We start from the raw sequence: 115,343 nt of genomic DNA, 5'->3' as shown, positions 1-115,343 counted from the left end.
CGTGTCGGGGTGCTCGGGGCTCCAGAGGCGGTCTGTGTCGTCCAGGACGAGCTGCTCGATGTCCGGAACCCCGTCGGCGGACAGGAACCCGGGCAGGTCCTCGGGGCTGCGCTCCGCGGCCGCCGCGATCATGTCGATGACGACCCAGTGCCCGTGCCCGGCCATGACCCCGTCCACGTCCTCCGGGGAGAGCGTCCCGGAGGTGAGCAGGACGACGGCGGCCAGGCTGACCACGGACGGGCGGTCGGAGGACAGGAGCGCGCGGAGCTCGGGCCCGATCTCCGAACTGGTCGCGTCCAGCACCTTCGTCCCCGTCCAGCGGCGCAGCGCCCGGCCGGGGCCGTCGGTCACCGCGACGATCTGGCGCAGGGCCGCGACGGGGGTCCGCTCGTCCAGCCACGGCAGGACCTCGGCGATCAGGCGCTCGGGCGGCAGCGTCCCCAGGGCGTCGAGGAACCCCGCCGCCCCCGCCCCGGCGAGGCTGCCGACGAGCGGCGCCTCGACGCCCTCCTCCTCCAGGAAACCGCGCACCCCGTACCGGCCCAGGGGCGTCAGCTCCACCGCCGGGTGACCGTGTCCGGCGCACCGGGGGGCGGCCCCGTCGGGGCCCGCGTCCTCCGCGGTGACCAGGGCAACGGCGCCCGTTCCGAGCAGTTGACGCAGGGTGCGCACGACCCTGCCGGTCGCCCGCCGCCGGTCCCGCGAGGGAAGGGGGAGATCGGGGCCCGGCCCCTCGGCCGGTTCCCGCAGAACCGCCCCGACCAGCACCGGGAGCGGGACCCGGAACCCGTCCGGCGCCTCGTAGAGGAAGCGCAGGACGGCGGTGACGAGGCAGGGGTCGTCGACGCCCGGCCAGGGGGTCCCCGCCGAGAGGTCGTCCCGCGCGCGGCCGACGGAGGCCTCGAACACCCCGGTCCACCAGCGCAGGACCTGGTCCGGGTCGCGGACCCGCTCCTCCAGCCCCGGTTCCGGCCCGGCCCAGTCGGCGGTCGCCTCCAGCAGGCCCAGCCGCACGGCGGTCCGCCACGGGAGCGCGAAGCGCGCGGCCTCGACGGCCTCGGCGTCGACCCAGTCAGGCCCCTCGGAGGCGGCCTCCGCGTCGAGGCCGTGCGACCACAGCCCCAGCGCCTCGTCCGCCGCGCGGATGTCCGTCGCGTACGGGAGGCCCTCCGGGGTGAGCGGGGTGGCGGGGGCGCTCCAGCGCGCCAGGCGCAGGGCGTCGCGGAGCAGGGGGGTCGTCAGGGCGGCACACGCGAGGACGTCCGCGGGGAGGAGCGACACGGGCCTCGCGGAGGAGGGCTCCCGGCCCGGGGCCGACCGGTCATGAGAGGGCATGTTCGCTCCCGGGTCTCCTGGTGGTGCGCGGACATCCCTTCTACCCCTCCGGGGCACGGCCGTGGGGCGGTTTCGCGAACCCGGTCGGCCCGGTTTCACGGCCGCGGACGCCACCGCCGCCCGGGAACCGGGATCGCGGACCCCCAAAGGCGCTGGTGAGGCGTGGAACCACCGGTCCGCGGCGCCCGGCCGGGCATTCCCGGTCCGGTCCGGGCGCACGAGCGCCGCGTCACGACTCGGGAGGGGTTTTCCCCAGGGGTTGAGCGGTACCCGGCCGGGTCTGCCACCATGTCCGGGGAGGTACGGATGGGCACGGACAACAGGAACCGCCGTCAGGCCGAGCGCAGGAAGGAGCGTGAACACAGGCGCCACCGCTCGGCGGCACAGACCGGATCGGCCACGGGTTCCCAGCCGGGGCCCCGGACGGGGCCGCCGCCGTCCGGGCAGTACCGGCCCGGCGACGCGGAGCAGGTCCTCGCGCTGGTCGGCCAGGCCGTCCAGGCCTTCCACCACGGGCGCCCCGGCCCCGCCCAGCGCGTCGTCGGCCTCCTCGCGGACGGCCCCGCTGGGTGGCGTACGACGGTCGACCGGATCCTGTTCGCCGAACTCCAACAGGCCGTGGCCCAGGTGTGGCCCCGAGGCTGGCAGCCCGCCGAACTGGTCCGCGGCGCCCGCCGGGAGACCGGGACCGTGGGCTCCGACCTCACCGCCGACCTGGTGGTGGCCCAGTACCGCAGCTACGCCGCCGCCCGCGTCGCCCCGGAATGGGCCGAACAGGTCCGCGCCCTGGGCGAGCCCTGGTGGGGACGGGACGCCGACCACCCGCAGCGGTTCGCCGAACGCCACAGGCTGCGGCGCCCCGCGGCCGTGGACACCGCGCTGCGCGTCCTCACCTTCCTGTACGCCGTGCCCGCGCTGCAGGTGCTCTGCCCCCTGCCGGGCCACGCCCGCACCGCGTCCGCGGGCGCCGTCACCCGGGCCGACCCGGCCAAGCTCACGCGTATCCGCGCACTCCTGGCCAAGGCCGAGGCCACCGAGTTCCCCGAGGAGGCCGAGGCCCTCTCCGCCCGCGCCCAGGAGATGATGGCCCGGCACAGCATCGACCACGCCGCGCTGGCCGCCCAGGCGGGGACCACGGGCGACACCCGGGGCCGCCGCCTGCCGGTGGAGGCGCCCTACGAACAGCACAAGGCCTCCCTGCTCTCCGTGGTCTCGGAGGCCAACCACTGCCGCTCGGTGTGGCACAAGGACCTGGGCATGTGCACCGTCATGGGCGCCGCCGGGGACGTCGACGCCGTCGAGCTCCTCTTCACCTCGCTGCTGCTCCAGGCCACCAGGGCCATGCGCCAGGCCGGCGCCACCCGCGACGCCTACGGCCGCTCCACCACCCGCTCGTTCCGCACCTCGTTCCTGACCGCCTTCACCGCGCGCATCGGCGAGCGGCTGGCGGAGGCCGCCGTCACCGGACGCGACCGGGCCGTCGACGAGTACGCCGAGTCGGGCACTGACCTGGTCCCCGTCCTGGCCCGCAGGGAGCGCGAGGTGGAGGAGGCGTTCGCCGAGGCCTTCCCCGAGCTGGTGGAGGTGCCCGTGGCCAGCTCCTCCAACGCCCAGGGTTGGACGGCGGGCCGGGCGGCGGCCGACGCCGCCGACTTCGGCGTGCGGGACCGGTTGGGCGGGTGAACCCGACGGTTTCCGGGCCGGGGGCCCGTGCGGTGGGGATCGTGGCTCCTCGGGCGGCCTGCTTCGTGCTCACCGGCCCTGGTGAGGCAGGGGCGGAGCCGGCGCCTGCTCCGCCCCCGGGACTTCCGGACAGGGTCCGGCCTCCTCCAGCCACCCTGTGGAGGGGGCGCGTCAGTCGCTGGGGCAGGTCTTGCATCGCCTCTGCGCCGAGCGAGAGGTGTCGCCCTCCGTCGCCTGGAGCGGCTGGCCCTCACCGATCCGCAGCCACTGCTCGGCGGCGGCCTCGGGTATCCAACCCCATCCGGGGTGCTCACCGGAGCGGATACGGGGCTCGTCGTTGTGCCAGCACCCGACCTTGTGAGCCATGTCGGTCGGGGAGATCAGGATGGCGTTCGGTCCGAACGGAAGGGTGTCCATGTCGACATGATGTCGATCGTCCGCGGGGTCTGACCCAGGACCAAGGTCCTCTTCTTCCATGGCGTCCGTGACCGTCCCCGCCAGCAGGTGCGGGACACGGCCTCGTGGCGGACCGGGAGGGGCGCCTCCTCGCCCAGATGCAGGGCAACCCCCGGGTGGCCTACCGGCAGGCCCACGGCGTTCTGCCCGCCTGGATGCACATCCAGGCGGCCCGGATGGCCGGGCGCGACGCCCAGAACTCCCGTGACGTCCAGAATCCCCAGGACCCCGGTAGGCAGCCCTCACCCACTCCGGGCCGGCCACCGCTGCCTTCGGTCCCGTGTCCCCGTCCCACCCCGGACGACGGCTCGCTGAGGCCCCGTCCGGAGCGCACGCCGCTGCCGCGCCGCCGTTTCCAGCGTCCGCACGGCCACCGCAAGCCCCACCGTTGGACCCTCACCAGACATGCTGGCCCAGCGCGTCTGCAAAGCTGCGAAACGGTATCCGTCATGGCCTGACCGCCGAACGTCTGCGTCCTTAGGGGCGGATCAGGGGAGGTCCGCGAGTTCAGCCATGAGCATGTCAGCGGTCGAGGCCATGACTTCGGTCATCGGCAGGTCCCTCCCCACCCGTCTGCCGGCCCGAGCGACGTTGGCACACAGCAGCAACCGACATAGAAGTCCGCTCTTGGTGGCCAACGGCTCGGTGAACTCCTCGACCACCTTGTCCGCGACCTCGGGGACGCCGAGCGAAGCCGACCACAGGCAGGCGGCGTCCCACCCGATCGGTGCCATCCCCCAGCTCTCCCAGTCCAACAGAACCAGCTTGGGTCCGGTCAGGTTCGCGTACCCGAGATCACCGTGGGCACAGGCCCATTCACCATCCGGAATCCGTGTGTCGACCTCGGTGCCGTAGACCTCGTGCACACGTCGAGTCAGGTGAATCTGGTTCAGGGCCACACGGTCCGTCGTGTGTACGGCGAGTTCGGCCAGCCCAGCCCCCAGACTGGTCCACCAAGACTCAGGCAGGTTCGGATCGCTGACGATCTCAGCAGTGGTCGACACTGCACTGGCAGGGGCCAGAGAGGTCTCCTCGACCTTCCAGACCACACCACGACCGGGGTCGGACCAGGTGGCGGCAGCGATCCACACGGGTTTGGGGACCCCGTGGATGACCGCCGCCGCTTCTTCGGTCCCGGTCCAGGAGGGGACGTGGAGGCGTGTGCGGCGCCTCCAGGACAGGCGCACCCAGGTGTCGGCGTCACTGCGAAACCCTGCGGTGCCGTTGAACCGGCTGTAGTGGGCACCCTCACGGCACAGCCGACGACCCAGCCGCTGTTCGGCCTGATCCACCACGTGGTCGATGTCCACGGTCGACAGGTCGTCCAACACGGTCAGCTGGGTGTTGTCCTGGGAGGTCATGATGCTGTGTCGGCTCTTTCTGCTCTGCGACGCAACAGCGCGCGGTAGCGGTCGACCGTGCTGGTCGAGACGGTCAGGGACTCAGCTTGCACGATCTCCTCCAGATGCGTGGGCGAAGAGGTACCCACGGCCAGCCTTTCGACGACCGGGACGACCCAGGCCGCCGCCACCCCCGCCTGGACGCGGCTGGCCCGCTGCCCGGGTGCGAGGAACAGCGAGGTGTCGATTTCCGACCAGAGGGGGCCGGCCGCATCGCCACCGAAGGGGGCCATCCCCCACACCGTTCGGGCCCTGATCTGTGTCGAGAGCCTTTCGGCGGCTTCCAGCACCGGAGCTGGAACGCTCAGGCCCGCGCGGACCATGACCACATCCGGCCGTGGAACCGGCCAGTCACGGTCAGCCAGCGCTCGGGGGTCCCAGGAGGAGAACCCCCACGCACGGCAGTACCCTGCGTCGCGCATCTCCGACAAGGTCGTGCAGGCCTCTTCGAAGCCATCGGCCGAGCATTCGGGATTGTGTAGAAGCACGGTGCTTGGAACACACCCGAGCTCTTCGGGTATCTTCCGCACCGCTGCCCTCAGCCGTTCCGGGGACAGGTCGTGCCCGTCAGGGAAGAATCCGACCTTCGTGCTGACCTCGAAGGAGGCGAGCAGATCCCCGGCCGTATCCGCCAGCGACCGGTGAGCGGCGAACCTCTGGTAGTTGAAGGCGGTGTCCAACCAGGTCACACCGAGTTCAAGGGCCCGTCCGAGCAGGTCACGGTCGGGACCAGACCGGTATAGCCCCAGGACAGTCCTTCGGTCATCGGAGCACACAGGCCCTCCTCGATCAGATGTGCGGCCACGGTCCGGAGGTCGTTGTTCTCCTCCTTGAGGCGAACCGGGTGGCCCGACAACAGGGCACGTAGCGCCGGTTCGACGCGCGTGTGGAAGGTGAGCTTCTTCCCGCCGCCGGTCACCCGGACCGCCGTGTCGTCGACGGCGAGGACGGGCGGGAACTCGGTGACCGCGACCACGTCCGTTCCGGCCAGGGGCCCGAAGGAGTGCACCAGGGGCATGTGTCGTTGGGGTGGCGTGTTTGCCCGGAGCTGGCCGAGATAGTTCGAGGGCGGGTTCGCGCGTGCCGTCTCGGCGAGCCTGGTCAACAGCCCTTCGTCGTCGATGGGACCACGGGCGCTCTCCAGGTCGGAGCGAAAACCCTCGTCCGCTCGCACTGCGTCCGAGAGGAAGTTCGCCCACGTGACACCGGTTCGCTTGGTGATGCCGAACGTCGCGTGCAGGGAGTGCCCCTGGTTGCCGGAACCGACCCGGGTCGCGGTGTGCCACCAGCCCCGAGGGATGTGCATGACGTCCCCGGCGGACATCGTCCCCTCCCAGACGACCTCTTCGGACGGCTCCAGGTTCTGTTCGGCGTCCCGATACATGGGCGATGGCCGTGAGGGCCCACGAACCTGCCAGGACTTCTCGCCCGAGAGCTGCACGGCGATGACGTCGTGATCGTCCCAGTGCAGATGGAAACCCGGGGTGTCGCCCACAGCCAGGTAACAGTTGACGGAGACGAGTTCCCCGGACCACCATCCCAGCGCTCGGCAGGCGACCTCCATGGTTGGGTCGAAGGTGTCGACGCTGTCGAGCACGATGGTGCCGTCGTTGTTCAGGATGGCACCCAGCGCGGCCATGTCCGCCTGCTGTACTGCCTGTCGGAGGCGGTTGACGGCGGTGGAGAGGTAACTGGAGGGGTGAAGCTCCTGCCCCTTGGAGTAACAGCGCAGTTGCGGACTGGACAGGTGGCGGCGTTGGATGGTCTCCATCAGCCGGTAGGGGGTCATCAGTCGTTCGAGCAGTGCGTCGTCGGCCAGGGTTCCACGGGCGAACGCGGTTCCCACCGCCGACGGGCCTTCCCAACCGAGCGCCTTCTCGATTCCGGTGACAAGCCGGTGCTCCATGGACGTGCTCCTATTCCTTGGGCAGGTTCAGGTCACGGTTCTCACCGTCGTCCCCGGCCGAGTTCTGCGAGCTGGTGATGTCGGAGTGCTCCGAACGGTGGCGGTCGTGGGCCACACCCACCTGCTCGACCAGGAGGAGGAGCCCGTCGTTCTCGATGGCGGCATCAGTGTGCGAAAGGTCGCCCATGCGACTTTCCCTTCTGCGAGGTTCTCGCCCAGGAAGCAGCCCTGGACGCCTGAGAGGGGAATCTCAGGTGGTGCCAGTCTTTCCAGGCCCCTGGGACGTAGCTACCGCACGAAGGACGCCTCGGAAGACGTCCCGGTGCGGTAGAAACGTCCCTATGTCCCCCAACGAACGGCTTCGCATCCGCCTGGAACAGTCCGGACACACGGTGGCCTCCCTCGCCGAACACGTGGGCACCGACCCCAAGACCGTGGCCCGCTGGATCGGCACCGGACGAGTGCCCCACCGCCGCAACGCACACGCGGTGGCGCGTGTGCTCGGTGCGGACGCCCGCGAACTCTGGCCCTCCCTGGAACGGCGGACCAAAGGAACGGCGGACACGGATGAGGACCTGGTGGCCGTTTACCGGCAACGCTCCGACGTGCCGGCCGAGCAGTGGCGGGGCATGTTCGCGGCGGCTGAGAGGTCGATCGACATCCTGGTCTACGCGGCTCTGTTCCTCCACGAACAGATTTCCGGGTGGAACGACCTGCTCAGGGACAGGGCCGAAGACGATGTCCATGTGCGTGTGCTCATCGGGGATCCCGACTGCGAGGCCGTGCGTGTGCGTGGTGAGGAGGAGAGCTTCGGCCACGGCATACAGTCCCGATGCCACCTGGCCGCGATGCACTACCGGCCTCTGACAACAGCCCCGGGAGTCTCGGTGAGGGTGCATTCCACGACGTTGTACAACTCGCTCTACCGAGCCGATGACCACATGTACGTCAACACGCACCTGTACGGGGTCAATGCCTATGGCAACCCGCTGTTGCGGCTCAAACGCACGGCTTCTCAGGGGCTGTTCGACGCCTATGCCGCCAGCATGGACGCCGTATGGCGTACCGGCCTACCTCTTGAGGAGTGAATCAGTACATGGCTCGCACCGAGTACTACGACGACCCTGCGGCTCCCGTTCCCAACAGTCTGGTGGTCGCGGCCAGTGCGGCCGTCGTCGACGACGAGGGCCGCTTGCTGTTGCAGCGGAGGGTGGACAACGGGCTGTGGGCGATGCCGGGCGGGGTGATGGAGATGACCGAGAGCCTTCCGGAGGCGGCCGTGCGGGAGGTGCGCGAGGAGACCGGCTATGAGGTGGAGGTGACCGGGTTGGTGGGCACCTACACCGACGCGCGGCACATCATCGCCTACAGCGACGGTGAGGTGCGCCGCCAGTTCAACGTGTGCTTCCGGGCCCGGGTGGTAAGCGGTCGCCTGGCGGTGAGCGATGAGTCCCACGAGGTCCGCTGGTTCGGTCCCGAGGAGGTGGCGGGGCTGGAGATGCACCACACCCAGCGACTGCGCGTGGAACACGCGCTGGCTGGGGGCGCCCCCCACACGGGCTGATCCCCGTTGAAGGTGATCCGCCCCGACCTGGTCACCGACCCCGGCAAGTACGGGGAGTTCGCCGCCCGGTTCAAGCGCGAGGCGCGCATCACCGCCCGCATCGAGCACCCCAACGTGCCCGCCGTCTACGACGCGGCCGTCGACGTCGACCAGGGACGCCTGTACCTGATCATGCAGCTCGTGCGCGGGGTCTCCCTGGCCGACGTCATCGCCGAGGAGAAACCGATGACGGTCGCGGCGGCGGTGTCCGTGGCCGCGCAGATCTGCTCGGCGCTCTCCCACGCCCACGCCGTCCCCGTCGTGCACCGCGACCTCAAGCCGGGGAACGTCATGATCGCCGACGACGGCATGGTCAAGGTCCTGGACTTCGGCATCGCGGCCGTCCTGCGCACCGACATGACCCGGATCACCATGACCGGCAGCCAGCTCGGCACCTGCGCCTACATGCCTCCGGAGCAGGTCCTGACCGGCGGGGTCAACCCGCGCAGCGACCTGTACTCGCTGGGCTGCGTCATGTACGAGGCGCTCACCGGAGAGCCGGTCTTCTCCGCCGGCTACACCCCCTTCCAGCTCCAGCGCGCGCACGTGGAGGAAGAGCCCAAGCCTCCCTCCCTGCACCGCCCTGACCTGCCCGCGGACTTGGACCAGCTCGTCACCGACCTGCTGGCCAAGGACTCCGAGGCCCGCCCGGCCTCCGCACAGGAGGTCTACGACCGGCTCGCTCCCCACCTTCCCCAGCCCGCCCCTCCGCTGGACCGAAACCCAGAAGAGTATGGCGGCCAAATCCCGGAAGGGTGGGTCCTCCGGCCGGTAGCCGTGGATCTGACCTCCAGCGTTGCTGGAGTGCACGCCCAGGGGCCCACTGCTTCTGGACCAGGAAACGCGCATCGTCGGCCTTTGCATGGTCGTGGGCCAAGGGGACAGCAAACAGGTCTGTCCAGAAGGAACCCGTACGCAGTTCGGACGCGGGCAGATCCGGTATCCCGGTCTTCGCCTTCGCGGTGCCCAGACGTACCTGGCTCTCGGGTGGAAACGGTGGTGCCAATTCGTGGGGGGCCGGCGGCCGGGCAGGGCTCCTGCCCGGCCGACCGGGGATACCGCAGCCGGTCGGGGGCCTCTCCCGTCACACGTCGCAGCTCCTACAGCGACGTTCGGCGCTCCGCGCCCTGGGCGGGCCCTGGCGGGGCCGGGACGCCGACCAACCGCAGCTGTTCGCCGAACGCCACCGGCTACGGCGCGTCGGAGCCCTGGACACCGCCCTGCGGGTCGTCACGTTCCTATGCGCTGTGCCCCCGCTGCAGGTTTTCTGTCCTCACCGGAGCCGCGCGCCGAGGCCGGCATCTCCGGACGGCCCCCGCCCGGCGTCCGCGTACGGACCACCGGCGCGGGAGGGCCTCCGGGACCCCGTCTACTCGGGTTCCTCCCGGTCCTGGCGGTCGGACTGCGGCGGCCGGGTGGTCCGTTTCGACCGGCGGCCGGGGAGCTTCGCCGAACCGGTGCGTGCCGGCAGCGTGCCGGGCGTCCCGGTCGGATGGTCCTGGTCGACGTAGGGATCGCGCAGCACGGGCGGTTCGTCGAGGGCTTCGGGCTCGACGACGGTCTCCGAGGTGTCGTGCTCGTCCTCGTCCTGGCGGCGTTCGTACTCCTCCGGGGGCAGGACCTTCTTCCACGTGCGCGTCCGCATCGCGGGCAGCTCTCCGGCGTCCTCACGCAGGGCCCGGTGCATCGCGTACATCTGGAAGTAGCCCATCACGAAGAACGGGAGGCCGACGAGGACGATGATCTTCTCGAGCGCTTCCAGGCCGCCGGACCCGGAGAACACCAGCAGGGTGGCGGTCACCACGGCGATGGCGACGGCCCAGAAGATGCGCTGGCCCAGCGGGTTGAAGTCCTCGTGGCCGTTGGCCATCGTGTCGGTCACCAGTGCCGCGGAGTCCACCGAGGTGATGAAGAAGACCACCACCAGGATGATGGCGACGACCGAGAGGAGCGTCGGGGCCGGGTAGTGCTCCAGGAACGCGAACAGCGCCCCGGGGACGTCTCCCTGGTCCACAACGCTTTCGACCAGGCCGCCCCCGCGGTTGAGCTCGATGTCGAAGGCGGAGAACCCGAAGATGCCGAACCACAGCACCGAGAAGCCGGCCGGAACGAGCAGCACCCCGGAGACGAACTGGCGGATGGTGCGGCCCTTGGAGATCCGGGCGATGAAGATTCCCACGAACGGTGACCAGCTGATCGTCCAGGCCCAGTAGAACACCGTCCACTCGGTCTGCCATCCGGTGTTGGCGAAGGTGTCGTTCCACAGGGCCAACTCGGGCAGGTTCATCACGTAACGGCCCAGCGACTCGATGGTGCCCCGGAGCACGAACAGGGTGGAACCCGTGAACAGGATGAACGCCAGTACGCCCACGGCCATCCAGATGTTCACATTGGACAGGACCTTGATACCGCGGTCCAGGCCCAACGCGACGGAGATCATCGCGACCCCGCCGACGACACCGATGATGACCAGTTGCCAGACGGCGCTCTCCGGGACGCCCAGCACGCGGTGGATCCCGCTGTTGATCTGCAGGGCGCCCAGGCCGAGGGAGACCGCGACGCCGAAGACCGTGCCGACGATGGAGACGACGTCGATGAAGACGCCGATGGGACCGTGGATCCGCTCGCCGAGAATCGGCTGGAAGATCGAGCTGACACGCGGCGGCAGATTCCGCTTGTGGATGAAGTAGGCGAAGCACAGGGCCGGCAGGGTGAAGATCGTCCAGGTGTGCAGGGTGAAATGGTAGAACGTGAAGTTCATCGCATCAGCGGCGGCTTCTGCCGTTCCCGGTTCGATGCCCAGAGAGGGCCCCCGGGGCGGATCGCCGAAATGGCTGATGGGTTCGGCCACACCCCAGAACATCAGGATGCTGCCGATGCCGGCGGCGAAGAGCATGGCGAACCAGGCCGGTCCGGAGTGCTCGGGAACCTCGTCGTGGGGGCCCAGTTTCACCCGCCCGAATCTGCCGAGGGCGATATAGATCAGAAAAACGAGGAACAGGGTGAGACCGAGGATGTAGAACCAGCCCAGGTTGGTGTACAGCCACTCCGAGGCGACGGTGACGGCTGCGTCCAGCGGCTCGGTGAAGACGATCGTGACGAGCACGAACGCGATGATCACACCGGCCGAGCCGAAAAAAATCGGCGGCGAGGTCCGCAACCGTAGGACGTCGTGCAAACGGGTCAGCATGTGATCCTTTCTTTGAACCAAGGCTTGTATCGAAGCCGGATGTGTCTCCTACCCCGCCTGAGCGTTGTTCGGCATGTCCGAGCCCGAAAAGATGGAGGTCTCCGACACAGGGCTCATCAACCGAGAAGAACCGGAACGTCCGGAGATCTGTGCACACCCTAACGACGACGGTGCGGCCAGGGTCGCCCGACGCGCAGTGGCGTGTACGCGCTGTTGCGTCGACCGTGGCGCAGGGACACCCGACGCCTGGTGCCGTGTGTCGGGGTGCCGGGACGGTGCCGGCGGGCGGGCGCGGGCACCTCGCCCGTCCACCCGAACGTGTCGGTGGTCCGGCTGTCCCGGCGGGGACGCACAGCTACCGCGGGATCACACGGGGAGGCGGAAGCATGAACCCGGGACCTGACGACGCCTCCGCCTTCGACCGACTCCGAGAAGCGAGCGGGGCATTCGGCGGGGAAGGCCCGAAGAGAACGGCCGGTCATCGGATCAAAGGACACCTTGGGATTTTCTCACCGGTGACCCTTTCTGCTGGTCGGGCCATGGCCGCGGCAGTCGGCCTGTTCGCCGGGAACCACGATCAATCCCCGCCGGGAAATCCGTGGAAAAAGTGCCTTCCGCAAAGGGTTTTGGAGCGATCTTCCGGGAGTACACTCCTGGGGTCCAAGGTACTGCTGTGCTCCCGCATACCACGGGTATGGGTCGTCCCCTTTCGTTCCAATCCGGGAGTGGCGTTGACGGTCGAGATCTCTGTACTCGGCGACATCGAGATGCGGATCGACGGGCGCCCCGTCGATCTCGGGCACATGAGGCGGCAATTCGTGTTCGTCGGGCTGCTGGTCGACGCCGACCGCCTGGTCACGGTCGACCAGCTCATCGACCGGGTCTGGGGCCCACGCCCTCCCGACGGGGCCCGCTCCTCGCTGTACAGCTACGTCTCGCGGCTCCGCTCCGCACTGGGCGCGGTCGACGGGATCACGGTCGATCGGAGGCCCGGCGGCTACATCCTCAAACTCGACGACGATGCCACTTCCGTAATCGACCTGTACCGTTTCCGTGAGATTGTCGCGAGGGCGCGCAATTCGGCGAACGGCGAATCCGCACTGGCCCTGTTCGAGGAGGCGCTGGGCCTTTGGCGGGCCGACGCGTTCGGGACCCTGGACAGTACGTGGGTCAACGAGTTCCGGGAAAGGCTCCGGCTCGAACGCTTCCGGGCCGAATTGGACCGCAACGACCTGCTCCTCCGCCACGGAAGGCAGGCCGAACTCCTGGGCGACCTCTCCGACCTCGCACAGCGGCACCCGCTCGACGAGCGCCTGGTCGGCCAGCTCATGCTCACCCTGTACCGGGAGGGGCGCGCCGCGCAGGCGCTGGAACACTACGAGCGCATCAGGAGGATGCTCTCCGAGGCGATGGGGACCGACCCCGGCGCGGAGCTCAAGGAACTGCACCGCAAGATCCTGCACGCGGACCCGGCCCTGGACGCGCACGACGTGTCGGACGCGTCCGCGCCGGACCCCGATGCACGGCCGGCTCCGGCACCCCCGCCCCTGCCCATGCAGTTGCCGCCTCCTCCGCCGCTGCTGGCCGGGCGCCGGAGGGAGATGGCCTTCCTCGACGACACGCAGGCCCCCGGGGCGCTGCCGGTCACCGTGGTCTGCGGTCTCGGCGGGGTCGGCAAGACCTCGCTGGCGCTGCGCTGGGCGCACGACAACCTCGACCGCTTCCCCGACGGCCAGCTGTACGTGAACCTGCACGGCTTCGCCCCGAGCGCGCCCGCCACGAAACCGCAGACCGCCGTCCACGACTTCCTCACGGCCCTCGGGGTGGACCAGCAGGCCGTCCCGTCCAGCGCCGAGGCGCGGTTCGGCCTCTACCGCAGCATCGTCGCCCACAAACGGATGCTGATCCTGCTGGACAACGCACGCGATGCCGAACAGGTCCGCCCCCTGATCCCCGGGTCGGCCTCCTGCACCGTCGTGGTCACCAGCCGCGAGCGGCTCAGCGGCCTGCTCACCACCGGGGGCGTCCGCGTCGTCGCCCTCGACCCGCTCACCTCCGCCGAGGCGCGCCAACTGCTGACGGCCCGTGTCGGGGAGCGCCGAGTGGCCAGGGAACCGGAGGCGGTGGACACCATCGTCGCCGGCTGCGGGCGGCTGCCCCTCGCCCTGTCCATCACCGCCGCCCACGCCGCCGGCAGCCCCCACCTGCCGCTCGCCGAACTCGCCTCCGAGCTGAGGGAGGCCGAGAGCACGCTCGACGCCCTGGACACGGGCGATTTCGCCACGTCCCTGCGCAGCGTCCTCGACGCCTCCTACCGGGCCCTCCCCGAACCCGCGGCACGGCTGCTGGGCCTGCTCAGCGCGGCGCCGGCGCAGGACATGGGGGTTCCGGCCGCGGCGGCGCTCGCCGGGCTCACACCCGCCCGGACCAGGCAGCTGCTGCGCACCCTGGGGTCGGCCCATCTCGTCGAGCAGCCGATGCCCGGACGCTACCAACTCCACGACCTCGTCCGCCTCCACGGCAGGGAGCGGACCGAACAGGACCGGTCCGAGGAGGAACGCCGCGAGGGCCTGTCCGCGCTGGTCGACTTCTTCGTCCGCACCGCGGCTCTCGGGAAGCACCTGCTGGCGCCCCAGGAGATCCTGTCGGACGCGGTCGTGGAGCCGACCGAGGAACGCGCGACCGCCTACGGGCTGACGGGGGAGGCCGACGCACTGGCGTGGTTCACCACCGAGCGCTCCCTGCTGCCCGCTGTCATGCGCCTCGCACAGGACCTCGGCCTCCACCGCGAGGTGTGGCGGCTCGCATGGGACACGCACACCTTCCTGCGGCGCTGGGGGGACGTCGACGACTTCGTCGGCAACAGGCGTGTCGGCCTGGACGCGGCCACCAGGGTCGAGGGGCCGGACGCCCCGACCCTGCGGGCGATGGCCCACCGGGGCCTGGCGACCGCCCTCATCCAGGCGGACCACCGGGGGGAGGAGCCCTTGGAGCACCTCGCGCGGGCCGTCGCCCAGTTCGAGGAGTCCGGGGACCTGCTCAACCAGGCCCACACGCACCAGATCTACACACGCTTCGGGCTGCACATCCGCGACGAGGAGATGGCGCTGGAGAACGCGGAACGCTCCCTGGAGCTCTACCGCCGTGTCGGCAACGCCACGTGGGAGACCAGTGCGCTCAACAACCTGGGCTGGACCCTGGCCCAGTTCGGCCATTACGAGAGTGCCCGGTCCCACTGCCAGGACGCGCTCAAGGCCAGCCGCGACCTCGGCTACAAGGTGGGGGAGGCGGCCTGCCTGGACAGCCTGGGCTACATCGCCACCCGGGCGGGCCGCCACGAAGAAGCCGTCGAGCACTACCACGAATCCCTTCCGGTGCACCGCGTCCTGCGGGACTCCTACGAGGAGGCGAACACCCTCAGCGGCCTGGCGAAGGCGCACCTGGCCCTCGGCGAACCGGGCCCCGCACGCGAGGCATGGACACAGGCGCTGAAGCTCTACCGCGAACAGCACCGCACGGAACAGGTGCTGGAGATCGAGGAGAGGCTCCGCGAACTGCGGTGATCCTCCCGGGCCGCCCGTTCCCGTGCCCGGGGCGCGGAACGCCCGGGCTCCCGCTGCGGGCCCGGTCCCCTCGCCGGACGCGGGGCGGACCGGCAGGGGCCCGCCCCTCACGTCGCGGCGGAGGGGACCGGCGCCGGGCCGCGGGTCCGTCCCCCCGCGGCCCTGCGCGCCGCCGCTTCCGGCGGCGCGGTCACTCCGCCGGGGACCGCAGCACCGCGCGCAGCCGGTCGACGGCCTCGGCCGCCAGCTCCTCGGGGGAGCGTCCGGCGTGGTCGAGGGGCAGGAGCTCCCGCAGGGGCTCCGGCGTCCCCCCGAGCCTGATGTACGACTGGAGGACGTCCCTCCACGTCCGGGGTTTGATCGCGAACGACAGGTGCAGCGACGGCTCGTCCGTCGCGGCCCCGGCGTGCGGGTGGCCGCGGGGGATGTAGAGGGTCTGCCCCGGCCGCAGGACCGTCTCCAGCACGGGGTCGAACTCGGGCCGGGCGTCGCCGCAGGGCGTGGCCGGCCACCGCTCGGAGGGATCGCCGACCGACCAGACCTTGGACCCGTGGATCTGGCACAGCAGGCCGCTGGCCAGGTCGTAGTGCGGGCGCGCACCCGAGTTCCCCGCGGGGGTCAGGAAGGCCGCGCAGTAGATCCCGAACCCCAGGTCCTCCTCGAGGCCGGAGGCCAGTGCGGCCACCTCGGGCACGAGCAGGCGCACCTCCTCGAAGATGATCGTCGCGCCGTCCTCGTAGGCCCTCAGCAGGGCCGCACCGTCCGCGAAGGGCTCCCGGCCGGGGCCGGGGCGCTCACGGGCCGCGGAGTACTCCTGCTGCGGTACCGGCGCGCCGTCCCGGAGCAGCCGGAAGCACGAGACGGGAAGGCCCGGGGTCCCCAGCAGGGAGAAGGCCCTGTCCAGGGGGAAGGCCCGCGCCACGTCCGCGGACGCCTCCGCGACCGCGGGTGCGTGTTCCCAGTGTTCGAGGAAGGCGTCGGTGTCACCGACCAGGCGGCCCAGGGTGGGGCCGTGGCTCCTGAGCTCCTGCCGATCGGTGGTTGTCGTGGGTGTCATGCGCTCTCCAGTGGAAGGGTCGGACGCGCCCCGGCGTCGACCTCGGCGGGTCGTCGGGCGCGGGGGTCGTGGTTCGCCGGTCACAGAAGGGAGGGGCGGGGGAGCCGGCCCGGGCCCTGACGGGGCGTGACCGCTGCCGGCCGCGGGGGAGGGGGCCTCCCTCGCCGCGGCCGACGACCCGGGCAGCCGGTTCCCGGGGGCCTCCGCGGAGCGGCGGGTCAGGAACCGGCGCCGACACGGGCCCCTCCCCCCTCTCCCCGGGTGCGCTCCTCCTTGGGCCGCCTGGTGGCGCGGTGCATCTGCGGCGGCGCCGACCAGAACGTCTCGATGGGGAGGGAGCCGTCACGCGACCGGACGTCGGCGCGGGCCGGAACGGGGAGGACCTCGAAGGCATCGCCCTCGACGCTCACCAGCCGGTTGTCGAAGGAGAACACGCCGGGCGCCCCCCGCGCGGCCAGTTCGCCCGGAACGGTGAAGGAGCGCCCGCTGTTGACGTTGGTGAGCATGGTGGGCCGCCCGGGGGTCGCGGCGATCAGCCATTCACCGCTGTGCGAGGAGCGGATCGCCGCCGGGACCGTGCCGAGCCCCAGCGTGTAGAGCGTGCCGGGCCGGTCGGCCTCGGTCCGGTGGAAGTGCGCGGTGTCGGGTGACTGCTCGGGGACGGACCAGACCCCGCCGAGCACCTCGTCGTAGCACGCCAGCCGGTGGTTGCCCGTGAAGGACAGGGACGAGGTGTCGGTCCGCGCCGTGCGGGGGTCGAGCTTGTGGACGGTGCCGTCCGCGAGGACGCACAGGATCCGGCGGCGGCGGTGCTGCCAGGCCAGGACCAGGGGAGGGGCGCCGAGCCGCTGGGACGACACGGTCCCGGCCGCCGAGAGCAGCGCCAGTTCCGACTCCGAGGCGGCGGCGACGAGGGTGGCCTCGTGGCCGGCGGCTCCCCCGGGCTCGAGGAGCAGTGAGCCGGGTTCGGCCGAGCACACGCTCCGGGTCCCCGCGTCCGGACTCCACGACCGGACGTCCTCCCCGTCGTGGACCAGGAAGCGTCCCGTTCCGGACCCGGCGTGAACGGCGGTCCCCCGTCCCGCGTCGACGATCTCCCCGGAGCGGTCGGCCCCCAGCTCCATGGCGCGGACCAGGCCCCCCGCCGTGGTCCAGGCGCACCAGGTGCTGTCGTCGTCCACCGCGATGCCGGCCCGGCCGGTCATCGGGCCCCCCTGCTGGCGGCCACGGTCGTGATGGTGGGACCGATCCAGACCTTCTGGGGCGGGCAGGGCCGCTCACCCTCCTGGATGCGCACGAGGGGGCAGTGCGCGCCCTGGCAGGAGGGCCGGAAGAAGCACGAGCGGCAGCCGGAGTCCTTGGCGTCGTCGTTGTCCACCCACAGGCTCATCAGCTCCGGGTCCAGACCCAGGTCGCCGTCGGCGCCGAGCTGTCCCACCGCGTTGCGCGGGTCGCGCAGGGCCACGGTGCACTTGTTGACCAGGCCGTTGGGGCGGATCACGAAGGACCACGGCGAGGCGGCGTAGCAGACGGATCCGTTCGGCTTCAGGAACACGTCGTCGGCCGGGTCCAGGCCCGCGTCCAAGGCGCTCGTGCACAGGCCGAGCTTGGTCATCTCCGCCTGCTTGCCGGAGAAGGCCTCCGAGTCCTCGCCCTGGGGGCCGCCCCAGTCGCCGACCGGCCGGTAGATGACCCGGAACCGCTTGTCGTGCGCGTACAGCCGGCTCATCTCCTCGATGAGCTCGGGCACGTGGACGCTGTTCTCCTCGGTGAAGTTCGTGCGGATGAGGGCGCGGAAGACCTTGTCCGTGCGCGACATCTCCGTCAGGTTGGCGACGATCTCGTCGAAGGTCTTGCCGCCGCCCATGAGGAAGCGCGAGGAGTCGTGGGTGTGCGCCGGCCCGTCCAGGGTGATCTGGTAGCTGCTGATGCCGAGTTCGATGCAGCGGGCCGCCACCTCGGGGGTCAGGAGCAGGCCATTGGTGGTGATGCCCGCGCTGTACTCGACCCCCTCCTCGGCGCAGAAGTCGAGGAAGAACGTGCTGAGCTCCTCGATCACGTCGAAGGCGACGAGCGGTTCGCCGCCGAACCAGGAGACGGTGAGCTTCTCGATGCCGTGTTCGCGGCGGTAGCGCCTGACCAGGGCCTTGACGCCCTCGCGCACATGGGTCGCCATGCGGCCCAGCGCGAAGTCCTCGTAGCAGTAGGTGCAGCGGAAGTTGCACGCCTCCGTCGGCATGATGATCAGTTCCAGGCGGTCGGTCCGGTTCTTGCGCCGGTCGCGCAGGTCGTCGGCGGCGGCCAGCTCGTCGTGGGAGGAGGAGACGAGGAAGCCCTTGGCCACCAGCGTGTCGAATAGGACCCTCTCCTCCGAGTCCGGATCCGGTTGGGAGAGCACGCTCTTGCGGTTGTGGAGCAGGGCGTGGACGCGCTCGCCGAGCGGGGACCCGACCTTGAAGACGCTTCCCCGCATGGAGTTGTAGAGGACGACCGCGCCGATGTCCTCGGCCTTGGTGACCACGTTGAATCGGGAGGGACGGAACGTGCCGTCGGGAGCCTTGTCGGGCATGGTCGATCCTCTGTTCGGAGAGTCGTACGAGCAGGGCCCCGCGGCGGGGTCTCGGGATCTTCCGGCCCCGCCACGGGGCCTGTGGTGCTTCGGTCGCCAGCCGTTCGGGCCGGGCCAGAGACGCCTGCTAGCAGTTGAAGTCGATGAACGAGACCTCTTCGTCAGCGGCGGACTCGGTGATGATCTCCTCGAACTCCTGCATGGGAACCATTCCTCTCTGAGATTCAGCGAAATTGACTCGGGAAGTCCAATGTGGCCGGCGCTGTCTTTCCCGGGTGAAGCTTTTGCCTTTGCGGGGCGGGTTCGCGAACAGTGCTCATATTAGGACGCCATATTTTTTCCTGTCAACCCTCTCCGAAGTGTTTTCCGCTTTGGGGGCGGGCTCCTTTTCCGGGCAGGCCGAAGAAGCCGAATGGCCTCTCTCGGGTTCGGCTTTCTGGGCTCTCGGTATATCGCTTCTGTAATTCCTCCTGCTGTATCTCTCCTTTTTATTGTCCTACGTGTTCCCCGTGTTACTCTTCGCGGTTTTTCAGCGAGCCGTTCCCGGTGTTTCCCCCGCCGTGACCGACGAGCGCAGCGCGCGGCGGTCGGGCTTGTCGGTCCTCGTGCGGGGGAACTCGTCGAGCAGGTGGATCTCCCGCGGCCTCAGGTGCACGGGGAGGTGGTCGCGCAGCGCCGCGCGCACCTGGGCGAGCGCCGCCCCGCCGTGCCCCGGATCGGCCACCGCGAACGCGACGAGCCGGTCGCCCCTGGCCTTCCCGGTGGGCACCCCCACCACGGCGGCCTCCCTCACGGCCGGGCAGGCGGCCATGACGTCCTCGACGAACCGCGGGGGGAAGGTCTCCCCGTGCACGACCAGGGACTCCTTGATCCTGCCCTCGATGGTCAGGTGGCCATCCCCGGCGAGGGAACCGCGGTCCCCCGTGCGCAGCCACCCGTCCCCGGTGAAGGCGTCGGAGTTCGCCCCGGGATCGTCCAGGTAACCGTCCATCAGGCCCGGGCCGCGGAGGTGGACCTCCCCCGTGTCCGGGTCGATCCGGGCGGAGGAGCCCTTGACGAGGGGGCCCACCGTGCCGGGCCGCCAGTCGTCCGGGACCGACTGGGTGACCCACGCGACCGTCTCCGAGAGCCCGTACCCGTCGTGGATCGGGCCGCCGACCACGTCCACGTAGCCCTCGACCAGGGAGACCGGGAGCACGTCTCCGCCGCACCCCCGGAACCGCAGGCCGCCCAGGGCGGAGGCCAGGTCCCGGTCCTCGCGGGCCGCCGCGAGCAGGGCGGCGTACATCGAGCCGACGCCGTCGAGGGTGGTGAACGCGCCGCCGCGGAGCAGGCCGGCCACCCGGTCCATGCTCAGCCGCGACTCCACGTGCAGCGCGAACCCGTGCGCCAGCCAGTACTGGACCACACCCCACCCGTAGGAGTTGAGCAGCGACATCGGCACCAGCATCCGGTCCCCGGGACCGACCCCGGCATGGGCGGCCACCGTGTGCCGGTGGTAGTCGATCGCACCGCGCGACAGCTCCACGGCCTTGGGCTCACCGCTGCTCCCGGAGGTGTAGAGCAGGGTGTGCGTGGTCTCGGCGAACGCGGGCCGGCCGTCGTCGGCGACGGCCGTGACGGCCGTCGGCCCGCCGCCCGCCCCGGGCGCGACGACGGCGGCCACGCGCCGGGTGCACCCCATGCGGCGCCACCGCTCGCCCTGGCAGAGCACCGGAGACCCCAGGGACTCGGCGGCCAGGGCCGTGAGCACCGCGGTGTAGGCGTCGTCGCGGCCGAGGACCACACCGTGCCCGGGGCCCGCGCCGGCGGAGGACAGCGCCCGCGTCAGCGCCCCGGCGTCCTCTGCGAGACGGGGCCCGGGCACCTCCTCCCCGTCGATGAAGAGCGTGCCCGTCATGTCCGACTCCTTTCCGGGGATGCCGCGGACCGGCCGCCCACCCGGGCCGGGCCCGCGCCGGCCGTCGTCAGACCCCGGGCGCGGCCGTCGGGCGCCAGGACCGTGACGTCGAAGTGGTCCCTGGTCAGCCGCTCGAACAGGTTGCCGGGACCGATCACGTGCACCCGCCGCACGCCCAGCTCCCGGAGCCGGCCCACCACGAGCGGGAAGTCGACCGGGGTGACGCAGTCCTGGAGCAGCGTGTCGCGCAGGTCCTCGGCGCTGTCCACCAGGACGCCGTCGGAACCGCGGACGAAGGGGACCCCCGCGTCCCGGAAGCGGAACGCCGCGGTGCCCTCGGCCGTCCGGTCCCGGAGCCCGGCGTTGGACGGACTGTGCTCGGCCTGGGGGAAGGTGAGGACGGAGACCCCGCCCCCGGCCCTGACCTCGCGTTCGAGGAGGGGCAGGTGCTCCGCCGACACGTTGAGCAGGTGGATGGTGTCGCTGAAGTGGCCGGCGACCTCGGCCCATCCGCCCTCGGACTCGACCCGGGCCCGCAGCTCCTCGAGGCGGTCGCGCCCGACCCGGTACACGAAGTGGGACACCCTGCCGTGGTCGGCCGCGTTCCACACCTCCTCGGACGCGGCCACGGCCTCGCCCATCCGCATCATGTCCGCGAAGGACAGCGCTCCCACGTAGTGCAGCGCGGGGAGGTGGCCGATGCTCGCCGCCGTGCAGAGGCGGGCGTCCCCCTCCTCCGACCTGATGCGGTCGGCGAGGGCGGCGCACGTGACCAGATAGGCCTGCCGGGCCTCGCGGGAGTAGGACTCCGAGGTCCGTGCGAACCGCGGGAGGATGCCCGCGCCCAGCACCTCCTCGGCCTCCTCCAGCCGGGCACGGGCGTAGGGGTCGGTCTCCAGGAAGTCGCCGGTCTTGGCGTGCAGCGGCGGGACCGTTCCGCCGAAGAGGACCGCGCTCATCGGTGCTTTGCCATTTCTCGGAGGAAGGACGGCGCCTGGTCGAAGCGGATCACGTCCGCCCCCTTCGCCCTGCCGATGAACGTGAAGGACTTGGCGATGAAGTGGCCGGGGCCCACCACGACGAACCGGGTGATTCCCAGCGCGAGGAGGTGCTCGATGCCCTCGGCCCAGTACACGGTCCGCGTGTACTGGGTGATCAGGGCCTCGCGCACCTCCTGCGCCGTGGTCAGCGGGTGGGCGCCCATGTTGCAGATGAGGGGGACCCCCGGGGCGCGCACCAGGTCGGCCTGTTTCCACTCGGCGGCGAAGCGGCGCTCGGCTTCCGCCAGCATGGGGGAGTGGCCCGGCGGGCCGTGCGGGATGCGCACGCCGACCCCGCCCGTCTCCGCCGCCAGCTCGTTGACGGCGGTGAGGGCCCGGCCCTCGCCGGACACCACCATCTGGTCGTCGCCGGTGACGGCGCAGGGCGCCACCTCGAACCCCTGCCCGGTGAGCTCCCCGATCTTCGCGTGCACGGCCTGGAGGTCCACGCAGTAGCAGAACGTGCTCCCGTAGTCGCGTCCGGCGAAGACCTCCTCCTCGATGGCGGCCATGGTCCGCACGGTGCGGACGGCGTCGGTGAACTCCAGCGCCCCGGCGGCCGCGGCGGCGGTGATCTGCCCCAGGCTGAGCCCGGCCGTGTACGCGGCCCCCTCCCTGAGCCGCGCGGGCAGGGACTCGTACAGGGCGATGCCCAGGGCGACCGACATGGGCCGGATGAGCGGACCCTGGTTGACCAGGTCCGCGTCGGCGGAGTGGAAGGCCCCGACCAGGTCGGCGCCGATCGCCTCGGAGGCGTCCTCCAGCCGTCGGCGGACCCGGGGGAGGGCCTCGTACAGGTCCCGGTAGTCCCCGGGGCGCATGGCCACCTGGGGGTTGAACAGGACGGCCGTCCTCTGTGTCATCTGGTCTTCGCCATCCCCCGGATCACCGACGTGAGCCCGCCGTCCACGACCATGGTCTGCCCGGTCATGTAGCTGGAGCCCTCGCGCGCCAGGAACACGACGGCCTCGGCGATCTCCTCCGGCTCGGCGGGACGCTGCAGGGGGATGCGCTCGTTGACGATGATCTCCAGCTGGTCCTGCGGGAACTCCTGGATCATGCCCGTGCCGCCGGAGAGGCCGGGGGCGACCGCGTTGACCCGGACGCCGTGCATGGCGAACTCGGCGGCCAGGGAGGCGGTCAGGCCGGAGAGGCCGGCCTTGCTCGCGCAGTAGGCGCTCAGCCCGCCCTTGCCGACGAGGCCGAGGATGGAGGAGACGTTGACGATGGCGCCGGACCGCTGGAGCATCATCGGCAGGGCACAGGCCTTGATGCAGTTGTAGGCGCCCACGAGGTTGGTCTGGATGACGTCGTTCCACCCGTCGGTGGACTCGGTCGAGACGATGGTGCTCGCGGTGCAGATCCCGGCGTTGTTGACCAGGATGTCGATGCTCTTGTGCTCCCGGACCAGGCCCTGCACGGCCTCGGTGACCTCCGCGTAGTCGCGGACGTCGATCTTCACCGCCTGGGCCGTGCCGCCGAAGGCGCGGATCTCCTCGGCGGTCTTCTCCGCGACCTCGGAGCGCGAGAGGTAGCCGACGGCGACGCCCGCGCCGAGCTCGGCCAGGCGCAGGCACACCGCGCGGCCGAGGCCGCTGCCGCCGCCCGTGACCAGGGCGAATTTCGAGTCGAGTTCCATGTGCTTCTCACGGCTCCTTCGTGTAGGACCTGGTGATGTCGTCGAACCGCCGGTTCTGCATGTAGTCCCGCAGCAGCGCGCGGGCCTCGGCCTTGTCCGAGGCCGGCACGGTGTCGCCGAAGAAGGCGTCGCCGGTCATGCCGCTCTCGTCCGCGCCGTAGTACTCGTCCCGCAGGTACGAGGTGACGATCGCGTCGTGGTACCGGCCGTCGAGGAACAGGTAGTCGCGGAGGACCCCTTCGATGACCATTCCGGACTTGACCAGCATCCGGATCACCCGGGCGTTGAAGGCGGCCGTGATGAACTCGATCCGGTGCGCGTTGTGCGCGTGGAACAGTTCGTGGACCAGCAGCCAGGACGCCTCTCCGCCGCACCCGGAGTCCCACAGCTCGCTGTCGCCGATGACGCCGCCGACGGTGTAGCTCCCCGGGTACTTGCGCTGGCGCCACTGCACCAGGCCGACCGGGACGCCCTCGTGGGTGCGGACCATGGCGAACTTCTCGGGCCCGGACTCGATGGCCGCGCGGATGCCGGACGTGCTGGTGAACCGCTGGGAGCTGCCGGTGCTGAGGGCGCCGACCAGGCCCTTGCGGAACCACTGCGCGACGAGGGGGTACTCGTCGTCCTCGATCGCGGACACGCTGACCAGGGCGCCCCTCACTCGGAGCCCCCCTCGCGCCCCGCGAGGAACGCCGCGATGGAGGCGGGGGTGCGGAAGGTCTCGGTCGCGATCTCCGAGACGTCCAGGTCGTAGCGCTTCCGGAGGACGGCGAGGAAGCGCAGGACGTCCATCGAGTCGATGCCGTGGACGCACTGCGGGCCGAACAGCTCCTCGTCGCCGCCGATGGACTCCGGCGCGGCGTCGATCTCGAAGAGCTCGACGTAGACCTTCTTCACTTCGCTTTCGTAGGACTCGGTCGTGCGCATTTTCAAACCCCTGTCGTTCTGGAGAGCTTTGGCTCGGTGTGTATTCTTCTGCTGGTTGCTGTTCATGGTCGGAAAAGCTTGGAGCGGGCGATGACAAAGGAATCCGTCGTGACGGAGACAATGGTCCTGGAAATCATTCGGGAGGCCGTTGACGGTGAGGGGGGACATCCCGGGAGGGAGGAACTCCTCCAGGATGTGGGGGTGGACTCCATCGCCGGGTACGAAATTCGCCTGCTGATCCGGGAACGGTGCGGTGCGCAGGTGTCCGAGGAGGAGTTCGACGGGCTGCGCAGTGTGGGGGACCTGCTGGATTTGCTCCGGTGCCGGGGAGGTGCGCCGGCGGGGCGGGGGACCGCGCTAGACGCCTGAGCCCTGCTGGCGCAGGCACATGCTTCCCCACAGGAAGCCGGCCCCGATCACGGCGAACACCGTGTGTTCGCCGGGTCGGGGGCGCCCGTCCCCCCTCAACCGGTCCAGCACGGTGAAGATCGTCGCGGCGCCGGTGTTCCCGTACTCCTCGATGGTGGTCACGGCCTTGTCCATCGGCTGCCCCAGCGCGTCCATCAGCCCGGTCACGAGGTTCTTGTTGGCCTGGTGGAACACGAAGTGGTCGATCTCGTCCGCGGTGAGGCCCGCCAGCTTCAGGGTCTCCTCCATGTTCGGGGGGATCTGGGTCATGACCTGCCGCCACACCTCGGGCCCGTCCATCTGGAGGAACTGCCGGCCCGCGCCGACCACCTCCGGCCCGAACGGCTCGCGCGCGCCCCCCGCGGGGACCTCCACCGCGTGGGACAGCGTTCCCCCCAGGCTCCACGACAGCACCCCGCTGCCCTCCTCCACGGGTCCGAGGACCGCGGCCCCCGCGGCGTCCCCGAAGAACACCCGGGTGGTGCGGTCCGCCGGGTCCGTGATGCGGGACAGGGCCTCGGCCCCGATGACCAGGACGCGTCGGAAGTGGCCGTTCTGGAGCAGGTGCACCGCCGTCCACATGCCGTACAGCCCGCCGGAGCAGGCAGCCTGGTTCATGTCGAGCGACACCGCCCCGCGCGCGCCGATCCGGTCCGCCACCGTCAGCGCAGTGGAGGGGAGCAGCTGGTCGAAGGTGAACGTCGCGACGATGACGCAGTCGATCTCGTCGGCGCCCGTCCCGGAGTCCTCCAGGGCGCGCAGCGCCGCGGCCACGCACATGTCGGACGTGTTCTCGCCCTCGGGCAGGAAGCGGCGCTCCCGGATGCCCGTCCTGGACACGATCCACTCGTCGCTCGTGTCCAGGTGGCGGCCCAGGTCCTCGTTGGTGACGACCACCCCGGGCACGTAGGAGCCCACGCCCAGGATGCCGACGGGGACCTTGTTCAGCAGGGTGTTGCCGGAGGTGGTCGAGATGTTCTCATCTGGTCTCATGGCGCTTCCTTCGCGCTGGGGGGCGCTTCGTCGGAGGACTTCCCAGCCGGGCGGTCCGGCTGTCGGGGGAAGGAGGTCAGCTCACGGGTGGCGGGCAGCGCGGTGACGAGCGCGGCCACGCCGAGCAGGAGCAGGGCGAAACCCGAGAACAGCAGAGGGGTGCCGGTGTACTGCACACCGAACCCGGCCACCAGCGGACCGAGCGGTGCCACCACCCCGGAGATGAACGTGCACGCGCTGCCCACCCGGGCCTGGAGGCGGTCGGGTGTGGTCAGCAGCTGGTAGGTGCCGAGGATGATGGAGAGCAAGGGGGCCATGGCCACGGCCACGGCCAGGGGGAACACCACGCTCCAGTGGTCGACGAGCGGGATGGCCGCCACCACCGTCAGGGGGAGCACCCAGAGGGTGACCAGGACCAGGGTCCTGGGGGAGAAGCGCCGGAGGAGGGCGGAGGCCCCCAGCGCCCCGCAGATCCCCCCGAGGCCGACCGTGCCCAGCACGGCGCCGATCGCCGCGCTCCCGACCCCCGCGTCGGCGCCGACCATGACGACCGTCAGCATCACCCCGTTGATCACCAGGTTCGGGGCGGCGCCGGCGAGCAACAGGACCTGGAGCGGGGGGCGCTCCCCGATCCAGGAGAACGCCTCCGTCCAGCGCCGGTGCCGCGGCCCCTCCACGGACGCCGCCGGCTCGCGGGGACCCTGCAACCTCTCCCGGACGAACACCAGCCCGATCGCCGCGACCGCGTGGCCCGCGGCGGCGGCGCCGAACGGCAGGACCCGCGACACCGCCATCAGCCACCCGCCCGCGACCGGCCCGAGGATCGACGCGATCTGGTTGCGCGCCTCGTTCTGGCCCACCGCGGCGGACAGCTGCGAGGGGGGCACGATGTGCCGCAGCGCCGCCCGTTCGGCGAAGCGGTAGCCCTCGTGCCCCACCACGTCGACCAGTGCCACCGCCACCACCGCCCACAGCAGCAGCGTGGAGTCGCCGACCACGACCAGCACCAGGACCAGGAACCCCATCGCCAGCGCCCGGGACCCCTGCGCGCCGATCATCAGGGCGCGCCGGTCGACCCGGTCGGCCGCGGCTCCGCCGGGAAGCCTGGCCGCGACGGCGGCGGCCCCCAGGGCGAAGGTCACCGTGCCGACCAGGGCCGGGGTGCCCCCCGAGTCCAGGAGGATGAGGGGGTAGGCCACGGCTCCCATCCCGGGACCGAACTGCGCGACGAACTGGCCGGTCCACAGGATGCGGAAGGACCGGTTGCGGCGCAGGGGGACCGGCCGGGTCTCAGGTCCGGTCACGGAGCGCCTCCGCGGGTGGGACGTCGCCCGCGCGCCGCGACGCGAGCACGGACACCAGCGTGGAGAACACGAGGGTGGCCCCGATGATCACGACGAGCACGGCCACGGGGACCGTGTAGGTCACCCCCGGCAGATCGACCCGCAGCGAGTCCACGAGGCCGGGGGACACGGCGAAGCCCAGCCCCACGCCGAGCGCGATGCCGCTCACGGTGACCACCAGCGACTCGATGAGGAAGAGCCGACGGATCCCCGAGCGCTGCATGCCGATGGCCCGCAGCACCCCGATCTGGTTGCGGCGCTCGGTGATCGACCTGATGCTCACCACGCCCAGGGCCGAGCACCCGACGACGAGCCCGAAGCCCATGAAGGCCATCAGCAGCCACTGCACGACCCCGTTGGAGGAGGCGCGGAACTCCACCTCCTCCTGGAGCGGCGTGACCGTGACCCCGTGGTCCAGCAGGGCGCGCCGGGCGGCGAGCGCGACCTCCCCGACCTCCTCACGGTCGTCGGCGGCGACGAACCAGTGCGTGGGGGAGGCGTCCTCGCCGGTGATCCTGGCCAGCCCCTCGGTCGAGGTCACGACGTCCCCGAGGTACTCGGCGCTGCGGTCCACGACCCCGATGACGCGCAGCGTGGTGGTGCCGCCGTCGGGACCGGCCACCTCCAGGCGCAGGTCCCCCGGCAGCTCCTCGTCCAGGACGTCCACGCCCTCCAGCTCCAGGTCGCTCCCGCCGCCCACGAAGGCCGCCGAGTCGCTGGGGATCATGGTCCCGGAGACGACGGCGGTGTTCGGGGAGCGGCGCAGCTCGTCCCAGACCTCCTCGGAGGAGTCCAGGCCCGGGGCCCGGAGGAAGACCGGGTAGCGGTTGCCGAGGAGGTAGTCCTCGTCGGCCCCCCAGACCCCGACCTCCTCGGCGCCCGCCTCGGCGTCGATCTGGCGGGCCCGCACGGAGGCGTCGGCGTACCCGCCGATCCGGCCCACCTCCGAGGTGTCGATGTGCGGGCTCTCCTCGAACACGCCGCGAAGATCCGGGGGCGCCCCGCCCGGGGAGACCCAGGACGCCTGGAGGTCGAACCCGCCCGTCACCGACCGGTGGTCGGCGTAGATCTGGTTGACGGCCGCGGTGACGAAGCCGCTGAGGGTGATCGTCAGGACCACGATGCTCAGCATCGCGATCGTCATCCCCGAACGGAGCCGGTTCCGGACTGAGTAGGCCACCGCGATGGGGACGACCGAGGTCATCCTCGGCAGCGGCGCCAGGAGGCGCCGCAGGGCCCGCTGCACGAGGTCGTCGTTGGACACGAACAGCCAGACGCCCGCGCCCACCAGGGCGATGCCGGAGAGGAAGAAGATCGTGATGCCGGACCCGGTCTCGCCGAACAGCTCGCTCGGCAGCGACCACAGGACGATGACCGCCACCGCCCCCGCGGAGTGGGCGAGGCGCTGCGGGACCCGCAGGCGCGGAAGCCCGGCGCCCAGCGCCCCGCACACCAGGGTGAGCCCGGTGAGCGTCTCGGTCGCGGTCCCGTTCCGCACGCCCAGGGCCGCGGTCGCGAGTCCGGCGAGCAGGGCCAGGACCGGCAGGACCACGGCCCGGCGCCGGGACCGGGGCGGAGCCTCGGCCCCGCGCAGCGCCGCAACGATGTCCACCTTCGAGGCCCGCAGGGCCACGAGCGCGAAGACCACCGCGATGACGCCCACGCCGATGAGGTAGGCGGTGGCCATGGCCACGGGGTCGAACCCGAACTCCAGGCGCGGCGGAGGCAGGGCCGGGTCCGTGACCCGGTCGCTGAGCACACGCGACGCGCCCGCCCCGACCGCCCAGCCCAGGAGGGTTCCGGCCGCGGACGCCAGGACCGCGTACCCCAGTCCTTCGAGGGCCAGGACGAAGGCGAGCCGCCCGCGTTTCATGCCCATGGCCCGCAGAACGCCGAACTCCGCGTGGCGCTCGCCGGCCAGCATCATCACGACGAGGACGATCAGGAGCACGCCCGCCACCATGGACAGCTGGCTGAACAGCAGGAACAGGGTCGACAGCTCGGTCGTGAGGCGGTCCGCGCTCTCGTGCGCGGAGGCGCGCAGGGGCTCGGCCTCCCAGTCGTTGGCGCGGGCTAGGGAGGACAGTTCGCCGTGGACGGGGTCCTCCCGTTCCTCCCAGGTGACCTCGCGGTCGTAGGCCAGGGTGACGGCGTTGACCCGGCCGGGCAGGTCGGCGATCTCCTGGAGCTCGCGCAGGGACACGACCGCGGAGGCGGGAGGCGCCAGAGGGGCGCCGGTCTCGTACACGCCGACGACGCGCATGGTGCGGCCGGCGACGGTGAGGACGTCCCCGCGTTCCGCGCGCAGGTCGCGGGAGGCGGCTGCGCTGAGCAGGATGTCGTCCTCGCGGAGGCCGTCGCGTGCCAGCGGTTCGCCCGACGAGTCCACGAGCCGGACCGCGTCGTCGTTGTTCGCGGCCCCGACCACGGTGAGCCCCGGTTCGCCGCGCTCGGTTCGCTCGTGCTCCACGGGGACGGGGAGGCTGAGCAGTGAGGAGACCGTGGTGCCGGGTTCGTCCAGGGCGTCCTCGATGGAGCGGACGTCGTCGGAGTCCAGGGCGGGCGGCCCGGTGTCGGCGGCCTCCCCCGCCTCCTCCGGCTGCTCCGGCTCCTCCCGGTCGTCCGCCTCCACCGGGGTCACGACCGCGTCGACCCCGCCCAGGTCCGCGGTCTGTTGGGCCCGCATCGCCTGGTGGAGTGCGGCCTCCAGGGTGAAGGAGGCGGAGAACAGCAGGGCGGCGAGGGACAGGCCCAACGCCACGAGAAGGGTCTGGGCCGGCCGGCGGAAGGCGTTGCGCATGGCGATGCGCACGCTCAGCCGGCCTCGCGGGGTGAGCGCCACGAGGGCGATCAGCAGCAGCGGAGAGGCCACCGCGACCACGAGGGTGAGTGCGTCGCTCATCCGTCACACCCCCGGCGAGGCGTCGGAGGGGCCGGAGGCCGGGCGCGCGGAGTTGTCCTCGACGCGGTCCACCCGGCCGTCGGCCATGTGGACCTCGCGGTCCCCGTAGGCGGCCACGTCGGGGTCGTGCGTGACCATGATCAGCGTGAGGCCGTCGGCGTGGAGCTCGCGCAGCAGGCGCAGCACCTCCGAGGTCGAGGCGGAGTCCAGGGCGCCGGTCGGCTCGTCCGCCCACACGATGGCCGGATCGTGCACGATCCCGCGGGCGATCGCCACACGCTGCTGCTGGCCGCCGCTCAACTGGGAGGGGAGGTGGCGGGAGCGGTCGGCCAGGCCCACCCGCTCCAGGGCGGAGAGCGCCCTGGAACGCGCGTTGCCGGGACGGGCCCCGCCGAGGAGCAGCGGCATCTCCACGTTCTCCAGCGCCGAGAGCACCGGGATCAGGTTGTACCCCTGGAAGACGAACCCCATCCGGCGCGCGCGCCGGACGGTCCGCTTGCGCTCGGAGAGGGCGTGGATGTCCTCGCCCTCGACGAGCACCGTGCCGCCGTCGATACCGTCCAAACCGGAGGCGCAGTTCAGCAACGTCGACTTTCCGCACCCGGAGGGCCCCATGATCGACACCCATTCGCCTTCGGCGACCGTCAGCGAGACGTTTCTGAGCGCGGAGGAGGAGGCCTGCCCCTCTCCGTACGTTTTCGTTATGTCCTTCACATGAATGACTGGGGTGGTCACAGATCGCCTCGCGGTCGTCGCGGTCGGTATGAGCATTGCCGTGGAATGAATTACTTTGTCGCGTGTATCAGCGGCGCTCTCGCAGGTGACAGGCTTCGTGACAGTCGGACTTTACTCTCCGTGACTTCGTGGATTCGATTCCGTGGGCCTGATGTCAATGTGCTCTTGCGGGTGTATTGATAATCCGCTCCGCTGTGCCATGATGGGCGGATGCCAAAAGTTGTGGACAAAGAGGAAAGACGCCGCCGGATCGTCGACGCGCTGTACAGGATCGCCGCCGAGAAGGGTGTGGAGGGGGTCAGTATTCGCGCTGTCGCAGCGGAGGCGCAGTTATCGGCGGGTGCGGTCCAGAGAGAGTTCGGCACCAAGGAGGAGCTGCTCCACTTCGCTTTCCAGGTGATCGCGGACGAGATCACTGCGTGCTTCGGGGTCTTCCAGGACGGGGTCGGGCGTCCTGCTTTTCCGGAGGTCCTGCGACAGGTGCTCGTGGATCTGCTGCCCACCGACGAGCGGCGGCTGGCCCAGGTGCGGGCCTGGAACGTCCTCTACGCGCGCGCCGTGGTCGACCCCGCGTTCGGGGAGGTGCTCTCGGTGCTGGACGACAGGCTCCGCGCCGGCTTCCTGCGGGCCCTGGAGCACGCGCGCGTCGAGGGCGAGCTGTCCTCCGTGAAGGACCCGGAGGCCGTCGCCGAGCTGCTCCTGGTGACCGTCGACGGACTGTGGGCGGGGTGCGCGAGGCTGTCCGAGGGTGACCGACCGGACCGCCAGCTGGCCGCGGTCGAGGCCGCGGTGTCCTGGCTGGCCGGGTGACGCCGCCGACCGTCCCCGGCGTGCGCGACCCCCGGGCGTCCTGAGGCGGGTCGGAGGTGGCGGGCGCTGAAGCGCGCCGGGGGGATGGCCTCCATCAGGGCAACTCCTCACTCTCTCCACGGGACCTGCGGCCGTGTGGACGGGCACAGGAGACGCCGTGGTCTACCGCCTGTTCGCGAGCATGTAAGCAATCTTCCAGCGGCGCCTTGCGCGTTCCTTGCGCGAACCTTGAACGGGGTTCGGACGGGTGTTGCCCGGGTGCTCGCGCGGCGTGGCCGGCTCTTCCCGGCCCTGGTGGACCCGGGAGACCAGCGTGGGAGCCGTCCTGGCCACCAACCGGTCCAGGTGGGTCTGGACGGCGGTGATCTCCTCGTCCGGGTCGTGCACACGCCTGGCTATAGCTCGCAGCCATTTTCGTGGCCTGAACCGGCTCATGCAGTCGGGTGGTATCGGGGCGGAGCCCGGCGCACTGGGACGTTTTACCGAGCCCGCCACGCGCGGTGATCTGTTCGGGCACCGGTGCGGGTGCGGTGGCCAGTGTGTTTTGCAGCTGATCGGGCCTTCACCGCGGAGTTGCGCCCCAGGGAGAGCAGTCTGATTGATTCGACGGTGCCGTTCGTGCTATTGGGCCTGGCGGTGGCTTCTCCAGACAGCACTTTGCGTGCCGCTGCTTCGGCATCGATCGCATCGGCCTTGCCTCTACGGGCTCTGGTGTGGGGGTGGGGTGTGTTGACCTCGACCACGTCGTCACCGGCGTCGAGCAAGGACCGGGGCCGACCGGGACGACCGGACCGGTCCTACTCGTGCCCGCGACCGCGGAGCAGCCGCTCCGCGGTTCTATTCACCACGCGCACCGGGTAACCCCCCGTGAAATCGAACGCGAACAGGGCGACACCGCGTTGGTCGGCGTACTCGACGGCGGCGTCCGTGTAACGCGAGGAGGTGAAGAACACGGCCACGTCACCGACCCGGGCCGCGCCGACCAGCTGTTGCACCTCAGGGCGCCCAACGCCTTTGGAGTCGTAACGTTTGACCTGAGCGGAGATACCCGATGCGGTGACATCGATCCCCGCGTCACCCGACGGAGGCGTGGCCCGGGCGCCCCGGAAACCCTGGCTCCGCAGCCACTTCGCCACGAATGTCTCGGCCTCTGTGGGCGTGTGGATCCGCGTCCGTGCGTGCTCCCGCGCCTCCTGCTTCCTCTCCTGCTCGGCTGCGGCCTGCGCGTCCATCACACGCGCGAGCCAGTCCTTGGGCCGGGCCGCCGCCGTGTCCTGGCCCCTTTTCGCCCGCCTGCGCCTGCGCAGAGCGGCGAGCGCCCAGTACAACAGCAAGCCGCCCACGGCCGACGGCCCAAGAGCGTCGATGAGAGCCGGCTCCTCGGAGCGGTATTCCACGAACAGGGCGGCGGAGAACGCCACCGAGACCAGGACGAAGACCACCGTGGATCGTTCTGGCCCGGTCCGGATCGCGGGCGAGCTCGCCTCGCCATCCGAAGACGACGCGGGGGAAGAGGGCGAGGGGGATGGTTCTGGAGCCACTCTGTGTCCTCTGCTGCCGAGGATGCCGACTCTTTGCAACAAATCAAGAAGAGATCAAACAAGGAAAAATTGAGCATATAGGACATACCTTGACCGCGTCCGGACACGGCCACTGCCGGGTTCGCCACAGGGCGACCGACCCTTGCTTGTCCTGCTCATGCCCCCGAACCCGCGCAAGGGCAAGAAGTAGGCCGACCACCGCCGCATCGTCAACGGCATCCTGTTCCGTGCCCCCGTGAGGAAGAACCAGACGTCGAGGTTCAGATCGCCGACCTTGTCCAGGCCGCACTACGGGGCCGCCACCGCCTCCTCGAGGTGGAGGAGGTCAAGCGCCGCATCGGTGCCGGGGTGCGCATCCGGGAAACGGTGCCGACCGTTGCGGCGTGGCCTGAGAATCCAGAAACACGGCTCCACAAAACTCAGGACATGCCACCCGGTACATGCCAGAGCCTCCATCACACCCGGAACAAGACAGTGGTCTAACACTCGGTTGACGGACGGGCAGATCGACATCCGTGTTCAGGTGGTCCAGTTGGCGTGGGAGACGGTGATGACGACGCCGAAGAGCGTGGCCGGGCAGCGCAGCATCACTTTGACCGGGACACGATCAAGGTCCTGCGCACATGGCGGCGCTTCCAACTGGAGGCCAAACTCCAAACGGGAAAGGAGTGGACGCACACGGGGTTGGCGTTCACCCGTCAGGACGGGTCGGAGTGGCATCCGGCGCAGGTCAGTGACTGGTTCCTGCGCATCTCCCGTGCGGCGGGGTTGCCGCCGATCACGCTGCACGGGCTGCGCCATGGGGCTGCCTCGCTCGCGCTGGCCGCGGGGACGGACGTGAAGGTCGTCTCCAACGAACTGGGGCACGCGACCGTCCACTTCACTCAGGACACCTACCAAACGGTGTTCCCCGACGTCGCGAAAGCGGCGGCCGAGGCCACCGCGTCGCTTCTGTGCGGCGCGCCGGTTCCTGTGAAGGCTCCGGTGTCGTAGCCGGACCGGAGAGCGCACCCGGAGCGACACGGCCCCAGTAACCCCGGGCCAGGATGTGGGTTCACCCGCCCTGGCCTGGGGTTTCCTCATGCCCGAGGGTGCCATCCCCTCGGATCAAAGGTCCTCTGGCCGCGTGTGGACCGTGGGGAATGGTTCCTCCAATTCCTGCGCCTGTACATGAAGGCAGCGAACGTACACAATCAGCTTCATGTCGCCGGACCCGCTTTCGTCGTATCTCGCCGAGACCTCCACATTCGTTGCCGACATCGGATCAGTGGTCTGGGTCGCAGGTGGTTTCTCCCAGAACGGAAGCGCTGCCCTGGTGTGGGGGGTCTGCTTCCTTGTGGTTCTGGGGTCGGGGATAGGGCTGGTCCACCGAGCACTGAGCCACCCGAAGCCCCCTCCGAGCACCACTGGGGGCCAGGGCGGAGTGAGTAGCAGGATCGATGGTGACGTGACCGGGACCGCAGTGCAGGTCGGCACCGTCATCGGCGGAATCCGTATCAGCGCCGAGCGTCACTCAGTCCCGGCCCCTTCCACGGATATGGAAGCGGTCCTGTCCACCGCGGTGCCGGTCCGCGAAGCCCTGCCCCGCCGACTGGGCGTACATGCTGCCCGCCCCGGTACCGACGACTCGGACCTGCCCCCGTACGTGCCACGCGACGCTGACGAGCTGATCCGGCGACGTGTGCGCACGGCGGCGGAGGGGGGAGGCGCCGTGCTGCTGGTAGGCGACTCCACCGCAGGCAAGTCCCGTGCCCTACTGCACGCCCTGCAACAGACGGTGCCCGAACGACACCTGGTCGCACCGTTCCCAGACACCGACCTCCCTGCTCTGGCCGACCGCATGAAGACCACACCACCTGAAGGGGAAGGCGAGCGCTGGGTCCTATGGCTCGACGACCTCGACCGCTACCTAGGGCGTGATGAGAAGGGGCTCACCGAAAGCGTGCTGAGGGTGCTCACCGCTGCGCGGACCGTCGTGGCCGCCACCATGCGCAGTGAACACTACGACGCCTACCTGGATGCATCCGGCGACGCACTGGGCGAGATGAACGAGGGCGCGGACGAAGCCCGCCTGCTCCGGCGGATCGACATCGTGGAGCTCGACCGTGTGTGGTCACCTGAAGAGGTCCGGTGCGCCGGAGAAACACCTGACCAGCGGTTGCGCGAGGCTGCAGCAAACCACGGGGTGCACGGTATCGCCGAGTACCTAGCCGCAGGTCCAGACCTGCTGGCTGAATGGCGTCGCGCCCGGCGGCACACCGGGCGGGGCGGGCACCCCCGTGGCCATGCCATGGTCGCCGCAGCCATCGACCTCGCGCGCACCGATCTGCGAACGGTGCTCACCCGGGAACTGATCTGGCGGGTCCACACCGCCTACCTGACCGACGCAGCGGCACTGCATCCCGAGCCGCTCGACGAAGCCTGGGACTGGGCACGGAAGATCCGTCTGGGGGCCAGCGGCCTGTTGGTACCTGAGTACGGAGGAGGCAAGGGGGGATGGCGTCCCTTCGACTACCTGGTCGAGGCCGCCGACACTTCGATTCCCGAGGCCGCCTGGCAGGCGGCGCTCGACTATGCCTCGGACACCGGTGAACACATCCGCGTCCTTTCAGCGGCCGACCGCTTGGGAAACCGCGAATTCGCGTACTCAGGGTCGCGCTCCTTAGCCGACACGGGGCATGTCGGGGCAATGAGACTCCTGATTCATTGGGAGCGGCGTTCCGGGCGCTTCCGGGAGGCCGAGGAGTGGTCCCGCAGGGCCGTGGCCGCCGGGAGTATCGGTGCTATGAGAGAGCTCGGCCATGCACTCCGGATGCAGGGGAACGCCGATGAGGCGGAGGAGTGGCTGCGCAAGGCTGTCGACCACAACGACCGGTTTGCCATGAACGGTCTCTACAGCCTGCTCCGTGAGCAGGGGCGGACCGAGGAGGCCCTGAGCTGGTACCGAAAATCCGCTCTCTCGGGTGACCCGCTGGCGCTCTATGGATACGGCCGCATGCTCGCCGACCAAGGGCGTCCTGATCTGTCCGAGCAATGGTATCGAGAGGCCATCGATCACGGCCTAGACTCCGCTATGGTTGACCTCGGATCATTACTCCAGGAGCAAGGGCGTTTTGATGAAGCCGAGGAATGGCTCCTGAAGGCCACTGGGAATGGAGATGAGAATGCCGCTGCCGCGCTCGGAGTTATGTTGGTTGAATGTGGACGTCCTGCGGAATCAGAGCCCTGGCTCCGCAGGGCGGTCGCCAGCGCCGTTCCAGTTATTGAATGGCTTGCAGTAGCGCTCATGCAGCAGGGAAAGGATGCAGATGCTGCAGCCTGGATCCGCGAATACGGTGACGAATACAAAGCGTCCTTAGTGTCTCTGCTTCTCTTCGCTGTGGGAGGGGGAGAAGAAGTGGCACGGTGGGAGAAGATGAAGGATAAGTGGTGCGATCCTGATTCCGACTAGCAAAATGCCGTCATTCCGATGGTCTCGGGTTCCGGGCTCTGGTTGGTGGGCGCCGAAAACCTTAACGGCCGTGCGCGGCCTGTGGGGCCCTACGGCGTACATGGCGGCCCGGGCGGGCGTCGGGGCGGCTATGGGGCGTTGGTGGGCGGACGCGGGCCGTCCCGGCTCGGTGCCCGTAGCGTCACGGGATGGCAAAATGCTCCGTGAGGTCCTCGTCCACCTGTACCGGACCTTGTACTGGGGAGCACACGGGGAGTATTTCAGGCCCCGAACGACGACGAGGACCTCTTCCGAGATCCTCGTGAACCCCGTTTGAACTGGGGTTTTGTGGCGCACCCGGCAGGATTCGAACCTGCGGCCATCGGATGAGAAGTCCGCTGTCGAGACGCTGCAGGCCGGCCTGTGCGACTCAGACGTCGCAGCTCTGGCAGCGGCGCGTGGCGACTCGCGCCGTGTTACCGTGCGTGGCCTGAGCGGGGCTCCCCTCGCTGATGCGTCTCCACAGCTGAGGGTCGGGTTCGGGGATCCACCCCCACTGCGGTGCCGTGACCTCGTTGTCGTTCTGGTGCATGCAGCCAGGGCGGTGGGCCACGCCACGCGGTGAGACGAGGACGGCGCCGGCGGGGAAGACGGAGCCCGCCGCCACGGTGCCGGTACGGGTCCGAGCGGTCCCGTCGTCCTTGCCGAGGGAGCAGGCGCAGCCGCCGCCGATGGGGAGTTCGCAGAAATCACAGCGTTCCATGGGCCCCATCCTGCGCGACCCCTGTGACGATCGGGTGTGAGGCGCACGTCCTGAGCGGGAGGCCGCCGACGTGTTGCCTGGTCCGGGAGGCATGGCCGGATACGGCCACCTTCGGAAGAGAAGGTGCCAGGGGAGCGAACGCTCTGTCCCCCGAAGGGGGCCCCGGGGCCCTCATCACTCGTCGGCCCCCGATAGGGGGACGGGTTCTACGGTCCGGCCCGCAACACCTGAGCGTCGCCACACGGGGCCGGGCGTCAGTCCGCGGGAACGCTCTGCGAGAGCACACGGGTCCGCAACAGCGGGACGGCCCTGGCCATCACCGCGGACATTGCGAGGCAGTAGCCGCCCAGCGCGGCCAGCTGGGCGGGGTAGGGGACCCCCGCGTCGATGAGCAGACCCGCCATACCGGGACCGGCGGCGGAGGCGAACACCAGGACCGCCACGACCACCGACCGGATCGAGCCCAGGTGCGCGGTCCCGTAGACCTCCGGCCACACCGCGCCGAACAGGCTCAGGGAGAGGCCGTTGGTGACGCCGTACAGCGCCATGAAGGCGAACGCGCCCCACTGGCCGGCCACCGAGGCCAGCACGACCAGGCCGAACCCGAGCGGCAGCAGGTAGACGGGCACCAGCCGCATCGCGCTGAACCGGTCGACCAGCTGTCCTCCGACCAGGTTGAACACGACGGTGGTCACCGCGTACACGGTGAACGCCGCGGCGAACGCGGCTGGCGCCCACCCGCGTGACTCCACCAGGTACACCTGGTGGAAGAACACGGTGTTGCCGATCAGGGCGGGAGCAGCCATCGCCGCCGCGACCAGGTAGAAGCAGGGGTCGCGCAGGGCCTGGCGGCGGGTCCAGTCCCGTGCCCGCAGCTCCCGGCCTCCCTCCAGCACGGGGTCGGGTTCGCGCTCGGCGCTCATGAGCGCCGTGACCGGCCAGACGAGGACGAGCAGGAGCACCGCGGCCGCCCACCAGGTCCCGCGCCATCCGGCCAGGGCGGCGAGTGCAACCACGGCCAGGGGCAGGAGCGCTTCTCCGGTGTTCAGTCCCAGCGTCGCCACCGAGGTGGCGCGTCCCCGCTCGCGGCCGAACCACCGGCCCATGAGCGTGAACGAGGTGTGCGTCATCATCCCCTGGCCGAACAGGCGCAGGAGGAACAGCGCCACGAAGAGGGCGGCGACGTGTGACGACAGTGCCATCGCCGCCGCGCCCGCGGCCAGGAACGCGAAGACCCCCAGGACGACCCCCGCCGTGCCGAAGCGGTCGACGACCGAACCGATCTGCGTCAGGGCCAGAGCGCTCGCCAGGGTCGCGAACATGAAGAGCGAGCCGAACTCCCCGTGGGAGAGGCCGTACTCCGCCCGGATGTCGCCGGCGGACAGCGAGACGAAGAAGGTCTGTCCGAAGGAGGACATGAGGAAGAGCGCGAACCCGCCGAGGAGCCACCGCCGGTTCGAGTGCAGGAAACGCAGGTAGCCGGACATGCCCACTCTTCGCTTGTCGTGTTCCGGCCCGCTCCGGGACCGGCCGGTCTCCTCGTGGGCCGGGCCCCAGGGCCCGGAGGGAGAGACGCAGTCGCGGCCGATCCTAGCCAGGTCCCTGACCCGGCCCCTGCGGCGGGTCCGGCGCCGCTCCGTCCGTACGGGCATCCGCTTTGGGAACACACGGGAAGCTGTAACCGGTTGTCCGAAAACACCACCTTTGGAGTTCGGAGGACGCGCCGGGGCCCTCTTTTTCAAGAGGAGTTCATGTCGTGTTATGTCATCGCCTTTCGGTCAAAAGGGATGGCTGTGCCTTGCGTATGGTGCGGTCAATACTGTGGGGTTTTTCGTCATCCTTTGTCACGTTACGGGGGTGGTTTGAACTGGGGTCGAAGGGGGAGAACGGAGGATTCTCTCGGGTTCTTCATGAAAGGTCGAGCATGGGCAGTGGGTTTTGGTAACCCCTGTTCGGAGTGGGAAAAACGCGATTCCGCTGCGATGTCCGGCGGCGCTCTCCTAGGGTGATCAGCGGTTTACGGGACGCGGGCTCTGGGGCCACCAGGGTCGGGCGACTCACGTAGGCGTTCAGCCAACCCTCCTTCCCCTCGCCCGTCCCGTGGGCTCCCCCGAGGACCCACGGGACGGGTACAACGACCACCACGAGGAGAGACTCCGCGGATGTCGATCGACTCAGCCCCCGAGGTACGAACCAGCGAGCAGCGGAGCCTTGCGACCGCAGCGGCGCGCAACCTCGCCACCACCACCAAGTCCGTGCCGCAGATGCAGGGCATCAGCTCCCGCTGGCTGCTGAAGATGCTCCCGTGGGTCCAGGCCGACGGCGGCGCCTACCGGGTCAACCGGCGCCTGACCTACACCATCGGCGACGGCCGGATCGACTTCGAGCAGACCGGCTCCGAGGTCCGCGTCATCCCGGCAGAGCTCGGCGAGCTCCCCGTGCTGCGCGGCTACGAGGACATGGAGGTGCTGCAGGCCCTGGCCGGGCGCTTCGTCCAGCAGGAGTTCGAAGCCGGGCAGGTACTGGCGCAGGAGGGGACCCCGGCCGACCACCTCTACCTCCTGGCGCACGGTCGCGTGCACAAGACCAGCAACGGCCACTACGGCGAGGTCAACCGCCTCGGCGTCCTGGCCGACGGCGACAAGTTCGGGGACCGCTACCTCCTCGACACCGACCCGGTCTGGGACTTCACCGTCAAGGCGGCGTCCTCCGGTGTCCTGCTGGCGCTGCCCCGTCGCGAGTTCATCGCCCTCCTGGACGACTCGCCCAGCCTCCAGGCGCAGGTCCAGCACTTCCTGTCCGTTCCCGAACACCGGCAGAACAAGCACGGCGAGGCCGAGATCGCCCTGTCCTCCGGCCACGTCGGCGAGACCGAGCTGCCCGGCACCTTCGTGGACTACGAGCTCAAGCCCCGCGAGTACGAGCTGAGCGTGGCCCAGACCGTGCTCCGGGTGCACACCAGGGTCGCGGACCTCTACAACAAGCCGATGAACCAGACCGAGCAGCAGCTGCGGCTGACCATCGAGGCGCTCCGCGAGCGCCAGGAGTCCGAGCTGGTCAACAACCGCGACTTCGGCCTGCTCCACAACGCCGACTTCAAGCAGCGCATCCAGACCCACGAGGGCCCGCCCACCCCGGACGACCTCGACGACCTGCTGAGCATGCGCCGCAACACCCAGTACATGTTCGCCCACCCCAGGGCCATCGCCGCCTTCGGCAAGGAGTGCAACAAGCGGGGGCTGAACATCGGCACGGTCGACGTCAACGGCCACCACCTCCCCGCCTGGCGCGGCGTGCCGCTCCTGCCGTGCGGCAAGATCCCGGTCTCGGAGCACCACACCTCGTCGATCATCGCCATCCGCACCGGCGAGGACAACGAGGGCGTCATCGGGCTCCACCAGACCGGCCTCCCCGACGAGGTCGAGCCCGGCCTCAACGCCCGGTTCATGGGCATCGACGACAAGGCGATCATCTCCTACCTCGTCAGCACCTACTTCTCCGCCGCGGTCCTGGTCCCCGACGCCATCGGCATCCTGGAGAACGCCGAGGTCCGGCCCCGTGCCTGAGCGCCCGACACTGTCAGGGAAGGAGGACTGAGACGGTGTCACTGATGGCCCGGATGTCCGCCTCCACCGCCACACACAAGGCGGCGGACCTGGTGGACGCCCTGCTCCGCGACTCCAACCGACCCGGAAGACCGGACCTGCTGGCGCCCCCGGCGGTACCGGCACCGCAGGAAGGCGTGCCGGAGGGACCCGCCGCTCCGCGCCTCCCCGGCGGGCCCACGGGGCTCGGCGTCTCGGCGGCCACGATCCGGCTCCCGGCCCCGCCCGCCCGGCAGCGCGCCGCGGTTCCCCTCGGGATTCCGGCTCCGGGCCGCACCGGCGTCGGAGCGCGGACCGTCCCGCGGATCCCCGCGACGCCGCCCGGCGCCGGGAGCTTCGGCTCCCACGGGGGCGGGCCGTCTCCGGACACCGCCCGCCCGGCGGAGTCCCGACGCCCGCCAGCGGACAGCGCGTCCGCCGTGCCCGTGCTGTACTGCCCGCCGGCCCTCCGCGACGACCCCGCCCTGGGCGACGAGGTCGACGACCGGCTCGTCGAGTGGGCCGCGGAGGTGGGGGTCTACCCCGGCCAGCTCGACCGTGTCCGGTCGGCCGGGTTCGGACGCCTCATCATGCTCGCCCACCCCGAGACGGACGACCCCGACCGCCTGCTGGCGGCGGCCAAGTGCGCCCTGGCGGAGTGGTCCGTGGACGACCACTACGTCGACGGCGAGGTCGAGGAGGCGCAGCCCGAGCTGCTCGGGCAGCGCCTGGCCATCGCCCACTCGGTGATCGACCAGGCCCACCTCCCGCTGAGCTACGCGCCCCAGCTGGAGGAGGTCGTCCAGGGCGACCCGGTGATGGTCGCCCTGCGCTCCAGCCTGAAGAACCTCGCCCGCTACGCCTCGTCCGCCCAGGTGCGCAGGCTCCGGCACGAGCTGGCCATCATGTTCGTGGCCTACAACCAGGAGGGCGTCTGGGCGGCGACGGGGCAGCGGCCGCCGGTCTGGGAGTTCCTCATGCACCGGCACGAGAACAGCTTCGTGCCCTGCATGGCGCTCATCGACGCCGTCGCCGGCTACGAGCTCCCCGCGGAGGAGTTCTCCGACCCCAGGGTGCGCCGCGTGTTCACCCTGGCCGGATCGGCGACCGTGATCGTCAACGACCTGTACTCGATGGGCAAGGAGGACCCCTCCGACTTCAGCGTCCCCCGGCTGATCGCCACCGAGGACGGGTGCTCCGAGCGCGAGGCGATCGAGCGCACCGTCGTGCTCCACGACGAGCTGATGCACACCTACGAGGCGGAGGCCTCCGCCCTCGCCCTCACCGGCTCACCCGAGCTGCGCCGGTTCCTGGCAGGCGTGTGGGCCTGGTGCGGCGGCAGCCGCGAATGGCACGCCCGCACCGCCCGCTACCACGGGACGGGCACCGCCTGAGGGGGATCACGGCCCCCTGCACGTCACCACCGCGGCCCGGGCCCTGCCCGGGCCGCCTCCGGAAACCACCACAAGGAGTACACGCGATGACCACCACCATGCCCTCCTCGGACAACGTGCTGCGCACCGACTACCAGAAGTCCGTCGCCGCGTACTGGAACGCGGAGAAGGACCCCGTCAACATCCGCCTGGGCGAGGTCGACGGCTTCTTCCACCACCACTACGGGATCGGCGACTACGACCCCTCCGTCCTGCAGGGGCCGGAGGAGACCCGCGAGGCGCGCATCATCGAGGAACTGCACCGCCTGGAGTCCGCCCAGGCCCAGGTGCTCATCGACCACCTCGGCGACATCAGGCCCGAGGACCGCATCCAGGACACCGGCTCCGGCCGGGGCGGTACCAGCTTCATGGCCAACCAGCGGTTCGGCTGCTACGTGGACGGCGTCTCGATCTCCCAGCAGCAGGTCGACTTCTCCAACGAGCAGGCGCGCGACCGGGGCGTGGACGACAAGGTCCGCTTCCACTTCCGCAACATGCTGGACACCGGCTTCGAGACGGGGTCCATGCGCGCCAGCTGGAACAACGAGTCGACCATGTACGTCGACCTCTACGAGCTCTTCAGCGAGCACGCCCGCCTGCTCCGGTACGGCGGCCGCTACGTCACCATCACCGGCTGCTACAACGACGTGACCGGCGGACGCTCCAAGGCGGTCAGCCGCATCGACGAGCACTACACGTGCAACGTGCACCCCCGCAGCGCCTACTTCAAGGCGATGGCGGCCAACAACCTCGTCCCCATCAGCGTCGTGGACCTCACCGCCGACACGATCCCCTACTGGGAGCTGCGCGCCCAGTCCTCGGTCGCCACCGGCGTGGAGGACCCGTTCCTGACCGCCTACAAGGAGGGCAGCTTCCACTACCTGCTCATCGCCGCCGACAAGGTCTGACCCCAGGCCCGGCGCGCGGGCGCTCGCCGGTCTCGCACCGAGCGCCCGTACCGATCTTCCAGACCCCCCGTAGCCCACAGCCCGGGCACCGCAACCGCGGACGGGGACGACGGGCCCGCGACGCGGGCCCGTCACCCCTTCCCGTCCGCCCGACCGAAGGATCCACATGAGCACGCACCCCGCCGCCGGCCGCCCCGGAACCGCCGCCACCGTCCCGCCCGGAGACCGCCCCGACGGCCGGATCATGCTCGAACTGGTCGACGAGGCGGGGACGACCATCGGCACGGCCGAGAAGCTCTCCGCGCACCTGGCCCCCGGACGGCTCCACCGCGCCTTCTCCGTCTTCCTCCTCGACGAGCACGGCCGGCTCCTGCTCCAGCGCCGCGCCCTGGGCAAGTACCACTCGCCCGGTGTGTGGTCGAATACCTGCTGCGGCCACCCCTACCCCGGCGAGCCGCCGTTCGCGGCCGCGGCCCGCCGCGTCGGCGAGGAGCTGGGCGTGGCGCCCGCGCTGATGCGCGAGGCCGGCACCGTGCGCTACCACCACCCGGACCCGGACTCCGGGCTGGTCGAGCAGGAGTTCAACCACCTGTTCGTGGGCCTGGTGGACGGCGTTCTGAGCCCCGACCCCGACGAGATCGCCGAGACCGCCTTCGCCGACCCGGAGGAGCTGGCGAAGCTCGTGGGCGCGGACCCGTTCTCCGTGTGGTTCACGACGGTGCTCGACGCGGCCCGGCCGGGACTGCGCGAACTGGCGCCCGCAGCCGGCTGGTAGCCGTTCCCGGCCCCGGTGCGCGCCGGGGGCCGTCGGCGGCCCGATCGTCCGGCCGACGGACCCCGGGGCCCTCCGCGACCGCGCTCAGCCCGCCTTCGCGGTCAGCCCGGTCAGGAACTCCTGCGTCTCGGGGTCCGTCGAGTACAGGACTGTGCCCCGCATACCCCGTGTGAGCAGCACCTTGTAGGTGTTGCGGATGAGGGCCTCCGCCTCGGTGTCCGTCGTCTTCTTCCCCATGGCGGGATCCTTGTTGGCCATGCGGTCGATGACCAGGCGACCATCCCGGAAGAGCAGGTCCGGCCCGAGGATCACACCGGACCAGTCGTACTCGAACCCCTGCGCCGTGTACACACATCCCACCTGGTCGAATCCGCCCTCCTCGGTCGCCCACAGGGCGCTCGGGGGCACCCCTGGAAGCCATCGGTCCAGGCGGCTGTTCCACGGACGTTCCCAGTCGCCGATACGGACGTCGTTCTCCAGGGGACGGTCCTTCTCGGCCTTGCTCCAAGTCCAGCAGTACCCGGCGCTCAGCCGTGCGGTGTACCCCTGCTCCAGGGTGGGACGCAGGGCGTCGTCCATCTCGACGGGGGATGACGCTGTGCTCAGGACGAAGTTCTCGTCCCCCTCCCAGGGAACCGGACCGCCCGGAACCAGTCCGAGGAGGCGGAGAACCCACTGCTCGTAGAGGGCGCTGCCACCGCACCGGAACTGCCCGGACAGGTCGACCTGCTGGACGCCAAGGCCCATGTCCTCCGCGTGCCGGCGGATGGTCTCCACCGTGCCCATCTCCCCGGGTCGCACGACCTGGTGTTCGTCCAGGAGGAAGACGGGCACCCTCGCCGCGGAGAGCAGCTCCTCCACCTGTGACCTGCCGGTGCGCAGTGCGGCCTTCGTGTACCTGTTGGCCGAGGTCTCGCGGATGCGGTGCGACTCGTCGCAGATCAGGACCTCGAACTGGTTCTTCGAGGCCTCCATGAAGCTGTTGAAGTACTTGAACAGCTCCTGCACCCGTGGACTCCGCTTGCCCGCCACCTTGCGCATGGTCGTGGTGAAGGCGCGAGAACCCGTCGCGTGCATGGTGCTGATCCCCTTGCGGGAGAGCTCGCCCAGCAGGGACAGAGCGATCACGCTCTTGCCGCTCCCCGGGCCGCCGCTGATGATCACCGCAGTCTTGCGGTCCTCCTCGTGGGCGCGTTCCACCGCGTGCATGACCATCCGGAATGCTGTGTGCTGTTCGTCCAGCAGCGTGAACTGCGTGCGCTCCTTGACCTCGGCCGCGGCGACCTTCATCAGCTGCTTACTGGGGCGGATCTTTCCGCTCAGAAGCCTGTCCGCGGCATCGGCGCCGGGCCGCGGGGCGAGCCTGCTGCGGAGGAAGTCGAGAAACTCGCCGCGCCGCTGGGCGGTGAAGAGCCGGCCGTTGCCGTCCTGCGGCAGGTCGAAGAGGTCACGGATGGCCGGGTCATAGGCGTTGTGCAGGTAGGCGGCGCCGCGGATCTGCTTCTCGGGATCGGTGACCGAGGAGACGAAGTCGCCGATGTAGGAGCAGTAGTCGCGCACCTGCAGGACGGGGTGGAGCTTCGGTCCGCCGGGCTGGTGGGGGACCAGCACCATGGTCGGGTCCTCCTCCCACGACTCGGCCTCGCTCCACTGCTTGAGCTCCACGACCACGTAGCTGTCGTCGTCGGTCTCCGGGTGGTGGCCGGCGAGCACCACGTCCACGCGCTTGTCGGAGAGCGGCAGACGGTACTCCATGAGCACCTCGACATCGCCCAGCCCCGCGTCGACCAGGTCGGTGGCGAGTGCGGGCAGGCTGCGGTTCCAGGAGCGGACCTCGGCGGGGCTGGGGGAGCGACCGGTCGCGTACCGCAAGTGCTCGGCGAGTAGCTGACCGAGTTCTTCCTCGAGGGGCGAGAAATGGGACAGGGACGCGGCGGATCGGCGGAAAGCCGTCAAAACAGACTCCAGAGCAGCACGAAAGAGGAACTCGTGCGGGTGGAGGCGTGTCCTACGGGGCAGGAAGCCTGTCGGGCCGCGAGAGGTACTGGCCCAGGCTAGCGATGCCGCAGCGGGTAGGACGGTTCTTCACCCACACGGGTCGGAGGATGGGTGCGGGGAACCCGTGAGGAACGTGTCAGGAGAGCGGGAGCCTCAGGGCCGCGGTAGCAGTGGTGTCTTTCCTACGCCTTTCCCAACGCCTTGGCGCGATGGAAGGCGTAGAAATCCTTGCTGTGCGGGCTCATCGCTGAACACGCCCTTCCATCGAGAGCCTTTGCCGCTTGAGCCAGCTCGGGCGTGTCCGCACTGGACGGAGCGGTGCGCACGAAGCCTTCCTCGTCGACGTAGACGTAGCCGTGCTCGAAGAGTTCGTCACACCCGAGGGCACACGCAGGCATGATGTTCGCGAGCTGGAGGTATTCCTCCAACTGGCAGTACTTCCGTGCCTTGATGTGGGCCGCGCGTACCACGGTCGCAGGCAGGGTGCGCCCGCACAACGCACAGTCGAGGTACTTTGCGGCACCGAACTTGCCCTTCTTGAGGTCCCGCTGCTCCTTACGAACCTTCTTCCATGCCTTGCTGTCGACTTCGGCCTTCTTGAAGTCGATCAGTCCGGCCTTCTTCGGGTCGGGCTGTGAGACGACCTCAGGCTCGACCGGTTCCGGTTCTTCGATGGGCTCGACCTCGGCTTGACCGGTGAAGCCGGTGAAGGCGAGTGCCTCCGAGCCCACGGTGATGGGCGCACCTTGGTTGTTCCCGGACTGCAGAAGGGCCGCCACGACTTCAGGACCGAGGGAAGCTCCGACCATGTCCTCCTCATCCCAAAGGATCTCGAATTCGATCCGGTTGGGATAGATGATCAGGCCCTGTTCCTGCTCGTCGGTCCAGACGGGAATCGTGCCCTGGTACAGGGGCTTGGTCACGCGGGTCATCATCACGTGCCCGAAGGAGACACTGAGCGGGTCCTTCCCCTTGTTACCACGCGGCCCCAGGGGGACACGGTGGCCGAAGACCATGTGGTCTTGGGAGCTGAGGGAGGCAACGACATCGCGGGCACTGTGCGGCTGGCCCTTCATCGTCTGGTTGAGCGCATCGTCCTTCCATCCCCAGATGAGCTTGTCCTTGCCGATCTGGTAGTTCTCCGGCGAGGGGTACTTGGTGGGGACATACACGAAGACGAAGGAAGGCATGTGGCCTCACAGGAGAGCGTGTGCAGGTACGGGGAACGTTGTACCGCACGGCACCGACCAAGCAGACCACCGTCTGTGACGTGTAGCGCCTGTCCCAGGGGCGGCCTCAGGCCGCGGAGAAGCGCTCGGTCGGCATACAACGGTGGTCGGTGACCCGTCAGCGCCGTGCGAACGACGTCAAGAACCTGGTATCTGTCAGACATGGGAATCTCTTCGTTGCAGACCATGCTCGCCGACTTCGCCGAGGACCGGGAGTGGGAACAGTTCCACAACCCCAAGAATCTGGTCATGGCTCTGTCGGGTGAGGTGGGTGAACTGGCGGCCGAGTTCCAGTGGCTGACGCCCGAGCAGGCTGCGCAGGTCATGGACGATCCGGAGCATGCAGCAGCGGTGAGTCAGGAACTGGCCGATGTGTTCTCGTACCTTCTGCGCCTGGCCGACGTGCTGAGCGTGGATCTGGAAGAGGTCCTACGGGAGAAGGTCGCTCTCAACGCTGAGCGCTACCCCGTGGAGCAGTCTCGAGGGAACGCGTTGAAGTACACCGCACACCAGAACGGAGGGTGAAAGGAACTTGGCTCGACTCAGGTCCTGGAACCGTCCCAGCCGAGTTTCGGGACACCGAGGGCTGCGAAGTAGCGGTTCGTCTCCGGATCCGTGGAGTGCAGAACAGCCCCCTTGAGACCTCGGGTGGCCAGAATCCGGTAGATCTTGCGAACGGTCAGGTCGAAGCCGCGCTCCTTGTCGATGAGGGTGTCGTGGTTGGACGCGGGGTTGGTGCGCCAACGTCCTCTCCGCCACACGAGATCGTCACCGAAGAGGACACCCGCGTAGTCGTACTCGAACCCTTGCGCGGTGTAGACACATCCGATCTGATCGACTCCACCCGCATCGGTGGCCCAGAGGAATGAGGGGGGAATTTGCCCCAGATAGCGGTCCGACGACGAGTTCCAGGGCCGTTTCCAGTCTCCGATGACGATGTCGTTCTTGAGACCTTGAGAACTGGGTTTGCTCCAAGGCCAGCAGAAGCCGGCGGCGATTCGTGTACCGAATCCTTCCTGCATTCTCTGATTCAGGAAAAATTCCATGGCAGCGGGATCGGGCGCTACACGCAGTTCGAAGTTCTTCAGGTTTGGCCATGGCGCAGGAGGCTGGTCGGGGGCGAGTCCGAGGAGGCGGTCGATCCAGTCGATGTACTCAGGGGAACCCCCGCATCGGAACTGGTGTCGGAGGTCGATCTGATGCACTTCCAGGCCGAGCTTCTGTGCAGCCCAGCGGATGAGTTTCACGGAACCGACTTCGTTGGAACGAATGCTCTGGTGATTGTCCAACAGGAAGACTGGAACTCTGGCCGCTTGGATCAACTCGACGACTTGCGGCCGGGGGCTTTTTTGCTTTGAACGGCGGCGCAAACGGTGAGCCTCATCGGCAATAAGGACATCCAAACTGTTTCCTTTGGCTGTGGTAAAGTTGTTGAAGTAACTGAACGCCAGTCCCTGTGCTCTAGAAGTCTTGGCGATGTTATTCCTGAGTGTCTTCGTGAAAGCCTGACTGCCGGTGGCGTGAACCGCAGTCGTTCCGTCGGCGTTCAAGGAGCGCATGAGTTCAAGCGCAATGACACTCTTGCCTGTGCCTGGAGCACCGACGATCACGATCACCTCCTTGTGCTGACTGGCTCGAGACCGCCGCAGCTGGCCTCGCACGTAGTCATAGGCTTCACGCTGTTCGTCAACCAAAGGGAAGATCGTGCGTTCGCCTAGGCCATCGGCGATTGAAGACATCAAGGGTTCTGTGGATCGCACTGTGGCTGCCAGTAGTTCCTGGGTGTGCTCCTCAGAGTTCTCTGGGGTCAGGACTTTCTGGAGGGCCTGTATGAAACTCGTCCTCTGGTGGCCGCCGAACATACGGCCGTGGTTCTTGTCCGGTGATGTGGGGAACTCGGCTCCAGGCATACCAGTCAGGGAAATACGTTTAATGGTCTCGGCCCCAGCGTTGTGCAGGTTGGCGATGAACGTCACCTGGGCGCGACGGAGTAGAGGCACGAAGCCCTTGAGGACCTGCTGGTATCCCCAGGCCTGATTGACAGGATGTACATAAGACCGGGATCCTGGTTTGTCGGAAAGGGTGACGAGTTCGTGGTAGCGCACCGGGTAGCCGTTGGACCACTGCTTGTTCTCGATGACTACCACGGACATAAGATTGGTCCCAGGCTGCGAACCTACGAGGACGGCGTCGATGCGAAGATCTGCGATGGGAAGCTGCAGTTCAAGAAGCATCTGTACTTCACCGAGGCCGGCATCCATGAGGAGATGAGCGAGGTGTGATGTGCTCTTCTCCCAGGACTCGACCTCTTTCTCGTTCGGTTCCTGATCCGTTGTCTCACGAAAACTCTTCCTCATTGCCGGGATGAACTGACCCTCCTGTAGAGCGGCAACGACTTCTGAGGCGGTTGCCTGGTAGAGGCAGTGCAGACCCACGGGCTGTGACTCCTTCATGATGCTGCGACCGCATGGCGGCCACGAGATGAGCGGGAGCAACCTAGCTCGGCAGTCGGACAGACGCCAACTCGTTCTGAAGAAAACAGGACCAAAGTACTTCGCGGATATCAGCTGTGATCCGGATCCGGCAGCCCTGGCTCATGGCCGTGTCCGACAGCAGGCCGAACAGCCTGGGTTCGGATAGCGAGCGGATCCTCATCGCCGAACCGTGACGCCTCGACATCCTCACCTCCACCAAGGACATCCATCACCTCGCCCCGACTACACCTGACAACCACCCCTCGTTGCTGAAGCTGTGCTTGAGAACGAGTCTGAGCTGAAGAAGAGGCGGCGATGGACGAGCTTTCGCTGACGTCTACGACGATCCCAGCGCTCCGACAAGTTCGTGCCTACTACCAGGTGCTCTCACTCCTACGGGGTGATCGTGCCAAGGGTTGAGGGCAATGTCGCTGGCACCCGGTTCAACGGGTACCAGCGGCTCTTCCTGTGGGACAGGGCTTCAGGGAGTGGGGCCCCGCTCTACTGCCGCTGTGATCTCCTCGCGCAGACGCTCGGCTCGGGGATCGGTGAAGCCCTCGAGAGCGACCAAGGCTTCGCGCCAGTGCTCATGGGCCTTCCCGGGGTCACCGTTCCGGGACACCACGACGGCCAGACGATTCAGGCTGACCGCCAGGTTCCGCCGGGACCGGTTCTTGCGATAGCCGTTGGCTGCCTGGCGGTAGAACTGCGCCGCCTCTTCGAGGCGGTCGAGGGATTCATAGACCTCGCCCACGCCCTCGAAAGACTCGGACTCGCGGACGTGGTCGCCGATCGAGCGGTGCAGGCTCGCAGCCTTGTGGAAGCTGGTCAGGGCTTCCTCCGGTTGCTGGAGCAGGGCGTGGATCCGGCCGAGCTCCAGGAGGGCGAACCCCTCCCGGACGGCGTGGTCGAGCTCCTGGGCGATTTCCAGGGCCTTCAGGGTGAGGGTCAGGGACCGGTCGGCCTGGCCCAGCTCCCGCAGGGCCGCGCTTAGGGAGGTCAGGCATGCGAACTCGCTCATCCGGTTGCCGGTCTCGCGGTGGATCTCCAGGGCAAGTTCGGCCAGGGCCACCGCATCTTCACGCAGTCCCAGGTCCAGGAGGCAGCGGACCAGGTTTCCCAGAGCGATCCCCTCCCACAACCGGTCACCGAGAGCCTGGGCGGCTGTACCGGAGCGCTCGAGGTGGTCGCGTGCCTCGTCGAGCCGATGGCCGCGCAGATAGGCCAGGCCGAGAGCGTTCAGGGACATCACCACCCCGGTCTCGTCTCCCAGGTCCCGGCGCAGATCGAGGGCGCGGGTGTGGTACTCGATTCCCTCGACGGTCCGATTGGAGTGCAGGTGAGCTATGCCCAGGTGCTCCCACAGATCGGATTCTGCCCTGGGGCGGTGTTCGCGGCGCACCGCCACCAGCCCGTGGTCGAGGGCACTGATCCATGCTCGGCCGTGAACAGGGAAGTGTCCCAGGACGTAGGGGAGACGCCAGGTGAGGTGGCCGAATCCTTGCGCAGCGGCCGTCTCCGCCGCCGCCATCAGGTTCGCCGACTCCAGTTCGAACCATCGGAGCGCGCCGGAGTTGTCGGTAAAAACTGTGTCGGTGAGCCGGGCAGTCGGCTCCTGTGCCTGCTCGGTGAGTATCTCGTCCGGCTCCGGGAGTCGCAGGTTGGTGTCGACGACCTGGACCGCCGCGTACGCGGTGCGCAGATACCAGGTCAGGAGCCGCTCCAGAGCCGAACGCCGCAGGTCGGGCTCCTCCTCGTCGCGCACCTGGTCCAGCGCGTAGGAGCGGATCAGGTCATGGAACCGGTAGCGGTCCGCGCCGGTCTGTTCCAGCAGGTGGGCGCCGACAAGACTGTCCAGGGAGCGCCGGGCGCGGCGCACGGGCAGATCCGCCAGGGCGGCTGCGGCCCCGACATCGAAATCCCGTCCGGGGTGCAGGCCGAGGAGTCGGAACAGCCGTGCGGCGTCCTGGGGCAGGACCCGGTAGGACCAGGCGAAGACGGAGCGAACGGTGTCCGCCTCCTCCTCGTCATCGGTGGCCAGGGCGTCCCACAGAGCGGACTCGTCACGCAGATCCTGGATGAGGTCGGCGAGCGGCATGTGCGGTCGGCTCGCCGCGCGTTCGGCTGCGATGCGCAGGGCCAAGGGGAGCTGGCCGCACAGCCGCGCGAGTTCAACCACCTCCTGGGAGTCATCCTGGGGTCGGTGGTGGACGGTCACGTACTCCAAGAGCTCCACTGCCTCGGCAGGATCGAGGGTACGCACGGTGAGGCGCTGCGCCCCGTCCCTGGCGACCAGTCCGGACAGCCGGTCCCTGCTGGTGATGACGACCGCGCACTCGGAGGACCCCGGTAGCAGCGGACGGACCTGGGCGGCGGTCGAGGCGTTGTCCAGCAGGATCAGAACGCGCTTACGCGCCAGGAAGGAGCGGTAGAGGGCGGCTCGACTGTCGGTGTCCGGGGGAATCGACCCGGCGGAGACACCGAACGCCCGCAGGAAACGCTCCAGCACCTGTTCAGGGGCCGTCGGCAGGCCGGGGCCGTAGCCCTGGAGGTCGACGTAGAGCTGACCGTCGGGGAAGTGCTCGTGAACCCGGTGCGCCCAGCGCAGAGCGAGCGCGGTCTTGCCTACCCCGGCCGTGCCGACGACGACGTGGACCGTGGCCTCCGAGGGCCCGTCGGCGCCCTGCCCGGCGCCAGGCAAGCGGCTGCTGAGCACCTCGAGTTCCCCGGTACGGTTCACGAACCCGCGTACGTCACCGGGAAGCTGTCGGGGCACAGGAGTGCTGAAACGCTCCGAACGCTCCGAGTGGAAGTGCACCCCGCCGCGGACGTCCCTCGCCTGCACCGCGCGGCCGGAGACATCGGACATGCGGGACTGCGTTCCCGCCGACGGGTTCTCCTCGGGACCCTCACCGTGCCGGGGTGTGCGGCTATCGGACACGGGTGGCTTCCGCGTCGGACACTTCGCGGACGAAGTAGTCCTCCAGAACTTCGGCCCGCTGGTGCAGCGCCGCGATCTCGGACCGGCACCCGTCGATGACGGCGGGATCGGCGAACCGGATCGCGCCTTCGATCACGCCCTCCTCGTCGTAGAGGATCCTGTAGGCCACCTCGTCTCCGAGGACGACGATCTCCGGGACGGGATACTCCCTTTCGAAGGCCGAGAGAGGGTCAGGGGAGATGACCCGGATGTCCTCACCGCACTGGGCGCGGACCCGCAGCGAGTGCAACTCCCACAGCAGGTAGGTCGGGAAGGGTTTCTCCACGACCCGGACACGTCGAACCGAGGCTCCTGCCTGGGCGAGGCGGTCGAACTGCTCGCGCAGGGTGGGACGCCTGGCTTCCAGGAGACCCAGGGCTTCTTCGCGCCGGCCTTGGAGGAAGGCCATCCAGCTGTCGCTCTCCGGTTGGTGAAACACCTGCTGCCGTTCGAGCTTCCAGATGGGGGAGTCGCGCACCGACCAGAACCGTGCGCTGAAGTCCTGCCCGTAAGAGGCCTCGTCCAGCCGTTCACCGGTGAGCCGAGCCATGCTCTCAAGCATCGGGGATATCCGCCTTGGCTGCGATCAACGTGTTGCGAGGTAGGACCACGAGGCGTTCGTCCTGTGCAATGGCCGCACCTGCGGGAAGCCGGTGTTCATAGACCTCCGTCAGATCACGGCCTATCACTGCGATGTCCCCATTATCCAGTTCCCATATATCAGGACATCCGTCGACGTTGTCGGTGTTGCCTAGAATGGTGGGCGAAATTCCCAATCGACGTTTCATTGTCGCTGTGGGGTCGGCTTCCCAAGGGCGGGGCATGGATTTCCTTCCACGTGCTCCGATAGGGCGAGCGTGCGTCTGTGGGAAGAATAACATGATCCGTTAATCAATCGGCGGCAGTCTAGGGGCGACTCAGAGGACAAGGCGGCAAGGGGCGAACGCCTCTTTTTGGTGGCCGATTCCGGTCATGTGAAAGGGCGGGCTTTTCTTCACCTCCGCCACTAGAGTCTCTGCGCTATCACACCTCCCCACCATTCGAGGAGTACGGTGCCTGCCGAGCGGATCTGGCTGGATGTCCCCTACGCTGAGAAGGACCTGGCAAAGGCGGAAGGGGCGAGATGGGACCCCCGTGCGCGTCGCTGGTTTGCGCTCCGGCCCGGTCTCGCATGGTTGGAGCGCTGGATCGCTCGTACCGACATCCCCGATCTGCTACCGGGGGAGGACCGTTCGCTCGGCTCGGGATTGTTCGTCGACCTCGTCCCCACCACCTGTTGGTTCACCAACGTGCGTTCATGCGTGTCCCAGCATCATTCGCGGGCTGCCGGACCATGCTTGACCTACCTGTGCAGTTCTGCTGTCCCTCGAAAGGCGTCAACCGGTTGCATAACCGAGGTGGTCGGTGACCGTCTCACGTAGGTGCTCGGCTCTGGGATCATCCAGGTCCGACAGGGCTTCCAGCACTTCGCGCCAGTGCCCGCGCGCCGTCTCCAACTCGCCGTTCCGGGACACCACGGCGGCCAGACGGTCAAGGCATACCGCGAGGTTCCAGTGGGCCTCGTTCCTGCGGTATCCGCCTACTGCTTGGCGGAAGAACTGTGCTGCCTCGACCAGGTGTCCGAGTGACTGGTAGACCTCGCCCGCGCCCTCGAAGGACTCGGCTTCGCGTACGTGGTCGCCGATCGAGCGGTGCAGAGCAGCTGCCTCATGGAAACTCGCCAGGGCCTCCTCCGGCTGGTCGAGCAGCGCTTGGGCCCTGCCGAGCTCCAGGAGCGCGAACCCTTCCCGGACCGGGTTGTCCAGTTCCCGGGCGACATCGAGGGCACGCTGCGCGTAGGACAGCGCGCGGTCGGTCGAGTCCAGTTCCCGCCATACCGCACCCAGACAGACCAGGCAGGCGAACTCGCTCATCCTGTTGCCGGTCTCGAGGTGTATCGCGACAGCTTCCTCGGCCAGGGCCACTGATGCACGAAGCTCTCCCGCATCGAGCAGCGCGTCCGCCAGGTTGCCGAGTGCGATCCCCGCCCAACGCCGCTCGCCCAGACGCCGGGCGATGTCGAGTGAGCGTTCGAAGTCCTCGCGCGCCTCGTCGAGCCTGTGCTCGCGCAGATGCGCCAGCCCCAGCGCGTTGAGCGACATGGCTTCCCCGAGATCGTCACCCAGCTCCTGCCGTAACCGAAGAGCCCGCCGATGGTGCGTGATGCCCTCCTGCATGCGGTGGGACTGCACATACGCCATGCCCAGACTCTCCAGGAGGTCCGCTTCGGCCGCGTGCTCTCGCTCCCGCCGGGCCGCACCGAGCCCGAGGAGGGTCGTGGCGATCCAGGCGCTCATGGGTGTTCTATACACGTAGACGTGTCTCAGTACGACCGGTAGGCGCCAGGCGATTCCGTCCATCCCCGCCCCGGCGGCGGCCTCGGCCATGGCGACCAGGTTCCTGCTCTCGGCCTCGAACCATCGGACCGCCTCCGCGTTGTCGGCGAACTCGCGGACGCCGTCGGAAGTACTTCCGATCGGATTTGGGCCCGGCTCCAGCTGCCGCAGTGGTGAGTCCACGGCCCTGGCTGCGGTGTCAGCGGTGCGCAGGTACCAACTCAGCAGGCGCTCCAAGGCCTCATGTTGACTCTCCGCTGGCTCCTCGCGGCGTGCCTGGTCCAGCGCGTAGGAACGCAGGAGGTCGTGGAAGCGGTACCGGTCCGGGCCGGTCTGGTCCACCAGGTGCGCGCCCACGAGCATGTCCAGGACGCGCCGTGCCCGCCGGACCGAGAGACCGCTGAGGACAGCCGCGGAGCCCACGTCGAAGTCGTGGCCGGGATGCAGCCCGAGCAGCCGGAACAGGCGTGCGGTCTCCTCCGGTAGGGCCCGGTAGGACCAGGCGAAGACGGTGCGGACCGCGTCGGCTTCCTCCTCCTCGTCGGTGGCGAGGGCGTCCCAGAGGGCGGACTCGTCCCGCAGATCCTGGATCAGCTCCGCCAATGGCATGTGGGGCCGTCCGGCGGCCCGTTCGGCGGCGATGCGCAGGGCAAGGGGTAGCTCTCCGCACAGGCGGGCCAGCTCGGCGATTTCGTGTGGTTCATCGCGCGGGCGGTGGTTCTCGGTGACGTGTTCGAGGAGCTCCACGGCCTCTGCCGGCTCCAACGTACGCACGGTCAGACGCCGCGCTCCGTCCCGGGCGACCAACCCGGACAGCCGGTCCCGACTGGTGACCAGCACGACGCACGCCGAGGACCCGGGCAGCAGCGGGCGTACCTGCGCCGCGGTCGCCGCGTTGTCGAGGACGACGAGCACGCGCCGTTCGGCCAGGAGGGAGCGGTAGAGGGCGGAGCGGCTGTCGACGTCCGTCGGTACGGCATCCGCGGGCACCCCGAAGGCGCGGACGAAGCGTTCCAGCGCCTGGTCCGGTTCGACCGGTGGGCCGGCCCCGTATCCCCGCAAGTCCACGTAGAGCTGGCCGTCGGGGAAGCGGTCGCGCACCCGGTGGGCCCAGTGCAGGGCCAGAGCGGTCTTGCCGACACCGGCCGTGCCGGTGATGACGTGAACGGGAGCCTCAGAGCCGCCGGCGGAGTCCTCAGCGCGCAGGTGGGTGCTGAGCACCTCCAGTTCGCCCACCCGGTTCACGAATCCGTGCACGTCACCGGGGAGCTGCCCGGGTACGGGAGCGGAGTGCGCCGTCGGGCCCTGACCGTGGAAGTGCACCCCGCCTCGGACGTCCCGCGCCTGCACCGCGCGGCCCGCGACCGCGCCCATCTGTGCACGGATACCGGCATTGATCCGCTCGTCGGGATCCTCGCCGGGTTCGGAGGGCCTACGGTCAGTCACGGCTGAGCGCAGCCCCCTCGACCTCGCGCGGGAAGTAGCGCTTTAGATCCTCACCGGTCTCGTGGAGCGCGGCGATCTCTGCGCGGCACCGTGTGGTGGTGGCGTGGTCGGTGAACCGGACTCCGCCCCGGAGAACACCCTGATCGTCGTACCGGATCTTGTAGGTCACCTCGTCGCCGAGCCCGACGATCTCGGGTACCTGGCCACTGTGTTCCCACGCCGCGAGGGGTTCGGGGGAGATGACCCGGACGTCCTCGCCGCACTGGGCCCGCAGATGGAGGGAGTGCAGTTCCCACAGCAGATACGTCGTGAAAGGCTTCTCCACGACACGGGTTCGTCGCAGCACGCATCCTGCTCGGGCGAGCTCGGCGAATTCCTCCCGCAAGGAGGAGCGGTTGTTCTCCAGAAGCCGAAGGGACTCGTCATGGCGTCCCTTCCGGAACGCCATCCAACTGTCACTTTCCGGCTGGTGGAAGACCTGTCGCCGTTCGAGCTTCCAGACATCGGTGTTCCTGAGCGATGCCAGACGCCCATCGAAGTCGTCGAGATAGGGATCGAGCTCCAGCCGGTCACCGGAAAGGCCGTCGATGGTGTCAAGCATCGGGGATGTCCGCTTTCGCTGATATCAGGGTGTTGCGGGGGATGATGACCAGGCGTTCGTCCTCTGCGATGGCCGCACCTGACGGCAGACGTTCCGCGTAGGTGTCGGTCAGGTCGCGCCCGATCACGGCGATGTCGCCGTTGTCGAGTTCCCAGATGTCCGGGCAACCGCTGGCTCTGTCGGTGTTGCCCAATTCGGCTGGAGACCTGCCCAGCCTCCGCGTCATGTCAGCGGACGGGTCCGCCTCCCAAGGACGTGTCATGGTGGCCCTCCCACGCGCTCATGGGATCGGGGGCGAGCGCGTGCGAGAAAAATACCACGATGGTTGTGTTGAGCCAGGCTGATTATTCGTCCTCGGCAGCGATGCCGACATGGATCGGAGTGCGTGCCGGAACCCGTGTCGGAAAGATGCGTCTATGCCGGTGAAGTATGCGGATGACGTGGTATTTGATGCCGGTGCTGTGCGCTGATTCGCAGTGGGAACGGTGGTGGTCTGTCTGTCTTCCTTCGGCGGTGTTCGGATTTCTGCTCCGAGAAAAGCGAGCGCAAGAGTCCTCGGCCGCCCGTGTGCTCAGATTTCGGGTCTGGACGAAGCTGGAGAGGGCGCCGGCGCCGCTGACCGATCTTGGTTCGGAGGCTCGTCGAAGAGCGAGGGCGGAGTGGGGCAGCCGACGGTCGGTGGGGAACCGCGGTAAGAAGCACAGTGTGGTGGTCGACGGGATGGTGCCCATCGACCACCACGTTCGGCTCAGCGCTGGTCACCCTGACGAAAGCCGTTGACCATGATCCGGTGCGATCCGCCGCCCTCGGCGGGGACACCGGCGACCTCGGCCAGGGCGCGGTGTCGGTGTCCTTCTTCGAGGAGGTCGCGATCTGCCGGATGGCCCCGTCAGGGGCCGCACGACACCGTTGTAGCCCCCGAACGACTTCGCGGCGGGTTTGAGCGTGGCTTCGTCCTCGAACGCGGCGTCGAAGAAGGTCTCGGCGTCGGCTGGCTGGGACACCACGAGCGAGAGCGTGAAACCACGGAATCCGGTTGTCGGCTCCTGTACGGTCTGCAGCCGCACCTGCGAGTCCAGACCGTATCCGCCCGGGTCTCGGTCACGGGAGCCGTGGTCGGCATGGTGGCCGTGGCCACCTCGGCCCCGGAGGCGTAGACGGCATCGGCCACGAGGTCCGGCGCCGCACTCCCGACGAGGTGATGCCCTGTGACCGGGCGGCCTCCGCTTCGAGGGTGATCACGGTTCGGCGGGAAGTCGTGCCCGCCCCGTGGCGTCGCAGGTCCTCGCACACAGCACCATGGACGGTATGAGCCATGCCTCCACGCCCCCTTCTTCGGACTCCGCCCCCGGCACCGCCTCGACGCCCTCCTGTCAGGTCGAGGTCGACACCGAAGTCGTCTTCGCGCGGCGCGATACCGGCGACCTGCTGCTCGACCTGTGCCGGCCGGCCTCCGCCGAACGTCCCGTGCCGGTCGTGCTCTGGGTACACGGGGGCGGCTGGTACGCCGGTGACCGCACCCAGGCACCGGACCTCGTACGCCGAGTGCGCGCCAGCGGCTACGCCTTCGCGAGCATCGACTACCGGCTCTCCGATGAGGAGTCCTTCCCCGCCCAGCTGCACGACGTGCGGGCCGCGATCCGCTTCCTGCGCACGCACGCGGAAGTGTGCGGACTCGACCCGCGGGCGATCGGGGTGTGGGGAGGCTCCGCCGGCGGCCACCTGGCCGCGCTGGCGGGCCTGACCGGCCACATCGGTGCCCTGGTCGACGAGGAGGACACCGACGGCGACCCGTCGGTGCAGGCCGTCGTCGCCTCCTACGCCCCCGTGGACCTGGCCCTCGTGGTCGCCGAGGCCCAGTCCGGGCGCCCGGACGCGGACGCCGCGGCCTCCCCGGAGGGCCGACTGCTGGGCGGAGCTCCGGCCGAGCTGGTGGACGCGGCGCGGTACGCCTGCCCTCTGACGTGGGTCCACGCCGACGCACCGCCGTTCCAGCTCTCCCACGGGACCGACGACGACCTGGTCTCGTACAGGCAGAGCGAACTCCTGCACGACGCCCTGGCCGCTGTCGGAGCGTCGAGCGAGCTCTACCTCCTCGACGGCTACAAGCACGGGTTCCTCAACGAGGCGGGCGGTCTCGACGGACAGCCCGCGGCGGTGATGGAAGACGGCCGCCTGGAGCTGGAAGGGGCGGCCCGAGCCGCGCGGCGCCGTACGGCCGAGCCCGACGCCGGGGGAGTGCGGACCACCTTTGGATTCGCGACCGTGGACGACTTCCTGCGCAGGCACCTCATTCGGCCCGCGTCGCCCGGACCTGTGGCCAGGGACGGGAATCGCTCCCCGAAGCCCTCTTTGTAGCCGGGGAGGTTCAGGTGCTCTTGCTCTGTGGAAAGGGAGCTGATGGCGTCGAGTATCGCCGTTGTCCGCCGAACGCCGCTCGCGGCCGAGGACTATCCCCGACCGGGGACGCGGGCACGGGCGGCCCAGCCGTCGCGCACCTCTTCCAGCACCGGTGTCAGGGAGCCGGCGCCCGGTTTTCCCACCTGCCGCCACCGCTCTGCCCATTCCCGCACCCGGCAGGCCGACGAGGGGTCCCCGGCGGTGAGCAGCCGACCGTCGCCCAACAGCGCCGCGGCGCCCTGCTTGGACGCATGGCCCGGCGCCCAACCGCGCGAACCCAGGCCGAACATGCTCAGCCCCTCGAACCCGGCCGCGTACAGGTAGGTGTGCACGTCAGCGGCGGACTCCTCCGGGGCCAGAACAGCCTCGTCCTCCACGTGGGATTCGGAGGTCAGGACCTCTACCAGGGACAGCGCCGCCGTTTCGCCTCCCTCGCACTCATTGACCCACGTGCTGCTGATCCACCACGGGTTCCCCTCTCCGTCGGTGGTCCGGGCGTGGACACCGCGCGGCGGCACCAGCCACTGGGTGAGCTCTTCGGGGTGCATCTCCACGTACCCTCCGGGCCACAGCCGGTCCGCCGTCAGACCCCCGTTCCGGGCACGGCTGGCCCGCACGATGGCGTTGGACCGGGGGAGAGGGGCGATGGTCACCGGTACTACCAGAACTGCACCCGTCACACACTGGTCGGCCCAGCTGCGGTGCAACAGGTCGGAACTGGCCCACGCGATGATCCGGTCGTAGGGTGCGTGCTCGGCCATGCCTTTGGCGCCGTCCCCGGCCACGACGCGGACCCGGTCCGCGCCCCGACGGGCGTGCCGGTCCCGGGCTCGTTCGACCAGGTCCGACACCACGTCCATGGAGACCACCGAGCCCTGTTCCCCTACGAGCTCGCCCAGGAGCGCACCGGAGAAACCCGAACCGGTGCCGATCTCCAGCACTCGCATGCCCGATCGCACGTCCAGCCGCTCCAACCCGGTACGGATGGCGTCGACCGAACTGCTCTGCCGAATGAGGCTCCCGTCCTCGCGCCGGGTGTAGTACTCCTCGGGAACGGACGCGAGAGCGTTCTGGATGTGGTCGTCGGTCACGGTACTCCTCTGTTGGTGGTCGGTCCTGGAACGGACAACGTGCGGTCAGGCGTGAGCGGGCAGGCAGGTACGAACGGGCGGTCAGGTGCGGATCAGGACCAGGTAGGGGTGGGCGTCGAACCCCGGCTCCGCGATCGGGGCGCCCTCGACCTCGATCCAGGAATGTGCGGTGTAGGGCATCATCCGGGCGCCGATACACCAGTCGACGCGGTGGCGCAGCAACAGACAGGTCAGAGTCGAGGCCAGCGCGGTTTCCAGACAGGCGAACCGTACGGGCAGGATCCGGCTCACCGCTCTGACAGCGCCGATCACCATCTCCGCCTGGTGGGTACGCGCCCTTCGGGCCGTGCGCCGGTGTCCGAAGGCAACCAAGCGCAGGCTGACCGAGATCGGGAGCCGGAGCAGGACCAGCGCCCCCAGACACCCGGCCACAGCGGCCGCCCGGTACCCGGGAAGGAGAGGCGTGCACCTCTCGGCGACGATCGCCATCTGCGCGGAACTCACCGGGACCCTCCTTCCGGGACGGCCAACCCGAGCCGTACCAGCGTGTCGGTCAAGCCGCGAACATCGCCGCGGAGCCGCTCCTCGCTCACGCCCCAGAGGCCGGACAGGTCGGAGATCACCGAGTCGGGATCCTCACCGCTGGTCAGGCGTTCCCACAACGCGGCGGCGGAGGGGTTGAGGCCGTAGAGCCGATTCTGCGTGCTGTGCAGGAGGACGGCGCCGTCACGGTCGGCGGCGGTGTACACCGCGTGGTGCCGGCGTAGTTGTGGGTCGGAACCGCTCATGCCATCACTCCGATCGGTATCGGTGCACTCTCCGTACGAGGGGTGGGGAGGTTGTTTTGTCGGGACCGCAGCCACAGTTCGGCGGCCAGGATCCGGTGGAGCGCCGCCATCGGAGCACGGCCCCCTGACACCGCCAGGTCCAGAGCATGCAGAACCGGATCGGGTCGGACGATGCCTGAGGCGAGCAGGTGGCCCTCACGAAGCAGGGCGCGCGCCTCGGCCGCGTTGCGGCGTAACCCGTGGTACTCACACGCCCCGTAGTCGTCCTTGCTGCGGCGTTCGTACAGCGTGGCCGGGACCAGGCCCTCCATGGCCCGGCCCAGGAGAGGCTTGGCGTTCAAGGCGGTGGCACGTTCGCCGGCCGGAACACTCAGGCAGGCCGCGACCACGCTGTTGTCGAAATAGGGGGCCCGCGCCCGCACCCCCGCGAGCTCGGCCAGGTGGAGGAAGGACCTCGTGGCCTCGCCGTGCCGGTGGACCATGCGCAGAGCGTGGGCGTCGGCCCCGTCCTGCTCGGGACCCAGAGCATCGGCTCCCAGCCGTGCACGTTCGGCCAGTGCCCCGATCGCCGCGTCGGTGGCCCATCTCCAAGCACCGCCCACCGGAATCCAGGAGATACCTGCTTCGAGTTCGGGTGAAGGAGACAGCGTCTGGGCTCTCCAACCGGGGGAGTGGAGGTGGCCGGCGAGGTCGGCCAGCACGGCCCTGAATCCGGTGCGGGCGCTGCTCAGTCCCGCCCGCACCACCCGGTGCACCGGTCGCTGTCGCAACCGTGCCAGTGCGTGGGCCTCCGCGAGGAAGCGCCGGCCGTGCCGCATACGGGCGAGTTCGGAGAGGTAGGTCAACGGTGCGCCGAGGACCACGTCTCCGCCGTCGCCCACCAGGTGCACGCCTTCGCGCGTCGCCGGGCGCAGCCGAACACGGGTGCGGGCCCAGATGAGCGGATCGAGGGAGGGGACGTCGGTCTCCGGGCTCTGGGCGAGGCCGCTGAAGGGCAGGGTGCGGTGGTCGCCCTCGATGACCGTCCAGTCCAGGCCGGGGGTCTGTCGGACGATGCGCTCGGCGTGCGTGAGGTCGTCGCCGTTGTGGGCGAAACCGTCCGTGTAGGTCAGGGCGACCACCGGGGAGCCGGCGGAGCTCGCGGCCAGAACCGCGAGCGTGGAGGAGTCCAGGCCGCCGCTCAGGTCGCAGCTGACGTCCGCAGCGTTACCGCACAGGTTCTGCAGAGTCTGGAGCAGGGCCGAGCGGAGGAGGGCCGCGCCTTCAGCGAGTGAGGCCTCCGGGACAGGGAGGTTTCGCTGCCGGAGGGCCGCACGGCCCTTGTTGACGTGCAGTACCTGGTGGGGGCCGACCTGGCTCACCCCTTGGACCGGGCAGATGCCCAGCACGTCCGTGAGGTCGGGAAGGAACAGGAAGGCGGCGGTCCCTTCGGTCTCCGGCTCTGCCGTCGGGGTGAGGCTGGGAGAGGTGGGCGAGGAGGCGAACCGAACGCTGTGTTCGCCTTGGCGGAACCAGAGGCGGTGGGCTCCGGCCAGGTCTCCGGCCCAGGCCAGCTCGGGGCCCTCAGTGACGAAGACGCAGTAGGAGCCCGCGAGCGAGCCGAGCCGGTCGGCCGCGGTCACCGGATCGGGTGCGTCGGTCAGAATCCGTTCGATGCTCGTTGCGGAGGCGAAGCACGTCCCCAGGAAGACTGCTCGGCGCCGTCGGCTCCGGTGAAGGCGCACGTGGCCGATGAGCCGGGGAGCGCAAAGATGCAGTTCGTGCCAGAAATCCGAGCCGCCGTGCGTGGTCCGGGAGGAGTCCCTGGCCTCGGATGTGCCGGTGTAGCAGGGTGAAGGGGACACCGTGCTCCTTTTGGAGAGGGTCGGGTGCGGCCGAGTAGCCGCACCCGGTGGGTTCACCAGTAGCGGGAGGTGTTCATGTCCGCTGTGTCCTGGGAACCGGTGCCCAGGACGACCTCTCGGATTTCACCCAGGCAGGTGACGGTCGGTGGCTCGTAGGAGAGTGCGGGCACGGCTTGTCGAGGCTGGGTGACGGTGTCCTGTTCGGACATGGATGTCTCCGTGAGTCGTCCGGGGTGGGGTCGGCCGGTGGATGGAACCTGCCAACTCAGTTATTCCAGTAGTACAGGAATACAGTGGATGTGACAAGCGAATCTCGAACTCTGTGGAAGCAAGGGGTGACATAATGAAGTATTCCATCCATACTGGAATCTACTTCGATCCCCTGGAGGAAACAGATGAAGCTCACCCGGCTTGCTGGCGAATGCCCAGACGGAGTGACCTGCCCTACCGTCTTCGCCAGCGATCGAGGAACGATCATCGTGCAGGGCTACACACTGGCCCCAGGGGACCTCACCGAGATCCCCCTCCCTGAAGGTGAGAGTGCCGTCGAGATCCCTCTGTCCTTGCTGAAGGAGGCCGCACGTGCTCACAGTGGCTGAACTGCTGGGGTTCTTCGACACCCGCTTGACAGAGTCGGCCTTCCGATTGGAGACCCTGGACCAGTACGACGTTGGCTCTGACGGAGGAGACTTCCATCGGTTTGTGGTTGGAGAACCCGAACCCGACTGGGACCGAAAGCGCCCCTGGTTGGAGACATTGCGGACTGAGCGGGACGCTGGCATCCGCAGGCATAGGGTTCGAGTCCTGCGCACCCCACTCAACGACTACCTTCGCTACGCCTGTGAGTGGGGTTATGTCCTCAACGCCGAGGCAGGCGAGGAGATCCACGTCCTGGACCTGGCTGAGCGCGCACTCCCGCCGGAAGTGGTGGACCACGACTTCTGGCTGATCGACGACAAGTACCCCCTGCGCATGCACTACGCCGAGAACGGCGAGTTCATCGGTGCCGAACTCGTCGATAACCTGGGCCGGTACCAGAAGGCCAGGGATGCGGCGCTTGCCGCCGCCGAGCCGTTCGCTCAGTGGTGGGCGTGCCATCCCGAGGAATGGAGAGCCAACCGGACTGTATGACGGCTCAGCAGAACACCCCCGCCGGTCGTGGCGCCGAAGGCCGCGACCGGCTTGCCCGTGCGCTGCGCGAGGCACGCGCCAGCGCAGCCGTCAGCGGTGTCAGCGCAGGTCAAGCGGCGGGGATGTCACAGTCCAAGGTCTCCAAGATCGAGCGGGCACTCCTGCTGCCGACCGTGGACGACGTGGCGGCGCTGTGCCGGGTCTACGGGGTGGCGAGTGAGGAACGCGCGGAGCTGGTGGCCCTGGCGGAGGGCCTGAGGCAAGAGGCGTCCAGCCGTGTGATCATGGCGCGAGGCGTGTCCCAGTTCCAGCGCAGGATCAGCCACCTGACCACTTCGGCTTCGATCATCAGGTCGTTCCACCCGGTCATCGTGCTCGGAGCGCTCCAGACGCGCGAGTACACCCGGTGTGTGTTCAACGATCCCCGCTCTCAGGTCTCGGCGCAGGAAGCGGAGGCTTCGATCGAGGCCAGGCAAGAGCGGCACCGAGGTCTGTTCGAGGGAACGACGCGGCACCACTTGATCGTGCCGGAGGGCGCACTCCGCTGGCAGGCGGGTTCGGCCGACATCATGGCCGACCAGATCGAGGACATCGCCCGAGTCGTTGTCCAGGCGCACAACGCGGTGGTCGGCGTCATCCCTTGGACCAGGCCCACGCATGTCTTCCCGGGGCACGGCTTCAACATCTACGACGAGGACGCGGTGATGGTCGGGACCGAGACCGCGACAGCCACCCTGACCGGAGCCGCTGACATCGCGACCTATGTCGAGCTGTTCGGTGAACTGGAGAAGCTGGCCTGTTTCGGGGATGAGGCGGTCAGCCACCTGGAGCGCATCGCGGGGGAGTACCGACGGCTGGCACAGGGGTGAGGGCCCGACGCGTTCACCAAGGGATGGGGCGGCTGTCCTTTGCGCCAGGCTCATGTGGGGCATGAGGGAATAGATCTCACCAACTTACACAATCAGGTCGAGGGCAGTTGGCAACCAGGGCGACGATGATCAACCACGTCCAGGGCCATCGCCTTGCGCTCGGGGGAGTTCCAGTACTGGCGGTTGCGCTCGGCGAAGGTCTCGGGTCGGCGTAGGAGATCTGGTCTCGGGGTCGGCGTAGGAGACCTCCCGGAGGAAGTGGTGGTGCTCCCGGTCGATCCAGGCACCGCCGGGGGAGAAGCCGAACTCCAGGCGCAGAGGGACGATCTCCTCCCTCCAACGCCGGACCCATTCGTCGAGCAGACCGTCTCGGATGTTGTAGGTGCGTACTTGGATGGTGCCGGCCACGGCGATGCCTTTCCGGAGTGATCGGTGTGGAGTTGGTGGTCCGTGCTGTCCTTGCCACGGACGGAAATCACGCCCCGTTTTGCACGACGGGTCGTGTGCTCACCGAGTGTCCTCGGAGGGTGCGGGGCAACGCTCAGGGCGCGCGGGCACCGGGGTTGAGGGGGCGGGCTGCAAACGTCCGTTTCGGACGAGGAAGGTGTCCCACGCGGCAGTAGGGGCGGTCCGCGGCCGGAGCCGCGATTCCTATGCAGTCCGCAGTTGCCGCATACGACCTCGGGAACCCGGGTGCCGTCCTCCGGACGGCCCGGGCAGAGGTACCGCACTCACAAACCGGGCAGCATCAACTGCTCGCCGTTCTCTCCTGGAGGCGAGGGGACCCGCTCCGGGCCGGGGTCGAGCGCAGGAACCAGGGCCTTGAGATATGCCTGGGTCTCCGGGTCGGTGGCGTAGACCACCGTCCCTACCAGGGCACGGGTCAACAGCACCTTGTAGGCGTTGCGAATGAAGCGTGAGGCCTGCTCCTCGCTGAGCGAGGCCCGGGGAACGCCACGATCCTTGTTGGCGCGATTGTCAGTGGTCAGGCGGCCGTCGCGCACCTTCACGTCCGGGCCGAGGATGACCCCGGCCCAGTCGTACTCGAAGCCCTGGGCCGTGTAGATGCACCCCACCTGGCCGATGCCCGCAGGGTCGGTTGCCCAGAAGGCGCGAGGTGGAGCGCCGTCGACGGGTTTCTCCGCCTTGTTGTTCCAGGGCATGGACCAGTCGCCGATCACCACGTCCCGCACCAGCCTCCCCTCCTCGGTCGGCTTGTTCCACTTCCAACAGAAGCCCGCGGTGATGCGCGCCGTACCGTGCTCCTCGTTGAGTCGTCGCAGCTCCTGTTCCAGCTCCGAGGGAGAATCGGCCACTCTCAACGTGAATGCCCCGTCGTCGGTCCATTTGGACGGCGGGTCGTCGGAGAATCCGAGGAAGCTGCGTACCCAGGCGTCATAGGTGTCACTGCCACCGCAGCGGAACAGGCCCTTGAGCTCCACATGGCGTACCTCGAGCCCGCGCTGTTCGGCGTACTTTCTGATCTCCGTGAGGGAGCCGAGTTCGTTCTTGCGTACCACCTGGTTCTCGTCCAGGAGGAACACGGGAACGCGAGCCGCGTTCACGAGTTCCTCGATCTGCGGGCGGCCGGTTCTCAAGCTCTTGCGTACACGCCAGTTGTCGGAGTGTTCCCGGATCCTGTGGGCCTCATCGCAGACGAGGACGTCGAGATCGTTGCGTCGGGTGTCGCCGAAGCCGGAGAAGTAGCCGAACAGGCTTCGGAACTCCGAGTTCTGTCGTTGGCCGCAGACCACGCTCTTCATCGTCTCCGTGAACGCGTACGAACCGGTCGCGTGCTGGACCCCGTAGCCCAGTCGCGTGAACTCGCCCAGCAGTTCCAGCGCGATGACGCTCTTGCCGCTGCCGGGGCCACCGGTGACGACGACGATGCGCTTGTGGTCGTCCTGCCGCGACTCCTCCACCGTCCTCAACGCCAGCTGGAAGGCCTCCTGCTGTTCGTCGAGGAGCCGGTAATGCCGTCTGCGGGCGACCTGGGTGGCGTTGAGGGAGGTCACCGCCCGTCCCGGCCGGATTCGGGAGTTCAACAGCCGATCAGCGGCGGCAGCCCCTGAAGCGGGCGCCAGACGGCTTCGCAGGAAGCCCAGGAAGCGGTCACGTTCACTACCGCTGAACACCAGTCCGTACCTGGGGTCGGTGTCCTTGTAGAGATCGTCGATCCGCACACGGGAGGCGTTGTGGAGATAGACCACCCCGCGCAGGCGGTCCGGTGCCCGTTCCACCGTGACTACGTGGTCGAGCAGCTGGCCGCAGTACTTGCGTACCTGGTCCACGGGGTGATCGCGTTCACGCCCGGGAACGCCGGGGACGTTCACCCTGGCCGGGTTCCCGGGGACCAGGGTGGCCTCGCTCCACTGCTTGAGTTCGACCACGACGAAGCTGTCTCCTCCGGGACCCGGCAGGGTTCCGCAGAGGATGGCGTCCACGCGCCGATTGTTCCCGGAGAGCTTGTACTCGACCAGGACCTCGATGTCTCCGAGTCCCGCAGAGACGAGATCCTCCGCGAGAACGGGGAGGCTGTTCAACCAGGACCTCGCCTCGGACACCTGGGACCCTGTGCGGACCTGGAAGCCGACTGCTGTGCGTACCTTCTCCGCCAATTGCTCCGGCGGCATGGATCGCATCGCGTTGGCCGACATGCGGACGGCAAACAAAGGGGCTCCTGGGGGAGAGGGGGAGGTGTCACAGACGGCACGGAAACTGCATCATCTTAGCGATAAATAGGGACATTAAGGGCTAAATCCAACTGTGGTGGCCCCGGGCTCTCCCGTTCCATGCAGCACCGTTGGGGTCGCGGCAGGTGAACGCGCTTCGGGACCAAGGACACCTGGTCGCGTACCGCCGGACCCCTATGCTGGGTGGGCAGTCGAGCAGGCACAGAACTGGACAGGGAGCCGCTGGATGGCCGACCGATGGTGGGGCAAGCCCTCGGAGTTCCCCTGGGAGCAGTCCGCGCTGGAGCACGTGCGGGAGCACTTTCCCGACCGTGAGCCCTACCGCGCCTGGCAGGGGTTCACCTTCACCTCCCGCAACCACCGCATCCGCGAGTGCGACCTGTTCGCCGTGACTCCCACGGGCGCCTTCCTCATCGAGATCAAGAGTCACCCCGGGCGGGCCACCAACCGTGGCAACGACTGGACCTTCGATCACGGCCGCCGCCGGACCGTGACCAACCCGCTGCACTTGACCGATCAGAAGGCCAAGGAACTCAAGGGCCGTCTCATCGAGGCCGCGGACCGGCTCGAACTGCGCAACCTCAAAGTCCCCTTCATCAAGGCCGCGATCTTCCTCTCGGCGGAGGACCTCGTCTGTGACTTCGACGAGATCCAGCGCGTGGAGGTCTACGGCCGAGAGGACATCGAAAACCAGACCACCCTTCCGGGGATCTGGAGCGGGCTGATCAGCCGCCCGAACAGCACGGTCAACCCGGGCTTCCTGAAGAACGTCACCCGTCTCATGCAGGAGATCGGCGCTCAGCCGATGGACCGCGAGCTCTCCCTAGGGACCTACACCCTGGAGAAGCGTTCCTCCGAGAGCGGCCCGACCTGGACCGACTACAGGGCCAGGCACCCCCAACTCGGCAGCAACCGCACCCGTGTGCGCGTCTACCACTACGGTGACGCGCCGGGGGAGGACGAGCGCAAGTCCGTCGAGCGGGCCGCCAAGCGCGAGTACATGTCGTTGGAGGGCATCTCCCACGAAGGCATTGTCAAGGCCGAGTACTTCGACGTCCTGGACAACCTCGGGCCGGCGATCGCCTTCCGCCACCCCTCCTCCTGGCAACGGCTTGACCACTTCATGGCCGAGCGAGGTGCGGACCTGGACATCGACACGCGGCTAGAGATGGTGCGCCAACTCGCCGATGCGGTCAACCACGCCCACCGCAACCGTCTCTTCCACCGCGCGCTGGCGGCCCGCAGCGTGTGGGTGGAGATGGACGGCTCCTACCCCAGGCTGCGTATCGCCGACTGGCAGGTCGCCTCCCGTGAGAGCCTGCGGCTGCGCAGCAGCGGTGGGCACACCGCCCACGCCCCCGGACGGGGATCGGCGACCGAACACCTCGGTGAGGCGCTCGGAGAGCGCGTTCTGGCCGCGCACGTGGAGGCCGCTGCCCAGGCCTACCTGGCTCCCGAGTTCCCCGACTACGGAGGCAGGGCAGCCACACAGGACATCTTCGGCCTCGGCGCTCTGACCTACCTCGTCTTCACGGGCAGGGCACCGGGCCGCGACCGCCGTGACATGAGCCAGCAGATCCACGACTATGGCTGCCTGACCCCGGCGGCGGTCAGCGACGACGTCACCCCCCAGATGGACACCCTCGTCCGGGAAGCCACCCACCGGCTTCCCGGTGACCGGCTGCCCACGGTTCAGGCGTTCCTCCGCATGCTCGACGAGGTCGAGGAGTTCCTGACCCTTCCCGAGGTCAAGACCGACCCCCTCACGGCCAGACGCGGCGACGAGATCGAACAGGGGTGGAAGGTCGTGGAGGTCCTCGGCAAGGGCGCCACCTCCCGGGCGCTCCTCATGCGGGGACCGCGGGACGAGGAGGTCGTCTACAAGGTCGCCCTGGACACGGACACGGCGGCCACCTCCCTACGCGGTGAGGCGGAGACCCTCCAGGCTGTGGGCTCGAGCACGCGCATCGTGGCGCTCGCCCCCATGGGTCCGGATCGGGACACCGGCGTGCGCAGGATCGGCGAGCGCACGGTCCTGCCCCTGGAACGCGCGGGCGAGAGCACCCTCGCCGACTACCTGTCCCGGCAGGGAGCCCTCGCCACCGGCGAACTGCTCCGTTTCGGACAGCACCTGTTCGACGCGGTGGAGCACCTGGAGGACAAGGAGGTTCTGCACCGCGACATCAAACCGGCCAACCTCGGCGTGCGCGAGATGCGCAAGCAGGGACGGGCACTGGTGCTCTTCGACTTCTCCCTGTCGAAGGCCTCGACAAGGAACACCCGCGCCGGTACCCGCGGCTACCTCGACCCCTTCCTCGGTGAGGACCGCCCTTACGACGAGCACGCCGAACGCTACGCGCTGGCCGTGACCCTGCACGAGATGGCCACCGGCGACCTTCCGGTGTGGGACGAGGACGGACTCGACCCCGAGTTCCTGGCGGCTGATGTCGAACTGCCCGCACTGGCGGAGAACGCCTTCCCCGAGCAGAACCGCACCGCTCTGGCCGCCTTCTTCCACCGCGCGCTGCACCGACGCCCGGAGCGGCGCTTCGGCGGACTGGACGAGATGCGCCGCGCGTGGGAGGCGCTCTTCCACGCCGGCGCAGCCACCGAGGCGGTGGTGGAGGACGAGGAGACCCGACGGCGCAACGCCGAGACCGCTTCCCTGGACACGGCGCTGCACCTGGCCGGACTGACGCCCCTGGCACTGGACACCGCCACCCGCGTCCTGGGCTGCCACACGGTCGGTGAGCTCCTCACCCGACCCGTCGCGGAGCTGCGCCGCCTGCGCGGGGTCTCCTACACCACCCGCAACGAGCTGGTGAAGGCGGTGACCGACTGGCGCAAGCGTCTGGACGCCGCCGAGTACGCGGTCTCCGCGCGCGCCAAGCTCGCACGTGACGCGGGCGAGGAGGAGAAGCGCGCGGCCACCCTGGACCAGGTGATCCGCCAGTTCATCCCCGCGACCACCGACGCCAACAGCGAATGGGTGCGGGTGGTGCGCGAACTGCTCGGTATCCCCGAGAACTCCGCTGCGCGCACCGGTGGATGGCCCACGCACCGAGAGGTGGCCGCGAGCCTGGGACTGTCGCAGCCGCTGGTGGACCAGGCACTCGCACGGGCCGTCGCCTACTGGTCCAAGAGCGCCTCGCTCCTGGGCCCAGTCCGTGACGACGTCGTGGAGATCCTGTCCCGCAACGGCCGCGTCCGCGAGGTCGGCCAGATCGCGGCGGAGCTGTTGAACCTCCGGGGCAGCAGCCTGGACGGGGACGCGCGTCGCGCCTACGCCCTGGCCGCGGTGCGTGTGGCCGTCGAGTGCGAGGAGCGCAGGAGCACCGAGCCCCGCTTCATCGTCCGCCGCTACGCCAGGTCGGTGCTGGCCGCCCAGATCGTCGACGGCGACCCGCTGGTGCCGGTGGAAGACGACCTGTTCGACCACGCGACACAGCTCGGCCGCAGGGCCGACGAACTGGTGGACCTGGGGTCGCGAGACCCGCTGCCGACCCCCGCCGCGGTGCGTGAGGCGCTCCGCGGGGTCGAGGCCCCACTGGGCATGGACCCGTTCACCGACACCGCTCTGGTGCAGCTGGCCTCGGCGGCCTCCCGCAATGCCGAGTTCACCCCCCGTCTGGAGCTCTACCCGGCGGACCTGGACCTGGAGCGCGCACTGCAGATCACGCAGGCCGTCGGCTACCTGGGCGAGCCGGGCATCACCCCGAAGCAGGTCCGTGACCGGGTGCGGGCGCGTTTTCCCGCGCTGCCCAGCCCGAGTGACGACCAGCTGTGGAAGCTGCTCGTCGGCAAGCACAAGAAGCTCCGGCGGCGCGAGGTCCAGGGCACGTGGTTCTGGTACCTGGAGCCGGAACTCACCACGATCCGCCCCTCCACCCACACCGGCCACCACCACCGTCCCGGGCAGGTCGACACCGCCTCCGCGCAGGCCTGGACCCGGTTGGAATCGGCCGTGGAGCGGGGCGGCTACCGCGCGGTCAAGGCGTGGATGACCGACACCGAGCGCAGCGCCGAAGCGCTGGGGCGCACCCCCGGCGTGGTGCCCTTCGACGTCTCCGCAGAGTTTGTGGCGGTCGTGGACGAGCTGATCGACGCCTCGGGCGGACGTCCTTCCTGGGAGGTCGTGCTCGAGGCCGACAACAGCCGTCCGGTCTACTTCGACCGGATGCTGGGCGAGGTGTTCCGGCGCCTGGGCGAACGGGTGCGCACCGCGAGCGCGGAGGCTCCCGGAGGCGACGGCGTGGTGCTGCTGTACCGGGCCACGCCCCTGGCCCGCTACGAGCCCGGCCGCGCACTGCTGAGCATGCTGGCGCAGGAAGCGCGGGAGTCTGGCACCGGTCCGCGCGGGCTGTGGCTGCTGTGCCCCATGCGAGGCCCGCAGAGCCCGGCGACCCTGGACGGGCACCCCGCGGGGATCATCGCCGATGCCGAGCAGGTCCTGCTCCCGCGCGGTTTCGCCGCCCCCGAGGCCGTGCTGGCCTCCTGACGCTCTCTTGCAGGGGAACCCGGCCGGGCGACAACCCGACCGGGTTCCTTTGTGGTTCATATCTGCACATATAAGATCCCAATGCATTCATTGTCCGAATTGGGATCTTGTGTGCATGTCACTCAAAACTATGCGCGCCGGATGTTCGATGGGGGTAGCATAGTAGGAATTCCTCGATTTTCTTCCTCCTCTTCTGTGGTGCGCGAGTTTTCGTGCGTGCTCGGCCATCTCACCCTGCGAAGGTGTACATGCGGATCAAGACCGTTCGAGTTGAGAACTTTCGGCGTCTGCGCCAGGTCAAGATCGACCTTGATGAGAGCGCGACCGTGTGCGTCGGGGCGAACAACAGCGGCAAGACCTCGATCACGCACATCTTCCGTTCGTTCTTCGTGGAGAAGGCGCGAGACCTGACTTTCTACGACTTCAACTCGGGTTGCTGGGACGACTTCTCCAGCATCGGCGACGGCGCGGATTTCCCGGTGATTCGGCTGGACCTGCTCCTGGAGGTGGAGAAGGAGGACTGGTACCGCGTCATCGAGATGATGTCGTTCCAGGACCTGGGCCAGGACATCGGCCAGGTGGCACTGAGGATCGAGTTCGGTCCCAAGGAAGGTCACGGGGGGCTCCTAGCGGCCTTCAAGGAGGCTCGAGAGAAGGCGAGGCACACCACGCGGAAGGCTAAGTCGGAGAAGAGAAGGTGGACCAAGGGGGTGTACTCCCCATGGCCCGAGAGCATGCGCGACTATCTTGACAAGAGGTTGCGGGATTCCTACGCGCTGAGCTACCACGTGCTCGATCCGAAGAGCTTCGACCGCGACGGGTGCCGGCCCGAGGACGTCGTCGGTCCACTCACCGACAATCCGACCGCGGCACAGCGCTTCCTCGACAGCCTCGTTCGCGTGGACATGGTCGACGCCCAGCGCTTTCTCTCGGACGACCCCACCTCCAAGGGGCTCGACCTGTCACGGCACGTGTCCAAGTTCCTGCGGCGCACCATCGACCCGGGCGAGGTCAACCACGCCGCACTGCAGGCGATGCGGCTGTCGGAGCGGGGGGCCGAAGGCTATCTCCAGGAGAAGCTCAAGGACACCTTCGACGAACTGAACGACAGCTCCGACGACCGGCTGGCGAACCTGCGTCTGGTCGTGCGCAGCCGCGTCGACAACGACGGCCTCATCATGGACAGCGCCTCGATCCACGTGTCCTCCACGGGTATCGACGGCAAGCAGCTCGAACTGCCGGAACGCTACAACGGGCTCGGCTACAAGAACTACCTCTACATGATCCTCGAGGTCATCGGTATGCACCGGGCGTGGACCACGGCCGAGGAGGACAGGGCGGTCATCCACCTGGTGGTGATCGAGGAGCCCGAGGCGCACATGCACCCGCAGCTGCAGCAGGCGTTCCTGAACGCCGTCAGGGCACGCGTGAGGAAGAACGCGATGACGGGTTTCCACACGCAGATCATCGTGACCACGCACTCGCCCAACATCATCTACGACACCTCCTTCGAACCCATCAGGTACTTCCGGCGTATCACCGAGATCGCGGGGGCTCCCGCGACCCAGGTGCGTGACCTGTCCCGGTTGAACGTGGAGAACGACGAGAAGAACTTCCTGCGGCGCTTCCTGAAGTTGACCAACTGCCACCTGTTCTTCGCCGACGCGGTGGTGCTCGTCGAAGGTGATGCGGAGCGGATTCTGCTGCCGCTGATGATCGAGAACCATGCCCGGGACCTGTCGTGCCTGACCCGGGCACACATCTCCTACTTGGAGGTCGGTGGATCCCATGCCTTCAGGTTCGATCCCCTGGTGGAATTCCTGGGGCTGCCGGCGCTGATCATCACCGACCTGGACAGCGTGGACCCGGGCCAGAACAGGAAGGCGTGTACCGCAGACACACCGGACGCGGTCACGAACAATCAGACACTCATTCAATGGCTGCCGAAGAAGAAGAGCGTGCAGGAGCTGTGGTCGGCCACCGTGAAGGAAAAGACCGGCGGCTACGGTACGGACGAGGCCTCGTCGTCGGTGCGGGTGGCCTATCAGATACCTCAGGCGTTCATGTGGCAGGGAGTACCGGGCACGGCGAGTGGGCGGACCCTCGAGGACGCCATGATCCTGGAGAACCTCGCGTGGGTGGAGAAGAACGGCAAGGACGAGATTCCACTCAGGCTGGACAGTGATATATCGCCGGGTGAAGTGGTAGGGAAGGTTCATGAGTTCGTCCGGAATCTGTCCGGTGGCAAGACCAACCTGGCGCTGACGTTCTTCGACCTGTTCGCAAAGGAGAAGTGGACCACCCCTCATTACATCGACGAAGGCCTGGTGTGGCTCAACACCCAGCTCGCTCGGAAGGCGGACCTGTGAGCGGGCGCCTTCACCGCAAGGACACCCAGGCCGACACTGAGATCCGCGGGGTCCTGGACTCCTCGGCCAAGGGGGGCTTCGTGGTCATTGCCGGAGCCGGGTCGGGGAAGACGACCTCACTTGTCAAGGCACTCGGGCACATCAGTCGCGTCCACGGCCCCGACTTGCGTGCCCGGGGGCGCAGGGTCGCTTGCATCACCTACACCAACGTTGCGGTGGAGGAGATCCGCAAGGACGTCGGCCATGACAGCCTCTTCTTCGTCTCGACCATCCACAGCTTCCTGTGGGAGATCGCCAAGCCCTTCCAGGGCGCGATAGCACGGTGGGTTCGCCAGGAGATCGCCCGGCGCATGGCCAAGAACCCGTCTGACCAGACCCAAGAGGCCCTGGCGTGGCTGGACTCCCCGAATCCGCGATTCACCTACGAAACGGGGCGGAACTTCGACCGGGGAGTGCTCGGCCACAGCGACATCACCCGCCTCGTGCCCTGGCTGATCGAGGAGTACCCGAACCTGTCCACCATGACCGCGCAGTCCTTCCCCTACATCCTGGTCGACGAGAGCCAGGACACCACCCGCGATGTGGTTGCCGCGCTCAAGACCATCGAACGGCTCGAGCGCGGGAACGTCTGTGTCGGATTCTTCGGGGACCCGATGCAGCAGATCTACACGGGCGGAGCCGGGAACATCGAGGGGGAGGAGGGGGCGGGCTGGACCACCATCAGGAAGAAGGAGAACTGGCGCTGTCCGGAACGGGTCTTGCACGTCATCAACGGCATCCGTGCGGCCTCACCGCGTGACGGCGGGCTTCAACAGATACCGGGCAGGAAGCCGGGAGGGAAGCCGCAAGCGGGCTTCGCGGACCTGTTCGTCCTTCCCTCGAGCGGGGACGACGAAGCCCAGGTGACGAGGGTCCGTGAATTCCTCGCCCGGAGTCAGAGGGACGACGGGTGGTGGGCCGGAACCGAAGGCACGGATCTCAGGATCCTGGTGCTGGAGCACCGCCTCGCCGCTGAGCGGATGGGGTTCGCCGATGTGCACAGGGCCTTCGCCCAGGGCAAGAGCGCGGAGGTAAAGGAGGGTTTCCGGGAGGGAACCCACTGGGGCCTCGCGCCGTTCATGAAGCGGATCCTCCCCCTGGTCGAGGCGGTGGAGTTGGAGGAGGGGATGACAGCGCTGGCGATACTGCGCGAGTCCGCTCCCAGCCTCCGGGGCTTCCTAGAGGGGAAGGACTCGGCAGATGTGCTCACCGAGGTGAAGAACGACACCGAAAAACTGGTCTCCCTCATGAAGCACGGTAGTGGGATGACCGTCGGACAGGTACTGAGCCATGCGGTGCACACCAAGCTCATCCCGTTCGACCTGCGGATCCGTCCCCACCTGTTGCGCGCGGTCGGCTCCGAAGGACTGAACGGGGTTTCCGTGGAAGAAGGGGAGTCTGACTCGGAAACGCCGACGCGGGAGAAACCGGAGATCATGCGCGCGGTGATGGACGCCTACCTCGCCTGCCCGGTCGAGCAGGTCAGGGCTTACCGCGACTACATCACCGGCCAGTCACCGTACGAGACCCAGCAAGGAGTGAAGGGGGCCGAGTTCGAGCGGGTCATGGTCCTGGTGGACGCCGAACGGAGCCGTCACCCCGATTTCTCCTACGCGAAGTTCTTCGGCCTGCGCGAAATCAGTGACACGGACCGCAGGAACGAGGAGGCAGGCAAGGACTACGCCGTCGACCGGACCCGGCGGCTCTTCTACGTCGGCTGCTCGCGAGCGACCCGTTCGCTGGCCGTGGTGCTGTTCACCGAGGAGCCGGAGAAGGCGCTTGATCTGCTGCGCCAGGACGGCAGGAGCCCTTTCCCCGCCGGCAGCGTGCACGGGATCGGTGATCTGGAGACGTAGGAGGTCTGGCGGCAGGCGAAGTGCGGATGATCGGGAGGCTGTGCCTGCTATCCGGCTGCCTGACGAAGTCCGTGCCGTGGTTCGCTGTTCCGAAGAGGGTGGGTGTTCATCGTGACCGTGCCCTGAGTGTCACCTGGAGCGAGGGATCACAGCTGGTCGCCTCGGGCTCGGCCGACGGCACCCTGCGGCTGTGGGATGCCGACATGCCCCCGGAGGAGCTGACACGCGTGGCAAGGCGGCGCACCTTCCGGACCCTGATGCCGCAGGAGAGCCGCGCGTACTTGCTCGCGCTTGGCGAGGAAGGGGCTGCTGGGGTTGGTAGCCCCGAATGGCCTCGCGGACCTCGGGGAGACCAGGTAGCTGTCGGGGTCCAGGACGAGGACCATCGCCGTGCGCTCAGGGATTCCCAGTACCGGCCTCGACCGGCTGGGACTGTATGCAAGCCACGCCCGGACTCTCCCGGAGGTCGGCCTCGGCCGAGTGCTTTCCTCGTGCCAGGCGGCCTCGATACCGATGACGGATTCACATCGACTGCAAATGGGTGCAAACTGGTATTTAGTGGACGTTTCGCGCGCGGAGTGTTTCACGCCGCGCCGGGGAAGGGGCGGTCCGGTGGACACGTCATTGCGGGTCCTGCTCACGGAGGGCGAGTCACCGCCTGATCGAGTGGACGAGATGACCCGTCAACTCAGACGCGAACTGCTCCAGCTCGACGTGGACGACGTCGTACCTTCCCGAGGGGGCAAGGCTCCACCCGGCTCACGAGGTTGGGACATGGCGCAGGGCGGTGCGCTGCTGGTCACACTGGGCCAGTCCGCCAACGCACTGCGGACGGTCGTCGACGCCGTCAGGAACTGGAGGGCCCGTTGCCGGGAGCGCCCGACCATCCGGCTGGTGATCGACGGTGACGTCCTGGAGATCTCCGAAGCCACCCCGGAGCAGGCCGCGCGGTCGTTCGAGCTCTTCGCCGGCCGCCACTCCTCCGCAGGGAGCACCCCATGAACGGCGTCCGGCACGCCCTAATCGTCGCCACCGACTTCTACCAGGACGACGGCCTGGCGCACCTGAAGTCGCCGGGCCAGGACGCTGTGGTCCTGGCCGAGGTGCTGCGTGATCCGCAGATCGGCGGGTTCGAGGTCGAAGTGCTGCGCAACGAGCCCGTGCACGCGCTGCGCAGGCGCGTGGAGGACTTCTTCGCCGACCGGCACAGGGAAGACTCGCTTCTCCTGCACTTCTCGTGCCACGGAATGAAGAACGTCTCCGGGGAACTCCACTTCGCCGCCGTTGACACCCTGCCCCAGAGACTGTCCTCGACCGCGGTCTCCGCGGACTTCGTCCACAGGTGCATGGCCGAGGGGAGGGCGCGCAACGCCATCCTCTTCCTCGACTGCTGCTACGGTGGCGCGTTCCTGACGGGCATGGGCACCCGTGCGTCCGGGAACGTGAACGTTTTCGACTCCTTCACCGCGGAGGGATTCGGCGGCGGGCGCGGGTGGGCGGTGATCACCGCCTCCAACGCCATGGAGTACTCCTTCGAGGGCACGGATCTGGCCGACGACCGGCAGGTGCGGCCCTCGGTGTTCACCCGGGTGCTCGCTGCAGGGCTGGCCTCCGGCGAGGCGGACCTTGACGCCGACGGGCGCGTGTCGATCAACGAGCTGTACGACTACGTCTACGACCAGGTCCGCCAGGAGAATCCGCACCAGACGCCCAGCCGCCGCATCGAACTGCAGGGTGACGTCTACCTGGCTCACAGCAAGCGGCGCAGGACCGATGCGGAGGGCTTGCCAGAGGCGCTGAGGTCCGCGGTTGCGAGTCCCGACGTGTTCACCCGGAGGGGATCGGTCTCCGAGCTCCGGGACCACTTGCAGAGCGCGGACAGGGAGACCGCGGAGGTGGCGTGCCAGGCGCTCCACGGGCTGGTGCGCAACGACATCAGGTCGATCGCGGAGGAGGCGTCCCACGCCCTGGACGAGGTGGCGGTACGCCCCTCACCGGGGTTGCTGGACTTCGGTCGCATCGTCCAGCACTCTCCCGAGCCGCACCGCAGGGTCCAGCTCCTCGGCCCCGCCCTGGCACACGAGTGCGTCCCGCACCCGCTGGAACCCTGGATCCACGTGGCGGAGGAACCGGACGGGTTGGACGTGTCAGTCGACACGGCGCGGCCGGGCAAGTGGGAGGGAACCCTCTCGCTCGAGGGCAGGGCTGGGGACTCCTCGGTGTCCGTCCGTGCGGAAGTAGTGCACGCGCCGGTGCCTGCGGAGCCCGTTCCCTCACCGGTACCGCACTCGGCCGGGGCCGGCGGGGTAGGGGGCACCGCGCCGAGGCCACCCGTGTCTCCTGGCCCACCACCGGTGCGTCGACCAGCGAGCGGGGCCGCCGCTGGGCCCGTGGTCCCCGGACCACGGGCGCCCGACCCCGGCCCGGGGATTTCGCCGGTGACGCCCACCGCTCTGCCGTTCGCCGGCTTCGGGGCGCGACTGGCCGCGCGGACCATCGACTACGTGCTGGTGCTGTTCTTCGCCGTGGTCGCGGTCTTCGCCGTGGCGCTGGTCGCTGCGGTCCTGGCGGCTCCGGACAGTTCCATGGACGCGCTGGGTAACATCCTCGCGGTGCTGTTCTTTCTCGGGTGGGGTGTGCTGCTGTTCTTCTACGACTGGATTTTTCTCCGGCACCTGGGAGCGACCTTCGGCAAGATGCTCCTGCGGATCAGGGTGGTGAGCGCTGCCGACGGCGGGGGGCTGAGTCGCCGACAGGCGGCGGGCAGGGCCGCGGTGTTCGGGCTGCCGCAGACGGTCCCGCTCCTGGGGCAGTTGGTGGTTTTCTTCGAGTCGCTCGCAGCGCAGGCGGATTCACGTGGACAGGCCCTGCACGACAGGTGGGCGGGAACCGTGGTGGTACGGAAGCAGGGCCGAGGGTGAGGCGGGAACCCTGGTACCGCCCAGGCGCACTGCTTTCCGGAGGCCCCTGGCAGTGGGGGAAAGCGGAGAACACACCTCTCGGCTGCCGGACTCCTCCCGGTCGGGGAGGCCGGTGGCGGTACGTGAAGGCGATGTCGCGGAGGAAGCGGAAGCAAATCCCTCCGACCTGGGAAATACAGTCGGCCAAGGTAGAGGGCAGGGGGACGCACGACGGTGCCCCCACCCGTGGTGGGTGAAGGCACCGGACGTGGGGGACAAGCCGAGGATCAGTCTGCGCGGGCGACGCTGAGGAAGGCCTCCCACTCGGCTGCGGGGAAGGGGAAGTGCCCCTTGGCCGGGTTCTTGGAGTCCCGGACGGCTGCACCGCAGGGCAGGTCAGCGACCTCGACGCAGTTCTCTCCAGCGCCGCTGTAGCTGCTCTTCCGGAACATAGGGTCTGTCACGATCAATCCTCTAGCGATTCGACCACGTCGTGAACGAAATCGATGGTCTGGGCCACGGTGAGTGCGGCGCTGCTTGCTTCACGCCACATCGCATCGTACTGGCGTATCTCATCCGAACTCTCTACATACAGTGTGGACGTTGGCGTCTCGGCATAGCCGATGGTGGGGTCGCTGGGCTCGGGGAACTCCATGATCTGAAAGCTGCCGAGGTTCGCGGCGTGCATCCCAGCAGAGAACGGCAGAACCTGAATGGCGATGTTCGGCCTGGTCGCCATGCTGATGAGGTGCTGGAACTGCTTTCGCATGACAGCCGATCCTCCTGCATGGCGTCGGAGAGCAACCTCGTCGATGACCGCGGCGTACTCTGGTGGATGCAGCCGGTCCAAAATCTCCTGACGTTCCATCCGAGCTTGCACATGGCGCTGGATGCGCTCTTCCGAGTAGGCGTTGGCTCCCAGAAAAACCGCGCGGGTGTAGTCCGCGGTCTGCAGGAGCCCTGGAATCACCTGAGCTTCGTAGACGCGTATGAGTGAGGCTTCAACCTCGAAAGAAGGAAGCCCAGCCGTGCTGAAGACGTCCTTGTATTTGGACCACCAACCCAGCTCTGCAGCGTCTTTGGCGAGTTGGTGCATGCTCTCCCAAGCGCTCTTGTCTACCTCGTAGAGCTTGGCCAGCGCATCAAGATGTGATGCGCGGATGCGCTTGAGGGACGCGGTTTCCATCTTGCCGAGAGTGGCTCGAGGGACACCGGACTTCTTGGCTGCTGTGTCGAGAGTGTCCCCGGTGGCCTCGCGCAGGTCTCTGAGGATGCGAGCAAGCCGACGTCGTCGGATGGTGGGGCTGAAGGGGCGCGTCATGCAGGCAATCTATCAAACTTTCCTGGAGATTCTCTGTAAATGTTGACTGTAGAGAATCTCTGAGTGAAGATGGTGGCGTATCCAGTCACCGCTGCCTCACGGAGTGTCGTGAGTCAGTGTTGGTCAGGCTACTCGGTGCCCCTTCCTGATGTCTGGGAACCACGAAGGTCCACCCTTGCGGGCACATCGAACCCCTGTTCCGCTCCCACACGTCAAGGAGTCTGTTCGTCATGCCCGTCATCGCTCCCGTGCCCCCGTTGCCCGAGGTGACCATCCGGCTCTCTGACCTGGTCCCGCCGTTGTATCGGCACTACTTCAACGGCCATCCCGACCGTCCCAACTACAGGGTCCGGCGCTACGACTTCGGGTCATCCGCCAAGTTCCTTCCGCTGGTTCGCGCCTACCTGAACACGTGCGCCGCCCAGCGAGACGCCGACTACCAGTACCTGTTCACTCTGCTCGGCAACGAGTTGGCCGCGAACGCGCTGAAGCACTCCAGGTCCGGGTTGCCTGGACGCTCCTACTCGCTGCTGTGTGAACGCCACCGTGACGGTCTGCTGCTCATCTGTTGCGATGACGGAGCGCTCGTCCACCGGAAGTTGGATATCCACGAACGGAAGTACCTCACAGTCGACCCGAGCGGTCTCGATCCCCGAGCCGAGTGCGGGCGGGGCCTGGCCATGATCGACGCGCTCGCCTCCAAATGGGGAGACAACGGGCGTCCCAACTACCGCAAGGTGTGGTTCTTCCTCGCCTACGACCTGGAGGGCAGCATCTGGCCTGACCTCTTGGCGTAGAAGGCCGGCTCCGCGGACCAGAACGTGAGAAGGGCCCAGGAAAGCGCGGCAACGCTTCCCGGGCCCACCAACCCTGAAATCCACACTGCGAGATGTAAGAAGGCAGGATCAGTGACGCATCCTATCCCCGGCCCACGGCCGTCCAGTGACCCGATGTACCGCATCAGTCCGACTCTGAGCTGGCCTCGACGCCGTCCGCTGGTTGGCCCGGCATGTGTCGAGTGCGAGCATCCTTCGTGCCGCAGGCGGCGATCCCAGAGCCTGCCCAGGCTGGGTGGCCATCTCGCCGAGTTCTCCCGTGAGCACGCTCGGGCCGCAGCGCTTCAGACCCACAACCCGCACGTCGTGCTCTGGTTCGGTGAGAGCACTCAGTCCTACTGGGTCGCCACCCCGACGGGCCTGGCCGAGGCCCCTGACATCGACGCACTGCTCCTGCTTCTGGAACTCATACCTGTCCGGGTCTGATCACGCACTGCTGTGGCGGTGGCTGCCTTCCGTGGCGGCAACTACCGCCACAGCTCTACCACAACGAGAGAGACCGAAGACAGCCACCATCGTTAGGCGCTTTCGGTTACCAACAGGGGCTTCCAAGCCCGACAATGAGAGGTACCCAGTCCCTCTCGTCGTCTTGGAGCTCTCGTGGTCAATCACGCCCATCTGTTGAAGGATCTACAGAAGCAGGTTCGTCTGCTGGAGGCAGATCTGCGGGAGCGCAGCGAGGATCCCACTGCGATCAAGGGCATCGGCCCCAACGGTGCCCCCGAGACCTTTGATGCCTTCCTGAAGCGTGAGTACCAGCGGGCACGGGACGCCGAGCGAACCGCGACCACGGAAGGCGCTTGGCGCGAGGGTCAGGTCACCCAGGCCGCCGTGGCATGGGTGCTGGCGACGGTTTTTGTCCGCTTCTGCGAAGACAACGGCCTCCTGGAACAGCCCTTCATTGCCGGGCCTAAGGACGATCAGGACCGCTACAGCGTGGCCCAAGAGCTGAAGGATGCGTGGGTTCTTCGGGGCCGCAGTGAGAATCCGAACGCGCTCGAACGCACCGACCGTGACTGGCTGGAGCACGCCTTCGAGCAGATGAGCGTGTCCTCAGTGATGGCTGGGCTCTTCGACAAAAAGCACAACCCGATGTGGACGGTCACTCCGTCCCATCAGGCGGCCAAAGCTCTGATCGACTTCTGGCGGTCTGTGGGAGACGACGGGCACCTCGTCCACAACTTCACGGACCGTGAGTGGAACACTCGCTTTCTTGGTGATCTCTACCAGGACCTGTCCGAGGAGACCCGCAAGACCTACGCACTGCTCCAGACCCCGGAGTTCGTCGAGGAGTTCATTCTCGACTACACCCTTGAGCCTGCGGTGGAGGAGTTCGGACTTGATGGGAACCGGATCTACCAAGCAGACAGTAAGGGTTTCCGTCTGATCGACCCGACCTGTGGTTCGGGTCACTTCCTGCTGGGGGCTTTCCACCGCCTGCTTGCCAAATGGCGAGAGGCTGAGCCAGGAGCACCGAAGCATGACCTGATTAGCCGTAGTTTGCGTAGTGTGCATGGCGTGGACAAGAATCCCTTTGCTGTAGCAATTTCTCGATTCCGCCTTCTTGTTGTAGCCATGAAGGAAGGTGGAATTTCTCGTCTGGAGCCGAGTAACCCTTACTGGCCGATTATTGTGGCTACGGGAGATTCTTTGCTTCACGGGCGTGATGCTCCTGGAGCGAGGGACCATCTTCCTGGAATGGGTGGTGCTCACCGATATTCGACAGAAGATTTTTATGAGTATGCGGTTGAGTACGACCTTCTTGGTTCTCAAAGCTATCATGTAGTTGTTGGAAATCCTCCTTATATCACAGTGAAGGATAAGCGAGAAAAGGAAGCATATCGAGAACGATACTCTTCTTGTTCTGGTGCTTACGCTCTTTCGGTCCCATTTGCGGAACGGTTTTTTAACCTGTCGAGGCGTTCGGGATCGAACGAGTCGGGGGCAGGGTTCGTTGGGCAAATCACAGCAAACTCTTTCATTAAGCGTGAGTTCGGAAAGAAGTTGATTGAGGACTTCTTTCGGAATGAGGTAAAACTTACGCACGTGATTGACTCGTCTGGGGCGTACATTGCTGGCCACGGGACGCCGACAGTTATTTTGTTTGGGAAAAATAAGCCTAATAGTCACAAGTCTATTATTCGGGCCATTCTTGGAATCCGAGGAGAGCCAGCTCGGCCCTCTGTGGGTTCCGAGGGTTTGGTCTGGAGATCAATTATCGATCAAGTTGATGCTCCTGAAAGCGAGTCGAATTGGGTCAGCTCAGTTGATCTTCCTTGGGTTTCTTTGAGTAGGCACCCGTGGAGCCTCTCTGGGGGTGGGGCAGCGGACACCTTTGATCGAATATCGGAGGTATCTGGTTCTTCGCTTTCAAAGCGAGTTGAAAATATTGGTTTTGGTGCGGTGACGCGCCAGGATGAAGTCTATATGCTTGGCCTTCCAAAGCTTCTGCGGTCCAATTTTCGATCCGAAAGGATAAGGCGTTTGTTTGGAGGCGAGGGGGTGAGGGATTGGCGTGTTTCTGGTGGTTCATATTCTGTATTTCCCTACGATCCAATCTTGCTTAATGCTGATCTTAATGCGCATGAACTTTCACACCTGTGGCCTTATGGGGTCCTTTTGCGGGAGAGGAGGGCTCTGTCTGGAACGCAAGAAGAGCAAGGCTTGTCTTGGTTTGAGTATTCTAGCTTTAATTCTCACAGGTATGCATCTGATTATTTGATATCTTTCCCCTTTGTTGCGACGCATAATCACTTCCATCTGCGTTCGGGTGAAGATTTCTTTATCCGCACTGCGCCGGTAATCAAGCTGCCGCAAGGTGCAACGGAAAATCATTATCTGGAGTTGCTGGGAGTGTTGAATTCTTCGGTGGCGTGCTTTTGGCTCAAGCAGGTGAGCCACAACAAGGGGCGTCCAGGAGCGGAGCAGGCCGGGGCGGATGAGCCATGGGAGCATCGATTCGAGTTTACTGGGACGAAGCTTCAGGGTTTTCCGATTCCGAAAAGTTTGCCGCTGGTGCGATCTAAGGACCTTGATGCCCTTGCTCGGCGACTCTCATCCTTTGAACCTTCTGCAGTCACTGGATCTGGGGTCCCATCGGCTGAACGACTCAGTGAAGCAAAGCGCGAATTCTCGGCTACTCGGCGGCGGATGATTGCTCTCCAGGAAGAACTCGATTGGGATGTCTACCATCGTTATGGGCTCATTGATGATGCTCAATTTTCTGAACTGATTGTTCAGGATGTGTCTGATGTTCCTGATATTGATTCAAGTGAGCGGGCCTTTTCTATCGTCATGGCGCGAAAGATGGAAAGTGGTCAACTTTCCACCACGTGGTTCAGTCATCATAATCACAAGTTCACGCCCATAAGTATGCTTCCCGCGCACTGGCCTGAGCCTTACAAGCAGATCGTGGCCAAGCGCATCGAATTGATCGAGTCCGACAAGAACATCGGTCTAATCGAGCGACCCGAGTTCAAGCGTCGCTGGCAGTCCGAGCCCTGGGAGAAAAAGCAGCAGGCCGCGCTCAAGTCCTGGCTCCTGGACAAGTGCGAGGACCGGCGCCTGTGGTTCACCGCTGACGACTACGGTGACGAGCGCGCCCGACCGCTCTCGGTCCGCGCACTCGCTAACCGTGTGCGTGACCTGTTCCCCGAGGCAGCCGAGGTCGCCGCGCTCTACGACTCCAGCAAGGATTTCGCTCAGGTCATCGCGGACATCGTCAAAACCGAGCACGTTCCCTACCTCGCCGCGCTCCGCTATAAGGAGCCCGGTATGCGCAAGCGCGCGGACTGGGAGCACATGTGGGATCTCCAGCGAGAGGAGGACTCCCTCAACGCCGATCTGGCCGAAGGCGAGAAGGAGAAGCGCCTCGACATTCCCGTCCCACCCAAGTACACCTCCGCTGACTTCCGCAAGAACGAGTACTGGTCCAACCGGGGCAAGCTCGACTTGCCCAAGGAGCGCTTCATCTCCTACCTCGGAGCCGAGAACGACTCCGACCACTCTCTCCTCCTCGGCTGGGCCGGGTGGGACCATGCACAGCAGGCCGATGCCCTGGCCACCCTCGCCCACGAGCGACTCGAACAGGACGGCTGGGCCGAGCAGCGCGAGCGGATGATCCCCCTCCTGGCCGGGCTCACCGAACTACTGCCCTGGGTGAAGCAGTGGCACAGCGAGAAGGACGAGTACGGTGACACCCCCGCCGACCACGCCGAAGAGGACCTCACCACCCTGCGCAACACCACAGGCATCACCGAGTCGGAGATGAAGGACTGGCGTCCGGCGGCGCGGGGAAAGAAGGCCTGAGCTGGAGCTGCTCCGGCACCGGTCTTCGGACCGGAGCGGCACCTCGTCCATGACGCCCGTGCGGCCCCGCAGCACCACACCCCGGGGCCGCACTCAGAGCAAGGGTCTTTCAGCCCTTATTCCGGGGCCGGAACCGGCCATCTGGCCACTCTGGTCACCCTGGAAACAGGTGTGTTCAGCTCAGACCGGCGACATAGGCTGGGCACCTGGTCATACGAAGGAACCGCGTACCATCCCCGCCTTCCGGAGCGCTTTCCCGGAAGTGGTACGCGTCCCCTCACCACAGCAGTCAGAAGGGCACACGGCGACGATGGCGACACCTCCCCCTGGACCGGGCGACGACGCCGGCAACAGCAGGGTCATCAGCGACCTCATCGAGATCCCCGAGGCCGTCCATGACGGCGACCTGGTCGTCAAGCTCACCGAGAGCACCTCGACCCGCCAGGCCCAGGCCCTCGCCGAGTACGTCGTCACTCCCCAGCTCGCCGAGTCCTTCGACCAGGCGCTGGAGACCATCCGCTCCTCCGTCGTGGACGGCAAGTCCCAGGCCAGCTACCTGCACGGTTCCTTCGGTGCCGGTAAGAGCCACTTCCTCGCCGTGCTCTCCGCGATCCTGGACCACCACCCCGACGCCCGGGGCAAGCGCGGCCTGGCCGACACCGTCGCCAAGCACGACAGCTGGCTGCGGGACAAGAAGTTCATCGAGGTCAAGAGCCACCTCATCGGCGAGGAGTCCATCGAGTCGCATGTCCTGGGCGGATACGTCCGCCAGGTCCGCGCCGAGCACCCCGACGCGCCGGTCCCCGCCGTCTACCGGGCCGATGGGCTCCTTGCCGACGCCCGTGACATGCGCGCCCGTGAGGGTGACGCGGCGTTCATCGCTCAGCTCCCTCCCCGTGAGACCAAGGCCGAGAGCACAGGGGGAGCCGAGGACGCCGGATCCTGGGGCGCCTTCGGCGGCCCCGCGGCCTGGACTCCCGAAACTCTCGACCGGGCCTTCGCGGTCGTCCCCGAGACCGCAGACGGCACCGACCGCGCGCTGCGCGACGACCTCGTCAGCGCGCTGATCGCGGGACCCTTCAAACGCTTCACCGAGGCCGTCGGCGACTCCAGCAGCGCTTACATCGGTATGGACGAGGGCCTGGCCGTCATCAGCCGCCACGCCCGGGAACAGCTCGGCTGTGACGCCATCATCCTGCTGCTGGACGAGCTGATCCTGCGCTTCACCGCCTTCATCGGTGACGAGGGCCGCATCAACTCCGAGATCCAGAAGATCGCCAAGCTGGTCGAGTCCTCCCAGAGCCACCGGCCCGCGCCCATCATCAGCTTCGTGCCGCGCCAGCGCGACCTGCGCGACCTCGTCGGACTGGGCGGCGGCACCGAGGGCGTCTCCCAGACCATCAACTACTGGGACGGGCGCTTCGGCCACATCAAGCTCGCCGACGCCAACCTCACCGAGGTGGTCCGCCACCGCCTCATCAGGCCCCGTAACGACGCCGCCGCGACCGAGATCGACGCCGCGTTCGAACGCATGACCCGCACCCGCCCCGAGGTCCGCGACGCCCTCCTGGACAGCGAGGGCGGCGACACCAGCACCTGGGAGGACTTCCGCAAGCTCTACCCGTTCAGCCCCGCCCTGCTGCACGTCATGGTGGACCTGTCCGGGGCACTCCAGCGCCAGCGCAGCGCGCTCAAACTCCTGCTGCAGCTCTTGGTCCAGCACCGCTCCACCCTGCCAGTGGGCCAGATGGTGCCGCTCGGCGCGGTCTTCGACGTCCTCTTCGACGGCGAGGAACGCCCCTTCACCGACAAGTTCAGCGTCGAGTACGCCAAGATCCGCACCTTCTACCGCACCAAGGTCCGGAAATGGCTGCTCACCCGCAACGGGACCAGCGAGGCCGAGGTCCACGGGCTCGACGTGCGGGCACCGTTCCGGCGAGAGGACCTGCTGGTCAAGACCCTGCTGCTGAGCGCGCTCACCCCCCACGTGCCTGCGCTCAAGGATCTCACCGCCGGCCGGGCCATCGCCCTCAACCAGGGCATCGTCAAGGCCCGCCGTAGCGGCCAGGACGTCGCCGCCGTCACCCAGTTCTTCAAGGACATGGCAGCGCAGTTCGGCGAGATCCGGGTCGGGGACCAGGCCACCGATCCCACGGTCTCCCTCAACCTGCTGCGGGTGGACACCGAGTCGCTGATGCGCACCGCCTACTCCGCGGCCAACGACCATGCCCTGCGCCACCTGTTCAAGCGCCTGCTCTGGAAGGAACTGGGCCTGGACGAGGGCGCCGCGCGCACCCACGTCGTCTGGCGCGGCACCCAGCGACTGGTCGAGATCACCTTCGGCAACGTGCGCTCGGAGGACATGGGCCGTGAGGAGTTCCAGCCCGAGCACGCGCACGCCGTACGGATCGTCCTCGACTACCCCTTCGACGAGGACGGCAAGACCCCGACCGAGGACCGCAACCGGGTCCACAAGCTGCGCGAGGAGTTCGCCACCCCGCCCGCCACCCTGGTGTGGCTGCCCACGTTCCTGTCCCCGCGCAGGCTTGAGGACGCCCGTCGCCTCCTGATGATGGAGTACCTCCTCCAGCCCGACGTCATCGAGGAGAAGGCACCCGACTGGAGCAGCGACGACCGGCGCGACGCCCGTGCCCAGCTCGACAACCAGTGCAACCAGCTCACCGCGCAGATCAGCGGGCTGATGCGCGGCTCCTACGGGCTGGTGGAGACCGGCCAGGACAGCACCGACTATGACGCGTTCGCCGATCGCCACATCGAGCCGCTGCCGCCGTCGCTGACCGTCCCGCTGGAGGCGGGCAGCCAGTTCCCGGCCGCCCTGGAGCGCGTCACGCGCAAACTCCTGGACCACCTCTACCCCGAGCACCCCGACTTCTCCATCGGCACGGGAAAGACCCCGGTGCGCAGGCCCGACCTGTCCACGGTCCTGAGCGCCGTCGAGGCCGCCAAGGCCGAGAAGCTGCACAACCACACCCCGGCCAAGACCGACCTTCCCGCGCTGCGCAGGATCGCCGACCCGTTGGAGATCGCCAAGGTCACCGAGGTGTTCGTGCTGCGCGACGAGTGGGTGCGCAGGCTCGACCACTACGCGCGCCTCAACCAGGCCGAGACCACCGACATCCGGGTCAGGGACCTGAAGCGGTGGATCCGTGACCGCGAGGACGGCCGGGGCCTGCCCGAGGACGTGGTGGACCTGCTCGTGCAGGTCTACGCGATCCAGTCCGACCGGGCCTGGATCCGTGCGGGCAAGCGTTACACCGGGGTCGGCTTCGGCCAGCTCAGCGACGACATCGTGCTCCGCCGACAGGAGCTGCCCTCTCAGGAGGACTTCGACCGCGCCAACGAGCGGGCCGAGAAAGTCTTCGGACTCACCCGTCAGCCCGTCCTCAACGCCCGCGCCGTCCAGCGCATGGCCGAACAGCTCAAGGAACAGGCCCAGCGCAAGCAGGCGCCCACGGAGCACCTGGTCAGGGAACTGACGGCGCACAGCGACATCCTCGGACTGGACGAGGAGGCCCCGCGCCTGCGCACCGCGCGTGCCACCGACGACCTACTGGGGCGTCTGCGCGGCCTCACCGACGACACCGCGCTGGTGAGCTTGCTGGGCCAGGCCGACCTGCCCGAGGAAGGGGCGGTGTACAAGGCCGGCATGGACGGAGCGAACAACCTCGCCCAGGCGCTGGCTGCGACCCAGTGGGACACGCTGCGCGCCCTTGCACAGATCGCGGGCACGGGTGGCACTGACGCGAAGAAGGCAGGGCAGACGCTGGCCGACCTGCGCGAGGCGGCCCGCCACAACGCGCACAGCAAGAACCTGGCCGACATGCTCAGCGTCGCGAACCGGGACGCCGTGGCACTGCTGGTCAGCAGGGCCAAGACAGAAGACCAGGACGAGGATCCTGTGCGGAATCCGGGTGGGAAGATCGTCCGTCCGCCGCAGAAGACCGGGGGAGAGGAAGACGACCCGCTCCCCGACAGCGACGACAAGGACTGGCTGCTCGTGAAGGCCGACGGCGACGTGGCCAACGCCGTGGACAGGCTCCGCAAGAGGCATGGCATCAGCCCGCGTACATCCATCGAGATCACCATCCGGGTGGCCAAGTGACCGCCGCCGCCCCCGCAGGGGGTACCACCGAGGCCGGTCCCGCACTGGGCCGGGTCAACGAGGAGGCCGTCGCCGGAGCCCTGCGCCGGGCGCTCGAGGCCGACCAGCAGCGTGTCGAGAAGGGCCGCCCGGCCTCGGGAACCAGATCTCTCGCCTTGTTCGCAGACCCGCGCTGGGACGGGCCCGACACGATCACGGTCCACCACGACGGCACCGACCTGAAGGTCCGCGTGGTCGGCGCCGACAGCGTCCTGGCCGCCGTACGCGAGCTCAGCCGTCCCCAGGAGGACACCGACTACCTCGTCATCCTCACCCCGCGCGAGCCGGACGAGTTCGGGGAGGCGCTTCTGGGCCGCTTCCTGGGCGAGGACGTGGTCCGCGTCAACAACTGGGAACTGCTCGCCGCCGACCTCAGGGTGACCGGCATCGACCCCCGGCTGTACTCGCGCAACTGGGGCTGGCTCGCCGACACCCTCCGCGAGATCCGCGCCACCCGGCAACTGCGGCTGGGCGCCGGCGTGCTCAAACTCGAGCAGGCCCTGTCCATCGCCGCCTCCGTGCGCTTCGGCCGCGAACCCGGTGAACAGATCGACGCCGCGGCGCTGCTGGAGTGGAGCCGAGACCCGGACGCCGTCTACGCCTTCAACCGCCTGCACGAGGACGAGCGGGACGCGCTCCGCACCGAACTGGAGGAAGGCCTGGGAGCCGTACCCCGCGTGCTCTTCCGACTGCTCGACCGGGACCTGGTCCTGGACGCGGTCCCCGTCGGGCTGGCCCTGGCCGAGCTCGCCGGAGCGGCCGGAGAGGACCAGTCCGCCAACAACGCCTTGATCAGGGCCCAGGAACGCTATTTCGGCGTCCGCCAGCCCACGGCCGCGGACGTGGAAGCATTCGGACTGGCCTGCGTCGCCGCACTGCTGCGCCTGCTCGACGGCCATGACCAGGACCAGGCGTCCGAGACGATCCGCCGGGCCGAGGAACTCCTCACCCAACTCGACGCCGTCCCCGTGGCGCGGGCCAGCCGCCTCCTCGACGCCGGCCTGTATGCACGCCTGGCCGACCTGGGACAGCAGATCAACCTCGCCTTGGGCGATCCCCAGGCCGACACCGCCGACCTCCTTCCATTCCCGCAGGACCTGTGCGAGGTGGAGGCCGCACTGGAACGACTGCGCAGGCACCGCCGCCACGACCCGGACTCCGACCAGGGCCTGGCCGCGCTCAACGCCGTCCGGCTCCTGCGGCGCATGGCCTCCGCCACCCCGGACCGGCCCATGGGCGAGGAAACGCCCACCACCGCGCGGCGCTGGATCCAGGCGCACGTCGACGACACGGGCTGGGTGGACCGTGCGGCCTCCGCCCTCTGGCACTCCCACACCGCGATCCCCGCCCTGGACCAGGCGGTGGAACGCCTCTACACCCGTGTGCGCCGCTGGCGTGCCACGACCGACGCCCTCTTCGCCACCGTCGTCAACAGGTGGAACAGCGGACACTCCTCCACCGACCCCCAACCGCGATCCGAGAACCTCCTCGACCACTTCGCCCGCCCCCTGGCGGTCGAACGCGCCCCCCTGGTCGTCGTCCTGGACGGGATGAGCGTCGAGGTGGCGGTCCAGCTCGCCGAGGAGATCAACGCCCGAGGCCGCCTCGCCGAGATCGGCCGGGGCACCGAGGACACCGCAGGGCGCGAGGGCGCGCTCGCCACCGTTCCTTCCACCACCAACTGTTCGCGGGCCTCACTGCTCAGCGGACGCCTGACCACCGGGAAACAGGACACCGAACGGGCGGGCTTCACCGCGCTGTGGAATACGGCCGGCTTCGGCCGACGCAAGGCCGTCCTGTACCACCAGCGCGACCTGGAGACCGGAGCGGGCCTGCACCTGCCGCTGAAGGTGCAGGCCGCCCTGGACGACACCGACACCGCGGTCGCCGTCGTCCTCAACACCATCGACGACGCCCTGGCCAAGGGACGCGAGACCGACAGCCCCACCTGGTCCCTGGCCCAGGTCGGAAAACTCTCCAGCCTGCTCGACGCCGCGGCCAGGGCGGGCCGCCCCGTCCTGCTGACCTCCGACCACGGCCACGTATGGGACCGCAGGGAGTCGCACAGGGGACAAGCGGGGGAGTCCGCCCGCTACCGCACCGGTGAGGCCGGGGACGGCGAGATCGTGGCCACCGGCGAACGGGTCCTGTTCGGTGACGGCCGCCTCGTGGTGCCCTACCGCGAGGACATCCGCTACACCGACCGCAAGGAGGGCTACCACGGCGGCTTCTCGGCCGCCGAGATGGTCATCCCCGTGCTGGTGTTCCTCCCCGTGCCCGAACGTGCGCCCAAGGGATGGGTCCGGCTCAACCCGTCCCTGTTCGAACCCGTCTGGTGGACCCAGGCACTGGAGAGCACCGCTACAGAGTCCCCCGCGCCCCGGACACCGCCCGCTGCCACGGGCAGGAGCGGACGCAGGGCCGCCAAGCGCGTCCCTGACGCCCAGGCGCCCGCACTGTTCGGGGACGAGGCCCTGGCACCGAGCACCCTGGGCGCCAAGGTGGTCGACTCCGCCCAGTTCAAGGTCAGCGTCGGGCGCACGCCCCGCGCCCCCTCGGCCCAGGAGATCGCCGCCGTCATCGACGCCCTCGTGGCCGTCGGCGGTGCCAACCCGCGTCTGCCGGTCGGTGCCGCCGCACGGGCCGCGGGCAAGCCGGAGGCCGCCCACCGGGCCGTGCGCTTCCTGAAGATGGTCGGCAAGGTCCTCAACGTGGAGGCCTACCCCGTGCTCACCCTGCCCGACGGCGAGCGCGGCGCCGAACTTAACGTGGCACTGCTCCAGCAGCAGTTCCTGAACGGAGGCAGCTGACCATGAACACCGTCAGCCCGGTACGCCGTGAAGAGGTCGTCGGAGCCCTGCGGCGCGGCACCGTCCCCCACAGCGGACTCGACCTGTTCGCCGTGGGGTTGCAGCGCTTCGAATCCGTCCTCGACAAGGAACTGGGGGCCGTCACGGCTGGGGGCGCCGGTTTCAAGGCGGTGCGCGGCGAGTACGGATCCGGCAAGACCTTCTTCGTCCGCTGGCTGGGCGAGCGGGCCAAACGCGCCAACTTCGCCGTCACCGAGATCCAGATCTCCGAGACCGAGACACCGCTGCACCGGCTGGAGACCGTCTACCGGCGCCTCACCGAACGCCTGACCACCGCCACCCAACCGCCCAGCGCTCTGCGCGAGATCGTGGACAACTGGGTCTACGCCCTGGAGGAGGACGTCCAGGCCGACGGCGAGGTGGACGGAGACGACGAGGATGCACTCAACACCGCCGTCCTGGCGCTTCTGGAACGTCGCCTGTCCGAGGTCGCCACCGCCAACCCCGGGTTTGCCGCCGCACTGCGCGGCTACCACCGGGCCCAGGCCGAGGGCGAGCACGCCATCGCCGAGGCCCTCATCGCGTGGCTGGGCGGGCAGCCCAACGTCGCCTCGGCCGCCAAGCGGTACGCGGGCATCAAGGGCGACCTGGACCACTTCGGCGCCCTGGCCGCGCTCAAGGGCCTGCTCGTGCTGCTGCGCGACTGCGGCCACCCCGGGATGCTCGTGGTCCTGGACGAGTTGGAGACCCTCCAGCGCGCCCGCACCGACACCCGGGAGAAGGGCCTCAACGCTCTGCGCCAACTCCTGGACGAGATCGCCAACAACCAGTTCCCCGGGCTGTACCTGGTGATCACCGGCACCCCTGCCTTCTTCGACGGTCCCCAGGGTGTCCAGCGACTGGCGCCGCTCGCCCAGCGCCTGGCCACGGACTTCCTCCCCGACCCGCGCCACGACAACCTGCGCGCGGCCCAGGTCCGCCTCACCGGGTTCGACCTGGACAAACTCCACGACCTGGGTGTGGCGGTGCGCGAGCTGTACGCCGAGGGCGCCGACGACGCGCAGCGCGTGCGCAGCCGGGTCGACGACTCCTACCTGCTCGGTTTCGCCGAGGCCGTCGCGGGCGAACTGGGCGGGAAGGTCGGCATCGCGCCCCGCCTGTACCTGCGCAAGCTCGTGGACGTCCTGGACCGGGTCGACCAGAACGCCGACTTCGACCCCCGCCGCCACTACGACCTCGTGGTCAAGGGCAAGGAGCTGACCGAGGTCGAACGCGGTGCGCACGCACAGCGGGCCGCCAGTGCAGACGAGGTGGAACTGGAGCTGTGAGCGCCACCCCGCAGGCTCCGGGCGGAGCGGGGGCGGGCAGCCTGGACCTGCTCCACCCCACCCTCGCCCACCACGTCGTCAACACCCTGGGCTGGCCGGGGCTGCGCCCCTTGCAGCGGGAGGCACTGGCTCCACTCATCGACGGGGACGACGCGATCCTGCTCGCCCCCACGGCCGGGGGGAAGACCGAGGCGGCCCTGTTCCCGCTCCTCACCACCATGGCCGGGCGCACGGGGGAGGGGCTGTCGCTGCTGTACGTGTGCCCCATCAAGGCGCTGCTCAACAACCTGCTGCCGCGCGTGCAGGCCTACGCCGGGTGGCTGGGCCGCACCGCCGAACTCTGGCACGGGGACGTCTCCCACGCCGGACGCCAGCGCATCCTGCGGCGCCGACCCGACATCCTGCTCACCACCCCCGAGTCCCTCGAGTCGATGCTGGTCAGCACCAAGGTCGACCATCGGGCATTCTTCAAGAACCTGCACGGCATCGTGGTGGACGAGGTGCACGCCTTCGCGGGGGACGACCGGGGCTGGCACCTTCTCGCCGTCCTCGAACGGCTGAGCCGGGTGGCCGGCCGCCCCGTTCAGAGGGTGGGGCTCTCCGCCACCGTCGGCAACCCGGACGACCTGCTCTCCTGGCTCCAGGGAGGATCGGCGGGAAAACGGCCCGGCCGGGTGATCGCCCCCGGCGTGCGCCTGCCCGAGCCCGGCGAACGGGCCCCGGAGGAGCCGCCGCCGGGCGACGTCGAACTCGACTACGTGGGCTCGCTGACCAACGCGGCCAAGGTCATCGCATCACTGCACCGGGGAGAGAAGCGCCTGGTCTTCTGCGACTCCCGCAAGTACGTGGAGGAACTCGGCCACGCCCTGCGTGAACTGGGGGTGACCACCTTCCTCTCCCATGCCTCACTGTCCCTGGACGAGCGCAGGCGCGCCGAAGCGGCCTTCGGGGAGGCCCGCGACTGCGTCATCGTCGCCACGAGCACCCTGGAGCTGGGCATCGACGTCGGTGACCTGGACCGGGTGCTCCAGATCAACGCCCCCGGCACCGTCGCCTCCTTCCTGCAGCGCGTCGGCCGTACCGGGCGCCGCCAGGGCACCCAGCGCAACTGTCTGTTCCTGGCCGTGGACAAACCGGGGCTGCTCGACGCCGCCGGGCTGCTGCACCTGTGGGGGCACCACTGGGTGGAACCCGTGGTGCCAACCCCCGAGCCCCGGCACATCGTGGCCCAGCAGCTGCTGGCCCTGTGCCTACAGGAACCCGAGGTGGGCGAAAGGCTCTGGCCGGAGTGGTGGGGCGACCTCGAGCCCTTCCACCAGGGCGCGCCCATCGCCGCCCACCTGATCCGCGAGGGGTTCATCGACCTGGACGGCGGCCTGATGATGATCGGCCCTGAAGCGGAGAAGCGCTTCGGCCACCGGCACTTCATGGAGCTGACCAGTGTGTTCACGGCTCCCCCGCAGTTCACCGCGCTGAACGGGCGTACCGAGATCGGACGTGTCGACCCCGCGCTGCTGGCCTCCGACGAGGACCGGACCGGCCCGCGCCGCCTCCTGCTGGCCGGTCGTACCTGGGCGGTCACGTGGGTGGACTGGCGCCGGCAGCGGTGCTTCGTGGAACCGGTCGAGGGAGGTGGCGGCAAGGCCAAGTGGGACTCCGGCGGTCACCTGGGCTCCTACTTCCACCTCATGCGGGCCGTCCGTGAGGTGCTGTTGGGGGCCGACCCCAGGGTCCGGCTCACCCGGAGAGCGGTCAACGCCCTGGCCGAGGTCAGGGAGGACCATCTCGACCTGGTCCATCCCGGTGGATCGGTGATCGTGCGCGCCACCAACGGGGATCTGCGCTGGTGGACCTGGGCGGGAGCCCGAGCCAACCTCACTCTCGCCGCTACCCTGGGGGCCGCGGCCGACCCCAAACAGCACCTCAACGACGCCTGCTTGCGGCTCAACGCCGACCTGGACCCGCGGACCTGGGCGGCGGCGAAGCAAGCGGCCCAGGAGCGCATCACCCTTCCCGAGGCGGGCGTCCGCGCACTGGACGGACTCAAGTTCAACGCGGCCCTGCCGAAGCATCTGGCCGAGCGCACCCTGTCCGCGCGACTGGCCGACGTGGACGGGGCCCAGGCCCTGCTCAAGGAGCCGACCCGGTTCCTCACCCTCTGACCTTCCCCCGACACGACGACAGGTTGGCTCCATGGCGGTAGACACCTTCGACAGCACCAAGGAGTTCCTGAACGAGCTCCTGCGGAAAGTAGCGGACGGCCGTGTCCAGCTCCCTGACTTCCAACGGGGGTGGGTGTGGTCCCAGGAGGGCATCTCAGGTCTCCTGGCATCGATCTCTCAGGGGTACCCGGTGGGTACCCTCATGTTCCTCGGTACCGGCGGAGCCTCGCGGTTCCGGCACCGGCCGGTCGAAGGGGTCCCGTCCGGCGGGCTCAAGGAGGCCGAGCTGCTGATCCTCGACGGACAGCAGCGCATGACTTCCTTGTACCAGGCCATCGCGCTCGACGCCCCGGTCCGAACGAGGGACGAACGCGGCAACAGGGCCGTCGGATGGTTCTATCTCGACATCGAGGCGGCGGTGGAGCCGGAGGTCGACAGGGAACAGGCTGTCAGATTCCTGCCCGAGGACCGCATCGTGCGCAACTTCCGCGGCGAGGTTCTGCTGGACTGCTCGACGCCCGAGAAGGAGTACGAGGCCAAGCTCTTCCCGCTCGGCCACGTCATGGACGCCGGAGATTGGGCGGACGGGTTCCGGGAGCACCACGACTATGCCAAACCCCTCCGGGAACTCTGGAAGCGCTTCGACAAGGAGGTGCTGGAGCGCTTCGAGAAGTACCAGCTCCCCATCATCGAACTCGGCAGGGAGACCCCGCGCGAGGCGGTCTGCCAGGTCTTCGAGAAGGTCAACACCGGGGGCGAGCCGCTGACCGTGTTCGAATTGCTGACGGCCACCTTCGCAGCTGACGAGTTCGAACTGCGCCCCGACTGGAAACGCCGGAGGGAGACCTGGCTCAGTGACAGCCGGTTCCGTGTGCTGGGCCAGGTCAGGGACACCGACTTCCTCCAGATCGTCACCCTGCTCGCCACACAGGACAGGCGTCGGCGTTGGCTGGAAGGGGGAGGCGACCCTGATCGGGCCCCTCGGGTCGGGTGCCGCCGTGCGGACATGCTCCGGCTCTCTCTCGACGACTACCGGGGGTGGGCGGACAGAGCTGTTGACGCGCTCCTGCGCACCGCGCGGTTCCTGTACAGCCAGTGCGTGTACGACACGCGTTTCCTCCCCTACGGAACCCAGATCATTCCCCTCGCCGCGATCTTCGCGACTCTGGGGGAGGACGCCGACGCCCCCGTCGCGCAGGACGCGGTCTCCCGCTGGTTCTGGTGTGGCATCCTCGGCGAGATGTACGGCGGGAGTACGGAATCCAGATTCGCCCGCGACCTTCCCGACGTGGTCTCCTGGGTCCGCGGTGATGACTCCGTGCCGCGTACGGTGGAGGAGGCACAGTTCTCCGCCAGCCGATTGGACACGCTGCGCACCCGCAACAGCGCCGCGTACAAGGGCATCTACGCACTCCTTCTCAAGCGTGACGTCAGCGACTGGCGGACCGGCGCCAACATCAAGGAGGACACCTACTTCGATCACGCCGTTGACATCCACCACGTCTTCCCGCAGAAGTGGTGCGAGGAGCAAGGGCTTCCGCGTGACCGGTACGACAGCATCGTCAACAAGACACCACTGTCCTCCAGGACCAACAGGTCGATCGGAGGCCATGCGCCGAGCCGCTACCTGTCCCAACTGGAGTCGGTCACCAAAGCGGCCTCCGAACAGATCGACTCCTACCTCGACCGCCATCTGATCTCTCCGGAGCACCTGCGCGCGGACGACTTCGACTCCTTCTACGGGGCCCGTTCCGCGCTTCTGCTCGAACTGGTCACGGAGGCTATGGGAAAACCGGTCACTCCCGTCGAGGAGTAGGGGGCTTCTTTCGGGTGAGGGGGCGGCCCTTGCCGGATCTGCCTTCGGTCCGACTGGAAGCTGCACGGGCTGATGTCCACAAGCAGCCAGATGGTCGAACACCTCATCTGCGGTCTGAGCTGTCGAGAGTTCAAGACGGCCGTGCCGCCATGCACACGAAACTCTTGACCCCTGAAAATCGAGATCCTGAATCGGTGTTCTGTATCTTCGCACCGGGTTCGACTACGTCGTCGCGCGGAAAGCCGAAGAGGAGACCCGTGGTCTTCTCCATGCGTTCGAGCGTGTGAACGCCGACCTCGGTGGACTCAGCCGAGGCAGATCGGACGCATACACCCCACGCTGCGGGTCCCCAAGGGTCGTCCCTCGGCGACAGCTACCTAGGCTGTGGATCTTCAGACCGTGCTCAGGGAATCTCCGGTCACCGGCAAGATGCTCCTGCGATTCAGGGTGGTGGACGCGGCCGACGGCGGAAGGCTGAGCCGGGGACAGGCGGCGGGCAGGGCCGCGGTGTTCGGTCTGCCGCAGACGATCCCGTTCCTGGGGCAGCTCGTGGTCTTCTTCGAGTCGCTCGCCGCGCAGGGGAATCCCCGCGGACAGGCCCTGCACGACAGCTGGACGGGCACCGTGGTGGTGCGGAACCCTCCTGACGCGGGGCGCTGACGGGCGCCCCCCTTGCCGACCGGGTCTTTCCGTCCGGAACCGGGTGGAGCAGGTCGCACGGACCGCGAGCCGGTGAGGGGTCGGGAGCCGGCATCCCGGTCGGGGCGGAGTCAGGAGCCCTCGGCCAGTACCCCGGTCCCCGACCGTGCGCGGGACCGGCCGCCGGGCCTGTGGAGAACCGTGGGCGGGGAACCGGGTTCTCTGCCACCATCGGTGGGATGGAACCCGACCCCCGGCACCTGCGCGCGCTCGTCGGGTTCGAGGACGCGCGAACCGTCGACCTGAGTGTGCGCGGAGTACCGCTCACGGCCGTCCACCGCCCTGTGGCGGAACAGGCCCGACTCCGCTCCGGAGGCAGGGCCCTCGGTTCACGGTTGGGTGTCTACCAGGTGCTCCAGGCGCTTCCCCTGGGTTCGTGGGTGCCGGTGGACTCCCTCAGCGAACGCGAACAGGCCATTCTCCCGGCGCTGCCCGCCTGGACCCGGATACGGAGGAACGGGCGGATCCTGCGCCTGGCGGACACGCCGGTGCGGCTCGACCTGCTCGTCACCCAGGGGGAGAAGTGGCTCGACGCCCTCGACCGGGCCTGTGCGCTCGGCACGGTCGCGCCCCGGATGGCCGTGTGTGCCTCGCTCGGCGAGGACCGCGACCGGGCGTGCTGGGAGGCGGACTACTACGGGGTGGGGTTGGCCGTGCACCACGGCAGCGGGCTGCGGGTGCTGGTCCGTCCCCGTCAGGGGGTCCCCGAGCCGGCTGCGGCACTGCACTGGCGCCTCGCCGAGCGCGTTCACCGGGACGCGGAGGAACGGGGCTCCCAGCCTTCGGAGTCGGCCCAGTAGCGCAGGGCGGCGGAGGCACCGAACGTGTCCTCACGGGGTGAGATCTCCCTGTTGTGCCACTCGTACTCGTTCAGAGCCCTCCGGCACATCCCCTGCCACCGCGACCTGAGGTCTTCGAGTGAGGTCTCGGACGCGAGCTCCCGCCACCACCGCGACCAGACCGCCATGTTGTGGGCGTGTGCCGCCTTCCTGTCGGCCGAGTCCTGGAAGTCGCTGAGCGGCCTGCCCGCCTCGCCGTTGCTTCGCGCCTCTCCCCATTCGACGCAGGGCGTGCACAGGCACCGCCGGGGGTTCCGCAGGCGTTCGGCGAGTGTGGAGCCGTGGAAGTAGCCCATCAGGGCGGGCAGGATGACGTGAGGGCTCGAATCCGTCCCGGGCCTGCCGCCCTGGGTTCCCGGGGGCACCGCGTGGCGGACCGACGAGGTGTCGCCGACGGAGGCGAACGGCGCCCCGCACGCCATCGCCTCCAGTGCCGCCAGGTCGGTCCGGAGCAGGGCGGTGTCCGGGCAGGAGCGGAGGACCTCCCTGAGCGCACTCGCCCTCCGCCTCGATTCCAAGGGGTTGTTCCGGGCCCCGAGGATCAGTGCCTTGGGCGCACGGACGCTTCGGAGGGCGGCGATCAGGTGCGTGCGGCGTTCGGTGAGCCATGCCGCGTCGACGGGCGCCGCGAAGACCACGGTCGGCGCGTCCGTCCCGTTCATCTGCCGGACGGCCGCGGCCAGTGCCCGCTCGCCCGCATCGTCGCACCGCAGGTACCTGGTGGGCGACAGAACCAGGTCGGCGGGGGCCGCGGTCCACTGTTCCAGGGTCGCTCCGAGGCCGGTGCGGCGCGTGTCGACATAGTGCTGCGGTTCTGTGGTGAACGGTTCCTCGGCGGTCGCGTAGGAGCTTTCGTAGGCCGACGGGTCCAGAACGACCGGACAGGCATGGGCTGTCCCGGCGATGAACTCCTTCGCCCTCTCGCGGGCTTTCCCGCCGGAGAACACCACGCCTCCGGCGACGGCCGGGACATGGCCCAGGGGCGCGTTTCGGACGTCCTTGACATGGAGCAGGACGCGGCCGCGCACGGCGGCGAGGGGGTCGGGTGGTGCGTGGCCGACGGCTGGGAGAGGCCCGGGGGTGGTGGGCACCGTTTCACCTCGTGGTTCCGCGTGGGCGTTCGCCCGTGCTCTGCCCGCCGGGTGTTCCCCGGAACCCCGCGTGACCGGTTGAGGCCACCGAAGTGAGAGTGCTGTGGCTGCTGTTGCTCCGGAGGTGTGTGCGTGGTGGTCGGTGCGGAACAGGACCTGGTTCCGTGACCGCCTCCCGTGGTCCCAGGGGCGGAACCGTCATCGGTTCAGGAAACTCCTGGCGAAGAGTAAAAATCCATGGTTTTCAATTTAATTCATATATTTCGTATTCGGCACTTGAGATGTTTCCCTTTTTCGATTGAATTCATGTGTCGAACTCCAGGCCGGTGTCGGCCATCTTCGGAGGTCTTCTGTCCCTTGTCCTGTGCAGTTCAGCTGGCCAAGGATTGCTGTTATGGCTTCCAAGACGAAATCTCGTGGTTCTCTTCGCTACTGGGGTGTGGCGGTTATAGTTTTCGCACTTTTCGGTTGGTTCCTGCCGGAAGTGGGACCGATGTGGATCGCGATCGCCTCCGCGGTCTCGGTCCTCTACGTCTTCTTCCAGATGCCGCTGCCGTGCGGTGCCTGGAACAGGGGGGGAGAAGACGCGGTGCCGCAACAACTCCCCGGGGCTGCTGCCGGGGTGTCATATAGAGCAGCACCGGTGGCAGACGGCCAAGCTCATGCTGCGCAGCGGTGGGTGGGGAGAGCTCCGTGCCAAGATCTTCGCCAGCTGGAAGAGGTCGCTCCCCGCACTCGTCACCGCCGCCACCATCGTGTCCGGTGTCGCGGCGGTCGCCCAGCTCGCGGTCGCCGTGGCCGTCGCCTGAACGCCGAGCGCCGGGTGTGACAGGGACGTCGCCCATCGGACCCCTGAGGTGATGGGCAGCGCACCAGGACACCAGCCGCTCAGGAACCGTCGGTGACGCGCTTGCCGTCCCCGTTCTTGACGATGGTGAAGGCGTCCACGGTCGCGCCGTCGGCGGTGCGGGCCCGGTACTCCAGGGTGTCGCCGTCCACCGCGACGTGCTGGAAGGTCTGGGTGTCCTCGCGCTGCACCTGCACCCGGGCGCCGTTGTCGGTCCAGTTGTCCTCGCCGGCGTCGTAGGTCTTGGGGCCGGCCACCGAGACCACGTAGACCGGGCCGGTGTGCGCGCCGGAGCCGCCGTCCTCGCCCTCGGCCAGGACGCCCCGGGTGTAGGAGTGGTCGTGGCCCTGCAGGACCAGGTCCACGTCGTGCTCCTCCAGGACCGGCAGCCACGCCTCGCGCAGCGGCCCGTTGTCGCGCTCGGGGTCGCTGGAGAAGACCGGGTGGTGGAAGGTGACCACGGTCCACGGGTGGGGGTTGTCGGTCAGCACCCGGTCCAGCCAGGCCCGCTGTGTCTCCAGCCACTGCTCGGGGTCCTCCGGGGCGTCCTCCCGGTAGTTGGAGTTGAGCACCACGAACCGCACCCCCTGGTAGTCGGTGTGATAGGCGGTTCCCGCCAGGTCCGTGCCCCGGTCGGGGCCGTTGCCGGCGCCGGGGAACTGCGGGCCCCAGTGCCGGCTCAGGCCGTCGTCGTACTCGTGGTTGCCCGGGGCGGCCACGTGGTTCATGCTCCCGGCCGCCTGGCCGAAGGCGTCGAACCACTCGTTCCACTGGGAGGAGCTGTCGGCGTCGTCGATGAGGTCCCCGGAGTGCACGGCCAGCTCGGCGTCGGGCGCCGACTCCAGCCCGGCCCGGACGACGGGGGCCGCGTCCTCGGTGATGTCGTTCTGGATGTCGCCGAAGTACAGGAAGCTGAAGGGCTCCGCCCCCTTCGCCGCGGTGGTGAAGGTGCGCCAGTCCCCGGTCTCCTCCTCCGAGCCCTCACCGGCGCCGATCGCGCCGATCCGGTAGCGGTAGGCGGTGTCCGGTTCGAGGCCGGTGGCCGTGGCCGCGAAGGTGGAGCCCGGTTCGTCGCCTCCGGTCGGGCTGCCGTCGACCCGCACGGTCTCCTCCGAACCGTCGTCGGTCCCGATCTCCAGGAAGGACTCCTCCGCTCCGGACGCGTGCCAGGTCACCGTCTGGGAGGTGCCGGGATCGGCTGTGGGCGAGAGGAGGACGCGGTCGACGGGCTGTTCGGCCGTGGCCTGGGGAGCGCAGGCGCACAGCCCTGCCACGAGAAGGGTCCCGCACAGGGCCGCCGGCACGAGGCCCGGAGCGGGGCGGGGTGGAGCGGTGGGCATGGAGGTACCTGTCCTTTCTTCCGGCGGTCCGGGACCACGGGGCAGGGAGCCGACGGACCGGTCCGGGGAGGGGCGTCGTATCCGGCCCCTACCCGGGTGGACGGTGGTGATCCGTCGCAACAGCCCTCCCGGTGGGACCGCACCCTATTCCGTCCGCCGCGTGAAGTACGGGCTGACAGCGGGAACCCGGGCACTTCGCGGGCCCGAATCGGAACGGCATCACGGCTGACGGGATCCGGTACGGCCGAGCACCTCTCCGGAGTCCACGGAAGCGCCAGCGCAACTAGAGCGTGCGCTGTCCCTCCGGAGACCGGAAGGACGGCGCCGACACGGTCAGGACGTGCCGGTACCACCGGACCGGTCGGTGATCTCCTCCCGCAGACGTAGGGCCCTGGGATCGGGAAAGTCCTCCAGAACCGCCAGTGCCTCGCGCCAGTACCCGCGGGCCGCGTCCGGAGCCCCGTCGGCGGCCACTGCCGAGGCAAGCCTGTCCAGGCAGATCGCGAGCCTCCAGCGATCCCGGTACCTGCGGTACCCGTTGACCGCCTGCCGGTAGAACCTCACGGCCTCACCGGGGCGCCCAAGGCTTCGATAGACCTCTCCGGCGCCCTCGAAGGACTCCGCCTCGCGCACGTGGTCGGCCGTCCGGCGGTGCAGCCCCGCCGCCTCGTGGAAGGAGAGCAGCGCGTCCTCCGTGTGTCCGAGACGCGCCTGGATCCTGCCGAGCTCCAGGTACGCGAACCCCTCGAGGACGGCGTCCCCGAGTTCACGGGCGACCTCCAGCGCCCGCCGCACACAGGACAGGCCGCGGTCGTTCCTGCCCAGTTCCCGCCAGGCCGCGCTCAGAGAGGCCAGGCAGGCGAACTCGCTCATGCGGTCACCGGTCTCCCTATGGATACCGATGGCCCGTTCGCCCAGCACCACGGCCTCCTCGGGGTCACCCAGTTCGAGGACGCACTGTGCCAGGTTGCCGAGGACGATCCCCTCCCACAGGCGCTCACCGGCACCCACCACCAGTCCGAGGGAGCGCTCGAAGTGCTCGCGGGCTTCACCGAGCCCATGCTCGCGAAGACGGGCCAGGCCAATGGCGTTCAGCGACATGGCCACCCCGAACTCGTCGTCCTCCTCCTTCCGCAGCTCGAGTGCACGCCGGTGGTGGGCCAGCCCCTCCGCGGGCCGGTTGGCCTGCACGCAAGCCATGCCCAGGCTCTCCTCCAGGTCCGCCTCCGCCGACGCATCGCCCTCCCTTCGTGCCGCTTCCAGGCCGAGGCGGGCGGTCGTCAGCCATACGGAGTCGAAGGAGTGGAAGGTGTAGAAGTGCCTCAGGGTCGAAGTGAGCCGCCATGCGACGCCGTCCATCCCCGCGGAGACGGCCGCCTCCACCGCGGCGGTCAGGTTCCTCCCCTCCAGCTCGAACCACCGCGCCGCCTCCGAACCGTCGGCGAACCTGCGGACGCCATCGTCCTCCTCCGCCAGTCCGATGTGCCTCACATGGGAGTCCAGCGCCCTGGCCGCGGTGTCCGCGCCGCGCAGATACCAGGCCAGGAGGCGTTGCATGGCCCGCTGCCGGACGTCCTGGTCCTCCTCGTGGCGCACCTGGTCGGTGGCGTAGGAGCGCAGCAGGTCGTGGAAGCGGTAGCGGTCGGTGTCGGTCTGCTCCAGGAGGTGCGCACCGACGAGGGCGTCCAGGGTGCGCTGTGCCCGGCGCACCGGCAGTTCGGCCAGGACCGCAGCCGCACCCGCGTCGAAGTCCGGGCCGGGGTGCAGGCCGAGCAGCCGGAACAGCCGTGCGGCGCCCTCGGGCAGCGCCCGGTAGGACCAGGCGAAGACGGACCGGACGGCGTCGGCCTCCTCCTCGTCGTCCGTGGCCAGGGCGTCCCAGAGTGCGGACTCGTCGCGCAGGTCCTGGATGAGGTCGTCCAACGGCATGTACGGGCGGCTGGCCGCGCGCTCGGCGGCGATGCGCAGGGCGAGGGGGAGCTGTCCGCACAGCCGTGCCAGCTCGGCCACCTCCTGCGGGTCGTCCTTCTGCCGGTGGTGGCCGGTCACGTGTTCCAGGAGCGCCACGGCCTCGGCGGGATCCAAGGTGTGAACGGTGACGCGCCGAGCCCCGTTCCTGGCGACCAGGCCGGAGAGCCGGTCCCTGCTGGTGACCAGGACCACGCAGCCGGGGGAGCCGGGAAGCAGCGGGCGAACCTGCGCGGTGGACGAGGCGTTGTCGAGGAGGACGAGGACGCGTTTGTCCGCGAGGAGGGAGCGGTGGAGGGCGGACCGGCTGTCGAGGTCGGCGGGTATGGAGTCCGCCGACACACCGAACGCCCGTAGGAACCTGTCCAGCACCTGCTCCGGGGACAGCGGAGACCCTGGCCCGTAGCCACGCAGGTCGACATAGAGCTGGCCGTCGGGGAAGTGCTGTCGTACCCGGTGCGCCCAGTGCAGTGCAAGGGCCGTCTTGCCCACCCCGGCCGTACCGGCGATGACGTGGAGCACGGACTCCGCGCGTCCGGCCGCTTCCCCGCCGGTGCTGTGCAGGTGGGCGCTGAGCACTTCCAGTTCCCCCGCGCGGTTGACGAACCCGCGCACATCCGCGGGGAGCTGCCTGGGCACCGGAGCACGCGCGGGTCCGGGCTCGTGGTCGTGGAAGTGGATCCCGCCCCCGACGTCCCGTGCCTGGACCGCGCGGCCGGAGACGTCGGAGATCCGCGACCGGACGCCGTCGGTGGAACTCTCGTGTGGCCCGTCACCGGGGCAGTGGCGTCTGTCGTCAGGCACGGCCGGCTTCCGTCCCACCCACCTCGCGGACGAAGAAGTCCTCCAGGACCTCGGCGTTCTCGTGCAGGGCCGCGATCTCGGAACGGCACTGCGCGGTGACGTCTGCGTCGGTGTACCTGACGGCTCCGTCGAGGATCCCCCGGGAGTCGTAGCGGATCCTGTAGGTCACGGCGTCGCCGAGGGTCACGATCTCCGGAACCGGCCTTTCCCGCTCCAGGGCTGTGAGCGGTTCGGCGGAGACGACGCGAATGTCCTCGCCGCACTGGGCCCGTATACGGAGGGAGTGCAGTTCCCAGAGCAGGTAGAGGGGGAGCGGTTTCTCCACGACCCGCACCCTGCGGATCCGGCACCCCAGACCGGCGAGACGGTCGAACTCCGAGCGCAGAAGCGGGCCCTCCGCCTCCAACATGCGGAGGGCTTCGGCCCTTCTCCCGTCGGCGAACGCCACCCAGCTCCTCTCCTCCGGCTGGTCGAACTCCTGCTGTCGCTCGAGCTTCCAGACATCGGTGTCTCTGAGCGATCCGAAGCGGACGTCGAAGTCCTCGGAGTACTCGTCCAGGGTGAGGCGGTCTCCGGGCCGGTCGGCGATGGTGTCAAGCATCGGGTATGTCGGCCTTCGCCGAGATCAGCGTGGCGCGAGGGATGACGACGAGCCGTTCGCCGGAGGAGATCAACGCCCCTTCGGGGAGCCGGTGGGCGTAGAGCGGTGTCAGGTCCCGGCCGATCACCGCGATGTCGCCGTTGTCGAGTTCCCAGATGTCTGGGCACCCCTTGACGTGGTTGGTGGTGTCCAGCTCCTCCGGCGACCTGCCCAGCCGGCGGACCATGTCGGCGCCGGGGTCCGCTTCCCAGGGGCGTGCCATTTCGAACCCTTCCGCGCACCGGACGGGGGAATGGTGCGCCCCTAGAAAATAACACGGCCTCTTTCTCTCCTCGGGTGATCATCGCGTTTCGGCCAGCCACGCTTTCCTTCCGGTTCGGCGTGGACAGTACGCCCGACTCGAGACAAGTCTTGCTATGTCATGGAAAGTGGAAGGTGGGAGTTTCAGTGTTGCCTGCTGGCTCTTTGTCGTGTGTGTGAACGGAGCGTCTGTTGTTCGGGGCCGGGGCAGTGGCCTCGGTTGTCCCTGTCGGCCGCGGCCAGGGCGCGTGTCAGCCCCGGGATGCCAGGTGGGTGCTCCAGAAGGGCGACCAGGGTGCGGATCACGAGGGGGTGCCTTCGAGGTCTGGCAAAGAGAGCATGACCGATCCCACGGCATTGCCTGTCGAACCGCGCGGCAGGCCCGAGCGGTGGGGGCGACCTGTGTGCTTCGGGTCCGGCAACCGTTCGGGACGGAGCGCATCGGCTCGGAATGCTGCGAGCAGGCGTTATTCGACTTCGGTGTAGCGGTCGCAGTAGCGGACGATCTCCCTCAGGACGTGGTGCCAGTCGTCGAGCCCGTCCGTCTCGGGTTCGTAGCCTGCTCCCCACTGTCCGAAAAATATATCGCCCAAGAACTTGTTGTCGTACTCTTCTGCCAAGAGGGATTCTGCTTCTCTTCTCATTCCTTCTGAGAGGTTCTGGAGGGCTTTGCTCTTCTCGAATGCATCTGACAGTGTCTCGCCCTCGGTGCTCCAGTCCTGATGGAGATATGCGCCGAACAGGTGGTGCAGGTTTTTGAAATTTCCTTCCAGGGATGCCATGGTTTCCTAGTGGCTCGGAGGCGCTGAACGATGGTTGGGGGAGGTGGGGAGGAGGCTGGTCAGGAGATGAGGATTGTGAAGAGATGAGGGTTCATATCGCGAACGTGACTGAGTCCAACGGTGACGATTTTTGGATCGGGGCACTCTCAACCGATGGGGTTTTCGGCCAATCTTGCACTGTTTTTTCTAATCCTCCCGCATGTCAGAGAAGTCGCGCCTGATGCCTCCGTTCCAGGGAAGCTGGTCTTCGAAATCGCATGCTGCGACAGCGGGCAGAGATGCTTTCCAGAGAGAGCTGAGGAGGCGGGACACCTGATCAGTCAACAACGGAAGCAAGGAGTGGTCTTCCAGTTCGATCTCGACGAGGACCGGCCAGTAGAGAAAATCTTCGCTGAAGCTTCCGTCTCCAGTGGAATCTTCATTCCGAAGTACCTCGACAAGAGGATCCGGGATATTTATAATATTTCTGTCGAAGCTCGCGCTGAAAACGGAGGATACGACATTTTGCACAGAGCCCTTGTCTGTCTTGGCGACAAAAATTTTACAGTACAGTGATTCTGATCGGGAAATTTTTGAGCGCTCCTTTTTGGAGGTGAAGGGCATGTTCATATTAATATGGAATATCTCCTCGGGTTTGATTTGCAGGAATTCGAATCCCAGTTCTCCTCGCTGGATGTGTCCAGTTTTCATTGCATGAAGCAAGGTATGCTTATCGGTGCTTTCTGGGGTATGGGGTCCCGGAGTCACACAGGCGTTGGCCTGGGCGTCCTCGGTCATCTCCAGGTTGCCGCTGACATGGCGCACGGCGTCCTCACCCACGCTGCCGGTGGTGCTCGCGGGCATGTCATCGGATGTTCGGAGAAAACCTTGTGGATAGCCGGATGCGGTCATTCGGATGCGGTCCGCGATCACGCAGAACCATGGCGTTGCCCTGGCTCGGTGTGGCGTTCTGAGAATCGGATGACCTCCCTGAGGACCTCGTGCCAGGTCTCGAGGCCTTCCGCCTCCGGCTCGTAGCCGGCACCCCAGCGACCGAAGAACATGTCGTCCAGATACTGGTTGTCATGTCTTTTCTCCAGAAGGATGATCGCCTCCTGGCGAAGGCCTCTGGAGATTTCGTGGAGGGCGTCGTTGCGTTCGAAGACCTCGGAGAGGGTTTCACCCTCGACTGTCCAGTCCTGGTGCAGGTAGTAGTTGAAGAGGTAGCAGAGGTTCTTGTATCTCTCCTCCGGGGTGTCCATGGTCCTCCTGCGGTGTTGTGGTGGGTGGGGAAACCGAGTTGCTGACTCGGGTGTGGAGCGGTGGATCAGACCACCGGGGTGGTCTGAGCGAGGGAGATGCGCCAGTCGTCGCCCTCGCGGACCAGGAGGTAGGACATGACGCCTTCCCGGGGAGCGGAGGACTCCGCCTCGGGGCGCCCGTCGAAGACGGTCTTGGTCAGGCTGACGTGGGCGACGTCGCGCGCGACGAAGCGGATGTCGTCGACCCGCAGGGTCGTCCGGACGTCCTTGAGGGGTGTGGCGAGGGCTTCGGCCATGGCGGAGGTGAAGGCCTCCAGGCCGAAGAGCCGGCGCCCGCCGAAGTTGACGATCACGACGTCGGAGGTGTGCAGCGCCGGGAGTGCGACGGGGTCGTTCTGGGCCAGGTCAGCCCGGGCGACGAGGTCGCGGATGCGCCGCTCGTCGGTGTCGCGGTCGGGGAGGGCCGTGCTCGTGGTGTCCATGGGGCGAACCTAGAAGCTCAACTTTTGTTCATGTCAAGGAGCCCGCCCCGCCCCCGCCCCCCGCCTCAGGGCAGGACCGGCCGGGGCCCCTCCGGAGGATTCGGGCGCGGCCCCCACTCGCGCGGGTAGCCGAGGGAGACCTCGATGTGGGGCACGCCGTCCACGACGATGGTGCGCGGAATGTGCAGATGGCCGTAGACGACGGCGCGGGCGCGATAGCGCGTGTGCCAGTCGGCGGTGGCCTCGGTGCCGCACCACTGGGCGAACTCGGGGTAGTGCAGGACGCGGGTGGGTTCGCGGACCAGGGGGAAGTGGTTGACCAGGACGGTGGGGGTCTCGGTGTCGAGGGCGTCGAGGCGCTTGCGCGTGTAGTCCAGGCGGGCGCGGCACCACTCGTCGCGGCTCGGGTAGGGGTCGGGGTGCAGCAGGTACTCGTCGGTGCACACGACCCCGGAGGCGTGGGCGACGGCGAGCGCCTCCTCCTTGGTGCGGGCGCCCTCGGGGCGGAAGGTGTAGTCGTACAGGACGAACAGCGGGGCGACGACGACCGGCCCGTCGGGGCCGGGCCACACCGGGTAGGGGTCCTCAGGGGTGTGCACGCCCAGACCGCGCAGCGCCTCGACGAGGTGCCGGTAGCGGGCCTCGCCGCGCAGCTGGACCGGGTCGCGCGGGGAGGTCCACAGCTCGTGGTTGCCGGGGGTCCACACCACCGTGGAGAAGCGCTCGCTCAGCAGTTCTATGGCCCACAGGATGTCGTCCGAGGTCTCGGCGACGTCGCCGGCGACCAGGAGCCAGTCGTCGTCGGACGCTGGCCGCAGGGCCTCGGTGAAGGCGCGGTTGTCGGCGTGCCGGACGTGCAGGTCACTGATGGCGACCAGGCTCATCGTCACCGTCCCCTTCGGTGGTCGTGGATCGGCGACACCCTACACACCCGGGCGGGGTTCCGGGCGGGCGGCCCGGACCCGGGCCGGGCGGAGGAGTGTCCCCGGCCTCTGCTTGACTGCTCCCATGAACGTGCGTGAGGCGCTGCCGGAGGAGATGGCGGCGGTCGGGGAACTGCGGGTCGCGGCCTACCGGGACCTGGGGCTGCTGGAGGAGGGGGACCCCTACACGGACTCGCTCCGGGCGCTGGGGTCCGACGGCCGGGGCGAGGTGCTCGTGGCCGTCGAGGGGGATCGGGTCGTGGGCACCGTCCTGCTCGTCCCGTGGTCGGAGTCCAGCGAGATCGCTCGCGGGCCCGAGGAGGCGGAGGTACGGGCGTTCGCGGTGGTGCCCGACGCCCAGGGCCGCGGTGTGGGCCGCGCCCTGGTGCGCGCGGTGGTCGCCCTGGCCTCGGAGCGGGGGGCGTCCCGGGTGGTCCTGTCCACGCAGCCCCCGATGCTCGCGGCGCAGTCCCTCTACCGGGCCCACGGGTTCGTCCGCACGCCCGAACGCGACTGGACCCCGGTGCCCGGGGTCGACCTGCTGACCTACGCGCTCGCGCTGCCGGACCGGGCGGCCTCCGCGCCCTCCGCTCCGCAGGCGGTCGCCCAGGGCTGAGCGGCGCCCTCCGGTTCCGATAGTGGGCTGACCGGAACGGTATCTGGTGGGACGTGAGGGGCCCTGACCTGGATGATCTTGTACTTATAGACGGTGTGGGCGCCCACACCGTCTATAAGTACAAGATCACGGGGGAGAGGCGGGGCCGGACGGCGCCGCCTCCCGCCCCGTCCCCACGTCGAAGGCCCTGTCGCACGCCGCCCGCACCCCGTCGTTGTGGGTGGCGACCACCACCGCGCACCCCTCGCGGCCCAGTTGCCGCAGGACCTCCACCACCATCGCCGCGTTGTCCGCGTCCAGAGCCCCCGTCGGCTCGTCGGCCAGCACCAGGGACGGCCGCTTGACGAGCAGGCGGGCCAGGGCGACGCGCTGCCGCTCGCCGCCGGACAGGCGGTGCACCACCTCGCCCTCCCGCCCGGCCAGGCCGACCCGCTCCAGCGCCGCGGCGTGGCCGGGCCGGGCGCCGCGCCGCCGTGCCACGTCCAGGTTGGTCCGGACCGTGGCGTTCTCGATGAGCGCGTAGTCCTGGAAGAGGTAGCCGAGCCTGTCGCGCCGGAAGCGCCGCCGCCCTCCCGACCCCAGGCGGGTCAGGTCGGCGCCCTCGTAGAGGATCCGGCCGCCGCTGGGCCTGTCGAGCAGGCCCAGGCAGTTGAGCAGGGTGGTCTTGCCCGAGCCGCTGGCCCCGACGAGGGCGACCGTCTGCCCGGCCTCGACGGTCAGGTCCAGGCCCTGCCACAGGACACGGTCCCCGAAGGACTTGGCGAGGTTCTCGGCGGTGATCATGGTGCTTCCCGGTGGTGTCAGGCCCGCGAGGGGCCTTCGCGGACGATGCGGCGGTGGAAGAGGGCGAGGGCGCCGAGGGTCAGGGCGAGCCCGGCCGCCGTGACGGCAGCGGCGTAGAGGGGCTCCAACCCGCTGGTCGGCACCGGTTGCGGCGGCAGGGGCCGCAGGGGGTCGTCCAGGGCCCGCAGCGCGGCGAGGGTGTCCCAGGCGGCCCAGCCCGTGAAGCCGAGCGCGACCACGGCCTCCACGGCGAGGAAACGGCGGTGCGCGGAGAGGAACCCCCACCCGCTGATGTGCCGGGCGAAGACGGTCTGGGCGTGCGTGCGCACGTGGATGACGCACGCGGCGACGCCGGTCGTCAGCAGGACGGCGGTGCCGGCGGCCAGGGCCAGCAGTTCGACGCGCACCGCGGCGACCTGGGCGGCGTGGGCGCTCCTGGCCTTGTCGAGGATCGGCTGGACCGTGTTGACGTACTCGGCCACCCGCGGGTCGGCGCGGGCCTCCAGCACCACGTCCGGGTCGGGGAAGAGCAGGGCCTCGTGCGTCAGGTAGGTGACGTAGGTCCGGTCGGAGAGCGCGGAGCCGTTGGGCAGGGCGACGATCACCGGGTCCCGCAGGAAGGGTGAGGCGTCGGTCCCGCCCGGGTCCCTCGACCCGTAGGTGAACACCCGCTGGCCGCCGGCCAGCGGCAGGACCTCGATGTCGGCCGCGGTTCCCGTGCTCCCGGCCTGGAGCGCGTACCAGTCGGGCAGCTCGCCCTCGACGGCCTCCCGGTGGGCGGCGTGCGCGGGCGGCAGCAGGACCCGGACCCGGTCGTCGGAGGGGGCGGCGCCGTAGCGTGCGCCGGTGGGGGACAGGACCTCCTGCCGCGCGAGGTAGGTGTCGTTGACCACGAGCACGTCGAAGCCGGGTCGGGGGGCGCCGACCGGCACGAGCGACGCGGGGGGATGCCGCTCGGCGACGACGAGCTCCCCGTCGAGGTCGGCGCGGCGCAGCCAGGGGCCGAGGAGGCGCTCGGCGGTCCCCGGGTCGTCGAAGGCCGTGCTGCCGTTGAGCGTGGCGTGCGAGGTCTCCCCGGTGCGCTCGAACGCCTCCAGCGCGGCGCGCTGCTCCCGCGCGGCCTGCGCGAGGTGGAGCGTGCTCGCCAGGACGCCGAGCAGGAGGAGCAGGACGGGCACGCGCACCAGGTAGACGGCGGCCCGGGTGCTCCGGACGGGCAGGCGCCCCCGGAGCGCCGGCAGGACCCCGGTGGCGTGCACCAGGCCCAGCGCCGCCGCGTGCGTCACCAGGGCCGCGGCGGCGAGGACGCCGAGCAGGGCCAAGGCGGTCAGGGAGTACAGGCCGAGCTGGTTCCACCCGTTGTAGAGGCCGAGGAGGAACAGGGTGAGGGCGCACACGGCGGGCAGGGCGACGCCCCACAGCCGTGCGACCCGCCCCAGGTCGCCCAGGAGGATCCGGGTGTAGGAGTGCCCGTGGAGGCGCCGGACGCCGTGGTCCCGGGAGTCGAGCAGGACGCCCGCGCCGATCGAGGTGGTGCCCACCAGCAGCGCCGTGGCCAGGACGTGGAAGAGGGGGCCGCCGAGGAACGACTGCCACAGGCGGGCCTGGCCCGCGCCGGGGTCCGCGCCCAGCCCGTGCGCGGCGAGGGCGTCGGCGAGCACCCGCGCGTTCTCCGGCGGTCCGAAGACGAGGTAGTTGCCGCGGGGGCTGCGGTCGGCCATGTCCCGCACGGGGTGCACGCGCAGTTCCATCGTGCGGCCGAAGGAGGGGTATCCGTCGGTGAGCCAGTCGGCCTGGGCCGAGCCGGGGTCCCCGACCGCGAGGTACATGTGCCACAGCGACTCGGGCGAGCGCACGTCCGGGACGACGAGGCCGACGGAGATCCGCTGCTCCGCCGCGACGCGTTCGACGGTCCGCGCGACCTCGCCGCCGTCGGAGGCGCCGTCGTCCTCGACGATCCACACCGAAGCCGAGTGCTGCGCCGTGGGGATCGTCGCCTCCCACGTGGCCAGCAGCAGTGCGGCGATGAGCGCGGCGGAGACCAGGAGCGCGGTGTGGGCGAAGGCGATGGTGCGGTTGGGCATCGTGTCCCTGCGCGTGGTCGGGGAGCCGTGCGCCCCGGCGGAGGGGCGGCCCCGTGGCTGCGGGAGGCGCTACCCGCAGTGCCTCCAGTAGGTCTCGTTGTGGTTGACGGCGCGCGGGGCGGAGGCCTCGGACGTCTTGCCGGGCAGCATCGCGGCGGACGTGACGGTGTACGTGCCGACCGCCGTCGACCCGTGGCAGAGCGTCGCGTGGAAGTAGTTCGAGTACACCCTTCCGGTGGTGAGGCCGTGGTACCAGGTACCGCCGCCGACGTAGCTGATGGCCGCGTCGGCGACACCGGCCGTCGCCGCGGTGAGCCCGGCGGCGAAGACCAGGGACGCGGCGGCGCGCTTCAGGGGGTGGGGCATGTCGTTCCCTCTCACGGCCTCCGGCACGGTTGTCGGCGGAGGCCTTCGTCGTGCGGGGACGGTGCGCGGAGGGTGCGGTCGGGCGGGCCTCCCGGCCGCGCGCCGGGGGGCTCCGTGTCGGGGACGGACGACGGGGGCGGCGGCGCGTTCCGCGGGGCGGGGCGTTTTCCTCACTGCCGTCCCGCTCGTGCCGACGCAAGAAAAAAGTACCGCACGGAGTGCTTCGGTAACTCTTTGTGGCCACTATCGGACAGGAATTCGCCCGTAGCAGGGTTCTCCGTGCGTTCCGGTCTAGCGGGCGGCGCCCGGGCCTTGCTCTGCGTCACCGCCGGTGAGGCCGTCGCGCAGGCGTGCCAGCTCGGCCCGGAGTCCGTCGGCCAGTTCGACGGCGCGGTCCAGGCCGGGCGCGGGGGCCGCGTCCGCCGGCCCGGGGACGGGTTCGGCGGCGGGCCGCTCCGGGGCTGGCCGGTCCAGCAGGGAGGGGTCGGGGGCGATGCGCACCTGTTCCGAGGCGCCCTCGGCCTCGATGTCGAACACCACCCGGTCCGACCGGTGCCAGCTCTCGAACCACTCCAGCGGGGTGCCGTCCCGGTCGAACGTCCCGCCCTCCAGCAGCAGGAGCGGGGCCTCGGCCGCCACCCCGAGCTCCAGGGCGATGCGCGGGTCGGCGGGCACGGCCCGGATCTGCCGGCGCCCGCTCGTGGGCACGGCCCCGAACCGCTCCTCCATGAGGCGGTGCAGGGAGGCGTCGCGCAGCATCGCGGCCTCCAGGCCGGGGAAGCGCTCGGCGGGGAGCCAGGTGCGCACGTAGGACAGCGGGTCGCCGCCGACCGAGCGCACGCGCTCCAGGCGGAGCAGGTCCCGGGTGCCCAGGTGCCCGACCGCTGCGGGGCCCCCGGAGAGGGAGGGCTCCAGCGACAGCACCGCCGTGGACAGGCTCAGCCCCTCGGAGGAGAACTGGTCGAAGAGCCCGGTGACGCGCTGGACGAGCCGGTGGTGCTCGGTGGGGACCGCGGCGACCGGGGCGCGGCCGCGGGTCCTCCTGACCGAGCCCTCGTCCTCCAGGGTGGCCAGCGCCTGCCGGACCACGCTGCGGGAGACCCCGAACCGCTCGCGCAGGGCCGCCTCGCTGGGCAGGGTGTCGCCGGGGGCGATCGAGCGGTCGCGGATCTCGGCGCGCAGCACGCCGGCGACCTGGGCGTGCAGGGGGCGGGGGTCGGTGCGGTCGACGGGCATGGGCGCCATTCTAGGGCCGGGCGTGCGGGCGGGGGCGTGCCCGTGTACGGCACGCTGCGGATCCGGGTCGCCCGACCCCCGCACGGAACCGGGCGCCGGAACGGCGGTGTGCCCGCGCCCCGAC

At 68.6% G+C, this 115,343-nt stretch carries 86 protein-coding genes and 4 pseudogenes (1 of these 90 running past the window's edge); 35 read left to right on the top strand and 55 right to left on the bottom strand.

Annotation, left to right across the window (positions count from 1 at the left end; genetic code table 11):
* On the bottom strand, nt 1–1,335 hold the 5' portion of the coding sequence (locus tag ACWGL3_RS00450; RefSeq protein WP_267949331.1) for a hypothetical protein. Its footprint begins 321 nt before the window's first position; the window shows 1,335 of its 1,656 coding nt (coding positions 1–1,335); the start codon lies at nt 1,333–1,335; its stop codon lies beyond the left edge, outside the window.
* Nucleotides 1,336–1,641: 306 nt separating this feature from the next.
* On the opposite strand from ACWGL3_RS00450, the gene ACWGL3_RS00445 reads away from it, so the two are divergent.
* Nucleotides 1,642–3,018, top strand: a complete 1,377-nt coding sequence (locus tag ACWGL3_RS00445; RefSeq protein ID WP_267949332.1) for a DUF2786 domain-containing protein — start codon at nt 1,642–1,644, stop codon at nt 3,016–3,018.
* A gap of 171 nt (nt 3,019–3,189) precedes the next feature.
* Here ACWGL3_RS00445 and ACWGL3_RS00440 read toward each other — a convergent pair whose 3' ends face one another.
* The 5 genes from ACWGL3_RS00440 to ACWGL3_RS00420 form a co-directional block, all read right to left on the bottom strand.
* Entirely contained in the window at nt 3,190–3,435 is a 246-nt protein-coding gene (locus ACWGL3_RS00440) for a hypothetical protein (protein WP_267949333.1), read from the bottom strand.
* Between the two features lie 527 nt (nt 3,436–3,962).
* Nucleotides 3,963–4,835 (bottom strand): aminoglycoside phosphotransferase, encoded by an 873-nt coding sequence (locus ACWGL3_RS00435; RefSeq protein ID WP_452460569.1) that lies wholly within the window; start codon nt 4,833–4,835, stop codon nt 3,963–3,965.
* A complete protein-coding gene (locus ACWGL3_RS00430) occupies nt 4,832–5,563 on the bottom strand; it encodes an aldo/keto reductase (RefSeq protein WP_352985445.1) in 732 nt (243 codons plus the stop codon). Before ACWGL3_RS00430 ends, ACWGL3_RS00435 begins: the two co-directional genes overlap by 4 nt.
* On the bottom strand, nt 5,560–6,780 hold the full coding sequence (locus ACWGL3_RS00425; RefSeq protein ID WP_452460568.1) for a JmjC domain-containing protein: 1,221 nt from the start codon (nt 6,778–6,780) through the stop codon (nt 5,560–5,562). The genes ACWGL3_RS00430 and ACWGL3_RS00425 overlap by 4 nt, the downstream gene beginning before the upstream one ends.
* 10 nt (nt 6,781–6,790) lie before the next feature.
* Nucleotides 6,791–6,967 (bottom strand): hypothetical protein, encoded by a 177-nt coding sequence (locus ACWGL3_RS00420; RefSeq protein WP_452460567.1) that lies wholly within the window; start codon nt 6,965–6,967, stop codon nt 6,791–6,793.
* A gap of 154 nt (nt 6,968–7,121) precedes the next feature.
* Here ACWGL3_RS00420 and ACWGL3_RS00415 point away from each other — a divergent pair, with 154 nt between their 5' ends.
* The 3 genes and pseudogenes from ACWGL3_RS00415 to ACWGL3_RS00405 form a co-directional block, all read left to right on the top strand.
* Nucleotides 7,122–7,868: a helix-turn-helix domain-containing protein gene (locus tag ACWGL3_RS00415; protein WP_452460566.1), complete on the top strand. Its 747-nt coding sequence runs from the start codon at nt 7,122–7,124 to the stop codon at nt 7,866–7,868.
* Nucleotides 7,869–7,876: 8 nt separating this feature from the next.
* Entirely contained in the window at nt 7,877–8,344 is a 468-nt protein-coding gene (locus tag ACWGL3_RS00410; protein WP_352985450.1) for an NUDIX hydrolase, read from the top strand.
* A 12-nt stretch (nt 8,345–8,356) separates the two neighbouring features.
* Nucleotides 8,357–8,989: pseudogene (locus ACWGL3_RS00405) on the top strand (serine/threonine-protein kinase); the annotation flags it as partial.
* Between the two features lie 763 nt (nt 8,990–9,752).
* Here the strand turns inward: ACWGL3_RS00405 and ACWGL3_RS00400 are convergent.
* Entirely contained in the window at nt 9,753–11,573 is a 1,821-nt protein-coding gene (locus ACWGL3_RS00400) for a BCCT family transporter (protein WP_452460565.1), read from the bottom strand.
* A gap of 725 nt (nt 11,574–12,298) precedes the next feature.
* Between ACWGL3_RS00400 and ACWGL3_RS00395 the strand changes: the two genes are divergently transcribed.
* Entirely contained in the window at nt 12,299–15,136 is a 2,838-nt protein-coding gene (locus ACWGL3_RS00395) for an AfsR/SARP family transcriptional regulator (protein ID WP_267949336.1), read from the top strand.
* 190 nt (nt 15,137–15,326) lie between these two features.
* Here ACWGL3_RS00395 and ACWGL3_RS00390 read toward each other — a convergent pair whose 3' ends face one another.
* From ACWGL3_RS00390 to ACWGL3_RS00350, 9 genes are all read right to left on the bottom strand, one after another.
* Nucleotides 15,327–16,193: a JmjC domain-containing protein gene (locus ACWGL3_RS00390; protein WP_267949337.1), complete on the bottom strand. Its 867-nt coding sequence runs from the start codon at nt 16,191–16,193 to the stop codon at nt 15,327–15,329.
* A gap of 218 nt (nt 16,194–16,411) precedes the next feature.
* Entirely contained in the window at nt 16,412–17,398 is a 987-nt protein-coding gene (locus ACWGL3_RS00385; RefSeq protein WP_267949338.1) for a hypothetical protein, read from the bottom strand.
* The gene (locus tag ACWGL3_RS00380) at nt 17,395–18,762 is read right to left on the bottom strand and encodes a radical SAM/SPASM domain-containing protein (RefSeq protein ID WP_267949339.1); all 1,368 of its coding nucleotides are present in this window, start codon (nt 18,760–18,762) and stop codon (nt 17,395–17,397) included. Before ACWGL3_RS00380 ends, ACWGL3_RS00385 begins: the two co-directional genes overlap by 4 nt.
* 529 nt (nt 18,763–19,291) lie before the next feature.
* Complete coding sequence (locus ACWGL3_RS00375) at nt 19,292–20,662, bottom strand: class I adenylate-forming enzyme family protein (protein WP_267949340.1); 1,371 nt, start codon at nt 20,660–20,662, stop codon at nt 19,292–19,294.
* Complete coding sequence (locus tag ACWGL3_RS00370) at nt 20,659–21,621, bottom strand: ACP S-malonyltransferase (protein WP_267949341.1); 963 nt, start codon at nt 21,619–21,621, stop codon at nt 20,659–20,661. The genes ACWGL3_RS00375 and ACWGL3_RS00370 overlap by 4 nt, the downstream gene beginning before the upstream one ends.
* Complete coding sequence (locus ACWGL3_RS00365) at nt 21,618–22,565, bottom strand: ACP S-malonyltransferase (protein WP_267949342.1); 948 nt, start codon at nt 22,563–22,565, stop codon at nt 21,618–21,620. The genes ACWGL3_RS00370 and ACWGL3_RS00365 overlap by 4 nt, the downstream gene beginning before the upstream one ends.
* Complete coding sequence (locus tag ACWGL3_RS00360) at nt 22,562–23,341, bottom strand: 3-oxoacyl-ACP reductase family protein (RefSeq protein WP_267949343.1); 780 nt, start codon at nt 23,339–23,341, stop codon at nt 22,562–22,564. The genes ACWGL3_RS00365 and ACWGL3_RS00360 overlap by 4 nt, the downstream gene beginning before the upstream one ends.
* A gap of 7 nt (nt 23,342–23,348) precedes the next feature.
* Nucleotides 23,349–24,002, bottom strand: coding sequence for a GNAT family N-acetyltransferase (locus tag ACWGL3_RS00355; protein ID WP_267949344.1), 654 nt, complete (start codon nt 24,000–24,002; stop codon nt 23,349–23,351).
* Entirely contained in the window at nt 23,999–24,268 is a 270-nt protein-coding gene (locus tag ACWGL3_RS00350) for an acyl carrier protein (protein ID WP_330156283.1), read from the bottom strand. The genes ACWGL3_RS00355 and ACWGL3_RS00350 overlap by 4 nt, the downstream gene beginning before the upstream one ends.
* 90 nt (nt 24,269–24,358) lie before the next feature.
* On the opposite strand from ACWGL3_RS00350, the gene ACWGL3_RS00345 reads away from it, so the two are divergent.
* Nucleotides 24,359–24,637, top strand: a complete 279-nt coding sequence (locus ACWGL3_RS00345) for an acyl carrier protein (protein ID WP_452460564.1) — start codon at nt 24,359–24,361, stop codon at nt 24,635–24,637.
* On the opposite strand, the gene ACWGL3_RS00340 is transcribed toward ACWGL3_RS00345, so the two are convergent.
* From ACWGL3_RS00340 to ACWGL3_RS00325, 4 genes are read right to left on the bottom strand one after another with little or no spacing between them, the layout of a single operon-like run.
* A complete protein-coding gene (locus ACWGL3_RS00340; protein WP_452460563.1) occupies nt 24,626–25,669 on the bottom strand; it encodes a 3-oxoacyl-ACP synthase III family protein in 1,044 nt (347 codons plus the stop codon). The two genes, ACWGL3_RS00345 and ACWGL3_RS00340, sit on opposite strands and share 12 nt — an antisense overlap.
* Nucleotides 25,666–26,973, bottom strand: coding sequence for an MFS transporter (locus ACWGL3_RS00335; protein ID WP_452460562.1), 1,308 nt, complete (start codon nt 26,971–26,973; stop codon nt 25,666–25,668). Before ACWGL3_RS00335 ends, ACWGL3_RS00340 begins: the two co-directional genes overlap by 4 nt.
* Nucleotides 26,960–29,914 (bottom strand): ABC transporter permease, encoded by a 2,955-nt coding sequence (locus tag ACWGL3_RS00330; protein ID WP_452460561.1) that lies wholly within the window; start codon nt 29,912–29,914, stop codon nt 26,960–26,962. The genes ACWGL3_RS00335 and ACWGL3_RS00330 overlap by 14 nt, the downstream gene beginning before the upstream one ends.
* Before the next feature lie 3 nt (nt 29,915–29,917).
* Nucleotides 29,918–30,628, bottom strand: coding sequence for an ABC transporter ATP-binding protein (locus tag ACWGL3_RS00325; RefSeq protein ID WP_412759584.1), 711 nt, complete (start codon nt 30,626–30,628; stop codon nt 29,918–29,920).
* A 231-nt stretch (nt 30,629–30,859) separates the two neighbouring features.
* Here ACWGL3_RS00325 and ACWGL3_RS00320 point away from each other — a divergent pair, with 231 nt between their 5' ends.
* Nucleotides 30,860–31,459: a TetR/AcrR family transcriptional regulator gene (locus tag ACWGL3_RS00320; protein ID WP_452460560.1), complete on the top strand. Its 600-nt coding sequence runs from the start codon at nt 30,860–30,862 to the stop codon at nt 31,457–31,459.
* Between the two features lie 162 nt (nt 31,460–31,621).
* Here ACWGL3_RS00320 and ACWGL3_RS00315 read toward each other — a convergent pair whose 3' ends face one another.
* Complete coding sequence (locus ACWGL3_RS00315; RefSeq protein WP_452460559.1) at nt 31,622–31,846, bottom strand: hypothetical protein; 225 nt, start codon at nt 31,844–31,846, stop codon at nt 31,622–31,624.
* Nucleotides 31,847–32,256: 410 nt separating this feature from the next.
* Entirely contained in the window at nt 32,257–32,901 is a 645-nt protein-coding gene (locus tag ACWGL3_RS00310; protein WP_452460558.1) for a restriction endonuclease, read from the bottom strand.
* A 574-nt stretch (nt 32,902–33,475) separates the two neighbouring features.
* On the opposite strand from ACWGL3_RS00310, the pseudogene ACWGL3_RS00305 reads away from it, so the two are divergent.
* Nucleotides 33,476–33,993: pseudogene (locus ACWGL3_RS00305) on the top strand (tyrosine-type recombinase/integrase); the annotation flags it as partial.
* 208 nt (nt 33,994–34,201) lie between these two features.
* Nucleotides 34,202–36,451, top strand: coding sequence for a tetratricopeptide repeat protein (locus ACWGL3_RS00300; protein ID WP_452460557.1), 2,250 nt, complete (start codon nt 34,202–34,204; stop codon nt 36,449–36,451).
* Nucleotides 36,452–36,860: 409 nt separating this feature from the next.
* Here the strand turns inward: ACWGL3_RS00300 and ACWGL3_RS00295 are convergent, their stop codons facing one another.
* Entirely contained in the window at nt 36,861–37,193 is a 333-nt protein-coding gene (locus ACWGL3_RS00295) for a hypothetical protein (RefSeq protein WP_452460556.1), read from the bottom strand.
* 254 nt (nt 37,194–37,447) lie between these two features.
* Nucleotides 37,448–38,680 (bottom strand): MFS transporter, encoded by a 1,233-nt coding sequence (locus ACWGL3_RS00290; RefSeq protein WP_452460555.1) that lies wholly within the window; start codon nt 38,678–38,680, stop codon nt 37,448–37,450.
* Nucleotides 38,681–39,355: 675 nt separating this feature from the next.
* On the opposite strand from ACWGL3_RS00290, the gene ACWGL3_RS00285 reads away from it, so the two are divergent.
* The 4 genes from ACWGL3_RS00285 (at nt 39,356) to idi (ending at nt 43,893) form a co-directional block, all read left to right on the top strand.
* Nucleotides 39,356–40,759, top strand: a complete 1,404-nt coding sequence (locus tag ACWGL3_RS00285) for a family 2B encapsulin nanocompartment shell protein (RefSeq protein ID WP_452460554.1) — start codon at nt 39,356–39,358, stop codon at nt 40,757–40,759.
* A 35-nt stretch (nt 40,760–40,794) separates the two neighbouring features.
* On the top strand, nt 40,795–42,171 hold the full coding sequence (locus tag ACWGL3_RS00280; protein WP_452460553.1) for a family 2 encapsulin nanocompartment cargo protein terpene cyclase: 1,377 nt from the start codon (nt 40,795–40,797) through the stop codon (nt 42,169–42,171).
* A gap of 86 nt (nt 42,172–42,257) precedes the next feature.
* Nucleotides 42,258–43,118, top strand: a complete 861-nt coding sequence (locus ACWGL3_RS00275) for a geranyl diphosphate 2-C-methyltransferase (protein ID WP_267949360.1) — start codon at nt 42,258–42,260, stop codon at nt 43,116–43,118.
* A 166-nt stretch (nt 43,119–43,284) separates the two neighbouring features.
* Nucleotides 43,285–43,893, top strand: a complete 609-nt coding sequence (gene idi / locus ACWGL3_RS00270) for an isopentenyl-diphosphate Delta-isomerase (RefSeq protein WP_344177779.1) — start codon at nt 43,285–43,287, stop codon at nt 43,891–43,893.
* Between the two features lie 84 nt (nt 43,894–43,977).
* Here idi and ACWGL3_RS00265 read toward each other — a convergent pair whose 3' ends face one another.
* The gene (locus ACWGL3_RS00265) at nt 43,978–45,849 is read right to left on the bottom strand and encodes a DNA/RNA helicase domain-containing protein (protein ID WP_452460552.1); all 1,872 of its coding nucleotides are present in this window, start codon (nt 45,847–45,849) and stop codon (nt 43,978–43,980) included.
* 224 nt (nt 45,850–46,073) lie between these two features.
* Nucleotides 46,074–47,081, bottom strand: coding sequence for a hypothetical protein (locus ACWGL3_RS00260; RefSeq protein ID WP_452460551.1), 1,008 nt, complete (start codon nt 47,079–47,081; stop codon nt 46,074–46,076).
* A gap of 201 nt (nt 47,082–47,282) precedes the next feature.
* Here ACWGL3_RS00260 and ACWGL3_RS00255 point away from each other — a divergent pair, with 201 nt between their 5' ends.
* The gene (locus tag ACWGL3_RS00255; protein WP_452460550.1) at nt 47,283–47,645 is read left to right on the top strand and encodes a nucleotide pyrophosphohydrolase; all 363 of its coding nucleotides are present in this window, start codon (nt 47,283–47,285) and stop codon (nt 47,643–47,645) included.
* 17 nt (nt 47,646–47,662) lie between these two features.
* Here the strand turns inward: ACWGL3_RS00255 and ACWGL3_RS00250 are convergent, their stop codons facing one another.
* The 4 genes from ACWGL3_RS00250 to ACWGL3_RS00235 all read right to left on the bottom strand — a co-directional run bounded on the left by ACWGL3_RS00250 (nt 47,663) and on the right by ACWGL3_RS00235 (nt 53,398).
* Nucleotides 47,663–49,555, bottom strand: a complete 1,893-nt coding sequence (locus ACWGL3_RS00250; protein WP_452460549.1) for a DUF2075 domain-containing protein — start codon at nt 49,553–49,555, stop codon at nt 47,663–47,665.
* Between the two features lie 520 nt (nt 49,556–50,075).
* Complete coding sequence (locus ACWGL3_RS00245; protein ID WP_452460548.1) at nt 50,076–52,463, bottom strand: ATP-binding protein; 2,388 nt, start codon at nt 52,461–52,463, stop codon at nt 50,076–50,078.
* 61 nt (nt 52,464–52,524) lie between these two features.
* The gene (locus ACWGL3_RS00240) at nt 52,525–53,124 is read right to left on the bottom strand and encodes a DUF6879 family protein (protein WP_452460547.1); all 600 of its coding nucleotides are present in this window, start codon (nt 53,122–53,124) and stop codon (nt 52,525–52,527) included.
* 4 nt (nt 53,125–53,128) lie between these two features.
* Nucleotides 53,129–53,398, bottom strand: a complete 270-nt coding sequence (locus ACWGL3_RS00235) for a hypothetical protein (RefSeq protein WP_330156307.1) — start codon at nt 53,396–53,398, stop codon at nt 53,129–53,131.
* Nucleotides 53,399–53,626: 228 nt separating this feature from the next.
* On the opposite strand from ACWGL3_RS00235, the pseudogene ACWGL3_RS00230 reads away from it, so the two are divergent.
* A pseudogene (locus ACWGL3_RS00230) lies at nt 53,627–53,884 on the top strand (DUF5710 domain-containing protein); the annotation flags it as partial.
* Nucleotides 53,885–53,950: 66 nt separating this feature from the next.
* Here ACWGL3_RS00230 and ACWGL3_RS00225 read toward each other — a convergent pair.
* From ACWGL3_RS00225 to ACWGL3_RS00215, 3 genes are all read right to left on the bottom strand, one after another.
* Nucleotides 53,951–56,323, bottom strand: coding sequence for an ATP-binding protein (locus tag ACWGL3_RS00225; RefSeq protein ID WP_452460612.1), 2,373 nt, complete (start codon nt 56,321–56,323; stop codon nt 53,951–53,953).
* A gap of 64 nt (nt 56,324–56,387) precedes the next feature.
* The gene (locus tag ACWGL3_RS00220) at nt 56,388–56,996 is read right to left on the bottom strand and encodes a DUF6879 family protein (RefSeq protein ID WP_452460546.1); all 609 of its coding nucleotides are present in this window, start codon (nt 56,994–56,996) and stop codon (nt 56,388–56,390) included.
* A complete protein-coding gene (locus tag ACWGL3_RS00215) occupies nt 56,989–57,258 on the bottom strand; it encodes a hypothetical protein (protein ID WP_452460545.1) in 270 nt (89 codons plus the stop codon). The genes ACWGL3_RS00220 and ACWGL3_RS00215 overlap by 8 nt, the downstream gene beginning before the upstream one ends.
* A gap of 1,046 nt (nt 57,259–58,304) precedes the next feature.
* On the opposite strand from ACWGL3_RS00215, the gene ACWGL3_RS00210 reads away from it, so the two are divergent.
* On the top strand, nt 58,305–59,354 hold the full coding sequence (locus ACWGL3_RS00210) for an alpha/beta hydrolase fold domain-containing protein (protein WP_452460544.1): 1,050 nt from the start codon (nt 58,305–58,307) through the stop codon (nt 59,352–59,354).
* Nucleotides 59,355–59,446: 92 nt separating this feature from the next.
* Here the strand turns inward: ACWGL3_RS00210 and ACWGL3_RS00205 are convergent.
* From ACWGL3_RS00205 to ACWGL3_RS00185, 5 genes and pseudogenes are all read right to left on the bottom strand, one after another.
* Nucleotides 59,447–60,490 (bottom strand): annotated as a pseudogene (locus tag ACWGL3_RS00205) (protein-L-isoaspartate O-methyltransferase family protein); the annotation flags it as partial.
* A 78-nt stretch (nt 60,491–60,568) separates the two neighbouring features.
* Nucleotides 60,569–60,991 carry a lasso peptide biosynthesis B2 protein gene (locus ACWGL3_RS00200; protein WP_452460543.1) on the bottom strand — a complete coding sequence of 141 codons (423 nt, stop codon included), beginning with the start codon at nt 60,989–60,991 and terminating at the stop codon, nt 60,569–60,571.
* Complete coding sequence (locus ACWGL3_RS00195) at nt 60,988–61,275, bottom strand: PqqD family protein (protein WP_452460542.1); 288 nt, start codon at nt 61,273–61,275, stop codon at nt 60,988–60,990. Before ACWGL3_RS00195 ends, ACWGL3_RS00200 begins: the two co-directional genes overlap by 4 nt.
* Nucleotides 61,272–63,119, bottom strand: a complete 1,848-nt coding sequence (locus ACWGL3_RS00190) for an asparagine synthase-related protein (protein WP_452460541.1) — start codon at nt 63,117–63,119, stop codon at nt 61,272–61,274. The genes ACWGL3_RS00195 and ACWGL3_RS00190 overlap by 4 nt, the downstream gene beginning before the upstream one ends.
* 53 nt (nt 63,120–63,172) lie before the next feature.
* Nucleotides 63,173–63,328: a putative RiPP precursor gene (locus ACWGL3_RS00185; RefSeq protein WP_330156314.1), complete on the bottom strand. Its 156-nt coding sequence runs from the start codon at nt 63,326–63,328 to the stop codon at nt 63,173–63,175.
* A gap of 373 nt (nt 63,329–63,701) precedes the next feature.
* Here ACWGL3_RS00185 and ACWGL3_RS00180 point away from each other — a divergent pair, with 373 nt between their 5' ends.
* Both ACWGL3_RS00180 and ACWGL3_RS00175 read left to right on the top strand, forming a co-directional pair.
* Nucleotides 63,702–64,250, top strand: coding sequence for a DUF6879 family protein (locus tag ACWGL3_RS00180; protein WP_433700911.1), 549 nt, complete (start codon nt 63,702–63,704; stop codon nt 64,248–64,250).
* Nucleotides 64,226–65,119, top strand: a complete 894-nt coding sequence (locus ACWGL3_RS00175) for a helix-turn-helix domain-containing protein (protein WP_452460540.1) — start codon at nt 64,226–64,228, stop codon at nt 65,117–65,119. The genes ACWGL3_RS00180 and ACWGL3_RS00175 overlap by 25 nt, the downstream gene beginning before the upstream one ends.
* 731 nt (nt 65,120–65,850) lie before the next feature.
* On the opposite strand, the gene ACWGL3_RS00170 is transcribed toward ACWGL3_RS00175, so the two are convergent.
* A complete protein-coding gene (locus ACWGL3_RS00170; RefSeq protein ID WP_452460539.1) occupies nt 65,851–67,737 on the bottom strand; it encodes a DNA/RNA helicase domain-containing protein in 1,887 nt (628 codons plus the stop codon).
* A gap of 301 nt (nt 67,738–68,038) precedes the next feature.
* On the opposite strand from ACWGL3_RS00170, the gene pglW reads away from it, so the two are divergent.
* The 6 genes from pglW (at nt 68,039) to ACWGL3_RS00140 (ending at nt 79,495) form a co-directional block, all read left to right on the top strand.
* Nucleotides 68,039–72,310 carry a BREX system serine/threonine kinase PglW gene (gene pglW / locus ACWGL3_RS00165; RefSeq protein WP_452460538.1) on the top strand — a complete coding sequence of 1,424 codons (4,272 nt, stop codon included), beginning with the start codon at nt 68,039–68,041 and terminating at the stop codon, nt 72,308–72,310.
* Nucleotides 72,311–72,558: 248 nt separating this feature from the next.
* Nucleotides 72,559–74,679, top strand: a complete 2,121-nt coding sequence (locus ACWGL3_RS00160) for an AAA family ATPase (protein ID WP_452460537.1) — start codon at nt 72,559–72,561, stop codon at nt 74,677–74,679.
* Nucleotides 74,676–76,574 carry a UvrD-helicase domain-containing protein gene (locus tag ACWGL3_RS00155; RefSeq protein ID WP_452460536.1) on the top strand — a complete coding sequence of 633 codons (1,899 nt, stop codon included), beginning with the start codon at nt 74,676–74,678 and terminating at the stop codon, nt 76,572–76,574. The genes ACWGL3_RS00160 and ACWGL3_RS00155 overlap by 4 nt, the downstream gene beginning before the upstream one ends.
* 26 nt (nt 76,575–76,600) lie before the next feature.
* Nucleotides 76,601–77,236, top strand: coding sequence for a WD40 repeat domain-containing protein (locus ACWGL3_RS00150; protein ID WP_452460535.1), 636 nt, complete (start codon nt 76,601–76,603; stop codon nt 77,234–77,236).
* A complete protein-coding gene (locus tag ACWGL3_RS00145) occupies nt 77,187–77,576 on the top strand; it encodes an effector-associated constant component EACC1 (protein ID WP_452460615.1) in 390 nt (129 codons plus the stop codon). The genes ACWGL3_RS00150 and ACWGL3_RS00145 overlap by 50 nt, the downstream gene beginning before the upstream one ends.
* Entirely contained in the window at nt 77,573–79,495 is a 1,923-nt protein-coding gene (locus ACWGL3_RS00140) for a caspase, EACC1-associated type (protein WP_452460534.1), read from the top strand. Before ACWGL3_RS00145 ends, ACWGL3_RS00140 begins: the two co-directional genes overlap by 4 nt.
* Nucleotides 79,496–79,761: 266 nt before the next feature.
* On the opposite strand, the gene ACWGL3_RS00135 is transcribed toward ACWGL3_RS00140, so the two are convergent.
* The gene (locus ACWGL3_RS00135) at nt 79,762–79,926 is read right to left on the bottom strand and encodes a DUF397 domain-containing protein (protein WP_452460611.1); all 165 of its coding nucleotides are present in this window, start codon (nt 79,924–79,926) and stop codon (nt 79,762–79,764) included.
* 14 nt (nt 79,927–79,940) lie between these two features.
* Nucleotides 79,941–80,795: a DUF5753 domain-containing protein gene (locus tag ACWGL3_RS00130; RefSeq protein ID WP_452460533.1), complete on the bottom strand. Its 855-nt coding sequence runs from the start codon at nt 80,793–80,795 to the stop codon at nt 79,941–79,943.
* A 230-nt stretch (nt 80,796–81,025) separates the two neighbouring features.
* On the opposite strand from ACWGL3_RS00130, the gene ACWGL3_RS00125 reads away from it, so the two are divergent.
* The 9 genes from ACWGL3_RS00125 (at nt 81,026) to ACWGL3_RS00085 (ending at nt 99,716) form a co-directional block, all read left to right on the top strand.
* Nucleotides 81,026–81,592, top strand: coding sequence for an ATP-binding protein (locus tag ACWGL3_RS00125; protein ID WP_452460532.1), 567 nt, complete (start codon nt 81,026–81,028; stop codon nt 81,590–81,592).
* Between the two features lie 639 nt (nt 81,593–82,231).
* A complete protein-coding gene (gene pglX, locus ACWGL3_RS00120; RefSeq protein ID WP_452460531.1) occupies nt 82,232–85,939 on the top strand; it encodes a BREX-2 system adenine-specific DNA-methyltransferase PglX in 3,708 nt (1,235 codons plus the stop codon).
* Nucleotides 85,940–86,249: 310 nt separating this feature from the next.
* Complete coding sequence (locus ACWGL3_RS00115; protein WP_452460530.1) at nt 86,250–90,062, top strand: DUF6079 family protein; 3,813 nt, start codon at nt 86,250–86,252, stop codon at nt 90,060–90,062.
* Complete coding sequence (pglZ, locus tag ACWGL3_RS00110) at nt 90,059–92,911, top strand: BREX-2 system phosphatase PglZ (protein ID WP_452460529.1); 2,853 nt, start codon at nt 90,059–90,061, stop codon at nt 92,909–92,911. Before ACWGL3_RS00115 ends, pglZ begins: the two co-directional genes overlap by 4 nt.
* A 2-nt stretch (nt 92,912–92,913) precedes the next feature.
* Nucleotides 92,914–94,239 carry a BREX system ATP-binding protein BrxD gene (gene brxD / locus ACWGL3_RS00105; RefSeq protein ID WP_452460528.1) on the top strand — a complete coding sequence of 442 codons (1,326 nt, stop codon included), beginning with the start codon at nt 92,914–92,916 and terminating at the stop codon, nt 94,237–94,239.
* A complete protein-coding gene (locus tag ACWGL3_RS00100) occupies nt 94,236–96,401 on the top strand; it encodes a DEAD/DEAH box helicase (RefSeq protein WP_452460527.1) in 2,166 nt (721 codons plus the stop codon). The genes brxD and ACWGL3_RS00100 overlap by 4 nt, the downstream gene beginning before the upstream one ends.
* A gap of 31 nt (nt 96,402–96,432) precedes the next feature.
* A complete protein-coding gene (locus ACWGL3_RS00095) occupies nt 96,433–98,217 on the top strand; it encodes a GmrSD restriction endonuclease domain-containing protein (RefSeq protein ID WP_452460526.1) in 1,785 nt (594 codons plus the stop codon).
* Between the two features lie 399 nt (nt 98,218–98,616).
* Complete coding sequence (locus ACWGL3_RS00090; RefSeq protein ID WP_452460525.1) at nt 98,617–98,877, top strand: RDD family protein; 261 nt, start codon at nt 98,617–98,619, stop codon at nt 98,875–98,877.
* 218 nt (nt 98,878–99,095) lie between these two features.
* Nucleotides 99,096–99,716, top strand: a complete 621-nt coding sequence (locus ACWGL3_RS00085) for a hypothetical protein (RefSeq protein WP_452460524.1) — start codon at nt 99,096–99,098, stop codon at nt 99,714–99,716.
* Here ACWGL3_RS00085 and ACWGL3_RS00080 read toward each other — a convergent pair.
* Nucleotides 99,665–100,846: a hypothetical protein gene (locus ACWGL3_RS00080; RefSeq protein WP_452460523.1), complete on the bottom strand. Its 1,182-nt coding sequence runs from the start codon at nt 100,844–100,846 to the stop codon at nt 99,665–99,667. The two genes, ACWGL3_RS00085 and ACWGL3_RS00080, sit on opposite strands and share 52 nt — an antisense overlap.
* A 560-nt stretch (nt 100,847–101,406) precedes the next feature.
* Between ACWGL3_RS00080 and ACWGL3_RS00075 the strand changes: the two genes are divergently transcribed.
* Nucleotides 101,407–101,655, top strand: coding sequence for a hypothetical protein (locus ACWGL3_RS00075; RefSeq protein WP_452460522.1), 249 nt, complete (start codon nt 101,407–101,409; stop codon nt 101,653–101,655).
* A gap of 79 nt (nt 101,656–101,734) precedes the next feature.
* Here ACWGL3_RS00075 and ACWGL3_RS00070 read toward each other — a convergent pair whose 3' ends face one another.
* The 9 genes from ACWGL3_RS00070 to ACWGL3_RS00030 all read right to left on the bottom strand — a co-directional run bounded on the left by ACWGL3_RS00070 (nt 101,735) and on the right by ACWGL3_RS00030 (nt 110,095).
* On the bottom strand, nt 101,735–103,033 hold the full coding sequence (locus tag ACWGL3_RS00070) for a metallophosphoesterase (protein ID WP_452460521.1): 1,299 nt from the start codon (nt 103,031–103,033) through the stop codon (nt 101,735–101,737).
* Nucleotides 103,034–103,366: 333 nt separating this feature from the next.
* Entirely contained in the window at nt 103,367–105,733 is a 2,367-nt protein-coding gene (locus ACWGL3_RS00065; RefSeq protein ID WP_452460610.1) for an ATP-binding protein, read from the bottom strand.
* 64 nt (nt 105,734–105,797) lie between these two features.
* Nucleotides 105,798–106,406 carry a DUF6879 family protein gene (locus ACWGL3_RS00060; protein ID WP_452460520.1) on the bottom strand — a complete coding sequence of 203 codons (609 nt, stop codon included), beginning with the start codon at nt 106,404–106,406 and terminating at the stop codon, nt 105,798–105,800.
* Nucleotides 106,399–106,668, bottom strand: a complete 270-nt coding sequence (locus ACWGL3_RS00055; protein ID WP_452460519.1) for a hypothetical protein — start codon at nt 106,666–106,668, stop codon at nt 106,399–106,401. Before ACWGL3_RS00055 ends, ACWGL3_RS00060 begins: the two co-directional genes overlap by 8 nt.
* 505 nt (nt 106,669–107,173) lie before the next feature.
* Nucleotides 107,174–107,488, bottom strand: a complete 315-nt coding sequence (locus tag ACWGL3_RS00050; RefSeq protein WP_452460518.1) for a contact-dependent growth inhibition system immunity protein — start codon at nt 107,486–107,488, stop codon at nt 107,174–107,176.
* Nucleotides 107,489–107,674: 186 nt separating this feature from the next.
* Complete coding sequence (locus ACWGL3_RS00045; RefSeq protein ID WP_452460517.1) at nt 107,675–108,400, bottom strand: hypothetical protein; 726 nt, start codon at nt 108,398–108,400, stop codon at nt 107,675–107,677.
* Nucleotides 108,397–108,729: a contact-dependent growth inhibition system immunity protein gene (locus tag ACWGL3_RS00040; RefSeq protein ID WP_352985530.1), complete on the bottom strand. Its 333-nt coding sequence runs from the start codon at nt 108,727–108,729 to the stop codon at nt 108,397–108,399. Before ACWGL3_RS00040 ends, ACWGL3_RS00045 begins: the two co-directional genes overlap by 4 nt.
* Nucleotides 108,730–108,794: 65 nt before the next feature.
* Nucleotides 108,795–109,211, bottom strand: coding sequence for an SgcJ/EcaC family oxidoreductase (locus ACWGL3_RS00035; RefSeq protein WP_452460516.1), 417 nt, complete (start codon nt 109,209–109,211; stop codon nt 108,795–108,797).
* A gap of 65 nt (nt 109,212–109,276) precedes the next feature.
* A complete protein-coding gene (locus tag ACWGL3_RS00030; RefSeq protein ID WP_452460515.1) occupies nt 109,277–110,095 on the bottom strand; it encodes a metallophosphoesterase family protein in 819 nt (272 codons plus the stop codon).
* 124 nt (nt 110,096–110,219) lie between these two features.
* On the opposite strand from ACWGL3_RS00030, the gene ACWGL3_RS00025 reads away from it, so the two are divergent.
* Nucleotides 110,220–110,750 (top strand): GNAT family N-acetyltransferase, encoded by a 531-nt coding sequence (locus tag ACWGL3_RS00025; protein ID WP_267949372.1) that lies wholly within the window; start codon nt 110,220–110,222, stop codon nt 110,748–110,750.
* A 126-nt stretch (nt 110,751–110,876) separates the two neighbouring features.
* Here ACWGL3_RS00025 and ACWGL3_RS00020 read toward each other — a convergent pair whose 3' ends face one another.
* The 4 genes from ACWGL3_RS00020 to ACWGL3_RS00005 all read right to left on the bottom strand — a co-directional run bounded on the left by ACWGL3_RS00020 (nt 110,877) and on the right by ACWGL3_RS00005 (nt 115,228).
* The gene (locus tag ACWGL3_RS00020) at nt 110,877–111,533 is read right to left on the bottom strand and encodes an ABC transporter ATP-binding protein (RefSeq protein ID WP_267949373.1); all 657 of its coding nucleotides are present in this window, start codon (nt 111,531–111,533) and stop codon (nt 110,877–110,879) included.
* Nucleotides 111,534–111,550: 17 nt separating this feature from the next.
* Nucleotides 111,551–113,617: a hypothetical protein gene (locus ACWGL3_RS00015; protein WP_267949374.1), complete on the bottom strand. Its 2,067-nt coding sequence runs from the start codon at nt 113,615–113,617 to the stop codon at nt 111,551–111,553.
* Between the two features lie 69 nt (nt 113,618–113,686).
* Nucleotides 113,687–113,983 carry a lactococcin 972 family bacteriocin gene (locus tag ACWGL3_RS00010; protein WP_267949375.1) on the bottom strand — a complete coding sequence of 99 codons (297 nt, stop codon included), beginning with the start codon at nt 113,981–113,983 and terminating at the stop codon, nt 113,687–113,689.
* Between the two features lie 291 nt (nt 113,984–114,274).
* Nucleotides 114,275–115,228, bottom strand: a complete 954-nt coding sequence (locus tag ACWGL3_RS00005; RefSeq protein ID WP_267949376.1) for a GntR family transcriptional regulator — start codon at nt 115,226–115,228, stop codon at nt 114,275–114,277.
* Nucleotides 115,229–115,343 lie beyond the last annotated feature (115 nt).

It is taken from the genome of Nocardiopsis sp. NPDC055824 (assembly GCF_053616335.1).
The sequence above is the reverse complement of the archived record's forward strand: the minus strand, read 5'-3'. Positions and strand labels throughout refer to the sequence as shown.

What these genes read in the sequence shown, in the direction of transcription:
- ACWGL3_RS00140 (WP_452460534.1), top strand. Translation starts at nt 77,573, where the DNA reads ATGAACGGCGTCCGGCACGCCCTAATCGTCGCCACCGACTTCTACCAG.
- brxD (WP_452460528.1), top strand. Translation starts at nt 92,914, where the DNA reads ATGAACACCGTCAGCCCGGTACGCCGTGAAGAGGTCGTCGGAGCCCTG.
- ACWGL3_RS00055 (WP_452460519.1), bottom strand. Translation starts at nt 106,668, where the DNA reads ATGGCACGCCCCTGGGAAGCGGACCCCGGCGCCGACATGGTCCGCCGG.
- ACWGL3_RS00225 (WP_452460612.1), bottom strand. Translation starts at nt 56,323, where the DNA reads ATGGGCGCGGTCGCGGGCCGCGCGGTGCAGGCGCGGGACGTCCGAGGC.
- ACWGL3_RS00420 (WP_452460567.1), bottom strand. Translation starts at nt 6,967, where the DNA reads ATGGGCGACCTTTCGCACACTGATGCCGCCATCGAGAACGACGGGCTC.
- ACWGL3_RS00275 (WP_267949360.1), top strand. Translation starts at nt 42,258, where the DNA reads ATGACCACCACCATGCCCTCCTCGGACAACGTGCTGCGCACCGACTAC.
- ACWGL3_RS00215 (WP_452460545.1), bottom strand. Translation starts at nt 57,258, where the DNA reads ATGACACGTCCTTGGGAGGCGGACCCGTCCGCTGACATGACGCGGAGG.
- ACWGL3_RS00130 (WP_452460533.1), bottom strand. Translation starts at nt 80,795, where the DNA reads ATGACGCGCCCCTTCAGCCCCACCATCCGACGACGTCGGCTTGCTCGC.
- ACWGL3_RS00115 (WP_452460530.1), top strand. Translation starts at nt 86,250, where the DNA reads ATGGCGACACCTCCCCCTGGACCGGGCGACGACGCCGGCAACAGCAGG.
- ACWGL3_RS00435 (WP_452460569.1), bottom strand. Translation starts at nt 4,835, where the DNA reads ATGACCTCCCAGGACAACACCCAGCTGACCGTGTTGGACGACCTGTCG.
- ACWGL3_RS00185 (WP_330156314.1), bottom strand. Translation starts at nt 63,328, where the DNA reads ATGTCCGAACAGGACACCGTCACCCAGCCTCGACAAGCCGTGCCCGCA.
- idi (WP_344177779.1), top strand. Translation starts at nt 43,285, where the DNA reads ATGAGCACGCACCCCGCCGCCGGCCGCCCCGGAACCGCCGCCACCGTC.
- ACWGL3_RS00425 (WP_452460568.1), bottom strand. Translation starts at nt 6,780, where the DNA reads ATGGAGCACCGGCTTGTCACCGGAATCGAGAAGGCGCTCGGTTGGGAA.
- ACWGL3_RS00135 (WP_452460611.1), bottom strand. Translation starts at nt 79,926, where the DNA reads ATGTTCCGGAAGAGCAGCTACAGCGGCGCTGGAGAGAACTGCGTCGAG.
- ACWGL3_RS00005 (WP_267949376.1), bottom strand. Translation starts at nt 115,228, where the DNA reads ATGGCGCCCATGCCCGTCGACCGCACCGACCCCCGCCCCCTGCACGCC.
- ACWGL3_RS00030 (WP_452460515.1), bottom strand. Translation starts at nt 110,095, where the DNA reads ATGAGCCTGGTCGCCATCAGTGACCTGCACGTCCGGCACGCCGACAAC.
- ACWGL3_RS00340 (WP_452460563.1), bottom strand. Translation starts at nt 25,669, where the DNA reads ATGAGACCAGATGAGAACATCTCGACCACCTCCGGCAACACCCTGCTG.
- ACWGL3_RS00240 (WP_452460547.1), bottom strand. Translation starts at nt 53,124, where the DNA reads ATGGCTCGGCTCACCGGTGAACGGCTGGACGAGGCCTCTTACGGGCAG.
- ACWGL3_RS00025 (WP_267949372.1), top strand. Translation starts at nt 110,220, where the DNA reads ATGAACGTGCGTGAGGCGCTGCCGGAGGAGATGGCGGCGGTCGGGGAA.
- ACWGL3_RS00295 (WP_452460556.1), bottom strand. Translation starts at nt 37,193, where the DNA reads ATGGAACGCTGTGATTTCTGCGAACTCCCCATCGGCGGCGGCTGCGCC.
- ACWGL3_RS00350 (WP_330156283.1), bottom strand. Translation starts at nt 24,268, where the DNA reads ATGCGCACGACCGAGTCCTACGAAAGCGAAGTGAAGAAGGTCTACGTC.
- ACWGL3_RS00345 (WP_452460564.1), top strand. Translation starts at nt 24,359, where the DNA reads ATGACAAAGGAATCCGTCGTGACGGAGACAATGGTCCTGGAAATCATT.
- ACWGL3_RS00050 (WP_452460518.1), bottom strand. Translation starts at nt 107,488, where the DNA reads ATGGCATCCCTGGAAGGAAATTTCAAAAACCTGCACCACCTGTTCGGC.
- ACWGL3_RS00015 (WP_267949374.1), bottom strand. Translation starts at nt 113,617, where the DNA reads ATGCCCAACCGCACCATCGCCTTCGCCCACACCGCGCTCCTGGTCTCC.
- ACWGL3_RS00410 (WP_352985450.1), top strand. Translation starts at nt 7,877, where the DNA reads ATGGCTCGCACCGAGTACTACGACGACCCTGCGGCTCCCGTTCCCAAC.
- ACWGL3_RS00085 (WP_452460524.1), top strand. Translation starts at nt 99,096, where the DNA reads ATGGAACCCGACCCCCGGCACCTGCGCGCGCTCGTCGGGTTCGAGGAC.
- ACWGL3_RS00035 (WP_452460516.1), bottom strand. Translation starts at nt 109,211, where the DNA reads ATGGACACCACGAGCACGGCCCTCCCCGACCGCGACACCGACGAGCGG.
- ACWGL3_RS00320 (WP_452460560.1), top strand. Translation starts at nt 30,860, where the DNA reads ATGCCAAAAGTTGTGGACAAAGAGGAAAGACGCCGCCGGATCGTCGAC.
- ACWGL3_RS00285 (WP_452460554.1), top strand. Translation starts at nt 39,356, where the DNA reads ATGTCGATCGACTCAGCCCCCGAGGTACGAACCAGCGAGCAGCGGAGC.
- ACWGL3_RS00020 (WP_267949373.1), bottom strand. Translation starts at nt 111,533, where the DNA reads ATGATCACCGCCGAGAACCTCGCCAAGTCCTTCGGGGACCGTGTCCTG.
- ACWGL3_RS00360 (WP_267949343.1), bottom strand. Translation starts at nt 23,341, where the DNA reads ATGGAACTCGACTCGAAATTCGCCCTGGTCACGGGCGGCGGCAGCGGC.
- ACWGL3_RS00245 (WP_452460548.1), bottom strand. Translation starts at nt 52,463, where the DNA reads ATGTCCGATGTCTCCGGCCGCGCGGTGCAGGCGAGGGACGTCCGCGGC.
- ACWGL3_RS00290 (WP_452460555.1), bottom strand. Translation starts at nt 38,680, where the DNA reads ATGTCCGGCTACCTGCGTTTCCTGCACTCGAACCGGCGGTGGCTCCTC.
- ACWGL3_RS00175 (WP_452460540.1), top strand. Translation starts at nt 64,226, where the DNA reads ATGGAGAGCCAACCGGACTGTATGACGGCTCAGCAGAACACCCCCGCC.
- ACWGL3_RS00375 (WP_267949340.1), bottom strand. Translation starts at nt 20,662, where the DNA reads ATGACGGGCACGCTCTTCATCGACGGGGAGGAGGTGCCCGGGCCCCGT.
- ACWGL3_RS00040 (WP_352985530.1), bottom strand. Translation starts at nt 108,729, where the DNA reads ATGGACACCCCGGAGGAGAGATACAAGAACCTCTGCTACCTCTTCAAC.
- ACWGL3_RS00330 (WP_452460561.1), bottom strand. Translation starts at nt 29,914, where the DNA reads ATGAGCGACGCACTCACCCTCGTGGTCGCGGTGGCCTCTCCGCTGCTG.
- ACWGL3_RS00390 (WP_267949337.1), bottom strand. Translation starts at nt 16,193, where the DNA reads ATGACACCCACGACAACCACCGATCGGCAGGAGCTCAGGAGCCACGGC.
- ACWGL3_RS00365 (WP_267949342.1), bottom strand. Translation starts at nt 22,565, where the DNA reads ATGACACAGAGGACGGCCGTCCTGTTCAACCCCCAGGTGGCCATGCGC.
- ACWGL3_RS00220 (WP_452460546.1), bottom strand. Translation starts at nt 56,996, where the DNA reads ATGCTTGACACCATCGACGGCCTTTCCGGTGACCGGCTGGAGCTCGAT.
- ACWGL3_RS00415 (WP_452460566.1), top strand. Translation starts at nt 7,122, where the DNA reads ATGTCCCCCAACGAACGGCTTCGCATCCGCCTGGAACAGTCCGGACAC.
- ACWGL3_RS00160 (WP_452460537.1), top strand. Translation starts at nt 72,559, where the DNA reads ATGCGGATCAAGACCGTTCGAGTTGAGAACTTTCGGCGTCTGCGCCAG.
- ACWGL3_RS00300 (WP_452460557.1), top strand. Translation starts at nt 34,202, where the DNA reads ATGTCGCCGGACCCGCTTTCGTCGTATCTCGCCGAGACCTCCACATTC.
- ACWGL3_RS00070 (WP_452460521.1), bottom strand. Translation starts at nt 103,033, where the DNA reads ATGCCCACCGCTCCACCCCGCCCCGCTCCGGGCCTCGTGCCGGCGGCC.
- ACWGL3_RS00150 (WP_452460535.1), top strand. Translation starts at nt 76,601, where the DNA reads ATGATCGGGAGGCTGTGCCTGCTATCCGGCTGCCTGACGAAGTCCGTG.
- ACWGL3_RS00060 (WP_452460520.1), bottom strand. Translation starts at nt 106,406, where the DNA reads ATGCTTGACACCATCGCCGACCGGCCCGGAGACCGCCTCACCCTGGAC.
- ACWGL3_RS00370 (WP_267949341.1), bottom strand. Translation starts at nt 21,621, where the DNA reads ATGAGCGCGGTCCTCTTCGGCGGAACGGTCCCGCCGCTGCACGCCAAG.
- ACWGL3_RS00380 (WP_267949339.1), bottom strand. Translation starts at nt 18,762, where the DNA reads ATGCCCGACAAGGCTCCCGACGGCACGTTCCGTCCCTCCCGATTCAAC.
- ACWGL3_RS00235 (WP_330156307.1), bottom strand. Translation starts at nt 53,398, where the DNA reads ATGCCCCGCCCTTGGGAAGCCGACCCCACAGCGACAATGAAACGTCGA.
- ACWGL3_RS00125 (WP_452460532.1), top strand. Translation starts at nt 81,026, where the DNA reads ATGCCCGTCATCGCTCCCGTGCCCCCGTTGCCCGAGGTGACCATCCGG.
- ACWGL3_RS00445 (WP_267949332.1), top strand. Translation starts at nt 1,642, where the DNA reads ATGGGCACGGACAACAGGAACCGCCGTCAGGCCGAGCGCAGGAAGGAG.
- ACWGL3_RS00400 (WP_452460565.1), bottom strand. Translation starts at nt 11,573, where the DNA reads ATGCTGACCCGTTTGCACGACGTCCTACGGTTGCGGACCTCGCCGCCG.
- ACWGL3_RS00210 (WP_452460544.1), top strand. Translation starts at nt 58,305, where the DNA reads ATGAGCCATGCCTCCACGCCCCCTTCTTCGGACTCCGCCCCCGGCACC.
- ACWGL3_RS00195 (WP_452460542.1), bottom strand. Translation starts at nt 61,275, where the DNA reads ATGAGCGGTTCCGACCCACAACTACGCCGGCACCACGCGGTGTACACC.
- ACWGL3_RS00385 (WP_267949338.1), bottom strand. Translation starts at nt 17,398, where the DNA reads ATGACCGGCCGGGCCGGCATCGCGGTGGACGACGACAGCACCTGGTGC.
- ACWGL3_RS00260 (WP_452460551.1), bottom strand. Translation starts at nt 47,081, where the DNA reads ATGCCTTCCTTCGTCTTCGTGTATGTCCCCACCAAGTACCCCTCGCCG.
- ACWGL3_RS00095 (WP_452460526.1), top strand. Translation starts at nt 96,433, where the DNA reads ATGGCGGTAGACACCTTCGACAGCACCAAGGAGTTCCTGAACGAGCTC.
- pglW (WP_452460538.1), top strand. Translation starts at nt 68,039, where the DNA reads ATGGCCGACCGATGGTGGGGCAAGCCCTCGGAGTTCCCCTGGGAGCAG.
- ACWGL3_RS00440 (WP_267949333.1), bottom strand. Translation starts at nt 3,435, where the DNA reads ATGGACACCCTTCCGTTCGGACCGAACGCCATCCTGATCTCCCCGACC.
- ACWGL3_RS00010 (WP_267949375.1), bottom strand. Translation starts at nt 113,983, where the DNA reads ATGCCCCACCCCCTGAAGCGCGCCGCCGCGTCCCTGGTCTTCGCCGCC.
- ACWGL3_RS00255 (WP_452460550.1), top strand. Translation starts at nt 47,283, where the DNA reads ATGGGAATCTCTTCGTTGCAGACCATGCTCGCCGACTTCGCCGAGGAC.